The sequence below is a fragment of the Pseudomonas sp. CVAP#3 genome, from assembly GCF_018986375.1.
Taxonomy (GTDB): domain Bacteria; phylum Pseudomonadota; class Gammaproteobacteria; order Pseudomonadales; family Pseudomonadaceae; genus Aquipseudomonas; species Aquipseudomonas helvetica.
Genome location: NZ_JAHMSC010000016.1, coordinates 1 through 111308 on the forward strand (window position 1 = coordinate 1; position 111308 = coordinate 111308).

The 111308-nt window shown below is 60.0% G+C and carries 109 protein-coding genes, 1 other RNA gene and 3 pseudogenes; 52 read left to right on the top strand and 61 right to left on the bottom strand.

Features of this window, described 5'->3' with window-relative positions; all coding sequences use genetic code 11:
• Positions 1-88: 88 nt before the first annotated feature.
• Positions 89-2962 (bottom strand): aminomethyl-transferring glycine dehydrogenase, encoded by a 2874-nt coding sequence (gene gcvP / locus KRR23_RS22330; protein WP_216744296.1) that lies wholly within the window; start codon positions 2960-2962, stop codon positions 89-91.
• 154 nt (positions 2963-3116) lie between these two features.
• On the opposite strand from gcvP, the gene KRR23_RS22335 reads away from it, so the two are divergent.
• Positions 3117-4259 carry a DegT/DnrJ/EryC1/StrS aminotransferase family protein gene (locus tag KRR23_RS22335; RefSeq protein ID WP_216744297.1) on the top strand — a complete coding sequence of 381 codons (1143 nt, stop codon included), beginning with the start codon at positions 3117-3119 and terminating at the stop codon, positions 4257-4259.
• 55 nt (positions 4260-4314) lie between these two features.
• Here KRR23_RS22335 and gcvH read toward each other — a convergent pair whose 3' ends face one another.
• From gcvH to KRR23_RS22380, 9 genes and pseudogenes are all read right to left on the bottom strand, one after another.
• The gene (gene gcvH, locus KRR23_RS22340; protein ID WP_216744298.1) at positions 4315-4698 is read right to left on the bottom strand and encodes a glycine cleavage system protein GcvH; all 384 of its coding nucleotides are present in this window, start codon (positions 4696-4698) and stop codon (positions 4315-4317) included.
• Positions 4699-4749: 51 nt separating this feature from the next.
• Complete coding sequence (gcvT, locus tag KRR23_RS22345; RefSeq protein WP_216744299.1) at positions 4750-5832, bottom strand: glycine cleavage system aminomethyltransferase GcvT; 1083 nt, start codon at positions 5830-5832, stop codon at positions 4750-4752.
• A gap of 155 nt (positions 5833-5987) precedes the next feature.
• Complete coding sequence (locus tag KRR23_RS22350) at positions 5988-7604, bottom strand: iron ABC transporter permease (RefSeq protein ID WP_216744300.1); 1617 nt, start codon at positions 7602-7604, stop codon at positions 5988-5990.
• 197 nt (positions 7605-7801) lie between these two features.
• Positions 7802-8803, bottom strand: a complete 1002-nt coding sequence (locus KRR23_RS22355) for an extracellular solute-binding protein (RefSeq protein ID WP_216744301.1) — start codon at positions 8801-8803, stop codon at positions 7802-7804.
• Positions 8804-8960: 157 nt separating this feature from the next.
• Positions 8961-10178 (bottom strand): 2-octaprenyl-3-methyl-6-methoxy-1,4-benzoquinol hydroxylase, encoded by a 1218-nt coding sequence (locus tag KRR23_RS22360; RefSeq protein WP_216744377.1) that lies wholly within the window; start codon positions 10176-10178, stop codon positions 8961-8963.
• A gap of 9 nt (positions 10179-10187) precedes the next feature.
• Positions 10188-10280: pseudogene (locus KRR23_RS22365) on the bottom strand (tetrameric acyl-CoA thioesterase); the annotation flags it as partial.
• A 4-nt stretch (positions 10281-10284) separates the two neighbouring features.
• A complete protein-coding gene (gene ubiH / locus KRR23_RS22370; RefSeq protein WP_103317814.1) occupies positions 10285-11472 on the bottom strand; it encodes a 2-octaprenyl-6-methoxyphenyl hydroxylase in 1188 nt (395 codons plus the stop codon).
• On the bottom strand, positions 11469-12803 hold the full coding sequence (pepP, locus tag KRR23_RS22375) for a Xaa-Pro aminopeptidase (RefSeq protein ID WP_123581010.1): 1335 nt from the start codon (positions 12801-12803) through the stop codon (positions 11469-11471). The genes ubiH and pepP overlap by 4 nt, the downstream gene beginning before the upstream one ends.
• Positions 12804-12830: 27 nt before the next feature.
• Positions 12831-13388 (bottom strand): YecA family protein, encoded by a 558-nt coding sequence (locus KRR23_RS22380; protein WP_216744302.1) that lies wholly within the window; start codon positions 13386-13388, stop codon positions 12831-12833.
• A gap of 128 nt (positions 13389-13516) precedes the next feature.
• Between KRR23_RS22380 and KRR23_RS22385 the strand changes: the two genes are divergently transcribed.
• The 4 genes from KRR23_RS22385 (at position 13517) to KRR23_RS22400 (ending at position 14942) form a co-directional block, all read left to right on the top strand.
• Positions 13517-13726: a TIGR02449 family protein gene (locus KRR23_RS22385; RefSeq protein WP_007982902.1), complete on the top strand. Its 210-nt coding sequence runs from the start codon at positions 13517-13519 to the stop codon at positions 13724-13726.
• A complete protein-coding gene (locus tag KRR23_RS22390; protein WP_019694181.1) occupies positions 13723-14040 on the top strand; it encodes a cell division protein ZapA in 318 nt (105 codons plus the stop codon). Before KRR23_RS22385 ends, KRR23_RS22390 begins: the two co-directional genes overlap by 4 nt.
• A gap of 30 nt (positions 14041-14070) precedes the next feature.
• Positions 14071-14249, top strand: a non-coding RNA gene (ssrS, locus tag KRR23_RS22395) — 6S RNA.
• Positions 14250-14336: 87 nt separating this feature from the next.
• Positions 14337-14942, top strand: a complete 606-nt coding sequence (locus KRR23_RS22400) for a 5-formyltetrahydrofolate cyclo-ligase (protein WP_054598197.1) — start codon at positions 14337-14339, stop codon at positions 14940-14942.
• A 42-nt stretch (positions 14943-14984) separates the two neighbouring features.
• On the opposite strand, the gene KRR23_RS22405 is transcribed toward KRR23_RS22400, so the two are convergent.
• Positions 14985-15143, bottom strand: a complete 159-nt coding sequence (locus KRR23_RS22405) for a hypothetical protein (RefSeq protein WP_178098566.1) — start codon at positions 15141-15143, stop codon at positions 14985-14987.
• 197 nt (positions 15144-15340) lie between these two features.
• On the opposite strand from KRR23_RS22405, the gene KRR23_RS22410 reads away from it, so the two are divergent.
• Positions 15341-15793: an EVE domain-containing protein gene (locus KRR23_RS22410; protein ID WP_216744303.1), complete on the top strand. Its 453-nt coding sequence runs from the start codon at positions 15341-15343 to the stop codon at positions 15791-15793.
• A gap of 143 nt (positions 15794-15936) precedes the next feature.
• On the opposite strand, the gene KRR23_RS22415 is transcribed toward KRR23_RS22410, so the two are convergent.
• Complete coding sequence (locus KRR23_RS22415; RefSeq protein WP_054594575.1) at positions 15937-16344, bottom strand: flagellar basal body-associated protein FliL; 408 nt, start codon at positions 16342-16344, stop codon at positions 15937-15939.
• Between the two features lie 151 nt (positions 16345-16495).
• Here KRR23_RS22415 and KRR23_RS22420 point away from each other — a divergent pair, with 151 nt between their 5' ends.
• The 3 genes from KRR23_RS22420 to glpT all read left to right on the top strand — a co-directional run bounded on the left by KRR23_RS22420 (position 16496) and on the right by glpT (position 19653).
• A complete protein-coding gene (locus KRR23_RS22420; protein ID WP_216744304.1) occupies positions 16496-17473 on the top strand; it encodes an NADPH:quinone oxidoreductase family protein in 978 nt (325 codons plus the stop codon).
• 51 nt (positions 17474-17524) lie between these two features.
• On the top strand, positions 17525-18139 hold the full coding sequence (locus tag KRR23_RS22425; RefSeq protein ID WP_216744305.1) for a flagellar basal body-associated protein FliL: 615 nt from the start codon (positions 17525-17527) through the stop codon (positions 18137-18139).
• Between the two features lie 164 nt (positions 18140-18303).
• Positions 18304-19653: a glycerol-3-phosphate transporter gene (gene glpT, locus KRR23_RS22430; protein ID WP_216744306.1), complete on the top strand. Its 1350-nt coding sequence runs from the start codon at positions 18304-18306 to the stop codon at positions 19651-19653.
• On the opposite strand, the gene KRR23_RS22435 is transcribed toward glpT, so the two are convergent.
• Complete coding sequence (locus tag KRR23_RS22435) at positions 19650-20288, bottom strand: gamma-glutamylcyclotransferase (protein WP_123581017.1); 639 nt, start codon at positions 20286-20288, stop codon at positions 19650-19652. The genes glpT and KRR23_RS22435 overlap by 4 nt on opposite strands.
• A 340-nt stretch (positions 20289-20628) precedes the next feature.
• On the opposite strand from KRR23_RS22435, the gene KRR23_RS22440 reads away from it, so the two are divergent.
• Positions 20629-21108, top strand: coding sequence for a sn-glycerol-3-phosphate transporter (locus tag KRR23_RS22440; protein WP_103317836.1), 480 nt, complete (start codon positions 20629-20631; stop codon positions 21106-21108).
• Here the strand turns inward: KRR23_RS22440 and KRR23_RS22445 are convergent.
• The 5 genes from KRR23_RS22445 to KRR23_RS22465 form a co-directional block, all read right to left on the bottom strand.
• Positions 21105-22082 (bottom strand): CDP-6-deoxy-delta-3,4-glucoseen reductase, encoded by a 978-nt coding sequence (locus tag KRR23_RS22445; protein ID WP_216744307.1) that lies wholly within the window; start codon positions 22080-22082, stop codon positions 21105-21107. The genes KRR23_RS22440 and KRR23_RS22445 overlap by 4 nt on opposite strands.
• On the bottom strand, positions 22082-23548 hold the full coding sequence (ubiD, locus tag KRR23_RS22450; protein ID WP_216744308.1) for a 4-hydroxy-3-polyprenylbenzoate decarboxylase: 1467 nt from the start codon (positions 23546-23548) through the stop codon (positions 22082-22084). The genes KRR23_RS22445 and ubiD overlap by 1 nt, the downstream gene beginning before the upstream one ends.
• A gap of 141 nt (positions 23549-23689) precedes the next feature.
• Complete coding sequence (rho, locus tag KRR23_RS22455) at positions 23690-24949, bottom strand: transcription termination factor Rho (RefSeq protein WP_019694195.1); 1260 nt, start codon at positions 24947-24949, stop codon at positions 23690-23692.
• Between the two features lie 248 nt (positions 24950-25197).
• A complete protein-coding gene (gene trxA / locus KRR23_RS22460) occupies positions 25198-25527 on the bottom strand; it encodes a thioredoxin TrxA (RefSeq protein WP_003206727.1) in 330 nt (109 codons plus the stop codon).
• Between the two features lie 120 nt (positions 25528-25647).
• Positions 25648-26352 (bottom strand): FadR/GntR family transcriptional regulator, encoded by a 705-nt coding sequence (locus KRR23_RS22465; protein WP_216744309.1) that lies wholly within the window; start codon positions 26350-26352, stop codon positions 25648-25650.
• Positions 26353-26606: 254 nt separating this feature from the next.
• On the opposite strand from KRR23_RS22465, the gene KRR23_RS22470 reads away from it, so the two are divergent.
• The 5 genes from KRR23_RS22470 to ppx all read left to right on the top strand — a co-directional run bounded on the left by KRR23_RS22470 (position 26607) and on the right by ppx (position 31227).
• Positions 26607-27392, top strand: a complete 786-nt coding sequence (locus KRR23_RS22470; protein ID WP_216744310.1) for a transporter substrate-binding domain-containing protein — start codon at positions 26607-26609, stop codon at positions 27390-27392.
• A gap of 34 nt (positions 27393-27426) precedes the next feature.
• Positions 27427-28095 carry an amino acid ABC transporter permease gene (locus KRR23_RS22475; protein WP_216744311.1) on the top strand — a complete coding sequence of 223 codons (669 nt, stop codon included), beginning with the start codon at positions 27427-27429 and terminating at the stop codon, positions 28093-28095.
• Entirely contained in the window at positions 28092-28742 is a 651-nt protein-coding gene (locus KRR23_RS22480; RefSeq protein ID WP_123581023.1) for an amino acid ABC transporter permease, read from the top strand. Before KRR23_RS22475 ends, KRR23_RS22480 begins: the two co-directional genes overlap by 4 nt.
• Positions 28729-29466 carry an amino acid ABC transporter ATP-binding protein gene (locus KRR23_RS22485; protein ID WP_216744312.1) on the top strand — a complete coding sequence of 246 codons (738 nt, stop codon included), beginning with the start codon at positions 28729-28731 and terminating at the stop codon, positions 29464-29466. The genes KRR23_RS22480 and KRR23_RS22485 overlap by 14 nt, the downstream gene beginning before the upstream one ends.
• A gap of 258 nt (positions 29467-29724) precedes the next feature.
• Positions 29725-31227, top strand: coding sequence for an exopolyphosphatase (gene ppx, locus KRR23_RS22490; RefSeq protein ID WP_216744313.1), 1503 nt, complete (start codon positions 29725-29727; stop codon positions 31225-31227).
• 59 nt (positions 31228-31286) lie between these two features.
• Here ppx and ppk1 read toward each other — a convergent pair whose 3' ends face one another.
• Together ppk1 and hemB are read right to left on the bottom strand one after the other, a co-directional pair.
• Positions 31287-33509: a polyphosphate kinase 1 gene (gene ppk1 / locus KRR23_RS22495; protein ID WP_216744314.1), complete on the bottom strand. Its 2223-nt coding sequence runs from the start codon at positions 33507-33509 to the stop codon at positions 31287-31289.
• Positions 33510-33527: 18 nt separating this feature from the next.
• A complete protein-coding gene (gene hemB, locus KRR23_RS22500; protein ID WP_123426232.1) occupies positions 33528-34541 on the bottom strand; it encodes a porphobilinogen synthase in 1014 nt (337 codons plus the stop codon).
• Positions 34542-34748: 207 nt separating this feature from the next.
• Here hemB and KRR23_RS22505 point away from each other — a divergent pair, with 207 nt between their 5' ends.
• A complete protein-coding gene (locus KRR23_RS22505) occupies positions 34749-35381 on the top strand; it encodes a DedA family protein (protein WP_216744315.1) in 633 nt (210 codons plus the stop codon).
• Here the strand turns inward: KRR23_RS22505 and KRR23_RS22510 are convergent.
• The gene (locus KRR23_RS22510) at positions 35362-36597 is read right to left on the bottom strand and encodes a sterol desaturase family protein (RefSeq protein ID WP_216744316.1); all 1236 of its coding nucleotides are present in this window, start codon (positions 36595-36597) and stop codon (positions 35362-35364) included. The genes KRR23_RS22505 and KRR23_RS22510 overlap by 20 nt on opposite strands.
• Before the next feature lie 115 nt (positions 36598-36712).
• On the opposite strand from KRR23_RS22510, the gene elbB reads away from it, so the two are divergent.
• Entirely contained in the window at positions 36713-37381 is a 669-nt protein-coding gene (gene elbB, locus KRR23_RS22515; RefSeq protein ID WP_216744317.1) for an isoprenoid biosynthesis glyoxalase ElbB, read from the top strand.
• A gap of 37 nt (positions 37382-37418) precedes the next feature.
• Here the strand turns inward: elbB and KRR23_RS22520 are convergent, their stop codons facing one another.
• Both KRR23_RS22520 and KRR23_RS22525 read right to left on the bottom strand, forming a co-directional pair.
• The gene (locus tag KRR23_RS22520) at positions 37419-37871 is read right to left on the bottom strand and encodes a YaiI/YqxD family protein (RefSeq protein WP_216744318.1); all 453 of its coding nucleotides are present in this window, start codon (positions 37869-37871) and stop codon (positions 37419-37421) included.
• Positions 37872-38017: 146 nt separating this feature from the next.
• Positions 38018-39916, bottom strand: coding sequence for an FTR1 family protein (locus tag KRR23_RS22525; RefSeq protein ID WP_216744319.1), 1899 nt, complete (start codon positions 39914-39916; stop codon positions 38018-38020).
• Positions 39917-40224: 308 nt separating this feature from the next.
• Here KRR23_RS22525 and KRR23_RS22530 point away from each other — a divergent pair, with 308 nt between their 5' ends.
• The 4 genes from KRR23_RS22530 to KRR23_RS22545 are packed head-to-tail and all read left to right on the top strand — an operon-like array spanning position 40225 to position 43376.
• Positions 40225-41622, top strand: coding sequence for a COG3014 family protein (locus KRR23_RS22530; RefSeq protein WP_216744320.1), 1398 nt, complete (start codon positions 40225-40227; stop codon positions 41620-41622).
• Positions 41623-41635: 13 nt separating this feature from the next.
• Complete coding sequence (locus KRR23_RS22535; RefSeq protein ID WP_145014197.1) at positions 41636-42007, top strand: YcfL family protein; 372 nt, start codon at positions 41636-41638, stop codon at positions 42005-42007.
• A 34-nt stretch (positions 42008-42041) separates the two neighbouring features.
• Positions 42042-42629, top strand: coding sequence for a penicillin-binding protein activator LpoB (gene lpoB / locus KRR23_RS22540; RefSeq protein WP_054594596.1), 588 nt, complete (start codon positions 42042-42044; stop codon positions 42627-42629).
• Positions 42630-42632: 3 nt separating this feature from the next.
• On the top strand, positions 42633-43376 hold the full coding sequence (locus tag KRR23_RS22545; protein ID WP_216744321.1) for a penicillin-binding protein activator LpoB: 744 nt from the start codon (positions 42633-42635) through the stop codon (positions 43374-43376).
• 63 nt (positions 43377-43439) lie between these two features.
• On the opposite strand, the gene KRR23_RS22550 is transcribed toward KRR23_RS22545, so the two are convergent.
• Both KRR23_RS22550 and KRR23_RS22555 read right to left on the bottom strand, forming a co-directional pair.
• Positions 43440-44072, bottom strand: coding sequence for a LysE family transporter (locus tag KRR23_RS22550; protein ID WP_216744322.1), 633 nt, complete (start codon positions 44070-44072; stop codon positions 43440-43442).
• Between the two features lie 188 nt (positions 44073-44260).
• The gene (locus tag KRR23_RS22555; protein WP_216744323.1) at positions 44261-46171 is read right to left on the bottom strand and encodes an ATP-binding cassette domain-containing protein; all 1911 of its coding nucleotides are present in this window, start codon (positions 46169-46171) and stop codon (positions 44261-44263) included.
• A gap of 50 nt (positions 46172-46221) precedes the next feature.
• Between KRR23_RS22555 and KRR23_RS22560 the strand changes: the two genes are divergently transcribed.
• Positions 46222-46686, top strand: coding sequence for a TIGR02444 family protein (locus tag KRR23_RS22560; protein WP_123581038.1), 465 nt, complete (start codon positions 46222-46224; stop codon positions 46684-46686).
• Here the strand turns inward: KRR23_RS22560 and KRR23_RS22565 are convergent.
• Positions 46683-47792, bottom strand: a complete 1110-nt coding sequence (locus tag KRR23_RS22565) for an AlgP family protein (protein ID WP_216744324.1) — start codon at positions 47790-47792, stop codon at positions 46683-46685. The two genes, KRR23_RS22560 and KRR23_RS22565, sit on opposite strands and share 4 nt — an antisense overlap.
• A gap of 192 nt (positions 47793-47984) precedes the next feature.
• Between KRR23_RS22565 and KRR23_RS22570 the strand changes: the two genes are divergently transcribed.
• Positions 47985-48650 (top strand): FKBP-type peptidyl-prolyl cis-trans isomerase, encoded by a 666-nt coding sequence (locus KRR23_RS22570; protein ID WP_054594602.1) that lies wholly within the window; start codon positions 47985-47987, stop codon positions 48648-48650.
• 69 nt (positions 48651-48719) lie between these two features.
• Here the strand turns inward: KRR23_RS22570 and rsd are convergent, their stop codons facing one another.
• From rsd to KRR23_RS29190, 8 genes and pseudogenes are all read right to left on the bottom strand, one after another.
• Positions 48720-49178, bottom strand: a complete 459-nt coding sequence (gene rsd / locus KRR23_RS22575) for a sigma D regulator (RefSeq protein WP_216744325.1) — start codon at positions 49176-49178, stop codon at positions 48720-48722.
• Between the two features lie 175 nt (positions 49179-49353).
• Positions 49354-49905, bottom strand: a complete 552-nt coding sequence (locus tag KRR23_RS22580) for a disulfide bond formation protein B (RefSeq protein WP_216744326.1) — start codon at positions 49903-49905, stop codon at positions 49354-49356.
• A gap of 230 nt (positions 49906-50135) precedes the next feature.
• Complete coding sequence (locus KRR23_RS22585; protein WP_216744327.1) at positions 50136-51374, bottom strand: heme biosynthesis protein HemY; 1239 nt, start codon at positions 51372-51374, stop codon at positions 50136-50138.
• On the bottom strand, positions 51371-52495 hold the full coding sequence (locus KRR23_RS22590) for a uroporphyrinogen-III C-methyltransferase (protein WP_216744328.1): 1125 nt from the start codon (positions 52493-52495) through the stop codon (positions 51371-51373). Before KRR23_RS22590 ends, KRR23_RS22585 begins: the two co-directional genes overlap by 4 nt.
• A gap of 16 nt (positions 52496-52511) precedes the next feature.
• Entirely contained in the window at positions 52512-53276 is a 765-nt protein-coding gene (locus KRR23_RS22595) for a uroporphyrinogen-III synthase (protein ID WP_216744329.1), read from the bottom strand.
• The gene (gene hemC, locus KRR23_RS22600; RefSeq protein ID WP_216744330.1) at positions 53273-54214 is read right to left on the bottom strand and encodes a hydroxymethylbilane synthase; all 942 of its coding nucleotides are present in this window, start codon (positions 54212-54214) and stop codon (positions 53273-53275) included. The genes KRR23_RS22595 and hemC overlap by 4 nt, the downstream gene beginning before the upstream one ends.
• A gap of 138 nt (positions 54215-54352) precedes the next feature.
• Entirely contained in the window at positions 54353-55099 is a 747-nt protein-coding gene (locus KRR23_RS22605) for a LytTR family DNA-binding domain-containing protein (protein WP_054594609.1), read from the bottom strand.
• Positions 55096-55449 (bottom strand): annotated as a pseudogene (locus KRR23_RS29190) (sensor histidine kinase); the annotation flags it as partial. The gene KRR23_RS22605 and the pseudogene KRR23_RS29190, both read right to left, overlap by 4 nt.
• A gap of 147 nt (positions 55450-55596) precedes the next feature.
• Between KRR23_RS29190 and argH the strand changes: the two are divergent.
• Positions 55597-56991, top strand: a complete 1395-nt coding sequence (gene argH, locus KRR23_RS22610) for an argininosuccinate lyase (protein WP_054594610.1) — start codon at positions 55597-55599, stop codon at positions 56989-56991.
• Between the two features lie 126 nt (positions 56992-57117).
• On the opposite strand, the gene KRR23_RS22615 is transcribed toward argH, so the two are convergent.
• Positions 57118-57777: a glutathione S-transferase family protein gene (locus KRR23_RS22615; RefSeq protein ID WP_216744331.1), complete on the bottom strand. Its 660-nt coding sequence runs from the start codon at positions 57775-57777 to the stop codon at positions 57118-57120.
• A gap of 127 nt (positions 57778-57904) precedes the next feature.
• Between KRR23_RS22615 and KRR23_RS22620 the strand changes: the two genes are divergently transcribed.
• From KRR23_RS22620 to KRR23_RS22630, 3 genes are all read left to right on the top strand, one after another.
• Positions 57905-58189: a hypothetical protein gene (locus tag KRR23_RS22620; protein ID WP_054594612.1), complete on the top strand. Its 285-nt coding sequence runs from the start codon at positions 57905-57907 to the stop codon at positions 58187-58189.
• 287 nt (positions 58190-58476) lie between these two features.
• Positions 58477-58722, top strand: a complete 246-nt coding sequence (locus KRR23_RS22625; RefSeq protein WP_030129110.1) for a TIGR02647 family protein — start codon at positions 58477-58479, stop codon at positions 58720-58722.
• Positions 58723-58905: 183 nt separating this feature from the next.
• Complete coding sequence (locus tag KRR23_RS22630; RefSeq protein ID WP_216744332.1) at positions 58906-61755, top strand: class I adenylate cyclase; 2850 nt, start codon at positions 58906-58908, stop codon at positions 61753-61755.
• Between the two features lie 6 nt (positions 61756-61761).
• On the opposite strand, the gene rnk is transcribed toward KRR23_RS22630, so the two are convergent.
• From rnk to cyaY, 3 genes are all read right to left on the bottom strand, one after another.
• Positions 61762-62172: a nucleoside diphosphate kinase regulator gene (gene rnk, locus KRR23_RS22635; protein ID WP_054594614.1), complete on the bottom strand. Its 411-nt coding sequence runs from the start codon at positions 62170-62172 to the stop codon at positions 61762-61764.
• Between the two features lie 293 nt (positions 62173-62465).
• On the bottom strand, positions 62466-62684 hold the full coding sequence (locus KRR23_RS22640) for a DUF1289 domain-containing protein (RefSeq protein ID WP_216744378.1): 219 nt from the start codon (positions 62682-62684) through the stop codon (positions 62466-62468).
• Positions 62685-62688: 4 nt separating this feature from the next.
• Positions 62689-63021 carry an iron donor protein CyaY gene (gene cyaY, locus KRR23_RS22645; RefSeq protein ID WP_019694235.1) on the bottom strand — a complete coding sequence of 111 codons (333 nt, stop codon included), beginning with the start codon at positions 63019-63021 and terminating at the stop codon, positions 62689-62691.
• A 238-nt stretch (positions 63022-63259) separates the two neighbouring features.
• On the opposite strand from cyaY, the gene KRR23_RS22650 reads away from it, so the two are divergent.
• The 6 genes from KRR23_RS22650 to KRR23_RS22675 are packed head-to-tail and all read left to right on the top strand — an operon-like array spanning position 63260 to position 67867.
• Positions 63260-63433 (top strand): lipoprotein, encoded by a 174-nt coding sequence (locus tag KRR23_RS22650; RefSeq protein ID WP_019694236.1) that lies wholly within the window; start codon positions 63260-63262, stop codon positions 63431-63433.
• A gap of 9 nt (positions 63434-63442) precedes the next feature.
• Positions 63443-64690: a diaminopimelate decarboxylase gene (gene lysA, locus KRR23_RS22655; protein WP_216744333.1), complete on the top strand. Its 1248-nt coding sequence runs from the start codon at positions 63443-63445 to the stop codon at positions 64688-64690.
• Between the two features lie 4 nt (positions 64691-64694).
• The gene (dapF, locus tag KRR23_RS22660) at positions 64695-65525 is read left to right on the top strand and encodes a diaminopimelate epimerase (RefSeq protein WP_216744334.1); all 831 of its coding nucleotides are present in this window, start codon (positions 64695-64697) and stop codon (positions 65523-65525) included.
• Positions 65526-65538: 13 nt separating this feature from the next.
• Positions 65539-66264: a DUF484 family protein gene (locus tag KRR23_RS22665; protein ID WP_216744335.1), complete on the top strand. Its 726-nt coding sequence runs from the start codon at positions 65539-65541 to the stop codon at positions 66262-66264.
• A 2-nt stretch (positions 66265-66266) separates the two neighbouring features.
• Positions 66267-67166: a tyrosine recombinase XerC gene (gene xerC, locus KRR23_RS22670; protein WP_216744336.1), complete on the top strand. Its 900-nt coding sequence runs from the start codon at positions 66267-66269 to the stop codon at positions 67164-67166.
• On the top strand, positions 67163-67867 hold the full coding sequence (locus KRR23_RS22675; protein WP_216744337.1) for an HAD family hydrolase: 705 nt from the start codon (positions 67163-67165) through the stop codon (positions 67865-67867). Before xerC ends, KRR23_RS22675 begins: the two co-directional genes overlap by 4 nt.
• A 178-nt stretch (positions 67868-68045) precedes the next feature.
• Here KRR23_RS22675 and sutA read toward each other — a convergent pair whose 3' ends face one another.
• The 4 genes from sutA to glnK all read right to left on the bottom strand — a co-directional run bounded on the left by sutA (position 68046) and on the right by glnK (position 70820).
• The gene (sutA, locus tag KRR23_RS22680; RefSeq protein ID WP_019694242.1) at positions 68046-68372 is read right to left on the bottom strand and encodes a transcriptional regulator SutA; all 327 of its coding nucleotides are present in this window, start codon (positions 68370-68372) and stop codon (positions 68046-68048) included.
• Positions 68373-68474: 102 nt separating this feature from the next.
• Positions 68475-68897 (bottom strand): secondary thiamine-phosphate synthase enzyme YjbQ, encoded by a 423-nt coding sequence (locus tag KRR23_RS22685; RefSeq protein WP_216744338.1) that lies wholly within the window; start codon positions 68895-68897, stop codon positions 68475-68477.
• Between the two features lie 213 nt (positions 68898-69110).
• Positions 69111-70448, bottom strand: a complete 1338-nt coding sequence (locus tag KRR23_RS22690) for an ammonium transporter (protein ID WP_216744339.1) — start codon at positions 70446-70448, stop codon at positions 69111-69113.
• 33 nt (positions 70449-70481) lie between these two features.
• Positions 70482-70820, bottom strand: a complete 339-nt coding sequence (gene glnK, locus KRR23_RS22695; RefSeq protein WP_002555808.1) for a P-II family nitrogen regulator — start codon at positions 70818-70820, stop codon at positions 70482-70484.
• A 414-nt stretch (positions 70821-71234) separates the two neighbouring features.
• On the opposite strand from glnK, the gene KRR23_RS22700 reads away from it, so the two are divergent.
• Positions 71235-71495 (top strand): accessory factor UbiK family protein, encoded by a 261-nt coding sequence (locus KRR23_RS22700; protein WP_054048512.1) that lies wholly within the window; start codon positions 71235-71237, stop codon positions 71493-71495.
• Between the two features lie 387 nt (positions 71496-71882).
• Positions 71883-72404 (top strand): Bro-N domain-containing protein, encoded by a 522-nt coding sequence (locus KRR23_RS22705; RefSeq protein ID WP_216744340.1) that lies wholly within the window; start codon positions 71883-71885, stop codon positions 72402-72404.
• Here the strand turns inward: KRR23_RS22705 and KRR23_RS22710 are convergent.
• Positions 72401-72679 (bottom strand): HigA family addiction module antitoxin, encoded by a 279-nt coding sequence (locus tag KRR23_RS22710; protein ID WP_216744341.1) that lies wholly within the window; start codon positions 72677-72679, stop codon positions 72401-72403. The two genes, KRR23_RS22705 and KRR23_RS22710, sit on opposite strands and share 4 nt — an antisense overlap.
• Positions 72680-72872: 193 nt before the next feature.
• On the opposite strand from KRR23_RS22710, the gene KRR23_RS22715 reads away from it, so the two are divergent.
• From KRR23_RS22715 to KRR23_RS22725, 3 genes are all read left to right on the top strand, one after another.
• Positions 72873-73409 (top strand): N-acetyltransferase, encoded by a 537-nt coding sequence (locus KRR23_RS22715; RefSeq protein WP_216744342.1) that lies wholly within the window; start codon positions 72873-72875, stop codon positions 73407-73409.
• 34 nt (positions 73410-73443) lie between these two features.
• Positions 73444-73614: a hypothetical protein gene (locus tag KRR23_RS22720; protein ID WP_019694248.1), complete on the top strand. Its 171-nt coding sequence runs from the start codon at positions 73444-73446 to the stop codon at positions 73612-73614.
• Positions 73615-73689: 75 nt separating this feature from the next.
• Positions 73690-75285 (top strand): YifB family Mg chelatase-like AAA ATPase, encoded by a 1596-nt coding sequence (locus tag KRR23_RS22725; RefSeq protein ID WP_367880666.1) that lies wholly within the window; start codon positions 73690-73692, stop codon positions 75283-75285.
• A gap of 6 nt (positions 75286-75291) precedes the next feature.
• Here the strand turns inward: KRR23_RS22725 and KRR23_RS22730 are convergent, their stop codons facing one another.
• The 3 genes from KRR23_RS22730 to KRR23_RS22740 form a co-directional block, all read right to left on the bottom strand.
• On the bottom strand, positions 75292-76506 hold the full coding sequence (locus KRR23_RS22730; protein WP_216744344.1) for an aldose 1-epimerase family protein: 1215 nt from the start codon (positions 76504-76506) through the stop codon (positions 75292-75294).
• A gap of 150 nt (positions 76507-76656) precedes the next feature.
• Complete coding sequence (locus KRR23_RS22735; RefSeq protein ID WP_216744345.1) at positions 76657-78633, bottom strand: methyl-accepting chemotaxis protein; 1977 nt, start codon at positions 78631-78633, stop codon at positions 76657-76659.
• 190 nt (positions 78634-78823) lie between these two features.
• Positions 78824-79744: a LysR substrate-binding domain-containing protein gene (locus tag KRR23_RS22740; RefSeq protein ID WP_123426193.1), complete on the bottom strand. Its 921-nt coding sequence runs from the start codon at positions 79742-79744 to the stop codon at positions 78824-78826.
• A gap of 158 nt (positions 79745-79902) precedes the next feature.
• Here KRR23_RS22740 and KRR23_RS22745 point away from each other — a divergent pair, with 158 nt between their 5' ends.
• Positions 79903-81300, top strand: coding sequence for a NorM family multidrug efflux MATE transporter (locus KRR23_RS22745; RefSeq protein WP_216744346.1), 1398 nt, complete (start codon positions 79903-79905; stop codon positions 81298-81300).
• 60 nt (positions 81301-81360) lie between these two features.
• Here the strand turns inward: KRR23_RS22745 and KRR23_RS22750 are convergent, their stop codons facing one another.
• Positions 81361-83031, bottom strand: coding sequence for a bifunctional diguanylate cyclase/phosphodiesterase (locus KRR23_RS22750; RefSeq protein WP_216744347.1), 1671 nt, complete (start codon positions 83029-83031; stop codon positions 81361-81363).
• A gap of 268 nt (positions 83032-83299) precedes the next feature.
• Here KRR23_RS22750 and rep point away from each other — a divergent pair, with 268 nt between their 5' ends.
• The gene (gene rep, locus KRR23_RS22755; protein WP_054594630.1) at positions 83300-85309 is read left to right on the top strand and encodes a DNA helicase Rep; all 2010 of its coding nucleotides are present in this window, start codon (positions 83300-83302) and stop codon (positions 85307-85309) included.
• Positions 85310-85366: 57 nt separating this feature from the next.
• Positions 85367-85939, top strand: a complete 573-nt coding sequence (locus tag KRR23_RS22760) for a xanthine phosphoribosyltransferase (protein WP_054594631.1) — start codon at positions 85367-85369, stop codon at positions 85937-85939.
• 168 nt (positions 85940-86107) lie between these two features.
• Here KRR23_RS22760 and KRR23_RS22765 read toward each other — a convergent pair whose 3' ends face one another.
• From KRR23_RS22765 to dadA, 6 genes are all read right to left on the bottom strand, one after another.
• Positions 86108-88030 carry an acetyl-CoA hydrolase/transferase C-terminal domain-containing protein gene (locus tag KRR23_RS22765; protein WP_216744348.1) on the bottom strand — a complete coding sequence of 641 codons (1923 nt, stop codon included), beginning with the start codon at positions 88028-88030 and terminating at the stop codon, positions 86108-86110.
• Positions 88031-88164: 134 nt separating this feature from the next.
• The gene (locus KRR23_RS22770; protein ID WP_019694257.1) at positions 88165-88581 is read right to left on the bottom strand and encodes a cytochrome c5 family protein; all 417 of its coding nucleotides are present in this window, start codon (positions 88579-88581) and stop codon (positions 88165-88167) included.
• 183 nt (positions 88582-88764) lie between these two features.
• Entirely contained in the window at positions 88765-89313 is a 549-nt protein-coding gene (locus tag KRR23_RS22775; RefSeq protein WP_019694258.1) for a cupin domain-containing protein, read from the bottom strand.
• Between the two features lie 127 nt (positions 89314-89440).
• Entirely contained in the window at positions 89441-90514 is a 1074-nt protein-coding gene (gene alr / locus KRR23_RS22780) for an alanine racemase (RefSeq protein WP_216744349.1), read from the bottom strand.
• A 101-nt stretch (positions 90515-90615) separates the two neighbouring features.
• The gene (locus KRR23_RS22785; protein WP_216744350.1) at positions 90616-90969 is read right to left on the bottom strand and encodes a RidA family protein; all 354 of its coding nucleotides are present in this window, start codon (positions 90967-90969) and stop codon (positions 90616-90618) included.
• Positions 90941-92245: a D-amino acid dehydrogenase gene (gene dadA / locus KRR23_RS22790; protein WP_216744351.1), complete on the bottom strand. Its 1305-nt coding sequence runs from the start codon at positions 92243-92245 to the stop codon at positions 90941-90943. Before dadA ends, KRR23_RS22785 begins: the two co-directional genes overlap by 29 nt.
• A gap of 156 nt (positions 92246-92401) precedes the next feature.
• Here dadA and KRR23_RS22795 point away from each other — a divergent pair, with 156 nt between their 5' ends.
• Entirely contained in the window at positions 92402-92890 is a 489-nt protein-coding gene (locus KRR23_RS22795; protein WP_003206849.1) for an Lrp/AsnC ligand binding domain-containing protein, read from the top strand.
• 61 nt (positions 92891-92951) lie between these two features.
• Here the strand turns inward: KRR23_RS22795 and KRR23_RS22800 are convergent, their stop codons facing one another.
• Entirely contained in the window at positions 92952-93305 is a 354-nt protein-coding gene (locus KRR23_RS22800) for a YkgJ family cysteine cluster protein (RefSeq protein ID WP_054594636.1), read from the bottom strand.
• A gap of 149 nt (positions 93306-93454) precedes the next feature.
• Between KRR23_RS22800 and KRR23_RS22805 the strand changes: the two genes are divergently transcribed.
• Positions 93455-94768, top strand: a complete 1314-nt coding sequence (locus KRR23_RS22805) for an FAD-binding oxidoreductase (protein ID WP_216744352.1) — start codon at positions 93455-93457, stop codon at positions 94766-94768.
• Between the two features lie 135 nt (positions 94769-94903).
• Here KRR23_RS22805 and KRR23_RS22810 read toward each other — a convergent pair whose 3' ends face one another.
• The gene (locus KRR23_RS22810; protein ID WP_216744353.1) at positions 94904-95149 is read right to left on the bottom strand and encodes a DUF1127 domain-containing protein; all 246 of its coding nucleotides are present in this window, start codon (positions 95147-95149) and stop codon (positions 94904-94906) included.
• A 178-nt stretch (positions 95150-95327) separates the two neighbouring features.
• On the opposite strand from KRR23_RS22810, the gene KRR23_RS22815 reads away from it, so the two are divergent.
• Positions 95328-96758, top strand: a complete 1431-nt coding sequence (locus KRR23_RS22815; protein ID WP_216744354.1) for a PLP-dependent aminotransferase family protein — start codon at positions 95328-95330, stop codon at positions 96756-96758.
• Between the two features lie 87 nt (positions 96759-96845).
• Entirely contained in the window at positions 96846-98411 is a 1566-nt protein-coding gene (locus KRR23_RS22820; protein WP_216744355.1) for a phospholipase D family protein, read from the top strand.
• Between the two features lie 32 nt (positions 98412-98443).
• Here KRR23_RS22820 and KRR23_RS22825 read toward each other — a convergent pair whose 3' ends face one another.
• Together KRR23_RS22825 and KRR23_RS22830 are read right to left on the bottom strand one after the other, a co-directional pair.
• Positions 98444-99586 carry an MFS transporter gene (locus KRR23_RS22825; protein WP_216744356.1) on the bottom strand — a complete coding sequence of 381 codons (1143 nt, stop codon included), beginning with the start codon at positions 99584-99586 and terminating at the stop codon, positions 98444-98446.
• A gap of 189 nt (positions 99587-99775) precedes the next feature.
• Positions 99776-101269, bottom strand: a complete 1494-nt coding sequence (locus KRR23_RS22830) for an aldehyde dehydrogenase (protein ID WP_216744357.1) — start codon at positions 101267-101269, stop codon at positions 99776-99778.
• A gap of 224 nt (positions 101270-101493) precedes the next feature.
• Here KRR23_RS22830 and KRR23_RS22835 point away from each other — a divergent pair, with 224 nt between their 5' ends.
• Complete coding sequence (locus KRR23_RS22835; RefSeq protein ID WP_216744358.1) at positions 101494-101856, top strand: cupin domain-containing protein; 363 nt, start codon at positions 101494-101496, stop codon at positions 101854-101856.
• 72 nt (positions 101857-101928) lie between these two features.
• On the opposite strand, the gene rpmG is transcribed toward KRR23_RS22835, so the two are convergent.
• Both rpmG and rpmB read right to left on the bottom strand, forming a co-directional pair.
• Positions 101929-102084 carry a 50S ribosomal protein L33 gene (gene rpmG / locus KRR23_RS22840; RefSeq protein ID WP_007894709.1) on the bottom strand — a complete coding sequence of 52 codons (156 nt, stop codon included), beginning with the start codon at positions 102082-102084 and terminating at the stop codon, positions 101929-101931.
• A gap of 11 nt (positions 102085-102095) precedes the next feature.
• Positions 102096-102329, bottom strand: coding sequence for a 50S ribosomal protein L28 (gene rpmB / locus KRR23_RS22845; protein WP_007894701.1), 234 nt, complete (start codon positions 102327-102329; stop codon positions 102096-102098).
• A 446-nt stretch (positions 102330-102775) separates the two neighbouring features.
• Here rpmB and KRR23_RS22850 point away from each other — a divergent pair, with 446 nt between their 5' ends.
• On the top strand, positions 102776-104362 hold the full coding sequence (locus KRR23_RS22850; RefSeq protein WP_216744359.1) for an ABC transporter substrate-binding protein: 1587 nt from the start codon (positions 102776-102778) through the stop codon (positions 104360-104362).
• 7 nt (positions 104363-104369) lie between these two features.
• Here KRR23_RS22850 and radC read toward each other — a convergent pair whose 3' ends face one another.
• A complete protein-coding gene (radC, locus tag KRR23_RS22855; protein WP_054594645.1) occupies positions 104370-105044 on the bottom strand; it encodes a DNA repair protein RadC in 675 nt (224 codons plus the stop codon).
• 133 nt (positions 105045-105177) lie between these two features.
• Between radC and coaBC the strand changes: the two genes are divergently transcribed.
• The 4 genes and pseudogenes from coaBC to argB all read left to right on the top strand — a co-directional run bounded on the left by coaBC (position 105178) and on the right by argB (position 109488).
• The gene (gene coaBC, locus KRR23_RS22860; protein WP_103314725.1) at positions 105178-106386 is read left to right on the top strand and encodes a bifunctional phosphopantothenoylcysteine decarboxylase/phosphopantothenate--cysteine ligase CoaBC; all 1209 of its coding nucleotides are present in this window, start codon (positions 105178-105180) and stop codon (positions 106384-106386) included.
• A gap of 5 nt (positions 106387-106391) precedes the next feature.
• A complete protein-coding gene (gene dut / locus KRR23_RS22865; protein WP_216744360.1) occupies positions 106392-106847 on the top strand; it encodes a dUTP diphosphatase in 456 nt (151 codons plus the stop codon).
• A 319-nt stretch (positions 106848-107166) separates the two neighbouring features.
• A pseudogene (locus KRR23_RS22870) lies at positions 107167-108543 on the top strand (phosphomannomutase/phosphoglucomutase); the annotation flags it as partial.
• 39 nt (positions 108544-108582) lie between these two features.
• Positions 108583-109488 carry an acetylglutamate kinase gene (argB, locus tag KRR23_RS22875; protein WP_054594649.1) on the top strand — a complete coding sequence of 302 codons (906 nt, stop codon included), beginning with the start codon at positions 108583-108585 and terminating at the stop codon, positions 109486-109488.
• 200 nt (positions 109489-109688) lie between these two features.
• Here the strand turns inward: argB and pyrE are convergent, their stop codons facing one another.
• On the bottom strand, positions 109689-110333 hold the full coding sequence (pyrE, locus tag KRR23_RS22880; RefSeq protein ID WP_216744362.1) for an orotate phosphoribosyltransferase: 645 nt from the start codon (positions 110331-110333) through the stop codon (positions 109689-109691).
• An 82-nt stretch (positions 110334-110415) separates the two neighbouring features.
• On the opposite strand from pyrE, the gene KRR23_RS22885 reads away from it, so the two are divergent.
• Positions 110416-111195, top strand: coding sequence for an exodeoxyribonuclease III (locus KRR23_RS22885; protein ID WP_003176915.1), 780 nt, complete (start codon positions 110416-110418; stop codon positions 111193-111195).
• Positions 111196-111308: the final 113 nt, after the last annotated feature.

The following is a 111308-nucleotide window of genomic DNA, read 5'->3' on the forward strand; positions in this document are numbered from 1 at the left end:
ACTCAGGCCGCTCAGGCATAGACATGTAAACGTCCAGCTTTTTGGGGTCAGATCAGAGCGTGGGAACGATCAATCAAAGCCGTGCATTTCAGCGGTATTCGTCCACCGGCACGCAGGCGCAGAACAGGTTGCGATCCCCGTAGACGTTGTCCACGCGGTTCACCGTCGGCCAGTATTTATGCAGCCTGGTGTGCGTGTCCGGGGTCACCGCTTGCTCGATGCTGTAAGGCCGATCCCAGACGCCGGTAATGTCCGCCAACGTATGCGGCGAGCGTTTCAGCGGATTGTCCTCGGCAGACCAATTGCCATTCTGCACCTCGGCAATTTCCGCGCGAATACTCAGCATCGCGCTGATAAAGCGATCCAGTTCCGCCTTGGACTCGCTTTCAGTAGGCTCGACCATCAACGTACCCGGCACCGGGAAAGACATGGTCGGCGCATGGAAACCGTAATCCATCAGCCGCTTGGCGACGTCTTCTTCACTGATACCGGTTTGCGCCTTGAGCGGTCGCAAGTCGAGGATGCATTCGTGCGCCACCCGCTCGTTGCGCCCGGTGTAGAGCACCGGGAACGCACCGGACAAATGTTTTGCCAGGTAATTGGCCGAAAGAATCGCCACTTCACTGGCATCCGCCATCTGCGGCCCCATCATCGCGATGTACATCCAGCTGATCGGCAAAATGCTCGCACTGCCCCAAGGCGCTGCGCTGACTGCACCATTCTGCGGATCGGGCCCCTCGATCGGCACCACCGGGTGATTGGCAACAAACGGCGCCAAATGCGCCCGCACCCCAATCGGTCCCATCCCCGGCCCGCCTCCGCCATGGGGAATGCAGAAGGTCTTGTGCAGGTTCATGTGCGAGACATCGGCACCGATATCCGCCGGGCGGGCCAGCCCGACCTGTGCGTTGAGGTTGGCGCCGTCCATGTACACCTGACCGCCGTGGCTGTGGATAACTTCACAGATTTCGTTGATGCCCTCTTCATACACCCCATGGGTCGAAGGGTAAGTGGCCATCAGGCAGGAAAGCTTGTCGCCGGCAGCCGTCGCCTTGGCTTTCAGGTCATCGAGATCAACGTTACCGGCATCGTCGCAGTCGACGATCATCACCCGCATCCCGGCCATCTGCGCCGAGGCCGGGTTCGTGCCGTGGGCAGACGCGGGAATCAGACAGATGTCACGTGCGCCTTGCTGACGGCTTTCATGGTATTTGCGGATCGCCAGCAACCCGGCGTATTCACCTTGGGCGCCGGAGTTGGGCTGCATGCAGATCGCATCAAAACCGGTAATCGCGCAGAGCCAGCTTTCCAGTTCGCTGATCATCAGCGAATAACCCACCGCCTGCTCTTTCGGCGCAAAGGGGTGCAGGTTGGCGAACGCCGGCCAGGTGATCGGGATCATTTCGCTACTGGCATTGAGCTTCATGGTGCAGGAGCCCAGCGCAATCATCGACTGGTTGAGTGCCAGGTCCTTGTTTTCCAGTTGCTTGAGGTAACGCAACATTTCAGTTTCGCTGTGATGGGCGTTGAACACCGGATGACGCAAATACGAGGTGGTCCGCAACAAGCCGTCGGGAACCCCGGAGATCAGCTGTTCGCCATCCAGCTCGGCGACATTAAGCCCGTGATCGGCACCCAGGAACACATCAAACAGCTTCGCTACGGTGCGCTCATCGCAGCTCTCGTCGAGACTCAAGCCAACCTGCCCGCGCCCAAGAATCCGCAGGTTGATCTGCGCCGCTTTGGCGCTGTCGATGATCGCGGTCTGGCTGCCGCCGACCTCCAGGGTCAAGGTGTCGAAGAAGTGCTGGTTGAGCCGGGTGATGCCGTTGCGCTCCAGCCCGGCGGCGAGAATGCACGTTAGCCGGTGTACTCGTTGCGCAATCCGTTTAAGCCCCTGAGGGCCATGGTAGACCGCGTAAAAACTGGCGATATTGGCCAGTAATACCTGAGCCGTGCAGATATTCGAATTGGCCTTCTCGCGGCGGATGTGTTGCTCGCGGGTTTGCAGGGCCATGCGCAGCGCGACGTTGCCGCGAGCATCTTTCGAAACGCCGATGATCCGCCCGGGAATCGCTCGTTTGTATTCATCGCGGCTGGCGAAAAACGCTGCGTGAGGGCCGCCGTAGCCCATCGGCACACCAAAGCGCTGGGACGAGCCGAATACCACGTCAGCGCCCATTTCACCTGGCGGCGTCAGCAACAACAGGCTCAGCAGATCAGCTGCAACGCAGGCCAGCGCCTGCTGCGCATGCAAGTGATCGATCAGCGGGCGCAGGTCGCGGATTTCGCCATGGGTATCGGGATACTGCAGCAGCGCGCCGAACACCTGATGCCGTTTCAGATTATCCACAGTGTCGACGATCAGTTCGAAGCCAAAGCCTTCAGCGCGGGTCTTCACCACGGAAATGGTTTGTGGATGACAGTTCTCGTCGACGAAGAACAGATTGCTTTTCGACTTCGCGACACGCTTGGCCAGTGCCATGGCTTCGGCCGCCGCCGTGGCTTCGTCGAGCAGCGAGGCGTTGGCCAGTTCCAGGCCCGTCAGGTCGATGGTCAATTGCTGGAAATTGAGCAGTGCTTCGAGTCGCCCCTGAGCAATTTCCGGCTGATAGGGCGTGTAAGCGGTGTACCAACCGGGATTTTCCAGCACGTTGCGCAAGATCACCGCAGGCGTCAGGGTGCCGTGGTAACCCATGCCGATCAGGCTGGTCCAGACCTCATTCTGTTCGGCATAGCCGCGCAGCTTTGCCAGCGCGGCCTCTTCATCGAGCGCGGGCGGCAAGTCCAGTACGCGATTGAGGCGAATTCCCGGCGGCACCGTCTGCTCGATCAGCTCGACACGGCTGCCAAGCCCGAGGCTGTCGAGCATCGCCTGCTGCTCGGCGGTGTCCGGCCCCAGGTGGCGCCGCAGAAAGGCATTCGGGTCTCGTAACTGGCTCAAGGATGGCAACTGGGACATGACGGGCTCTCTCTTGAATGGCGCTCAACGTCGATGCAACTCGATCAAAGCAGCATAGCTCCCCCTGTGCACTCGGCATGGCGTCTTTGCTCAATCAGGCTCATCATGTGCGGCGCATATATCTACCGTCAGCCAATCGGGTGCACTGATCGTCATGAGCCAACTGCCTTTTCTGCCGTTTTCCAAACCTACTATCGATGAAGCCACGATTGCCGCTGTCGGCGATGTCTTGCGCTCCGGCTGGATCACCAGCGGGCCCAAGGTTCAGGCGTTCGAAGCCCAGCTCTCGGAGTTTTTTGGCGGCCGTCCGGTGCGCACGTTCAACTCCGGGACCTGCACCATGGAGATCGCCCTGCGCATCGCCGGGATCGGTGCCGGTGACGAAGTCATCACCACGCCAATTTCCTGGGTCGCCACGGCCAACGTGATTCTCGAAGTCGGCGCCACCCCGGTGTTTGCCGACATCGACCCGATCACCCGCAACATCGACCTGGACCAGCTCGAAGCGGCCATTACCCCGCGTACCAAGGCCATTATCCCGGTGTTCCTCGCCGGTTTGCCGGTGGACATGAGCCGCCTGTACGCGATCGCCAAGAAACACGGCCTGCGCATTATCGAAGACGCCGCCCAGGCATTGGGTTCGAGCTGGAATGGGCAGCGCATCGGCGCCACGGGCGACTTCGTGTCGTTCAGCTTCCAGGCGAACAAGAACGTCACCTCCTCGGAAGGTGGCTGCCTGGTATTGAACAACGCTGAAGAAGTGCGGCTGGCCGAGAAATATCGCTTGCAAGGCGTGACCCGTACCGGCTTCGACGGCCTGGACGTCGACGTGCTGGGCGGCAAGTTCAATATGACCGACGTGGCAGCAGCCATTGGCCTGGGCCAATTCGCCCACATTGAAGCCATCACCGCTCACCGCCGCGAACTGGCCAAGCATTACTTCGCCTGCTTCGGCAGCGATTTCGAGGCCAAATACGGTGCGCAGCTGCCACCGGCAGACTTCACCAACAGCAACTGGCACTTGTTCCAGCTGGTACTGCCAGAGCGCAAGGACGGCAAACCGGCCCGTGCAACCTTCATGGAGCAAATGCAGGAACTGGGCGTCGGCATCGGCTACCACTACCCGCCTATCCACCTGCTGAGCCTTTACCGCGAACGCGGTTTCAAGGAAGGCATGTTCCCGGTGTCCGAACGCGTCGGTCGCCTGATCGTCTCGCTGCCGATGTTCACGGCCATGAGCAAAAGCGATGTCGAGCGTTCAGTGGCGGCAGTGAAGGCTGTATTGCAAAACGCGTAAATCGCACCCACAAAAAAGCCTCGATCACTCGAGGCTTTTTCATTTCCGGCAGCAATTACTCGCCGATGGCGTTCTTGTAGCCAGCAGGGTCGAGCAACTTGTCCAGCTCAGAGGTATCTGTTGGCTCGAGTTTGAAGAACCAGCTGTCGTATGGCGCGCTGTTGACCAGCTCCGGGCTGTTGGCCAACTCTTCGTTAACGGCGATGACTGTACCGGAGACCGGCGAGTAGATATCCGAAGCCGCCTTGACCGACTCGACTACGCCCGCAGCTTCACCGGCAGCGAAGACTTTGCCGATTTCCGGCAGCTCGACGAACACCACATCACCCAAGGCTTCCTGAGCATGGTCTGAAATACCGACTTTTACGCCGCCATCCTCATCCAGACGCGCCCACTCGTGACTTTCGGCAAAACGCAGGTCGGTAGGGATATCGCTCATGTTCTGTATCCTCAAGAAGAAATATCAGCGGTGCTGGCCCGCCAGAGAAAGTTAGATCAGGGTTTTGCCGTGACGCACGAAAGTCGGTTTGACTACCCGAACCGGGTACCACTTGCCACGAATTTCCACTTCAGCCCGGTCGGCGGTCGCCATCGGCACCCGCGCCAGGGCAATCGATTTGCTAAGCGTAGGAGAGAAACTACCACTGGTGATCTCTCCTTCGCCAACATCAGCGATGCGAACCACCTGATGGGCACGTAAAACCCCGCGCTCTTCGAGCACCAGACCAACCAGTTTTTGCTTCACCCCTGCTGCCCGTTCAGCCTCAAGCGCGGCCCGGCCGATGAACTGACGAGTGGCCGGTTCCCAGTCAATGCTCCAGGCCATATTGGACGCCAGCGGTGAGACATCCTGATGAATGTCCTGGCCGTAGAGATTCATCCCAGCCTCAAGACGCAGCGTGTCGCGGGCGCCGAGGCCAATCGGCGATATGCCCGCACCGACCAGATCGTTGAAGAATCCCGGCGCCTGATCGGCCGGCAAGGCAATCTCCAGACCGTCTTCGCCGGTGTAACCGGTACGGGCGATGAACCAGTCGCCGTCACACTGACCTTCAAACGGTTTGAGTTGCTGGATCAGCGTGCCACGGGACTGGGTCACCAACTCGGCGATCTTTTGCCGCGCCTGCGGACCTTGAATCGCCAGCATCGCCAGCTCGCTGCGCTCGTGCAGTTGCACCTGATAATTGCCGAGCTGGGCCTGCATCCAGGCCATGTCCTGATCACGGGTGGCGGCGTTCACCACCAGGCGGTAAGCATCCTCCAGGCGATAAACGATCATGTCGTCGACCACCCCGCCCCGCTCATTGAGCATGGTGCTGTACAAGGCACGGCCGACGCTGTGCAGACGTTCGACATCATTGGCCAGCAAATGCTGGAGCCAGGCCTTGGCCTGAGGGCCCCTGACATCGATCACGGTCATATGGGAAACATCGAAAACCCCACAGTCGCGGCGCACCTGATGGTGTTCCTCGACCTGTGAGCCGTAATGCAATGGCATATCCCAACCGCCAAAATCGACCATCTTCGCGCCAAGTGCGAGATGAAGGTCATACAGAGGCGTACGCTGTCCCATGGGTTTCTCCTTCCGGGCGTGGCGAAGGTACGGACAGGCGCTGCATGGTTGAAAGCCTTGAAGTAGAAGGCTTTCAGCCTATTTCAGCGACCCGGTCTGAAGGACGATCCGCACCGAATGCCGCGCATTGTAGCCGCAAGGTGTAGGACTGGCACCTAGCCGTTGTGATGTGCCGAACGTCGAATCAAGCCGATGACTGGTAACAGGCCTACCAGAATCAGTGTCAATGCCGGCAACGACGCCCGGGCCCACTCGCCTTCGCTGGTCATTTCAAAGATCCGCACCGCCAGCGTGTCCCAGCCAAACGGGCGCATCAGCAAGGTAGCGGGCATTTCCTTGAGCACATCGACGAACACCAGCAGTGCCGCGCTCAACGTGCCGGGCAGCAGCAACGGCAGATACACTTTGAAAAACAGTCGTGGCCCACTGACACCCAAACAGCGTGCAGCTTCTGGCAACGACGGACGGATCCGCGCCAGGCTATTTTCCAACGGCCCGTAGGCCACCGCGATAAAGCGCACCAGATACGCCAGCAACAGCGCCGACAGGCTGCCCAGCAGCAACGGTTTGCCTGCACCGCCAAGCCAGTCCGACAGCGGCACCACCAGTTCGCGGTCCAGGTAACTGAACGCCAGCATGATCGATACCGCCAGCACCGATCCGGGCAAGGCATAGCCGATATTGGCCAGGCTGACCCCGGAGCGAATCGTCCGGGTCGGTGCCAGGCGCCGGGCAAATGCCAGCAGCAGCGCGACGCTGACGGTGATCAGCGCCGCCATGGAGCCCAGGTATAACGTGTGGACGATCAGCCCGGCGTAACGCTCATCCAGGTCGAAGCGCCCGCGCTGCCAGAACCACGCCACCAGTTGCAGCAATGGAATGACAAACGCGCAGGCAAATACCAGCCCGCACCAACTGCTGGCGGCCACAGCCTTGAACCCGCGCAGGTGATAAAGCGCCTTGCCCCTTGGCCGCTCGTTGCTCGCCCGGCTGGCGCCACGCGCACGCCGCTCGCCGTACAGCAACAACATCACCACCAGCAGCAACAGGCTGGCCAGTTGTGCGGCGCTCGACAGACTGAAAAAGCCGTACCAGGTTTTGTAGATCGCCGTAGTGAAGGTGTCGAAGTTGAACACCGACACTGCGCCGAAATCCGCCAGCGTCTCCATCAATGCCAAGGCCACACCGGCACCAATTGCCGGCCGGGCCATCGGCAAGGCCACGCGCCAGAATGCTTGCCACGGTGATTGGCCGAGCACGCGCGCAGCCTCCATCAGGCCTTTGCCCTGGGCCAGAAACGCCGTGCGCGCCAGCAAGTAGACGTAGGGATAGAACACCAGCACCAATACCAGAATCACCCCGCCCGTTGAACGGACGCGCGGCAGCCGCAAACCACTGCCGAACCACTCGCGGAGCAGGGTTTGCACTGGACCGGCGAAATCCAGCAGCCCGACGAAAACGAACGCCAACACATAAGCCGGGATCGCAAACGGCAGCATCAGCGCCCAATCCAGCCAACGTCGCCCGGGGAATTCGCAGAGGCTGGTCAACCACGCCAGGCTCACGCCCAACAGCGTGACGCCAATCCCGACGCCGAGGATCAGCGTCAGGGTGTTGCCCAGCAGACGTGGCATCTGGGTTTGCCACAGGTGCGACCAGATCTGCAGGTCGACGGTTTGCCATGACAGCAGCAACACACTCAGCGGCAGCACCACCAGGGCGGCAACGACGAAAACCAGCGGATACCAACGGCGTTGGGCGGGATGGGCCAAGGAAAGTCTCTAAAAAGTTCGGAGCCGACGCAGTAATGCAGCCAGCCCCATTTTGTGGCGAGGGGGCTTGCCCCCGTTGGGTTGCGAAGCAGCCCTTGGTCAGCTACTTCATTTCTTCAGTCAAAGCGTGTCAGCCAATATTACGACCGCTTCGCGCTCGAACGGGGGCAAGCCCCCTCGCCACAACAACAGTGGAGTCAGTTCCAGCCGGCGCGGTCCATCAGGCGGATGGCTTCTGCCTGACGCAGGCCAGCCACTTCAACCGGCAGCGTGTCCGGGATGAACTTGCCCCAGGCCTCGACTTCCGCGGACGGTTTCACCGCCGGGTTGGCCGGGAATTCCTGGTTAGCGTCGGCGAAGATCTTTTGCGCTTCAGGTGTGGTCATCCATTCCACCAGAGCCTTGGCGGCTTCCGGGTGCGGGGCGTGTTTGGTCAGGCCAATGCCCGACAGGTTCACGTGTACGCCACGGTCGGCCTGGTTCGGCCAGAACAATTTGACCGGCAGGTCCGGCTTCTGCTGGTGCAGGCGGCCGTAGTAGTACGTGTTGACGATACCGACGTCGCATTGCCCGGCGCTGATCGCTTGCAGTACGGCGATGTCGTCAGAGAACACGTCAGTGGACAGGTTGCGCACCCAACCCTTGAGGATCTCTTCGGTTTTTTCGGCACCGTGGGTTTCAATCAGGGTTGCAGTCAACGACTGGTTATAGACCTTCTTCGCGGTACGCAGGCACAGCCGGCCTTCCCACTGCTTGTCAGCCAGCGCTTCGTAAGTGCTCAGGTCCGAGGGTTTTACCCGGTCGGTGGAATAGGCGATGGTCCGCGCCCGCAGGCTCAGGCCGGTCCAGGCGTGAGACGCGGCGCGGTATTGCAGCGGGATATTGGTGTCGATCACCTTGGAGGTGAACGGCTGCAGGATGCCCATTTGCTCGGCCTGCCAGAGGTTGCCGGCATCGACGGTCAGCAGCAGGTCGGCGGTGGCGTTCTGGCCTTCAGCCTTGATGCGCTGCATCAGCGGCGCTTCCTTGTCGGTGATGAACTTCACCTTTACGCCGGTTTTTTGGGTGTAGGCATCGAAGACCGGTTTGATCAGCTCGTCGATACGCGAGGAGTAGACCACCACCTCGTCGGCGGCCTGAGCGGTGGTGCCGATCAGGGTCAGGGCGAGGGCTGTCAGTAGACGCTTCGGTGCCAACATGGGAGCGGTCTCTCGAAATCAAAAATGAGCCGAAATGATAAGGACTCACATTTAGCTTCTCAACCGATCACGACCTGGAGGAGTTACCAGATGTTGCACCGTCGGAGATTGTTGGTGAATGTGCTCGCGATGAGGGCATCAGCGCTGATGCAAAATGTCAGGCCTTGGCCAATGCCGGCAGATCCCCGATCAATCCAAGCGCTTCGCGCACAAACAACGCCTTGGCTTCGGGCATCTGGTCGACCATTTTCAACCCGGTATTACGTAACCAGCGCAGTGGCAACGGATCGGCCTGGAACAAACGCTCAAAGCCTTCCATCGCTGCCATCAACGCCAGGTTGTGCGGCATGCGCCGACGCTCGTAGCGGCTGAGGACTTTCACGTCCGCCAGGCGCTCACCACGGCTGGCCGCCTGCAGCAGCACTTCAGCCAACACTGCGGCATCGAGGAAACCGAGGTTGACGCCCTGCCCGGCCAACGGGTGAATGGTGTGAGCGGCATCGCCGATCAGCGCCAGCCCCTCAGCCACATAACGCTTGGCATGGCGCTGGCGCAACGGCACGCAAAGTCGCGGGTCGGCGCTCAGCACCTTGCCCAAACGCCCTTCGAAAGCGCGCTCCAGCTCTTGGCAGAAACCTTCGTCGTCCAGCGCCATCAGGCGTTCGGCTTCGCTCGGGGTGGTCGACCAGACGATCGAGCACCAGTCCTGCTGGCCATCCCGCTCCAAGGGCAGGAAGGCCAGCGGGCCGTAATCGGTAAAACGCTGCCAGGCGGTCATCTGATGCGGCAGCGAGCTGCGAACACTGGTGACGATGGCGTGATGCAGATAATCCCACTCACGAGTCGCGACACCGGTGAGACGACGCACCGCCGAGTTGGCGCCGTCCGCCGCGATCACCAGCGGTGCTCGCAAGGTGCGGCCATCGGCCAGGGTCAACAGCCAGTCATCGCCGGAACGGCGCATCTGCTCCAGACGCGCATTGGCCAGCAGGCCCAGGTCGCAATCATGCAGGCGATCGAGCAGCGCATCCTGCACCACCCGGTTTTCGACGATATGCCCGAGTGCCTCGGCGTGGACGCTGGTGGCCGAGAAGTGAATCTGCCCGGTGCCGCTGCCGTCCCAGACATGCATATCGGTATAAGGGCTGCTACGCCGGTTGACAACGCCGTCCCACACCCCCAGACGCTCCAGAATCCGCTGACTGGCGGCCGACAAGGCGCTCACTCGAGGCTCGAATGCCGACTGCGCGTCGAAGGGTTTGACGCTCATGGGGCTGCCGTCGAGCAGCAGGACTTCCAGCCCGCTGTTCTGTAACGCCAGCGCCAACGCGCTCCCAACCATTCCGGCCCCGACAATCAGCAGATCTGCGCGCATTTCCATGCTTTAAGCCTGTCTCGCTTGCGGCTTAAGCCGCACGTAAAGGGTTTTATCGACCACGCTGCCCGCGCCGTCCTGAATATCGAAACACCGGGGTAAGCACTCAACCATCGGAGCGTGTTCCCAACCCCATGGCTTGCCGGGCGAACCAGCGTTTGGCCGGCGGCAATAGATCGAGGCCCAACAGGCCGATGTTGCGCCCCAGCGAAACCAGTGGCTGGGTGCTGCCGAACAATCGGGTGACCTGATCGGAGAAGCCCACGGTGAGGTTCTGGTCCAGCCGCTGGCGTTCACGGTAAGCCTGCAAGGTGGCGAAGTCGCCCGGTGCACTCGGGCTGGCGAGCAGCGCTTCGGCCAAGGCCTGGGCGTCGCGCAGCGACAGGTTGAAGCCCTGACCGGCAATCGGGTGCAGGCTGTGGGCGGCGTTGCCCAGCACGGCCAGATGCGGACGTACCTGCTCTTCGGCTTCGATCAACGACAACGGATATAGATTCCGCGCCCCCACCTGCTTGAGCGTGCCGAGGCGATAGCCGAACACGCCCTGCAACTCGCTGAGAAAGCTGCGCTCATCGAGTGCCGCCAGACGCTGCGCGTCCATGCCCAAGCGAGTCCAGACCAGCGCGCAGCGGTTTTCCGGCAGCGGCAGCAAGGCCATCGGGCCGTCATCGGTGAAGCGCTCGAACGCCATGCCGTTGTGGGCTTCGCTCGGGGTGATGTTGGCGATCAATGCACTTTGGTTGTACGGACGCTTTTTGACGCCGATCCCCAACTGCTCGCGCAAGCCCGAACGGCCGCCATCGGCCAGCACCGCGAGCTCGCACTCCAGTAGGGTTTCATCGTTGAGGGTCAGGCGGTAGCCGTCTTCCAGCGGCTCCATGCGCGTGACTTCGGCCGGGCAGCGCCAACTGATCACGTCCTTGTCCAGCCCCTGCCAGAGGCATTGACCCAGCCAGGCGTTTTCCACCACGTAGCCCAGGGCCGGAACGCCTTCTTCCATGGCCGACAGTCGCGCGGTGGAGAAACGCCCACGGTCGGAAACATGGATCTGTTTGATCGGCTCGGCGCGGCGGGAGATTTCCTGCCACAGGCCCAACCGCTGATAAATCTGCCGAGCACCGAAAGACAGCGCCGAAGAGCGCGCGTCGTAGCTTGGCTGGTAGCTGTCGCCGGGGGCGAACGGTTCGATCAGCACGATTTTCCAGCCACGGGCGCGGGCACCGGCCTGTAACGCCAACGCCAGACTGGCGCCCACCAGACCGCCACCGATGATTGCCAGATTGACTCGACTCATGCCGCCTGGGTCCGTGCAGCGGCCATCAAGGCCTCGATCTCGGCGACCGTTCTCGGCACACCGTTGGTCAGAATTTCACAGCCCTGCTTGGTTACCACCACGTCATCCTCGATGCGCACGCCAATGCCGCGCCATTTCTTCGCCACGTTCAGATTGCCCGGGGCAATGTAGATACCCGGCTCGACGGTCAGCGTCATGCCGACTTCCAGCACCCGCCATTCACCGCCGACCTTGTACTCGCCGACGTCATGCACATCCATGCCCAGCCAATGACCGGCACGGTGCATGTAAAACGCCTTGTAGGCTTCGCTGGCGATCAACTCATCGACATCGCCCTGCAACAAACCGAGCTTCACCAGACCGGCAGTAATCACTTGAACCGTCGCCTCGTGCGCCTGGTTCCAGTGCTTGTTGGGAGCGATCTGGGCAAACGCGGCAGCTTGCGATTCCAGCACCAATTCGTAGATCGCCTTCTGTTCCGGCGAATACTTGCCATTGACCGGCCAGGTGCGGGTGATGTCACTGGCGTAGCAGTCGATTTCGCAACCGGCGTCGATCAGCACCAGATCGCCGTCCTTGAGCTGCGCGTCATTCTGCTGGTAATGCAGGATGCAGCTGTTGCGCCCGGCGGCGACGATCGAACCATAAGCCGGCATTTTCGCCCCACCTTTACGGAACTCGTAATCGAGCTCGGCTTCCAGGCTGAACTCATGCAAGCCGACACGGCAGGCCTGCATCGCGCGAATGTGAGCCTGCGCGGAGATCCGTGCGGCTTCGCGCATCACCTTCACTTCTGCCGCCGATTTATACAGGCGCATGTCGTGCAGCAGGTGATCCAGCGCAACGAATTCGTTCGGCGGCTGGGCGCCCAGGTTCGCCTTGGAACGAATCACGTTGATCCAGTCCATCAGGTGGCGGTCGAATTCCGGGTTGCTGCCCATGGCCGAATACACCCGGTCCCGGCCTTCGATCAGGCCCGGCAGGATGTCGTCGATGTCGGTGATCGGAAAAGCGTCGTCGGCGCCGAAATCCCGGATCGCACCTTCCTGCCCGGCACGCAGGCCGTCCCACAGTTCGCGTTCGGCGTTGCGTTCACGGCAGAACAGGATGTACTCGCCATGCTCACGACCGGGTATCAGCACGATCACGGCCTGAGGCTCGGGGAAACCGCTGAGGTACTGGAAGTTGCTCTCCTGTCGGTAAACGTGTTCGACGTCGCGATTGCGGATCGCCACGGCGGCGGCCGGCAGGATTGCGATGCTGTTGGGTTCCATCTGCGCCATCAACGCCTTGCGGCGGCGGGTGTATTCCGATTTAGGGATATGAATCATGGGCAGATGGAAGTCCCTTGCAAACGATCAGTGCAGAGAAGGTTTGGCGGCCTGTGCGGCAGCTTTGTTGTTCTCGGTGAACAGCAGCAATGGCGCGACCCGCAGGTACTCCATGACTTCCATATAGTCACTTTCGCCGTCGTCGGATTCTTCCAGCGCATCTTGCACCTGAGCGATAGCCGCGAGATCCTGCAGGACTTCGGTGGCTTCAGCGCTCAACATGCTGCTATCACGGCAGTTCAGGCCGAAACCGCTGAGGAAGCCCTGACACCACTGGCCCAGTGCGACGGCACGTTCGGTCAGCGGCGCGTCATCGGTCGGCAGCAGTAGAACGACGGTCATGTCGTCGCTGGTCAGCTCGCCCTTGACCATCTCTTGCAGGCCGATCAGGGCATTGCGGACGTTGTCTTGTGGCTCGCTTTCGAGCAGCTCGGCGGCGTCGACCAGCCAGCCATCGGCTTCAAAGCCCGCGCCAGCGCAGCTGCGTCCGAGCAGCAGGCCGTGCAGTTCGGCAGGCGATACAGGATGGCCGCTGGTGCTCAGCAGGGTGGCGAAGGCTTGATACGGAGAATTCTGAATGGGCATGGGCAGCTAGGCGCCAGACGGCGCTATGTCTAGAATGAAGGCCTTGTATCCTACATCGACAGACTCGCCAAGACTATTAAAGGCTGTCCGCCAGTTACCGCCCATCAGACAAATCCCGTGGAACACGTATGGAAGACACCGACTTGCAAGCGCTGATGGCCAGACTCGAACTGCTAATTACCCGAGTCGAGCAACTTAAGAGCCAGAACGGACTCTTATTAGCTCAGGAAAAGACCTGGCGCGAGGAACGCGCGCACCTCATTGAAAAAAACGAAATCGCCCGGCGTAAGGTCGAATCGATGATTTCGCGCCTCAAGGCCCTGGAGCAAGACTCATGAGTTCAAGCAATAGCGTTACCGTGCAGATCCTCGATAAAGAGTACTCGATCATTTGCCCCCAGGAAGAGCGCAGCAATCTGGTGAGCGCCGCCCGTTATCTGGACGGAAAAATGCGCGAAATCCGCAGCAGCGGCAAAGTCATCGGCGCCGATCGCATCGCCGTGATGGCCGCGCTGAACATCACCCACGATCTGCTGCACACACGGGAACGTCCTGATGTGCAGGCCAGTGGCTCGACCCGCGAGCAGGTGCGTGACCTGCTTGATCGGGTGGATCTGGTGCTCGCCACCGATCCGGATGTCAGCAAGGGCTGATTCCCGAAGGTGGTTGCGGTATACTCGCGCCACTCCCTGGGGTGCTTGCCAGTTGACGATGTCCCTGAGCCGATTCGCACTACCCTGGAAGTTGCACGTTGGGCTGGTGTGCATGTCCGCTAGACGGAAAGCCTTAAAGCCTACTGCATCTTCCACCTTGAACTTTCGGGTTCAAGGGCTAAGTCGACAGCGGTTCATCCGGGGAGCCTGATTCAAGCCGATGCCGGTTTTTGCCGGCATCGGCTTTTTACGATGTCACCGCCCTGGTGCCCTCGACACTCGAACAGCCCATGACGATGACCGAACCTGCGCCGCTATCCCGCCCGCAACTTCGACGCATGCTGCGCCAGGCCCGTCGCGCACTGAGCAACAGTGAGCAGCGCCAGGCCGCTCGCGGGCTGTATCGGCAATTGGCGCAACATCCGTTGTTCCGCCGCGCAAAACACATATCCCTGTACCTGCCTACCGACGGTGAAATCGATCCGCGCCTGTTGCTGCGCGCCGCTCAACGCCGGGGCAAGGCGACTTACCTGCCCGTACTCAGCGCCTGGCCGCGAACCAAGATGGTCTTTCAGCGCATTCACCCCGGTGAAAAGCTGCGGCCTAACCGCTTTCGCATTCTCGAACCACGGGTCAACCAGGCTAAGCAACGCAAGGTCTGGGCACTGGATCTGGTGTTGTTGCCGCTGGTCGGTTTTGACGAACACGGCGGACGCCTGGGGATGGGGGGCGGCTTCTACGATCGCAGCCTGGCCTATCTGGCGCGCCGCAAGACCTGGCGCAAGCCGACGCTGCTGGGGCTGGCCCATGAATGCCAGAAAGTCGAAAAACTGGATCAAGCGAGCTGGGATGTACCGATGCAGGGAACGGTGACTGACAGGAAGTGGTATTTCGCGGACTAGATCTGGACGCCACTGCCATCAGCGGCGTCGCTTGCAGCGGTTTTAGCGCTTGTGCGGCTTTAGAGGTTGTTTCTGTTGTTGCGCGACTTCGATCGGTGCATCAGTCTTGTTCGCCCACAGGCTTTGCGCATAACCCGTGGTTACGACGCCCAGGCCGAACACAATAACTAAAATCCACAGTAAATCCGGTTTGCGTTTCATCGATTGCCCCCCTCAAGGCATGTCGCACACGATGACAGCAACGGTATCGCCAATGGCCCGTGCAGCAGCGTCTCGCTTAAAAGTCCGGCATTTTGCGGTAACGTGAAGCGACACGCAAACGCTGGCGTCAACCGACCGTCGGTTTGTCATAAAATCGCCGGACAACGTTCCCGACCACCGCTTTCGGAGCAAAAAAGATGGCCTATTGGCTTATGAAATCCGAGCCCGACGAGCTCTCGATCAAAGGCCTGGAGAAGCTCGGCGAAGCCCGCTGGGACGGCGTTCGCAACTATCAGGCACGCAACTTCCTGCGGGCCATGGCGGTCGGCGACGAGTTTTTCTTTTACCACTCCAGCTGCCCTGAACCGGGTATCGCCGGGATCGGACGAATCATCGAAGCGGCGTACCCGGACCCGACGGCGCTGGAACCCGAGAGTGTTTACTTCGACCCGAAGGCCACGCCTGAGAAAAATGCCTGGAGCGCGATCAACGTTGGTCACGTCGAGACATTTCCCAAAGTGCTGAAGCTCGACTATCTGAAACAGCAGACGGCACTGTCAGAGATGCCGCTGGTACAGAAAGGTTCGCGATTGTCGGTGATGCCGGTGACCGCCGAGCAATGGACGGCGGTGATCGCTTTACGGACGTAAACGATATAGCGATTGCAAGGACGCCTTCGCGAGCAAGCCCGCTCCCACATTAGATCTGCGCCGGATGCAAAATCTGCAGCCACTGGAGATCAGCTGTGGGAGCGGGCTTGCTCGCGAAGAGGCCCGCCCGGACAACGGAAGGCTTATTGAATGATCAGGTTATTGAACAACAGATCGTCAACCATCGGCTTGCCGGTTTCGTCATTCATCACTTGCTGGGTCTGCTTCAAGGCTTCCTGACGCAGCTTCTCTTTCGCTTCGACGTTGTTCATGGCCTCAGTGGTCTGCTGAGAAAACAACGCCACCAGCTGATTGCGAATCAACGGTTCGTTGGCCTTCACGGCCTTGACCGCGTCCTCGCCGGTTACCCGCAACGCCACATCAGCCTTGTAGACCTTGAGCTTCTGGGTGCCATCCAGCCCGTAGTTACCCACGAACGGTGGGCTCAGGCTGATATAGCTGACTTTCGGCGCTTCGCCTTCTTTGGCTTCTTCGGCCATCGCTGCCACAGGCAGAGACAGGGCCAGCATCAACATGATCCACGCTTTCACAATTCGCTCCTCATCCGGTTTGCGGCCTAGCATAACCACCCGCAGCCCAAGCACAAAGCTTATGGCTGCCTATCAGGGCCGGGCATGCTCGTTGACCCGTTGACTCACACACCTACACTTATCGGCCATCACTCCCAAAGGAATAGCCCTGATGAAAGCCGTGCTGTGCAAAGCCTTCGGCCCTGCCGAATCGCTGGTGCTGGAAGAAGTCGCCAGTCCTGTCGCCAAGAAGAACGAAATCCTGCTGGACGTGCATGCGGCCGGGGTGAACTTCCCGGACACGCTGATCATCGAGGGCAAATACCAGTTCAAGCCACCCTTCCCGTTTTCTCCGGGCGGTGAAGCCGCTGGAGTGGTGAGCGCGGTGGGCGAAAAAGTCAGCCACCTCAAGGTCGGTGACCGGGTCATGGCACTGACCGGATGGGGCAGTTTTGCCGAGCAAGTCGCGGTGCCGGGCTACAACGCGCTGCCTATCCCGCCGTCGATGGACTTCAACACCGCCGCTGCCTTCAGCATGACCTACGGCACTTCGATGCACGCGCTGAAACAGCGCGGCAACCTGCAACCGGGGGAAACCCTGCTGGTGCTCGGCGCTTCGGGTGGTGTCGGCCTGGCCGCCGTGGAAATCGGTAAAGCCATGGGTGCCCGGGTCATCGCTGCGGCCAGCAGCGCCGAGAAGCTCGCGGTAGCCAAGGCTGCCGGCGCCGACGAGTTGATCAATTACAGCGAAGCCAACCTCAAGGACGAAATCAAACGCCTGACCGACGGCAACGGCGCCGACGTGATCTACGACCCGGTGGGGGGCGACCTGTTCGACCAGGCGATCCGCGCCATTGCCTGGAACGGTCGCCTGCTGGTGGTCGGTTTCGCCAGCGGACGCATCCCGGAACTGCCGGTGAACCTCGCCCTGCTCAAGGGCGCAGCGGTACTCGGCGTGTTCTGGGGCTCCTTCGCCCAGCGCCAGCCACAAGACAACGCCGCGAACTTCCAGCAACTGTTTGGCTGGTTTGCCGAGGGCAAGCTCAAGCCCCTGGTGTCGCAGGTTTACCCACTGGCTCAGGCCGCCAATGCCATCAATGATCTGGGCCAGCGCAAGGCCGTTGGAAAGGTGGTGGTGCGGGTACGGTGAACACAACTCCCTGCTACGCTTCGAGTCTGTTTACCCATCACAGGACGGAGGATGAGCATGATGCTGCGCAAGCTGTTATTGAGTCTGGCGGTCTTGCCTGCACTGTTGATTTCAATGCAGACATTGGCGAATCAGAATAACAAGGAGGTTCCGGGTTTGAAGAATGTCACCGTACTGATCGTCCGACACGCGGAAAAACCCGACCAGGGCATGGGCCTCAGCCCTCGTGGCGAGCAGCGCGCCGAGGCGTATGCGCACTATTTCGACCCGCTGCAGTTGGGCAGCAAGAACCTGGTACCGCAACGCCTGATCGCCACCAGCGACAGCAAGTCCAGCGCGCGACCACGGCTGACCCTGACACCGCTGTCGCAGCGTCTGCACCTTCCGATCGAGCAACCCTATGCCGATGAAGAAGTCGACAAACTGGTCAAATCGCTGGACAAGAATAACCAGGCCCCGGTCGTATTGATCGCCTGGCATCACGGGCATATCGACAATCTGATCGAAGCGTTCGGTGGTGATGGCCAAGCGTTGACCGGGCAGAAATCCTGGCCAGAAGACGTCTATGACTGGTTGATCGTCTTGCGCTTCGACGACCAGGGGAATTTGGTCGAATCCCACAGCAAGAAGATCCAGGAACATCTGTTACCCGGAGATGGCAGCTGATTTCCGAATCCCCCCGCCCCTCCACCTGAAGAGCGCATGTTCATAAAAGAACATGCGTTCTCGTTCACTTCTCCGGATTTCCTTGACGACAAGCGGTGCTTTTTTCGGTAACGAAACTGTAACATTCGCATCCGCAGTCAAAACAAGAAATCTGGAGCTCTTGAATGTTTGCTTTTTTTCGTCCTGCCGCCCATCAGGCTCCATTGCCTGAAGAACACATAGACAGCACCTACCGGCGCTTGCGCTGGCAAATCTTCGCCGGAATTTTCTTTGGCTACGCCGGTTATTACCTGCTGCGCAAAAACTTCTCCCTGGCCATGCCGTACCTGATCGATGAAGGCTACACCCGTGGCCAGCTGGGCCTGGCGATGTCGGCGATCGCGATCGCCTACGGTCTGTCGAAGTTTTTGATGGGCCTGGTGTCCGACCGTTCCAACCCGCGTTACTTCCTGCCCTTCGGCTTGCTGGTATCGGCCGGGGTCATGTTCATTTTCGGTTTCGCACCGTGGGCAACGTCCAGCGTGACCATGATGTTCATCCTGCTGTTCATCAACGGCTGGGCCCAAGGCATGGGCTGGCCGCCGAGTGGCCGGACCATGGTGCACTGGTGGTCGCAGAAGGAACGCGGCGGCGTGGTGTCGGTCTGGAACGTCGCGCATAACGTCGGCGGTGGCCTGATCGGCCCGTTGTTCCTGCTTGGCATGGGCCTGTTCAACGACTGGCACGCGGCGTTCTACGTCCCCGCCGCCGTTGCGTTGCTGGTGGCCGTGTTCGCCTTCATGGTGATGCGCGATACCCCGCAATCGGTAGGCCTGCCGCCCATCGAGAAGTACAAGAACGATTACCCGGAAGGCTACGACGCCAGCCACGAAGACGAATTCAGTGCCAAGGAAATCTTCGTCAAATACGTGCTGCGCAACAAAATGCTCTGGTACATCGCCATGGCCAACGTCTTTGTCTACCTGCTGCGCTACGGCGTGCTGGACTGGGCGCCGACCTACCTGAAGGAAGCCAAGCACTTCGACGTGGATAAAACCTCGTGGGCGTACTTCTTCTATGAGTGGGCCGGCATCCCGGGCACGCTGCTGTGCGGCTGGATGTCGGACAAGATCTTCCGTGGCAACCGTGGCCTGACCGGCATGGTGTTCATGGCATTGGTGACCGTGGCGACCCTGGTTTACTGGCTGAACCCGGCCGGCAACCCGACCATCGACATGATCGCGCTGTTCTCTATCGGCTTCCTGATCTATGGCCCGGTGATGCTGATCGGTCTGCAAGCGCTGGAACTGGCGCCGAAGAAAGCCGCCGGTACGGCCGCGGGTTTCACCGGCCTGTTCGGGTATCTGGGCGGCTCGGTCGCGGCCAGTGCAGCGATGGGCTACACCGTGGACCATTTCGGCTGGGATGGCGGTTTCGTGCTGCTGGTTGGCGCGTGCCTGTTGGCGATGGCTTGTCTGGCACCGACCTTGTGGCACAAGCAAGTCGCCAGTCAGGGTCGTGAAGCGCTCGCTTAAGCCTTGCAGCGCTTGAGCCGCGCCTCCAGGTTCCGGTCTGGCATGGCGTGGCTGCGCAGGGCGTGGACAGTCTGCTCGACATAATCGCGAGTAGTGCCGTAACGCCCGCAAGCGCTTTCGAACACCTGGCTCAGCACATGGTCCGGCAAGTTGCCGGCATAGCTGGGCAGGTGCCGCTCCAAAACAAACCCCAATGCCTGAACCTTGCTGCCGTCTTCCAGCCGGCAATTGAGCCAGTGCGGGCGATAAGACGGCACCGGCATTTCGCGCTGCCACAAGGCAAACAGCGAGGCTTCCAACTGATCTTCCGGCAACCGATAGGCAAAGCCGCTGCAAGAACCACCGCGATCCAGACCAAATACCAACCCCGGCATTTCCGGCGTACCGCGGTGCTCGTGAGACCACAGGTACAAGCCGCGATGGTAACCATGCACGCGCCCGCGCACCCGCTCGACCGCCGTGCATTCGGGGCGCCAGATCAATGAACCGTAAGCGAATAACCAGACGGGCCCGCCCTTGTGCCGGGCCATGGTGGCCTGCATCGAGCTGAGCAATTGTTCGTGAGTCAGCTGCGCGCCCAGATCGAGCCGCGGAGGGTAAGCCAGATTCAAACAAGCAGATTCAATGGCGGTCATGGCAAAGGGTGTTCAGTCCCACAGTATTACAAGATGTAAGCAAGATTAACGTCATAGAACATATAGCAGTAAACGTAAAACGAAAAGTGCTAAAGGACGTATGACCCTTCTATATCAAGGACTGCGCCAATTCAGGAGTCTGATATATAGCCTAATACTCTTTGGGAAATATCTTAAATACCCGAATGAAATATGCATAAGCCTTGCGGCCGTTCAGAATCAACCGTCATTTAACAGATCTTTCTGACGTACTCGTCTGATACCCTGCCGCCCCTTCTTTGAATACAGGCGTATAGCAGCCTCCACAGGCGCAAGCCGAATTACCAATAGAGGTCGCAAGATGAAAAACCTGAAAATGTACGGGCTGCTGTTACTGGCGCTGGCCACTCCGGCGCTGGCAGTCGAAAGCCCGACTCAAGCAGACAAGGGCTTCTGGTACCTGCAAGGTAGCCTCTACACCAAACACTATTCGCCAGACCCCGATCACAATAACAATCAGGACCTGATCGGCCTTGAACGCAATGAAGCATCCGGCTGGCTGTTTGGTGCGGTGACTTTTCGTAACTCGTTCAGTCAGCGCTCGTATTACGCCTATGCGGGGAAGCGTTACGAGAGCGCCGACTATCCGGTGTATATAAAGCTGACCGGTGGATTACTCCAGGGTTACAGCGGCGAGTACAAGGACAAGATTCCGCTCAACCACTTCGGTGTCGCGCCCGTGATCATTCCATCACTGGGCGCTCATTACGGCCCGGTCGCCGCCGAGCTGGTTCTGCTCGGCTTTAACGCAGCCATGATCACCACCGGCGTGCGCTTTTAGCTTGCTTGCGGACGGGGCGCGTAGGCGAAGACGTCAGCGCGCATCTGGTGCGCGTCCATCCCGGCGTTGACCAAGGCGTCCAGCGTACCGTAAACCATCGCCGGCGAACCGCTGGCGTACACATGCAGGGACTTCAGGTCGGGGAAATCCTCGCAAACCGCCTCATGCAGCATGCCGCAACGCCCTTCCCAACCGCACAGATCGCTGACGACCTTGTGCAGGAACAGGTTGGGCAGCTTCAGCCATTCATCCCAATGTTCGATCTGATAGAAGTCTTCCGGCCGCCGCACGCCCCAGTACAGGTGTACCGGATGCTTGAAGCCCTTGGCCCGGCAATGCTCGATCAGGCTGTGGATCTGCCCCATGCCGGTACCCGCCGCCATCAACACCAGCGGGCAGTCAGGCAACTCGGCCAGATGCGTATCGCCGAAGGGCATTTCAATGCGCACCATGCGATTGCGCTGCAACTGCTCGATCAGGCTGAGCGCACTGGCTTCGCGCGCCAGCACATGCAGTTCCAGATCTCGTCCTGAATGCGGCGCAGAGGCCAGCGAGAAGGCGGATTTCTCGCCATTCTCGCGCTCGATCAGCAGGTACTGCCCGGCGTGATAGCGCGGCGGCTTGCCCGCCGGTGCCCGCAGTCGAACCCGCCAGGTATCACCGCCGACGTCTACGCATTCAGTGACCTGACACGACAGGCTGCGCACCGGTAGTTCTCCCAGCGCAAGGACGCCATCCCACAATACGATGCAGTCTTCCAGCGGCTCTGCTATGCAAGTGTAGAACTCACCGTGATCGCGCACATCGCCGGTCTGCTTGACCCGACCTTCGACCAGTAACGCCGCGCAAACGTGGCAGTTTCCATTACGGCAGCTTTGCGGGCACTCATAGCCCAAACGCCGCGCCCCATCGAGAATCCGCTCGCCGGGCAATATCTCAAGCACTGCTCCGGACGGCTGCAAGGTTACACGCATCAATCTATTCCTAATTGATTCCAGATGGCATCGATCCGGCGTGTCACCGCCTCATCCTTGACGATTACCCGGCCCCACTCGCGAGTGGTTTCGCCGGGCCATTTATGCGTGGCATCGAGTCCCATCTTCGAACCCAGGCCGGAAATCGGCGAGGCGAAGTCGAGGTAGTCGATCGGCGTGTTATCGATCATCACCGTGTCGCGCTTGGGGTCCATGCGCGTGGTGATGGCCCAGATCACGTCGTTCCAGTCGCGGGCGTTGATATCGTCGTCAGTGACGATAACGAACTTGGTGTACATGAACTGTCGTAAAAACGACCAGACACCGAGCATTACCCGCTTGGCATGGCCGGGGTACTGCTTTTTCATGGTCACGACAGCCATGCGGTACGAGCAGCCTTCGGGCGGCAAGTAGAAGTCGGTGATCTCCGGGAACTGCTTTTGCAGGATCGGCACGAACACTTCGTTCAGCGCCACACCGAGGATCGCCGGCTCATCCGGTGGACGGCCGGTGTAGGTGCTGTGGTAGATCGGCTTGATGCGGTGCGTGATGCGTTCGACGGTGAACACCGGGAAGCTGTCGACTTCGTTGTAATAGCCGGTGTGGTCGCCGTAAGGACCTTCGTCAGCCATTTCGCCCGGATGGATCACGCCTTCGAGGATGATCTCGGCGGTGGCCGGCACTTGCAGGTCGTTACCACGGCACTTCACAAGCTCGGTGCGGTTACCACGCAAGAGGCCGGCGAAGGCGTACTCGGACAGGCTGTCCGGCACCGGCGTTACCGCGCCGAGAATGGTTGCAGGGTCGGCACCCAATGCCACGGACACCGGGAATGGCTGGCCCGGATGTTTTTCGCACCACTCGCGGTAGTCCAGCGCGCCGCCACGGTGACTCAACCAGCGCATGATGACTTTGTTGCGGCCAATCACCTGCTGGCGATAGATGCCGAGGTTCTGGCGATCCTTGTTCGGGCCTTTGGTGACCGTCAGGCCCCAGGTGATCAGCGGGCCGACGTCGCCAGGCCAGCAGGTCTGCACTGGCAGCATTGCCAGGTCGACGTCATCGCCTTCGATGACCACTTCCTGGCAGATCGCGTCTTTGACGACTTTTGGCGCCATGGCGATGATTTTGCGGAAAATCGGCAGCTTGGACCAGGCGTCTTTCAGCCCCTTTGGCGGCTCGGGCTCTTTGAGGAAGGCCAGCAGCTTGCCAATCTCGCGCAGTTCGCTGACGGCTTCGGCGCCCATGCCCAGGGCCACGCGCTCAGGCGTACCGAACAGGTTGCCGAGCACGGGGATGTCATAACCGGTCGGGTTTTCGAACAGCAACGCCGGGCCCTTGGCCCGCAAGGTGCGATCGCAGACCTCGGTCATTTCCAGCACTGGTGAAACCGGAACCTGGATGCGCTTGAGCTCGCCGCGCTGCTCCAGGCCGCTGATAAAGTCGCGCAAGTCGCGATACTGCATGCATTAGCCTCGTTTTGGCCATGGCGTTCGGGGGCATGAGTTTAGCCTCGAACCCACCCGTTCAGAAGAGTGGCCTGGCAAATCATCAAAAATCAAATAGCAAAAAGCCGGGTTTCCCCGGCTTTTTTGGTCTTCCGCGATTTACTTGCGTTTCATCGACAGGAAGAACTCATCGTTGGTCTTGGTCTGTTTCAGCTTGTCGACCAGGAACTCGATGGCAGCGACTTCATCCATAGGATGCAGCAGCTTGCGCAGGATCCACATGCGCTGCAGCTCGTCGTCGGCGGTCAGCAACTCTTCGCGGCGGGTGCCGGAGCGGTTGATGTTGATCGCCGGGAAGACGCGCTTTTCAGCGATCTTGCGATCCAGAGGCAGTTCCATGTTGCCGGTGCCTTTGAACTCTTCGTAGATCACTTCATCCATCTTCGAGCCGGTTTCAACCAGCGCGGTAGCGATGATAGTCAGCGAGCCGCCTTCTTCGATGTTCCGAGCAGCACCGAAGAAACGCTTTGGTTTCTCCAGGGCGTGGGCATCGACACCACCGGTGAGGACCTTGCCGGAGCTCGGGATCACGGTGTTGTAGGCACGCGCCAGACGGGTGATGGAGTCGAGCAAGATGACCACGTCTTTCTTGTGTTCAACCAGGCGCTTGGCCTTCTCGATCACCATTTCGGCAACCTGCACGTGGCGGGTTGGCGGCTCGTCGAACGTCGAGGCAACCACTTCGCCGCGCACGGTGCGCTGCATTTCGGTTACTTCTTCCGGACGTTCGTCGATCAGCAGCACGATCAGATGAACTTCAGGGTTGTTACGAGCGATGTTGGCAGCGATGTTCTGCAGCATGATCGTCTTGCCCGCTTTTGGCGGAGCAACGATCAGACCGCGCTGGCCTTTACCGATCGGGGCGCACAGGTCGATGACACGACCGGTGAGGTCTTCGGTGGAACCGTTACCGGCTTCCATCTTCATGCGCACGGTCGGGAACAGCGGGGTCAGGTTCTCGAAGAGAATCTTGTTTTTCGCGTTCTCGGGACGATCGTAGTTGATCGTGTCGACCTTGAGCAGTGCGAAATAACGCTCGCCTTCCTTTGGAGGACGGATCTTGCCAACGATGGTGTCACCGGTGCGCAAGTTGAAGCGACGGATCTGGCTCGGCGAGACGTAGATATCGTCTGGGCCGGCAAGATAGGAGGCGTCTGCAGAGCGGAGAAAGCCGAAGCCGTCCTGGAGAATCTCCAGCACGCCATCACCGGAGATTTCCTCGCCGCTTTTCGCGTGCTTTTTCAGCAAGGAGAAAATCACATCCTGCTTGCGCGAACGGGCCATATTTTCTATGCCCATCTGTTCGGCCAATTCGAGCAGTTCGGTAATCGGCTTTTGCTTGAGTTCAGTCAGATTCATATAGGAATGACGTAATCATTTATGGAGGGGGGGAAATTAAGCTTTTGGCTTAATGAGGCCGCGCCGCAGAGAAGGCGACAGGATCGCGTACTTATTCGAAAAGGAGAGCGTCGGCGACGGCTTGCAGGGGGCGCTGGAGAAACCAGTGCGGGGCCGAATGTAACACCTGAGTTTCGGAGCGTCTAGCCCTGAATAACGAAAAAGCCCCGCTATTTGCGGGGCTTTTTGGATGACTCTTGCAACAACGCTTAAATGTTGGCGTCGAGGAAGGCAGCCAGTTGCGACTTCGACAGCGCGCCGACCTTGGTCGCTTCGACGTTGCCGTTCTTGAACAACATCAGGGTCGGGATACCACGTACGCCGTGCTTGGCCGGGGTTTCCTGGTTTTCGTCGATGTTCAGCTTGGCAACGGTCAGTTTGCCTTTGTAGGTTTCAGCGATTTCGTCCAGAACCGGAGCGATCATCTTGCATGGGCCACACCACTCAGCCCAGTAGTCGACCAGTACAGCACCTTCGGCCTTGAGTACGTCAGCTTCGAAGCTAGCGTCGCTAACGTGTTTGATAAGATCGCTGCTCATGGAAGTCTCCAGGTTGTAAGCAAAAAAACGTGGCCCATCATAGCCGCCCTTCCCTCGTTCAGGAAGCCGCAGATGATTGAGTCTCGCTATGGTGGTGCATGAGTTTGGGTATAGCTCAAGTCACGCCGTGGCGGGGGTCACGAAGGAGATTCCAGTGCGCAGGGCCGCGTTGCGCACGTGCTCCTGCATAGCCTTCTGCGCGGCCCCCGAAGACCGACGGGCCAGCGCCCGGAGGATCTTGCGGTGTTCCTGCCAGGTTTCCATGGCCCGTTCGGCCCGGATAAACGGTAGTTTCTGGCTCTCCAGAAAGAGTTCGGCACTCGCCGTCAGAATGCTCAACATCGCCTGATTGCCACTGGCCAGCAGCATTCGCCGATGAAACTCGAAGTCCAGCCGCGCCGCCGCATCGAAGTCCCCGGCACGCAACTCGTCGCGCATCGCTGTGACGTTATCTTCAAGGGCATCGAGCTCATCGGCGCTCAATGTCACCGCCGCCAACCCCGCCGCAAAACCTTCCAGGGCATAGCGCAACTGAAAGATATCCACAGGCGAGGCTTGAGCCGCGAACGGCCAACTCACTCCCGACACTGCCGGGGATGGCTCGACTGCCTGCACGAATACTCCTTTGCCTGGCTGCACGCTGATCACCCCCAAGGCACTCAAGGATGACAACGCTTCACGCAGCGACGCCCGGCTCACGCCCAATTGCAGTGCCAGGTCACGCTGCGAAGGCAGCACGTCCCCCGGCCCGAACCCCTGTTCGGTAATCAGTTTACGGATGGCGTGCAGCGCCACTTCAGGTACGGCGCGGGAGATCGAATTCATGGTTTTTCAGACGAGCCAAGCCAGTGAGCGGCTAGTTGTAAAGCTAATCGCCGAGTCAGGCAAGTCGTGCCCCACGGGGGGTCGAGCGCTTTGGCCGATGCCCGATCAAGGTGCGAAAAAATCGGCAACTGTTCAGACCAGTAAGACCGATCAACGTCAGTAAATCCGCGGCTTTGCACGCATTTCGCCGGAGGTTGGCATGGGCTGTGCTCTGTCGACTCGCAGAAATCACTTGCCGAATCCGGAGATTTGCCATGACCCAGCGTTGCAGCGCCCTGCTCACTGCCCTGTTCGCCAGCCTGATGTTCTGTCAGCTCCCCGCCCATGCCGACGGCCTCGAGGATGTGGTCAAGCGCGGCACGCTCAAGGTTGCCGTGCCTCAGGACTTTCCGCCGTTTGGCTCGGTGGGCCCCGACATGAAACCCCGTGGCCTCGACATCGACACCGCCAAACTGCTGGCCGACCAGCTCAAGGTCAAACTCGAACTGACGCCGGTCAACAGCACCAACCGCATTCCATTCCTGACCACCGGCAAGGTCGACCTGGTGATCTCCAGCCTTGGCAAAAACCTTGAGCGCGAGAAGGTCATCGACTTCTCCCGCGCCTATGCACCCTTCTATCTCGCGGTGTTCGGCCCGCCAGACGCCGCCATCAACAGCCTGGATGACCTCAAGGGCAAAACCGTCAGCGTCACCCGTGGCGCCATCGAAGACATCGAGTTGACTGCCGTAGCGCCGCAAGGCGTGACCATCAAGCGCTTCGAAGACAACAACTCGACCGTCGCCGCCTACCTCGCAGGGCAAGTCGACCTGATCGCCAGCGGCAACGTGGTGATGGTGACCATCAGTGAACGCAACCCGAAACGCATTCCGGCGCTGAAAGTGAAGCTCAAGGATTCGCCGGTCTACGTCGGCGTGAACAAGAACGAGCCGGCGCTGCTGGACAAGGTCAATCAGATCCTTGCCACCGCCAGGACCGACGGCAGCCTCGAGAAAAATGCGCAAACCTGGCTCAAGCAGCCGCTGCCGGCCGATCTCTGATCGTCGCGACGGCGCTTAATCGAGGAAACTGTCCATGGCCTATCAGTTCGACTTTTTACCGGTGGTGCACAACACCGACCTGTTGCTGCGCGGTGCGCTGTTCACCCTTGAGCTGACGGCCATCGGCGCACTGCTCGGGGTGAGCCTGGGGATTGTCGGCGCAGTGGTGCGGGCGTGGAACATCCGTCCGTTTGCCGGGATTTTCGGGGTTTACGTCGAGTTGATCCGCAATACACCGTTTCTGGTGCAACTGTTCTTCATTTTCTTCGGCTTGCCGTCGCTGGGCCTGCAAATCTCCGAATGGCAGGCGGCGGTGCTGGCGATGGTGATCAACCTCGGCGCCTATTCGACGGAAATCATTCGCGCAGGCATTCAAGCGATTCCGCGTGGCCAGCTGGAAGCTGCGGCGGCGTTGGCGATGAGCCGCTTCGAAGCGTTCCGCCATGTGGTGCTGCTGCCGGCGCTGGGCAAGGTCTGGCCGGCCCTGAGCAGCCAGATCATCATCGTTATGCTCGGTTCGGCGGTGTGCTCGCAGATCGCCACGGAAGAACTGAGTTTTGCCGCCAACTTCATTCAGTCGCGCAACTTCCGCGCCTTCGAAACCTACGCCCTGACCACGCTGGTCTACCTGTGCATGGCTTTGTTGATCCGCCAGCTACTGAACTGGATTGGGCGACGCTACATTGCGAGGAACGGCCAATGAGCGATTTCACCTTCTGGGACATCGTCCGCAACCTGCTCACCGGCCTGCAATGGACCCTGGCACTGTCGCTGGTGGCGTTTATCGGTGGCGGGCTGATCGGCTTGCTGATCATGACCCTGCGTATCTCGAAAAACGCCCTGCCACGAGGTTTCGCCCGCACCTACATCGAGCTGTTCCAGGGCACACCGCTGTTGATGCAGCTGTTTCTGGTGTTTTTCGGCGTAGCGCTGCTGGGGATCGAGATTTCGCCGTGGCTGGCGGCGGCGATTGCCTTGACGCTGTTTACCAGCGCTTACCTGGCGGAGATCTGGCGCGGCTGCGTCGATTCGATCGCCAACGGTCAGTGGGAAGCGTCGGCAAGCCTGGCGCTCAATCCCTTTGAACAGCTGCGCCACGTGATCCTGCCGCAAGCCCTGCGCATTGCCGTGGCACCGACCGTGGGCTTCTCGGTGCAGGTGGTCAAGGGCACGGCGGTGACCTCGATCATCGGCTTCACCGAACTCACCAAAACCGGCGGCATGCTCGCCAATGCAACCTTCGAACCCTTCATGGTCTACGGCCTCGTGGCGCTCGGTTACTTCCTGCTCTGCTACCCGTTGTCCCTCAGTGCCCGCTACCTGGAAAGGAGACTGCATGCCTCTGCTTAGAATTTCCGCCCTGCATAAATATTACGGCGATCACCATGTGCTCAAAGGCATCGACCTGAGCGTCAACGAAGGCCAGGTGGTGGCGATCATCGGGCGTAGCGGCTCGGGGAAATCGACCCTGCTGCGCACCTTGAACGGCCTGGAGTCGATCAACGACGGGGTGATCGAAGTCGACGGCGAATACCTCGACGCCGCCCGCGCCGACCTGCGCAGCCTGCGGCAGAAGGTCGGCATGGTGTTTCAGCAATTCAACCTGTTCCCGCACCTGACGGTGGGCGAAAACGTCATGCTCGCGCCGCAAGTGGTGCAGAAAGTCTCCAAGACCAAAGCCGCCGGGCTGGCGCGACAGATGCTGGAGCGGGTCGGGCTCGCGGAGAAATTCGATGCGTTCCCGGATCGACTGTCCGGCGGCCAGCAACAGCGTGTTGCGATTGCCCGGGCCCTGGCAATGTCGCCGAAAGTGCTGCTGTGCGACGAAATCACCTCGGCACTTGATCCCGAGCTGGTCAACGAGGTGCTGAGCGTGGTCCGGCAACTGGCCAGGGACGGAATGACGCTGATCATGGTCACCCACGAAATGCGCTTCGCCCGTGAAGTCGGCGACAAACTGGTGTTCATGCACCAGGGCAAGGTGCACGAGGTGGGCGATCCGAAAGTGTTGTTTGCCAACCCGCAGACGGCAGAGCTGGCGAATTTCATCGGTACCGTTGAGGCGGCGGGCTGAAGCCTTGTGGCGAGGGAGCTTGCTCCCGCTCGACTGCGCAGCAGTCGTAAGGCCTGCAGATGCGGTCTGCCTGGTAGAAATCGGGCCCACCATTGAGGACCGCTTCGCGCTCCAGCGGGAGCAAGCTCCCTCGCCACAGGGGATAGACGCTCGAGCCACCGAGTTTCGTGCGTCATATCAATGCTTTAATTCGTGTGCGTTGGCGGCAGCGGTTGATCGTGGCAGGATGTCGAGGTTATCGACCGAGACCCCCTCACCATGCCTCAATCCCAAGCCAAGAATCTGTCCCTGATCGCCGCTATAGACCTGGGCTCGAACAGCTTTCATATGGTCGTGGCCAAGGCCCTGCACAATGAAATCCGTATTCTCGAGCGGCTTGGCGAGAAGGTTCAGTTGGCCGCGGGGATCGACGAAGAGCGCCAACTTACCGAAGAATCCATGCAGCGCGGGCTCGATTGCCTGAAGCGCTTTGCCCAACTGATCAACGGCATGCCACCGGGCGCCGTGCGGATCGTCGGCACCAACGCCCTGCGTGAGGCGCGCAACCGTGGCGAATTCATCCGTCGCGCCGAAGAAATCCTCGGTCACCCGGTAGAAGTCATCTCCGGTCGTGAAGAAGCCCGCCTGATCTACCTTGGCGTCTCCCACACCCTCGCCGACACACCGGGCAAGCGTCTGGTAGCCGATATCGGCGGTGGCAGTACCGAATTCATCATCGGCCAGCGCTTCGAACCGCTGCTGCGCGAAAGCCTGCAAATGGGCTGCGTCAGCTACACCCAGCGCTATTTCCGCGACGGTAAGATCACTCCGGCCCGTTACGCCCAGGCCTACACTGCGGCGCGGCTGGAGATCATGAGCATTGAACATGCCTTGCATCGCCTGACCTGGGACGAAGCGATCGGCTCCTCGGGCACCATCCGTGCCATTGGTCTGGCGCTGAAAGCGGGTGGCCACGGGACTGGCGAGGTCAATGCCGAAGGCCTGTCCTGGCTCAAGCGCAAGCTGATCAAACTCGGTGACGTTGAAAAAATCGATTTCGAAGGCATCAAACCGGATCGCCGGGCGATTTTCCCGGCTGGCCTGGCGATTCTCGAAGCAATCTTCGACGCCCTCGAACTGCAACGCATGGACCACTGTGAAGGCGCCCTGCGCGAAGGCGTGCTCTATGACCTGCTGGGCCGTCATCACCACGAAGACGTCCGCGAACGCACTCTCAGCTCGCTCATGGAGCGTTACCACGTCGACGTGGAACAGGCCGACCGCGTCGAACGCAAAGCGCTTCATGCGTTCGACCAGGTGGCCGATGACTGGGACCTGAATGACGGCGTCTGGCGCGAACTGCTCGGCTGGGCCGCCAAGGTCCACGAAATCGGGCTGGATATCGCCCATTATCAATTCCACAAACACGGCGCCTACCTGATCGAACACTCCGATCTGGCCGGTTTTTCCCGTGAAGACCAACTGATGCTGGCGCTGCTGGTACGCGGCCACCGCCGCAACATTCCCAAGGACAGGTTTGCCGAGTTCGGCGATGACGGCATCAAGCTGATTCGCCTCTGCGTGCTGCTGCGCTTCGCGATTCTGTTCCATCACATCCGTGGCACCCAAAAGATGCCGCAGGTCACCTTGCAGGCCAACGGCGATACCCTGGATGTGCTGTTCCCGGAGAACTGGCTGGACGAAAACCAGCTGACCCAGGCTGACTTCGCGCTGGAAGCGGAATGGCTGACCCGCGTCAACTTCGTGCTTAACGTTCACTGAAAACAAAAGGGCGATCCTTGCAGATCGCCCTTTTGCATCATGCCGGTCCCTCTCCTGCGTTAACTCACACTCAGAATCGGGCTACCCAAACGCTCCAGCAAGGTTGCCTGGGCGCTACGCGGGTTCTGGTTGCCGGTCGGCGTGTTGCGGATGTAACGGCCGTCCGGCTGCAGGCTCCAGCTGTGGGTGTTATCGGTGAGGTAAAGCTCCAGTTCTTTCTTGACCCGGGTAATCAGCTTCTTGCCTTCCACCGGGAAGCACGTCTCGACGCGTTTATCGAGGTTGCGCTCCATCCAGTCAGCACTCGACAGGAACATCTGCTCTTCACCGCCGTTAAGGAAGTAGAAGACCCGCGTGTGCTCCAGGAAGCGACCGATGATCGAGCGCACGTGGATGTTGTGCGAAACCCCGGCGATACCCGGCCGCAGGCAGCACATGCCGCGTATCACCAGATCAATCCGCACCCCCGACTGGCTGGCCTTGTACAGCGCGCGGATGACCTTAGGGTCGGTCAGCGAGTTGAACTTGGCGATGATGTGCGCCGGCTTGCCATCAAGGGCGAACTGGGTCTCCCGGGCAATCATGTCGAGCATGCCCTTCTTCAGCGTGAACGGCGCGTGCAGCAGTTTCTTCATGCGCAGGGTTTTACCCATGCCGATCAACTGGCTGAACAGTTTGCCGACGTCTTCGCACAAGGCGTCGTCGGACGTCAGCAGGCTGTAGTCGGTGTACAGGCGGGCGTTGGCGGCGTGGTAGTTGCCGGTACCCAAGTGGGCGTAGCGGACAATCTCGCCAGCCTCGCGGCGCAGGATCAGCATCATCTTGGCGTGGGTCTTGAAACCCACCACGCCGTAGATCACCACCGCGCCAGCGGCTTGCAGACGGCTGGCCAGTTGCAGGTTGGACTCTTCGTCGAACCGCGCGCGCAATTCGATCACCGCGGTGACCTCTTTGCCGTTACGCGCCGCGTCGACCAGGGCATCGACGATTTCCGAGTTGGCACCGCTGCGGTAGAGGGTCTGACGGACCGCCAAAACGTGCGGGTCCTTGGCAGCCTGGCGCAGCAAATCGACCACCGGGGTGAAGGACTCGAACGGGTGCAGCAGCAGGATGTCCTGCTTGCTGATCACGCTGAAAATGTTCTCGCTGTTTTGCAGCAGTTTCGGAATCTGCGGGGTGAACGGCGTGTATTGCAGCTCTGGGTGACTGTCCAGGCCGGTGATGCTGAACAGCCGCGTCAGGTTGACCGGACCGTTGACCCGATACAGCTCGGTCTCTTGCAGATTGAACTGTTTGAGCAGGTAGTCGGCCAGGTGTTTCGGGCAGGTGTCCGCGACTTCCAGACGCACCGCATCACCGTAGCGACGGGAGAACAGCTCGCCGCGCAGTGCGCGTGCCAGGTCTTCGACGTCTTCGGTGTCGACCGCCAGGTCTGCGTTTCGGGTCAGGCGGAACTGGTAGCAGCCCTTGACCTTCATGCCCTGGAACAGGTCGTCGGCGTGAGCGTGGATCATCGACGACAGGAACACATAGTTGTCGCCGGTGCCACCGACTTCTTCCGGCACCTTGATCACACGCGGCAGCAAACGCGGTGCCGGGATGATAGCCAGACCGGAATCGCGACCGAACGCATCGATACCTTCGAGTTCGACGATGAAGTTCAGGCTCTTGTTCACCAGCAACGGGAACGGGTGCGTCGGGTCGAGACCGATCGGGGTGATGATCGGCGCGATCTCGTCGCGGAAATAGCGGCGCACCCAGGTCTTGAGCTTGGTGGTCCAGTAGCGACGACGGATGAAACGGACCTGATGTTTTTCCAGTTCCGGCAACAGAATATCGTTGAGGATCGCGTATTGGCGATCGACGTGGCCGTGCACCAGATCGCTGATCCGTGCCAGCGCCTGATGCGGTTGCAGACCATCGGCACCGGCTTGTTCACGGGCAAAGGTGATCTGCTTTTTAAGCCCCGCAACGCGAATCTCGAAGAACTCGTCCAGGTTGCTGGAGAAAATCAGCAAAAACTTCAGCCGTTCCAGCAACGGATAGGACTCATCCAGCGCCTGTTCCAGCACGCGGATGTTGAACTGCAGTTGCGACAGCTCGCGATGGATGTACAGGCTGCTGTCATCCAGACCAGGAATCGCGACCGCAGGCAGAGCAGGCGCCGCTTCGGCTACCACCGCGGGTGGAGCAGGCTCCAGCGTAAGCGAGGTTTCGACGACTGGCTCAACCACAGGTTGAGCTTCGTTTACGGCAACTTCAGAGAGTCCTTCGGTATTCATCGAGTGTTCCTGGGAGGGCTATTGTTGCTCTCGTAACAATTGAGCGGCACGTACGGCAAAGTAAGTCAGGATGCCATCAGCGCCAGCACGTTTAAAGGCGGTCAGGGATTCAAGAATAACCCCTTCGCTCAACCAGCCATTCTGGATCGCTGCCATGTGCATCGCGTATTCACCGCTGACCTGATAGACAAAGGTCGGCACTTTAAATTCTTCTTTGACGCGGTAAAGGATATCCAGGTACGGCATGCCTGGCTTGACCATGACCATATCCGCGCCTTCTGACAAGTCGCTGGCCACCTCGTGCAACGCTTCATTGCCGTTGGCCGGGTCCATTTGATAGGACGCCTTGTTCGCCTTGCCCAGGTTCAACGCCGAACCGACCGCATCGCGGAACGGGCCATAGTAGGCACTCGCGTACTTGGCCGAGTAAGCCATGATCCGCACGTTGACGTGATCGGCCAGTTCCAGCGCTTCACGAATCGCCTGGATGCGGCCGTCCATCATGTCCGACGGAGCAACCACCTGCGCACCGGCAGCCGCATGGGACAGCGCCTGCTTGACCAGCGCATCGACAGTGATGTCGTTCTGCACATAGCCTTCTTCATCCAGAATACCGTCCTGACCGTGGGTGGTGAACGGGTCCAGCGCGACGTCGGTAATCACCCCCAGCTCCGGGAAGCGTGCACGCAGGGCGCGGGTGGCGCGCTGGGCGATGCCCTCCGGGTTCCAGGCTTCAGCAGCGTCGAGGGATTTGAGTTCGGGCGGGGTCACCGGGAACAGCGCCACGGCTGGAATGCCCAGCTCGACCCACTGGGCCGCTTCTTCGAGCAACAGGTCGATGGTCAGACGTTCGACGCCCGGCATCGAGGCAACCGCTTCGCGACGGTTTTCACCGTCCAGCACAAAGACCGGAAGAATCAGGTCATTGGTGGTCAGAACGTTTTCACGGACCAGACGGCGAGAAAATTCATCACGACGGTTGCGACGCAGGCGGGTTGCAGGAAACAAACGGTTGGCGGGGGTAAAGCTCACGGCAGACTCCTGAGCCCGCGCTGGCGGGCGAGCGTGACAGTTATAAGCGCCCATTATGACTAACGTATGACAGTTATGTGCACCCCTGTGACCTGTAGTCGCAACCATTGTCCTTGTAGGAAATGTTCACGTCGAGACACATTTCGACACTTTCCTGAATGTGTCTGAAGGGTTAGGCTGCGCGTTCATTTCGCCAGCACCCAGACAATGCTCCAACAATTTCTGCATGACTTCGGCTACTTTGCCCTTTTCCTCGGCACGTTCTTCGAAGGCGAAACCATTCTGGTACTCGCAGGCTTCCTCGCGTTCCGCGGATACATGGATATCAACCTGGTGGTGGTCGTGGCGTTCTTCGGCAGTTACGCCGGCGATCAGCTGTGGTACTTCCTGGGGCGCAAGCACGGCCGCAAACTGCTGGCGCGCAAACCACGCTGGCAACTGATGGGCGATCGGGCGCTGGAGCATATCCGCAAGCACCCGGATATCTGGGTGCTGAGCTTTCGCTTCGTCTACGGCCTGCGCACGGTAATGCCCGTGGCCATCGGCCTGTCGGGTTACCCGCCGGGACGCTACCTGATACTCAATGGTATTGGTGCGGCGATATGGGCTAGTGCCCTGGCGGCTGCCGCTTACCACTTTGGCGCGGTGCTCGAAGGCATGCTCGGCAGCGTCAAGAAGTACGAACTGTGGGTACTCGGCGCCCTGCTGGTGCTGGGCTTCTGCCTGTGGCTGCGCCGACGCTTCAAGAATGCTCGCCTTGCCAAGCAGATCTACGAAGACGATCAGGTCCTGCAAGCTGAAAAAGCCAAGAACAGCGAACCTACGACGCCAGTCGAGTGATGCGGTTTTTGCAGCAGTAGAGACCGATGCCGCTGAGAAGGCTGTAACTGAGCAGGCCGATCCAGCCCACCGCGCTGGCCGGCCATAGCCCGACCAGCGGCGCCAGCCACACCAGCGGCAAGTTCAGCGCCAGCCGCAGCAACTCCAGTTTCAACGCCTGCGGGCGATTCTCCAGGGCTACGCCCAGCACAAACAAACCCAGCGCCACCGCCCCCCAGCCCAACACCAGGGCCGCGGCTGGCAAGCTTCGTTCCAGATTCATCAGGTAGCTGCCCAGCGCGATATACAGGCAAAACTGCAGCGCGATATACACCTGCTGTCGTCCGTCCAGCGGCACCTCGAATTTTCGGAACTGACTCAGGTCCGGCTTGTTTATCGGGTACTTCGCCGCCACGTCCGCCGGCCGCCAACCGGTGCGCATGAACCAGATTCGCAGCTTGTCCCACCAGCGTTCGGCGCGTCGTGCATCGGCCCATAACTGCGCATAGAACTGCACGTTCGCCCACAACGGGTTCCAGCTCGCCAACGGTGTGGTCACGCCGAAAATCACCGGTTCGTTGTCGTCCTCTTCCTGGAACGAGCCAAACAGCCGATCCCAGATAATGAACACCCCACCATAGTTGCGATCCATGTAGAGCGCGTTCTGCGCATGGTGAGCCCGATGGTTGGAGGGCGTGACGAAGAACCATTCGAACCAGCCAAGCTTGGGAATGTGTTTGGTGTGAACCCAAAATTGGTACAGCAGATTCAGCGCCGCGACGCTGACGAATACCATTAGCGGCACACCGAGCACCGCCATCGGCAAGTAGAAAATCCAGCTCAGCAGGAACCCGGTGCTGGTCTGGCGCAACGCCGTGGAGAGGTTGTAGTCCTCGCTTTGGTGATGCACCGAATGCGCCGCCCAAAGGATGTTGCGCTCATGCCCCATGCGGTGCAGCCAGTAGTAGCAGAAGTCATAGAGGACAAAGGCAAACACCCAGACCCAAATGCTCTCGACCGACAGCTCGAACAACGCCAGATGCTTCAGCGCAAACGCGTACGTCACCAGCCCCATACCTTTGGTCAGCAGGCCGGTGGTGGTCGACAACACGCCGGTGCTGAGGCTGTTGATCGCATCCGCCAGGCGATAATTACGCACCCCGCGCCAACGATCCGCCAGCAGCTCGACGGCAATCAACACGAAGAAAAACGGCACCGCATACAGAATGAAGTCCATGACGCGACCTGATCGCAATGGTGATGACTGATCCTAGGTGTAGCCGTGAAATAACCCTATGGCAACGAGTGACAAATTAGTGGACATTTAATGCCATGAAACTGGAGAAGAACCCATGAGCAAAAAAGTTGCAGTGATACTTTCCGGCTGTGGCGTGTATGACGGCGCCGAGATCCATGAAAGCGTGATGACCCTGCTGCGCCTCGACCAACGCGGCGCGCAGGTGCAATGTTTCGCCCCTGATATCGCGCAATTGCATGTGGTCAACCACCTGACGGGCAAAGAAATGCCCGAGTCGCGCAACGTGCTGGTGGAGTCGGCGCGCATCGCTCGCGGGCAAGTGAAAGACCTGCGCGAGGCCAACGCCGAAGACTTCGATGCGTTGATCGTGCCCGGTGGTTTTGGTGCGGCGAAGAACCTGTCCAACTTCGCCATCGAAGGCGCCGGTTGCAGCATTCAGCCAGATGTCCTGGCGCTGGCCGAAGCCTTTGCCGAAGCCGGAAAACCGGTTGGCCTGATCTGCATCTCACCGGCGTTGGCGGCGAAAATCTACGGCCCGGGCGTGACCTGCACCATCGGCAACGACGCCGACACCGCCGCCGCCATGACCCGAATGGGCGCGACCCATGTCGATTGCGCCGTCGGCGAGATCATCGAAGACAAGGCACGCAAACTGGTCAGCACTCCGGCCTATATGCTGGCGCAATCAATCAGCGAAGCGGCTTCAGGGATCAACAAGCTGGTTGATCGGGTTTTAGAGCTGACTCACGAAAACGACGCATGACACCTGATCGTTCCCATGCTCTGCGTGGGAACGATCATCATGGCCGGGATAGCCGGGTGATGATCCGGTCCAGCGCATTGGCGAACGCCTGCTTCTCGCGATCGCCAAACGGCGCTGGCCCGCCACCCATTTGACCCTGCTCGCGCAGGTCGGTGAACAGGTTACGCACTGCCAGCCGATCGCCCATGTTCTGCGCATCGAACTCCTTGCCCCGCGGATCCAGCGCGGCAACGCCTTTCTTCACCAAGCGGTCGGCCAGCGGCACATCGCTGCAAATCACCAACTCACCCGGCACTGCGTGCTCCACCAGGTAATCGTCGGCCGCGTCCGGGCCGCTCGGCACCACGATCAGCTTCACCAGAGCCAGGCCCGGCTTGATCTGCGGCTGCCCAGCCACCATCACCACCTCGAATTGGCGCTTGAGCGCAAACTTCACCACCAGATCCTTGGCTGCCCGAGGGCAGGCGTCGGCATCGATCCAGACACGCATTGTGTGTTTTCTCCTTTGAAAAGCACCGCGGGCAAGCTTTGCTCCTACGGATTCGTGTCGTTCACGTGTTTGTGGCACGACGGAAACCCTGTAGGAGCGGGGAGGCGCCTAGCTCTTGCCCGCGATAATGAGCGCAGCGAATACGGTTAAGACACTTGCACCCGCCGCTTCTCCGCCATGCGACTACGGCTATACAGCACGACAATCGCCAGAATCGCTACCGCCTGCGCACCCAGCGAATAGGCGTCAGCGTGAATCCCCAGCCAGTCGAAGTCAAAGAATGGCACCGGACGAGTGCCGAAGATCCCGGCCTCCTGCAAAGCCTTGACGCCATGCCCGGCGAACACCACCGACAACGCGCAGAGCAAACCGGCGTTGATCCCGAAGAACAGCGCCAGCGGCAGTTTCGCCGAGCCGCGCAGGATCACCCAGGCCAGACCGATCAGCAGCACCAACGCCGTGGCGCCACCCGCCAGTACCGCGTTATGCCCGGCCGGGCCGGCTTGCAGCCACAGGGTTTCGTAAAACAGCACCACTTCGAACAGCTCGCGGTAGACCGAAAAAAATGCCAGCGCGGCAAACCCGAAACGCCCACCGCCGCTGACCAGGCTGCTCTTGATGTAATCCTGCCAGGCCGCCGCGTGGCGACGGTCGTGCATCCACACCCCGAGCCAGAGCACCATGACACTGGCGAACAGCGCGGTACAGCCTTCAAGCAGCTCGCGCTGGGCACCGCTGACATCGATCACGTACGCCGCCAGCGCCCAGGTCGCCAGACCCGCTACCAGCGCCAACCCCCAACCGATGTTGACGCTGCGAATCACCGACTGCTGGCCGGTGTTGCGCAAGAACGCCAGCACCGCAGCCAGCACCAGAATCGCTTCCAGCCCTTCACGCAGCAAAATCAGCAGGCCCGAGATATAGCTCAGCGACCAGCTCAGGCCATCGCTGCCCAGCAGGTCCGCGGACTCCTTCAACTTGGTCTTGGCAAACGCCAGCCGTTGCTCGACTTGCTCGATCGGCAGCCCGTCCTGCAACGATTGACGGTAAGCCATCAGGGATTTTTCAGTGTCCTTGCGCACTACGGTGTTGACGTTGTCCAGCGAGCTTTCGACCAGCTCGAAGCCCTCCAGGTACGCCGCTACCGAGAGGTCATAAGCCTGCTCACGCTCGCCGGCACGGTACGCGGCCAGGCTCTTGTCGAGGGTCGCGGCGGTGTAATCGAGCAACTGCGCCGGGCCGCGCTTGACCTGCGGCGGTTGGGCGCGCTGGGCGCGGAACGTGGCGGCTGCCTGAGGGCCTTCGGCCGCCAGCACTTCCACCGGGGTCTGTCGGGCCAGGTCGGCGAGGTTGAAGTTCTTTTCACTTTTGGCCGCAGCCGGATCAGCGCTGAACGCGGCGATATAGGTCGCCAGATCCCAGCGCTGACGCTCGTCGAGTTGATCGGCGAAGGCCGGCATGTCCGTGCCTTCGATGCCCTGCCCCAACGTGCTGTAGATCGCGTACAGGCTCAGGCGGTCGAGCCGCGTGGCATCACGCAGATTGGCCGGTGGCGGCGTCAGGCCAACACCTGCAGGGCCATCACCGGCACCGGCGTCGCCATGGCACACCGAGCAGTGCTGCGCGTACAACGGCGCACCGCGCGTGGGATCCGGGGTAATGATCGGTGCCTGGCTGACTTCATACGCCACCGCCAGTTTCGCGCCCAATTGCCGCGCCTGTCGGGCCACCTCCGCACCGTCCTGACGCTGGGTCACCGCGTTGCGCAGATTGCTCACGCCCTGCTCAAGTTCCGCCCGCTCGGGTTTGGCCGGCAGCGCAACGATCAGCCCCTGCAAAACGCCAAGAAACTCCAGCTGTTCGCGGTACTCGCCGTCATCGATGACCTGGCCCGCCTCCACGGTCGCCGGATAATCGGCACCGATGTAATCGAGCAAATGCAGTGCCTGTGGCGCACCTTCCACCGTGTCGGCCAGCAGGTTGAAACTGCACAGGGCAAACAAGGGGAACACCAGCCAGGCCAGGAAACGGGACGGGGCAGTCATGAATGAATCTCAATTGATAATACGAAGTAACACATTGTTCACTCTCAATGCTTTCCGCTCAAGCTTTGTCGTCCACAGTTTGAGGATTTGGACACCTCCCGGATGATGGCATCTCTATAAAAAATGAAATTAAAAAGCCATTACATGGCCAGTATCCGCGCTTATAATGCCGCGCCCTCGTTATTGCGATCGGGCATTTAAGCTCCTCTTTTTATGAGGATTTGGCATGGAAAGCCATTTTCCCTGTCGATTGGTTCACCCAGCCCGACCAGCACGCTCGGCTGCTTAAACTCAGGGAAGAAGTACTCATGGCATCCCGCGCCCTCACCTCGATCGCGCTCAGCGCAGTCACTTTGCTTGCCGGTTGTTCGGCCTTTCGCAGCTACGACACAGAACTGCAGCAAACCAACCAGCAGTTGGCCAGCGGTCACGTCGACGCCGCACTGACCCTGCTGGAAAAGAACAACACAGGTGAAAACAAGGACCTGCTCTATTACTTCGAGAAAGGTGAACTGCTGCGCGCCAAGGGCGACCTGACCGGCAGCCAGACCGCCTGGAGAAGCGCGGACCAGGTCGTCGGTACCTGGGAAGAGTCGGTCAAGCTGGACACCGACAAGTACCTGACCCAGTTCGGCAGCTTTCTGGTCAATGACAAGGTCCGCCGCTACGAAGGCTATGACTACGAAAAAGTCATGCTGACCACGCAAATGGCCTTGAACCTGCTGGCGGTGAACGATTTCGACGGTGCCCGTACCGAAATCAAGAAAACCCACGAACGTGAAGCGGTGATCGCCGAACTGCGCGACAAGGAATACCTCAAGCGCGAGGACGAGGCCGAGAAGCAAGGCGTCAAGACTCAGTACAAGGACCTGCAGGGTTACCCGGTGGCGAGTCTCGACGCGCCTGAAGTGGTTGGCCTGAAGAACAGCTATCAGAGCGCATTCAGTCATTACCTGGCCGGTTTCGTCTACGAAGCCCTGGGTGAAAAAGACCTGGCCGCGCCGGGCTATCGCAAAGCCGCCGAACTGCGGCCCAACACGCCGTTGCTCGAACAAGCACTGCTGAACCTGGACAAGCCAGCTGGCAAAAGCGAAGAAAGCGACATCCTGATTGTCGTGCAAAGCGGCCTCGCGCCGGCCCGCGACTCGATTCGCATCCCGCTGCCACTGCCGATCAGCAACAACGTGGTGATCACGCCGTTGTCATTCCCGGTGATCAAGCCTGACACCTCGACCGTGACGTACGCGCAGATCGGCGTCGACGGCCAGCAACAGAACCTGACCCAGCTCAACAGCACTACGGCCATGTCCCGCCGCGCACTGCGTGACGATATGCCCGGGATCATCCTGCGCACCACCGTCCGCGCGATAACTCGCGCTGTGGCGCAAAAGAAGATCAACGAGACCAATCCACTGGCCGGTCTGGCCGTAGGTATTTCGTCGGCGGTGATGGAAGGCGCGGATACCCGTACTTGGCGCACCCTGCCCGACAACACCCAGGTGGTGCGCCTGCGCCTGACCAAAGGCGAGCATCAACTGAGCCTGCCAAACGCTCTGGGCGGTTCGCGAATCACGGTCAAGGTCGATCAGCGCTTCCAGGTGATCAGCCTGCGTACGGTGGGCAATCAGGTGTTCGCCAGTGGCGCCGCCGCCCACGTGATCCCAAGCGCCACCCCGCAAGTCGTGGCCAGCGTCAACCAACCTTAAGCGGAGCTTCTCCATGCGTTTCAAACTGATTGCTGTCGCCGCCCTGGCTCTGCTGGCCGGTTGCGCCACCCCACCGCCACCTGCGCCTGGCAGTGCCGCGAGCACAGTCGTGGTGATGAACAAGTTCAACAACATCGCCATTGGCGCGATGCGGGTCGCCCGTGAAAACGGTTTCCTGACTGTCAAGGTCGCGCTGAACAACACCAGCCACACCAACATGACGATGTACTACCGCTTCGTCTGGCTGGGTGATGACGGCTTCCCGGTGGCCGATGAAGAAAGCTGGAAAACCCTGAACCTGTATGCCGCGCAGGCCACGTTCCTGCCAGCCATCGCGCCTGTGCCCAAGGCCACCGACTTCCGCCTTGAAGTCAAAACCCCTTAAGCCTTCCCCTATTTCGTGACAGAGAGACATTCCCATGTTTGCACGCTTTTCGTTCCTCGCCGTGGTCGCCCTTCTGGCCAGCGGCTGCGCCAACAACTCGCCGGTCCTGGGCGGGAAAAACATCGGTTACGGCGACAGCAAGGCTGTGGAGCTGGTGACCAACGAGTTCGGTTCCACTGACCTGCAGATGATCGCCGAGTCCATGACCCGTTCCCTGGCCCAGTCCGGCATCTTGCAGGGCCGCCCGGTCGTGCAGGTCTACGACGTGAAGAACAAGACCAGCGAATACATCGATACCCGCGAAATCACCACCAGCATCAAGACTCAACTGATGAAGTCCGGTACCGCCCGCTTTGCCAGCGACAACACCGCGATGCAGAGCCAGGTTGACCAGCTCAAGCTGCAAAACCAGAGCGGCCTGTACAAGAAAGGCACCGTGGCCAAGACCGGCAACATGATCGCCGCCAAATACCGTCTTGAAGGTTCGATCAGCTCGATCGTCAAGCGCAGCAGCGATTACAAGGACGTTTTCTACAAGTTCAGCCTGCAACTGATCGACGTTGAAAGCGGCCTGGCCGAGTGGATGGACGAGAAAGAGATCCGCAAAACCACGGAGCGTTAAGCAATGCGCGCATGGATTGGCATCATGGCCCTGGCCTGCGCGTTTGGCGCGCAGGCGGCCCCGAAAATCGCGGTCACCGACCTCGCCTACCAGGAGCGGGTGGAACAGTACATCCACATTGTCTCCGCACAGAGCAACATGCAGGCGGGCATGTACCACGCCAGCGGCTCGTCGAGCTACAACGAGGTCGAGGCCAGCAGCAGCTATATCGAGCAAGGCGAGCTTCGCAAGTTCACCGGCGACATCAAGGGCGAGATCCTCAAGTCCGGGATGTTCCAGCTGGTGCAAGGCACGCCGCACACGGCCAAATCCAAGGAAGACGTCTTTGATGTGATCAAGCGGATCAAGGCCGGTAACTACAAGGGCGCCGACTATGTGCTGTTCGGCACCCTGTCGGATATCGACTTCACCCGCGACATCACCTCGCTGGCCAACACCGACAGCTACTCGGCGATTCTCGGCCTGAACCTGGTGGCGGACTTCAGCCTGATCAACACCCGGACGTTTGAAATCACCTCGGCGTTCACCGCCATGGGTGAAGGCCAGGACACCAAGCTGGTCAACGGCAACGACGTCAAAGTGTCGCTGAACCGCCCACGGGTGGTACGTGATGTGTCCAAGTCGCTGGGTGAGGACGTGGCCCGTCAGTTAGGCGAGCAACTCGGTCGCGGCGTTCAGCAACAGCCGGGGCAAGCGCCACTGCGCAATAACCTGCCGCAGGATACAGCGCCGGTTATTCTGCGCTAAGTAACATTCGCGGGAACGAAAAAGGCGACCTCTTGAGGTCGCCTTTTTTGTGCGTTACGGGTGTTACACCACGGCTCTGCGAATGGTCGCCAGCAGCCCGGCCGCACCAATGAACATTCCGGCAAACGTACGGTTCATCCGTCGTTGTTGCTTGGGTGTGCGCAGCAGTCGCAGTACCTTGGAAGCGAGGCCGGTATAGCCGGCCATCACGATCAGGTCGACGCAGATCATGGTTACGCCAAGGATCAGGTACTGCGCCACCAACGGCGCGTGCGGGTCGATGAACTGCGGCAGCACCGCCAGCATGAACACCAGCGCCTTGGGGTTGCTGACATTCACCAGGAACCCGCGAAAGACCAGCGCCAGCGGTTTGCCGATCTGCCGAATGGCCGCGTCATCGCTCATGTTGCTGGGCAGTGCGCGCCATTGCTTAACCGCCAGATACACCAGGTACGCCACGCCAAACCATTTGATCGCGTAGAAGGCCGTGGCCGACGTGGCGAGGATTGCGCCCACACCGGCGGCGACAATCGCAATCTGCATCGCCAGCCCCAGTTGCAGGCCAAGGGCGTTCCAGTAGCCGCGCCAGAAACCGTATTGCAAACCACAGGACATCGACGCAATAGCACCGGCGCCCGGGGAAAGACTGATCACCCAACAGGCGGCAAAAAACGCCAGCCATGTCTCAAGCACCATCGCACACCTCGACTCAGACTCGTTATAAACGTCTAAGCTAATGCGCTGGCCTGTGAATGACTACCGATTTTTTGCAGAAAAACGGCACTGCCGACCAGCGTTGGCGGCAGCCCGGCCTACTTTCCGAAGCCGCTCGACAACTCTTCGCTGCCGCGCCAGCGTCATAACCGAACGCTGGCTGGCCTCCATCAGGACAGCGCTTCCAGCTCCGCCTGCATGCTTTCGAGCAGTTCCAGCGCTTCCATCCAGGTTTCTTCAAGCTCGGCTTCGCGAACCTTCAGCTTGGCCTGTTCGGCCAGCAGATCACGCAACTCGTCCTTGCGGGCGGCTTCGTAGACGGCGCTGTCGCCGAGGCTGGTTTCGATCTTCGCCAGCTTCTCGTGCAACTTGCCCAACTCGGCTTCGAGTTTGTCGGCCTCGCGTTTGTGCGGTGCCAGTTGCTGACGCAACGCAGCAGCAGCCTGACGCTGGGCTTTCTTGTCGGTCTTGTCCGGATTGACCGGTGAGTTGTTCACCGGCGCATTGCGCTGGCGATAATCGACCAGCCAACGGGCGTAGTCTTCCAGATCGCCGTCGAACTCTTCGACCTTGCCATCGGCCACCAGGTAGAAGTTATCCGTGGTGCTTTTGAGCAGATGACGATCGTGGGAGACCACCAGCACTGCGCCACTGAATTCCTGCAGGGCCATGGTCAGCGCCAGGCGCATCTCCAGGTCCAGGTGGTTGGTCGGTTCGTCGAGCAGCAACAGGTTCGGCCGGCCCCAGGCAATCAACGCCAGTGCCAAACGGGCCTTTTCACCACCGGAGAAATTCAGCACCGGCTCGTCGATCCGTGCGCCGCGGAAGTCGAAACCGCCGAGGAAGTCGCGCAGGGTCTGCTCGCGTTCGGTCGGCGCCAGGCGCTGCAAGTGCAGCAACGGGCTGGCCTTGGAATCCAGCGAATCCAGCTGATGCTGGGCAAAGTAGCCGACCACAGTGTTTTCGCCACGGGTCAACCGGCCGGACAACGGCTCGAGTTCACCGGCGAGGTTTTTGATCAGGGTCGATTTACCGGCACCGTTGGGGCCGAGCAAACCAATCCGTGCGCCAGGAATCAGTTGCAGCTTGACCTTCTCCAGCACGGCTCGCTCGCCATAACCCAGACGGGCGTCGGAGAGGTCGATCAACGGGCTGGAAATTTTTACCGACTCGCGGAAGACGAAGTCGAACGGCGAATCGACGTGGGCGGCGGACAACTCTTCCATCCGCTCCAGCGCCTTGATCCGGCTCTGGGCCTGACGGGCCTTGGTGGCCTGGGCCTTGAAGCGGGCGATGTAGCTTTCCATGTGCGCACGTTGCGCCTGTTGCTTCTCGTAGGCCTGTTGTTGCTGGGCCAGACGTTCGGCACGGGCACGTTCGAACGCCGAGTAGCCACCGCGATAGAGGGTAATCTTGCGCTGATCGACGTGAGCCACGTGATCAACCACGGCGTCGAGGAAGTCGCGGTCGTGGGAAATCAGCAGCAAGGTGCCGGGGTAGCTCTTGAGCCACTCTTCCAGCCAGATAATGGCGTCGAGGTCCAAGTGGTTAGTTGGTTCGTCGAGCAGCAACAGGTCCGACGGGCACATCAGCGCCTGCGCCAGGTTCAGGCGCATCCGCCAGCCACCGGAGAAATCTCCGACCTGACGATCCATCTGTTCGTTGGTGAACCCCAGGCCCGCAAGCAACTTGCGCGCCCGGGCATCGGCGGTGTACCCGTCGGCGCTGTCGAGTTCAGCGTGCAGACGCGCCTGTGCGGCACCGTCATGGGCCGCTTCGGCGGCGGCGAGGTCGCGTTGCACCTCACGCAGGCGCAGGTCGCCATCGAGCACGTAGTCGACCGCCAGACGTTCGAGCGTCTCGATCTCCTGGCGCATGTGGGCGATGCGCCAGTCGGCCGGCAGGAAGCAGTCACCCGAGTCCGGGTGCAGTTCGCCCCGGATCAAGGCGAACAGGCTGGATTTGCCGGCGCCATTGGCACCGATCAGGCCGGCTTTGTGACCGGCGTGCAGGGTCAGCTCGGCGTCTTCTAGCAGACGTTGCGGGCCACGTTGTAAAGTCAGGTTCTGAAGTCGAATCATAATGGCGGCGGAGTCTACCAGCTTCGCTCGCAACTGGCGCGAGTAGCACTATGTCCTCTGACCTGTGGAGCTTTTCCCTGACCCTCTACACCCGAGCGGGTGTTGAGGACGCCTGCCTGAAGCTGCAAGCAGCGGGCGCCGACGTTTGCCTGTTGTTATGCGCCGCCTGGCTCGGACAGCGCGGCGTGAGATGCAATGCACAACGCCTGCAACACCTCCAGCACCTGGCCGGGCCATGGCATGCGGAAGTCGTGCAACCGCTTCGACAACTGCGCACGCAATGGAAAGCCGCTGCCCTCGACGACGAGGAACTGAATACGTTACGCACGCAAGTCAAAGCTCTGGAGCTGGAAGCGGAGCGGCAACTGTTGTTGCGTCTGGAAAATGCGGCGCAAGCATGGCCGCAGGGTCAAGCCAAAGACCTGGCCGTATGGCTGGAAGGGTTGGCGGCGAGCGCCGCCAACCTGAACCGCGACGCGCTGAATCAGCTGCGCGTCGCGGTGACCGGCACTTAGGAAGCGCTGGTCGGGGTGTTGGCAGTGCTTGCAGCCGCTGCCGGTGCAGGCGAAGCGGCTGGCGTGCTCGCGGATGGAGCAGGTGCAGCAGCCGGTGCAGACGTCGCGGGCTTGGCAGCCGCTGGTGCGGTTGCCGGTTTTGCAGCGACTGGTTTAGCGGCAGCAGGTTTGGCCACGACTGGCTTTTTCACCGCCGGCTTGGCTGCTGGTTTGGCAGCAGACGTTGCAGGTTTCGCAGCAGCCGGTTTGGCAGCGCTGGACGTTGCAGGTTTCACAGCGACGGCTGGTTTAGCTGCAGGCTTGGCCGGCGCTTTGGCAGCTGCGGTTTTGGCCGCTGGCTTGGCGGCAGGTTTTGCAGCAACCGGTTTAGCAACTGGCTTGGCAGCAGGTTTCACCGCAGCGGTTTTTGCTGCTGGTTTGGCAGCAGGTTTCGCCGCAGCAGTTTTTGCAGCTGGTTTCGCCGCGGCAGTTTTCGCTACGGCAGGTTTGGCGGCGGCAGTTTTAGCAGCCGGTTTTGCTGCTGGTTTAGCGGCAGCTGGTTTGGCAGCGGTCGGTTTGGCAGCCGGTTTGGCAGCACTGGCAGCGACTGGTTTTTTCGCTGCAGGTTTGGCGGCGGCTTTCGCTGGAGCCTTGGCCGGTGCCTTGGCAGCTACCGGTTTGGCAGCCGGTTTTTTCGTGGTGCCAGCAGCGGCGGCTGGCTTGGCCGAACGCAGGGTCAGCGTTTTGCCGACAGCCTCTTTCACGCGACCAATACCCTGGGCCAGTTTCAGGCTTTCCTGGGCATCACGCTTGAGTTGCAGAATGTAGCTGCGAGTCTCGGACTGACGCTCCTTGAGCGCGTCCAGCAGGTCTTCAAGTTCTTGAACCGCATCTTTGGCCTTGGCTTGTGCCTTGGCTTTGCCGGCCGCCGCAGCGTCCTGCAATTTGGTGCGAGATTTGTGCAGTTTTTCCTGTGCTTTTCCGCGCTGCTTTTCCAGTTTGGCGAGCAGTTTTTCAGCATCAGCCAAGGCTTGGGAACAAGCGTTTTCCAAATGCTCGAGCAAGCTGCCCGAGAGCTGATGGAGTAAGTGCAACGGAGTATTTACAGGCTTCTTATTGGCCGACATGGTTTACCTCCTGGCTGACGTGAGTGCGGCTCATACTAGACCTCTGCTGCTACCGCCGCTAGGGCATGTTGACAGTATCGAGTGCCGGGCGTTGCAGCGATTTGAAAATGTTCTGCGCACACTTAAAAGCAGTTCACCGGTCACAGCATTCTCACTGGCATAATCCTCCCCATCTCAGGCTGGAGAGTGCCCATGTCGCGTTACCTTTTTTTACCCTTGTGCGTGTTTTTTTCAATGGCTCAAGCCGCAGAAAAAGCCACGGAAACCGACGCCCATGATCTCGCCTACAGCCTCGGTGCCAGTCTGGGTGAACGTCTGCGCCTGGAGGCTCCCGATCTGCAAATCCAGGCACTGGTGGAGGGATTGCAACAAGCCTATCAAGGCAAGCCACTGGCGCTGAAAGATCAGCAAATCGAGCAGATTCTCGCCGAGCACGAAGCGCAAATGGCCGAGCAACCCGCCGTGCCGCAAAGCGAAGTTGCCCTGGACAAGGAACAACGCTTCCTGACGGCCGAGAAAGCAAAACCCGGAGTTCGCGAACTGGCGGATGGCATCCTGCTGACCGAACTGGTCGCGGGCAGCGGCGCCAAGGCCGGGCCCAATGGCAAGGTGCAGGTTCGCTACATTGGCAAGCTGCCCGACGGCACGGTGTTCGATCAGAACAACCAGGCGCAATGGTTCAGCCTCGACAGCGTGATCAGTGGCTGGCGCAGTGCGTTGCAACAGATGCCGGTGGGTGCGAAATGGCGCCTGGTGATTCCATCCGCGCAAGCCTACGGTGCCGATGGCGCGGGCGACCTGATTGCACCGTTCACGCCGCTGGTGTTTGAAATCGAACTGCTTGGCGCGACGGGCTGAGCAATCGCCCAAACGAAAAACGGTGCGCAGTGCGCACCGTTTCAGGGATCGTTTATATCGAGGAGAAACTCAGGCTTGCTCTGGAGTTTCTTCCTTGTGGGCCGTGTGCAGCACTTCGATCAGGCAATCTTCCAGTTCGAAGCGCTCGTGCAACAGACCGCCAAGTTCCTGGAATTTCTCGGCAACGCACTTGCCTTCATCGCAGAGATCGTTGAACGCCAGCAGCTTCTCGGTGATCACGTCGATGCGCGGGTAAATGGTTTCAGCCAATTCAAGCCCGCGTGTATCACCGAATGCCTTGGCTTCACCCGTCAGTTGTTCGTAGATTTCGAAGTGGCCGGCAGAAACGTAATCGACCAGGACACCACAGAACTCCTGCAACGGCTTGCGGTTTTCGCCCAGAGTCTCGGGCTTGGCGCCGAGAGCATCATAGGCTCGAACCAGTTCGTGACGCTCCTGCAACCAACGATCGATCAGCAGATGCACTCCACCCCAGCGTTCCTGAGCATTCTGACAACTTTCGAGCATGGTGATCTCTCTTCCCTTATGGGTAATGCCGCCCGCACTCGCCGCAAGACTTGAAAATCAAGTTTTGGCCAGGCTGAGCACCATCGAGCAACAATTCCAATGATACGTGCGGGCCAGATTATGCCCGCACGCCAACAGCTTCAAGGTACGCAGGAGATAAAGTTCATACAAGTGTTTAATCACCCGCCCTGCCCCGATGCGACGACTCGCCGCTGGGCGGTCGCTGATACGCATACCAGACAAGCCGCACGATCTGGTAAGCCCCGAGAATCGTCACTCCGACAAAAAACAACAGACTCCATTCGGGAATACTCAGGTCGAACAGCGTCCAGGAAATTTCCACGCAGTCAGCCGTTCCGCTGAAAACCCTCTCCACAACACACAGCCAGGACATGTCGGTGAACAGGCCTTCCAGACCGGGAGAGCACCCCGACACGTGTTGAACCGAATCGCTTTGCAATACCACCTGGCGCCACGCTGTCACCATTCCCGCCAGACTGCAGAACAGACCGAGCAGCCAATAAAGTAAACAGCCCAGGCGCCTGGGCCCATGCAGCGCGGCGATCAGACAGACCATCGTGAACAGGGCGAGAAAAAGCCGCTGCAACAGGCACAGCCCGCACGGCTTGAGCCCGATAGAGAACTCCAGATAGTACGAAGCGCCCAAGGCCAGGGCGCCCGCTATGAAAGCCATGAAAAACAAGGATCGTGTGCAGGCCAAAGACATGGCTTATCCGTAACAGAAGAGACAGGCAGTTACGGTAGAGGAAAGCCCTCTGGCCTTTCAAGGCAAGGCAGTGCGGAGACTTCGCCAAAGATGTAGGGAATTCCCGACAGAAGAGACAGGATCAAATGTAGTCCCTTGTAAGACGCTGCCTATACCCGGCATGACGAGGAAGAGTTTTACGGTATTCAAACGCCGGGGCGCCCGTTCGGGCGACCCGGTCGTCCAGCACCTTACGCGCGGGCGGGCACCGGCAAAGGCGAGGCCAGCAGGCGCTTGTCCAGCAGCCCCAGGCCTTCCTGGAAGAGCTGATTGCTGCGCTCGGTGTCACCCAACTGAGCCAGCAGACGTGCGAGCTCGGCACAGGCCTCGGGGTTGCGCTGAACCCGCAGGCTGCTTTCCAGATAGTCCCGCGCCTTACCCCACAGGCTGCTTTGCAAACACAACCGCCCCAGGGTCAGCAGCAAGCTTGGGTCGCCGGGGTGGTCCTTCAACCAACCCTCGGCCACGTGCAGTTGCCGCGCCGGGTCGCTGCCACGCAGCAAGCCATATAGCCGCGCCAGATGGCTGTCATATTTACGCTTGAGCGCCCCGCGCAAAACCTCTTCTGCCTCGACCTCAGCCCCCAGTTGTCGCAACTGTTCGGCATAGGCAAGCACCAGTTGCGGTTCTTGGCGCTGAGCGGAAGTCAGCTGTTGCCAGGCGCGATTGAGTGCCTGCAATCCAACCGCACCGTCTTCCTCCCGGCGAGCTGCCAGGGTGAGGTTTTCACCCCAGGCACGACGCTCCAGCTCTGCCAGCTCGCTGGCCGGCAGAACCTTGTCCTTGCGCAATTCCGGTAACAGGCGAATGACCGCCGACCAGTCGCCACGCTGTTGATGCAAACGTTGCAACTGACGCAAGACCTGAACGCTGTGAGGATGACGCTCGTGCATGGCCTGAAGCGTTGTCAGCGCACCGTCGGTATCGCCACGATCGGTCTGCAACTGCGCGTGACTCAAGGCAATCGCCAACTCGGCCTGAGGCTGACGCTCCAGCGCACGCTCCAGCAAGCTGTCGCTTTCGTCATAACGACCTTGCTCGTTCGCCGCTCGCGCAGCCCCCAGGTAGTAGAGCAGCGGCTGGCGTTCGGCTTCAGCAGCGCGAGACAAGTGACGCTGAGCGCTGGCCCAACGACCTTCAGCCAGGTCCAGCTGACCATGCTCGATCGCCACTTGCACACGACGACTGCGGTTGCGGTTCGACCAAGGATTGACTACACCGCTGGAAGTGGCCACCAACTCGATCAGCATCTTGATGCCCCATAGCACCAGCCAGATCACCGCCACCAGTGCCAACGTCGCCCACAGGCTCGATTCGTAGCGGAAGGTCTTGTAGGCGATCAGCACGTAACCCGAGTGCTGGGCGATGGCCAGTCCCAACGCCCCGGCGGCGGCGATGAGCAAAAACACAATCACATAGAGTCGCTTCATGGGGTGCTCCCCGACGTAGCGCTCGCGGCAGGTTTCACCGAGTCCTCGGCACTGACGTTACGCCGCTCCAGATACGCCTGCACCGTGCTCAGGGTGGTTGCCAGGTCAGGCGTGATGACCGTTACCGGTTGCTTGCTCAACTCGGCAACCTGTTCGAGCATCACTTTGCTTTGCGGATTGTCCTGATTGAAGCTGCCCTTGAGCACATCCCGCGCCTCGGTCAGCGCCTGGGTATACACCGGCGCCTGGCCGTTGAGCGCAGCCCATTGCGCTTGCTCAAGCGCCAGGCTCAACGCCAGACGGACCTGAGTCAGGCTTTGCCCGGCAAGCAATGGACGAATGTTTTTATCGGCATTGAAATCGATGCGAATGTAGCGCGAAATCTGGTCCCACCATTGGGCCCAGCGACTGGCGCCATCGCCATCGGAGGTCAGGGCCGAGAGCGAATCGCGCTCATGAAACTCCGGGGCGAGTTCGCTGAGTTCAGCCACCTGATCACGCAAGGCACCCAGTTGCAGGAACAACCCGGTGCGATCCGGTTGCTCGGTACTGCGCAGCGCAGCAAGACTTTTCGCAATCTGCTCGCGGGCGGCGAAAGAGCCCGGATCATTCTGCTCGCGAAGGATTTCATCGGCACCTTGCACCAGTGCCTGAGCGCTGCTGATGTCCTGCAAGGCAGACAGACGCAAACTGGCCAGACGCAGCAGGTGCTCGGCCTCGGCCAAGCGCCAATCCTTGCGGCTGGCGCCCAGAACCGTTTCCAGACGCTGATTCAAGCGCTGCTGGTCGCCCTGCAACTGGATCACCAGGCGTCGTCGGTCTTCCAGTTCATTGGCTGGCGGTAATTGCTCAAGCCGGGCTGACAGGCGCTGTTCATTGAGCTTGAGGCTTTGTGCTTGATCGTTCAGGGCCTGCAATTGCCCCAATTGTTGCTGGTTGTTGGCTTGCAGGCTACGCACCTGCCAGATCCCCCAACCGCCAGTGGCAACCCCCGCGGCACCCAGCAACATTGCCAGGATCACCAGCCCTGAGCCTCGACGCGGCTCAGGGCTCTTTACAGTTTCAACCGACGCATCGAGCGCTGGCTGGACGTTATCTTTTGGCAAGGCTGTTTCGCTCACGTATCCATCCTTTGCATTAGAGAACGGGCCGGGTTTCCCGCAACGCCGTTAGCAAAGCCGCGGCACTGGCGCCACGACAATCCACAACTGTTTGGGCGCCGGCAGCCAGCGCCATCTCGGCCACCCGAGGGCTTGGAACAAACAAAGGCAACCGCGCCAACTCAGGCCAGGCACTGCCCGCCAATTGGCGCAGGTGCTCAAATCCCTGCCCACTGCTGACCACTACGCCGTTCAAGCGTTCCGCTCGAATCCGCTCAGGCAATGCCCCCTCGGCATAGCGCGGCAAGCCGCGACGGTACAACTCCAGATAATCGACACTAGCACCTTGCTCGCGCAAACGCTCTGCGAGCAGTTCACGTCCACCCTCGCCGCGCATGATCAACACACGAGCATCGGGCCGGGCGATAGCCTCGCGCAACGGAGTCAGTTCAAGCAATGCTTCGCTGTCATCGCCCTCCACCGGGAAGCTGACGTCCAGCCCATGATCCTGGAGAATCTGCGCGGTCGCCGCGCCTACGCTGAACCATTTCAAGCGCAGTGATTGCGAGCAGTACCGATCAAGCAGATCCACACCGATTCGGGCGGCCGGCTTACTGACCACGATGACCGCACAATAGCGATCCATACCCTGAATCACCTCGCGCATTGTCTCAGAGACAGGAATCGGCTCTATCTCCAAAAGCGGCAAGCTGCTGCTGAAAATCCCCTTTTCGGCAAGAATATCGGTCAGCATCGCCGAATCATCCGAGGGACGCGTCAACAGCAGGCGCCACCCCGTCACTCGTGACCTGCCTCGCCATAGACCGACTTCAAAATGTCGTTGGCACCCTGGCCAAGAAGGTCTTCGGCAACTTGCACACCCAAGGCTGCGGCATCGCTGCGTGGCGCACGACCCTCGGCACGAAGCAGCAGCCCCCCCTTCGGATCACCCACCAGGCCGCGCAGCCATATCTGCTCGCCTTCGAGCACCGCGTAGCACGCGATCGGCACCTGACAGCCGCCGTTCAAATGCTTGTTCAGCGCACGTTCGGCAGTGACCCGCGTGGCGGTGTCCTGGTGATGCAGAGGGGCAAGCAGGGCATGAATGTCATTGTCGGCGCTGCGGCATTCGATACCGACGGCACCCTGACCACCTGCCGGAAGACTGTCATCGACACTGATCGATGAGCTGATGCGATCCTCGAAGCCCAGGCGAATCAAACCGGCTGCCGCGAGGATGATCGCGTCGTACTCACCGGCGTCGAGCTTGGCCAGCCGAGTGTTGACGTTGCCCCGCAGAAAGCGGATTTGCAGGTCCGGCCGGCGGGTCAGCAGTTGTGCCTGGCGACGCAGGCTGGAGGTGCCGACCACGCTGCCCTGAGGCAACTCGTCGAGGCTTGCATAGGTGTTGGAAACAAAGGCGTCACGCGGGTCTTCGCGTTCGCAGATGCAAAACAGGCCGAGGCCTTCGGGGAAGTCCATCGGCACGTCTTTCATCGAGTGCACAGCAATGTCGGCTTCGTTTTCGAGCAGCGCGGTTTCCAGTTCTTTGACGAACAGGCCCTTGCCGCCGATTTTCGACAGCGGCGAATCGAGCAGCTTGTCGCCGCGGCTGACCATAGGCACCAGCGTCACGACCAGACCCGGGTGGGCTTGTTCCAGACGAGCTTTGACGTATTCGGCCTGCCACAAGGCCAAGGCACTTTTGCGGGTAGCGATGCGGATTTCGCGAGGGGACATGGATCAATCCGTACTGAATAGATACAGCGGATAATAACAGCTCAGCCAAATCCGCTTTGACTTGTATCAGAAACAGCGCAGCCTCCCTGGCCTCACCTGTCCGGTAAAGGAGAGTGAAATCCGTGCGCGAACAGCGGACTAAAGCTGTTGCATCATCTTGCGCACACCCGCGACATGACGTCGGCTGACAATCAGCGCATCACCGTTGAGGCCTTTGAGAAAGAGCTGGAAATGCCCAAGTGGCGTGCGCTGCAGCCGTTCGATACGTTCGCGGGCTACCAGTGCATTGCGGTGAATACGTACGAACCGGTCGCCAAATTCGTCTTCAAGGGCTTTCAACGGCTCGTCCAGCAGAACCTCGCCACTTTCGTGGCGCAAGGTCACGTATTTGTGGTCGGCAATGAAATAGACCACTTGAGCCAACGGGATCAGTTCGATGCCTTTGCGGGTTCGCGCACTGATATGGCTGCGTGGGCCACTGCCGGTTTCTGCCGCCGGCCGAGTCAGCGCCGCGAGCTGGACGCGGTTCGGGCGCTCGGCCTTTTTCAGGGCGTCGAGCAACTGCTCCGAACGCACCGGTTTCGCCAGGTAGCCCACCGCGCTGGCCTGCAGGGCGTCCAGGGCAAATTCATCCTGGGCCGTACAAAACACCACCGCCGGTGGCGTCTCGCGCTCACACAACCTTGCGGCGACTTGCAAGCCGTCGAGGCCAGGCATGCGGATGTCGAGCAGCACGATATCGGGCTTCAGGCTGTCGATCAGGGTCAATGCCTCATCGCCATTGGTGGCGCTGGGCTCCAGGACACTGTAACCCTCGAGTTCGCCGACCATACGGCTCAGGCGCTCGCGGGCTTGGGGTTCGTCATCAACGATCAGGACATTCATATTGCGCTGGATTCCTGCGTGAGTCTCGCACAAGGATAGCGTAGACAGGTGAAGTGACATCCGTCACCGCGATCCACGCTAAGACTAGCGCGAGCGCCAAAAAGTGCCGTACGTCGGGTTGCAATATTTATCGGTGCCTGCGCAGTTCCATTCGAAGCCAGCCGCGACGTGGCGTCACCGTAGGGATTGCTGCTACACAATATGAACACCCCTCTTCTCTTATAGCCGGCTTCGACACTGACGTCGCACGCTTCGAGGAGACTCAGCACATGATCGACAATTGCGCTGACCCTCACGTCCAACTGTAGACGCTTGCCGCGACGACAGTGCTCATTTGACAAATATCGTTGCGTAAACGCGGCAGCGACTCGATTGAGTATGGCCGGTCAAATAAGAAAAAAACGTAGCGACCAGTGTCACCGACAGGATTGGCAACCCTGTTATTATCCACCGCAGGTTTTAACGCCATTTTCCTTCAGCCGATCACGAGCGAATTCATGAGCACTGACAAGACCAATCAGTCCTGGGGCGGCCGCTTCAGTGAACCCGTCGACGCCTTCGTCGCCCGCTTCACCGCCTCCGTCACTTTCGACCAGCGCCTCTATCGTCACGACATCATGGGCTCTGTAGCCCACGCCACCATGCTGGCCAAGGTCGGCGTGCTGACCGATGCCGAGCGTGACAGCATCATCGACGGCCTGAAGACCATCCAGAGCGAAATCGAGGCCGGCACCTTCGACTGGCGCATCGACCTTGAAGACGTGCACATGAACATCGAGGCGCGCCTGACCGACCGCATCGGCGTCACCGGCAAGAAGCTGCACACCGGCCGCAGCCGCAACGACCAGGTGGCGACCGATATCCGTCTGTGGCTGCGTGACGAGATCGACCTGATCCTGGGTGAAATCACCCGCCTGCAAAAAGGCCTGCTGGAACAGGCAGAGCGCGAATCCGGCACCATCATGCCCGGCTTCACCCACCTGCAAACCGCGCAGCCCGTGACCTTCGGTCATCACATGCTGGCCTGGTTCGAAATGCTCAGCCGCGACTACGAGCGCCTGGTCGATTGCCGCAAGCGCACCAACCGCATGCCACTCGGCAGCGCCGCACTGGCTGGCACCACCTACCCGATCGACCGCGAGCTGACAGCTCAACTGCTGGGCTTCGATGCAGTTGGCGGCAACTCGCTGGACAACGTCTCGGATCGCGACTTCGCCATCGAGTTCTGCTCGGCTGCAAGCATCGCGATGATGCACCTGTCGCGCTTCTCCGAAGAGCTGGTGCTGTGGACCAGCGCGCAATTCCAGTTCATCGATCTGCCTGATCGTTTCTGCACCGGCAGTTCGATCATGCCGCAAAAGAAAAACCCCGACGTCCCGGAACTGGTGCGCGGTAAAAGCGGCCGGGTGTTCGGCGCGCTGATGGGCCTGCTGACGTTGATGAAGGGCCAGCCATTGGCCTACAACAAGGACAACCAGGAAGATAAAGAGCCGCTGTTCGACGCCGCCGACACCTTGCGCGACTCGCTGCGGGCCTTTGCCGACATGATCCCGGCGATCAAGCCAAAGCACGCCATCATGCGTGAAGCTGCACTGCGCGGTTTCTCCACGGCTACCGACCTGGCGGATTATCTGGTGCGCCGCGGCCTGCCATTCCGTGACTGCCACGAAATCGTCGGTCATGCGGTGAAGTACGGCGTGGAAACCGGCAAGGATCTGGCAGAGATGAGCCTGGAAGAACTGCGCAAGTTCAGCGACCAGATCGAACAGGACGTATTTGCCGTCCTGACCCTGGAAGGCTCGGTGAATGCCCGTAACCACATCGGCGGCACCGCGCCGGCGCAGGTGAAGGCCGCCGTGGTTCGCGGTCAGGCGCTGTTGGCCAGCCGCTAAATCGCTAAAAGCATCGCGGGCAAGCCTTGCTCCTACAGGATTTATGTCGTATCGCAAACACGTGAACGACACGAATCCGCAGGAGCAAGGCTTGCCCGCGATTGCGTCCTGAAGAACGCTACAAACTTACTTCTTGGCGCTGATCATCGCCAAAAACCCTGGCATCGCCGCTTCCTTGTCTGCCGCAATGCGTTTGGCATGCGGTGTCTGCTCCAATTGCTCAAGCAATGCCCTGGCGGCTGGCAACTCGGCCAGCAAATCCAGATCGAAGAGCTTTTTGCCAACCGCGCAGGCTACGCTGACGCCGTACAGGAAGTACAAGTCCGCCACGCTCAGGGTTGCGCCCGCGACGTACGGCGCGAACTTGCCGTGACGCCCCAGTGACGCAATCCCCAGCAGCAGCTCGGCCTTGGCTTTTTCCTTGATCGCTTCCGGCACCGTCATACCGAAAAAGGCCTCAGGGAAACAGGCGCGAGCCGGTAGTTCGATGTACAACTCGATTTCCTTGGCCAGCGCCAGAACCTGGGCCCGCTCGAACGGTGTTTTAGGCAGAAGCGCAGGACCCGATTGCGTGTCTTCGAGGTACTGAAGAATCACGCTGGTCTCGTTGACGAACCCTTGTTCGACACCCAACACCGGAACCTTGCCGCGCGGGCTGATAGCCAGCGCCTCAGGGCTTTGACCGGCGTAAAACGCTACTTCCTCAAAGGGCAGGCCCTTTTCCAGCAACGCATGCTTGACCATGTTGTAGTAGTTGCTGACGGAAAATCCATAAAGCTTGAGCATCACATAGCCTCCAGGCCGTGCAGGGGGGGTTGGCAGCCACTGTTATAGAGCGTCGAGAGCTCTCTCGCCAGCAGCATCACACGGCTGAATGCAGGTAAACTGGCGACCTTTCCTTTTGGAGCCTGCCATGAGCGAGCCTAGCGATATCGACAACGACGAAGAAGAATTCGCCGAAACCACCCTGATCGAAGCCATCGAAAACCAGATCGAAAGCGACAACCCGCCAGCAGCCAAGGCGACGTTCAACAAACTGACCCTGGTCGGTTACGAGCGTGAAGAAATCCTGCAATTGATGGCTCACGTTCTGGCCATTGAAATTGACGCACTCCTCGAAGAAGACCGCGCGTTCAATACCGAGTGGTATGAAGCCGCGCTGCGCGCACTGCCAGAGTTGCCGCCAGAAAAGAACTAAACCCCTATCGCGCGGGCACGGCTCTCATTGTGGCGAGGGAGCTTGCTCCCGCTCGATTGCGCAGCAATCGCAAAACCGCTGGATACGGTGCAACTGGCAAAATGTGGTTGCAGGGTTTAGGGCCGCTTCGCTGCCCAACGGGAGCAAGCTCCCTCGCCACGGGTACGGCGCCTGCAAGCTCGTTCGACTGCCTGCAACGAAAAGCTCTAAGGCAACACTGGACAGCTCGCCCGAGTGCGTTCACCTTAGGGGCGCTGTCGTCTATTCCTAGAAAGTCTGGAGTCCTTATGTCGCTTACCCCTGAGCTGGTTGCCGAACTGGAAATCCTTGCACTCTTCAACCTGGACAGTTCCCAGGAAGGTTTGAAAATTCATCAGACCGCTGCCCCGAAAGCCATTGCCGCCGCACAACGCCTGTTCGATAAGGAGCTGATCACCCAGCCCGATGGCGGTTACCTGACCAGCCTGGGCCGTGACGCCGCGCAGAATGTGCAGACCGTTCTGACCATCCTGTCTGTCCAAGAAACCGCATAATCGCTGCCGTATCGCCCACGGGAACCCCTGCTACGGGATTTCCGCGGGCAGACTGTCGCTCGTCGATAGAAATTTGACGCCAGAAACCAAAATTCAGCTTAAAAGTCCTGAGCATCAGGCTGTAAACTGCCCATCGCCCTGAGACCTTCCCACGTTCGAGCACTGCGAGCGGTTTGAGCTGACATGACCCGCACCCATGAAATCCGCCCTGATCTGGACGAAGGAATCGATCGCAAGGTTCTCAGCCAGTTGCGCGCGCGCTTTCTGAAGCTCAATGACGGCCGGCTGGCCCGTGCCATGGAAGGGTTGTCGCCCCGCCAGCAAGGGGTTTTGACCCTGCTGCCGCTGTTCTTCCACGTCAATCACCCGCTGTTGCCAGGTTACGTCTCGGGCAGCACGCCGGCCGGGCTGTCGAATTTCGAACCTGACGCCACGGCGCTCGCCGAAGCGCAACGCCTGACCCGCTCGTTTTCCTACAGGCCCCGCCACGGTAATCCGCCGCGGCCGATTCATGGTTTGTTCCTGATGGGCAGCCTCGGCACCCTCGCTCAGGCCGATCAAAGCGACATGGACGTGTGGGTTTGCCACGCCCCGGACCTGAGCGAAAGCGAACTCGCCGAACTGCGTAAAAAATGCCAACTGCTCGAAATCTGGGCCGCCAGCCAGGGCGCCGAGGCGCATTTCTTTCTGATCGACCCACAACGTTTCGTCCGCGGCGAACGCGACACCCAATTGAGTTCCGACGACTGTGGCACCACCCAGCATTACTTGCTGCTCGATGAGTTCTATCGCACCGCCATCTGGCTCGCGGGGCGCACGCCGATCTGGTGGCTGGTGCCGGTGTACGAAGAGGCCAGCTACGACCAGTACACCCATACATTGCTGTCCAAACGCTTTATCCGCGCCGATGAAACCCTCGATCTCGGCCACCTGGCGCAGATTCCGCCTGGCGAATTCATCGGGGCCGGGCTCTGGCAGTTGTTCAAAGGTATAGAGTCACCCTACAAGTCGGTGCTCAAGCTGCTGCTGACCGAGGTCTACGCCAGCGAACACCCGAACGTCAAATGCCTGAGCCTGCGCTTCAAACAAGCCGTGTTCGCCAACCGCCTCGATCTGGATGAGCTCGACCCGTACATCGTGGTCTACCGGCGTATTGAGGAATACCTCACGGCCCGAGGCGAGCCGGAACGGCTGGAGCTGGTTCGGCGCGCCTTGTACCTCAAGGTCAACCGCAAGCTGACCGGCAACAGCGGCCAGCGCAACAAAAGCTGGCAGCGGTTGCTGCTGGAGCGGCTGGCTCAAGAATGGGGCTGGGATCATCGGCAACTGGCAATGCTCGACAGCCGCAGCCAATGGAAAGTCCGTCAGGTCAGCGCCGAACGCCGGGCCTTGGTGAATGAACTCAACTACAGCTACCGCTTCCTGACCCAGTTCGCCCGCACCGAGCAGAGCGTCAGCCTGATCAACAAGCGCGACCTCAATGTACTGGGTCGCAGGCTGTATGCCGCCTTCGAGCGCAAGGCCGACAAGATCGAGTTCATCAACCCCGGGATCGCACCGGATCTTGCCGAAGACACACTGACCCTCGTCCAGTCAGCAAACAAGAAAGAGCCTGGGCAGAGCCACTGGGGTTTGTATAACGGTAATCTGGCTGCGCAGGAGTGGGAACATTTCGCGCCGATCAAGCGCTGTCGCGAACTGCTGGAACTCCTGACCTGGTGCCACCGTAACGGCGTGATCGACAGCAGCACTCGCCTGGCCTTGCACCCCGGCAGCAGCGACCTGAGCGAGTTTGAGCTGTTCAACCTGCTGGGCAGCCTGCAACAGACCATCGCCCTGCCCCTGACCAGCGTCAGCGAAGAACAGCTGCTGCGCGCCAGCGTGCCAAGCGAGGTGCTGATCCTGGTGAACGTTGGCGTCGACCCGCTCAAGCACCACCGCGACCTGAACATCCTGATGACCACCGAGCGCACAGACTCGCTGAGCTACGCCGGGGTGCGCGAGAATCTGGTGCTGACCCTCGATCAGGTCACGCTCAACAGCTGGAACGAAGTGCTGGTCAGCCGCTACGACGGCGCCCACGCCCTGCTCGATTGCCTGCGCGACTACCTCAACAATCTGCCAAGCGGCCCACAGCAACCTCGACTGCGAGTGCGCTGCTTCTGCCATAACCGTGCGCAGTTCATCGCCCAACGTGTCGAAGAAGTCCTCGATACCGCGCAGAACCTGCTACTCAGCAAACTCAATCATCGCTACCTGATCCAGGTCCAGCAGCATTACCACGTACTGGAACTGGTGCCCGGCCAGGTCAATCATGTCGCGCTGGCCAGCCCGTCGGCACTGCTCGATTACCTGAACCAGGACCTGACCCGTTACAGCCCGCTGCAACTGGACCCGATGGCGCTGGCGGATCACGACCTGGCGCTGATCCTGCCGATGGGCCAGCCCGACTGCATTCAGGTGTTTTACCGCATCAACGATGCTCACGCCGAGTTGTACGTGCTGGATGAATTCAATGCCCTGTGGCAACAGCGCCAGCCGTATCACGACGAACAAAGCCTGCTGGTGCCACTGCAACGTTTCCTGCAGTCGATCCTGTTCCGCCGTGACGCGCTGTTGCCGATGGACGCCGCCCAACCGGTGACGGTGCTGGAAACCCTGTACTACCAATTGCTGCCCTCGGGCACCAACCGTGCACGCCGGGTCGAGCCACGGCCGGCGCCGCAGACACCGGTGAACAAGCCTTTCTACGACGTCCAGGCGATCGTCGGCAAAGCCATGCCGGGGCAAGGACAAGTCACCCTGTATTGCAATCAGCGAGAGTTTTCCGAGCTGGAGCACGGCGACCAGCTATTTGCCGTGGTCGCGCAGGAGATCGTCGGGCAGCGTCGCGAGGCGCAACACTATCGCTGCTACATCACCGACCTGGACCTGTCCGGCCTGCTCGGTGATGGCCAGGGTTCGAGCAATCTTTACCTGCGCTACAAGGCAGACCTGGAGCGCGCATTGAACAAGGCGCTCGAACAGGCCTGAGGCGTGTCAGAACGCGCAGTCGCCGCCATTCTTGGGCTGCGACTCAACCTCAAGCAGGGTCAGCTTCAAGGTCTTGCCACCCGGTGCCGGCCAGTCGATGTGCTGGCCAACCTTCAAACCGAGCAATGCGCTGCCTACCGGCGCCAGAATGGAAATCCGGCCTTCATCGGCATTGGCGTCCTGTGGATAAACCAGGGTCAGGTGATAGTCCTTGCCGCTGCTTTCTTCACGGCAATGTACACGCGAGTTCATGGTCACGACATCGGCAGGCACTTCATCGTGACCGACCAGCGTATCGGCGCGATCCAGTTCGGTTTGCAGCGCGATAACACCTGGCAGCGAGTCATCCAGGCTGTCGATCAAACGTTCCAGACGTTGCACGTCCAGGCGGGTAAGGATGATGGAAGGTGCGGTCATGATTAAGGCAGACTCCTTTTTTCTGCACGACAAAAGCAAAACCCCGCCAGAAATAGGCGGGGTTTTCACGGACCTCGATGAGTTGAGGCGTATCCGGACACTATCACAGCTCAAAAAATATACAAGCCAGCCAGAGACAGGGTACTTCAGACTTGCCGGGGCCCTTGTGGCGAGGGAGCTTGCTCCCGCTGGGGTGCGAAGCGGCCCCAAAAAGCTTTACGACTGCTTCGCAGCCGAACGGGGGCAAGCCCCCTCGCCACAATTTGTTGTCAGGCCTGAGCTTTGTGTTGTTGTCAGACCTGAGCTTTGCGCTGAGCTGCCTGGGCGCAAATCACCCTGCGGCGATCATCGTCCGCCGAGCGCCATTCGCGAATATCTTCGACGTGGCGGAAACAGCCCAGGCAGACTTTCTGCTCGTCCAGCCGACAGACGCTGGTGCACGGCGAAGGCACCGCTGCGCTGACATTGCTGTACAGCGGCTTTGGCGGACGGGTAGGCGCGGCCTCGGTCACCAGATCACAGCCCTTCGAAATCAAGCTTGGCGCCGGCCTGCTCGCCGACAATGCGCTCAAGCATCTCGCCGAGCTGCTCTTCGCTCTTGTCACACATCCAGCGTTCGCTTTCTTCGTCATAGTCGAAGTGGAAGCCGCCGGACACGGCCGCCAGCCACAGCTGACGCAGCGGCTCCTGGCGACTGAAGATCAACTGGCTGCCGCTTTCGAACTTGACGGTGAGCACACCGGCCGAGCTTTCCAGATCAACATCCAGGCCACTCTCATCGAAAATATCCTCCAGCGTTTGCTGGGTGGCATCGACCAGATCGTGGAAACGGGCTTCAGTCAAACTCATTGCGGGAACCTCAAAAAATGTCTACTCACGCTCAAGCGCCGCAAGATACGGCCGAGCCCCAGCGATTGCAAAGGATACTGACCAAGCATCAGACAAGAGTAGAAAATATCGACACGCCTTGCGCCGCTTGATCGCTTGCCGGGGCAAAGGCCCGCCGGACGGGTGGTCCCTCGCATAGGCAAGCTGCCGGGTGGCCGGTATACTCCGGCGCAATTAACGCATTTTCAAGGATTTCGCCATGAAGCGCCTGATCTCTTCCCTTGCTGCGCTCGTCGCGGTTGCCTGCCTTGTCACTGCCTGTGGTCAAAAAGGTCCGCTGTATCTGCCCGATGACAGCAAATCCCCTGAAGAACAGGCGAAGTCGTCGCAGTCCAAAGCGCACCAGCACAGCACCAGTACCAGCACCTACTAAGGGAACATCATGGACGCTTTTAACTACCGTGACGGTGAACTGTTCGCGGAAGGTGTTGCCCTGTCCGCCATCGCCGAACGCTTTGGCACACCGACCTACGTCTACTCCCGTGCGCACATCGAAGCCCAGTACCTGGCGTTCGCCGATGCGCTGGCCGGCACACCGCATCTGGTCTGCTTTGCGGTCAAGGCCAACTCCAACCTGGGCGTGCTGAATGTCCTGGCGCGTTTGGGCGCTGGTTTCGACATCGTCTCCCGTGGTGAGCTGGAACGTGTTCTGGCCGCCGGTGGCCAGCCCGACAAAATCGTTTTCTCCGGCGTCGGCAAGACCCGTGACGACATGCGTCGCGCCCTGGAAGTCGGCGTGCACTGCTTCAACGTCGAGTCCACCGACGAACTCGAACGCCTGCAAGTCGTCGCGGCCGAGCTTGGCGTTCGCGCGCCGATCTCACTGCGGGTCAACCCGGACGTCGATGCCGGCACCCACCCGTACATTTCTACCGGTCTCAAGGAAAACAAGTTCGGCATCGCCATTGCCGACGCCGAAGACGTGTACGTCCGCGCCGCTCAACTGCCTAACCTGGAAGTGGTCGGTGTCGATTGCCACATCGGTTCGCAACTGACCACCCTGCCGCCCTTCATCGATGCCCTCGACCGCCTGCTGGCGCTGATCGACCGCCTGGGCGATTGCGGAATCTACCTGCGCCACATCGACCTCGGCGGTGGCTTGGGCGTGCGTTATCGCGATGAAGAGCCGCCATTGGCTGCCGACTACATCAAAGCCGTACGCGAACGCATTGATGGTCGCGACCTGACACTGGTGTTCGAGCCGGGCCGCTTCATCGTCGCCAACGCCGGCGTGCTGCTGACCGAGGTCGAGTACCTCAAGCACACCGAGCACAAAGACTTCGCCATCGTCGACGCGGCCATGAACGACCTGATCCGCCCGGCGCTGTATCAGGCCTGGATGGACGTCACGGCCGTGCGCCCGCGTACAACTCCGGCACGCGCCTACGACATCGTCGGGCCGATCTGCGAAACCGGCGACTTCCTCGCCAAGGATCGCCATCTGGCACTCGAAGAAGGCGACTTGCTGGCCGTGCATTCGGCCGGTGCGTACGGGTTCGTCATGAGTTCCAACTACAACACTCGCGGTCGCGCCGCTGAAGTGCTGGTGGACGGTGATCAGGCAGTTGAAGTGCGTCGCCGCGAGACGGTAGCCGAGTTGTTTGCTGGCGAAAGCCTGCTGCCGGAGTAAGCCCATGCTGCTGCGTTTTACCAAGATGCATGGCCTGGGCAACGACTTCATGGTCCTCGACCTGGTCAGCCAGCACGCGCACATTCTGCCCAAGCACGCCAAGCAATGGGGTGACCGGCACACCGGTGTCGGTTTCGATCAGTTGCTGATCGTCGAAGCGCCGAGCAACCCGGACGTGGATTTCCGTTACCGGATCTTCAACGCCGACGGTTCCGAAGTCGAGCAATGCGGCAACGGTGCGCGCTGCTTCGCACGCTTCGTTCTGGACAAGCGCCTGACCGCCAAGCGGCAGATTCGCGTCGAGACCAAAAGCGGCATTATTGAACTGGATATCCGCAACGATGGCCAGATCAGCGTCAACATGGGTGCACCGCGCCTGGTGCCGGCAGACATTCCGTTTCAGGCGCCCGCTCAGGCCTTGAGTTATCAGGTCGAGGTCGACGGCCAGACCGTCGAACTGGCTGCGGTCTCCATGGGCAATCCCCACGCCGTCGTGCGGGTCAGTGACATCAACAACGCGCCGGTGCATGAGCTGGGACCGAAGATCGAAAACCACCCGCGCTTCCCGGCGCGGGTCAATGTCGGTTTTCTCCAGGTCATCGACCGGAGCCGAGCGCAGTTGCGCGTCTGGGAACGCGGCACCGGGGAAACCCAGGCCTGCGGGACCGGTGCCTGCGCTGCCGCAGTGGCCGCGATCAGCCAGGGGTGGATGGATTCGCCGCTATTGATCGACCTGCCTGGCGGGCGCTTGTCCATTGAATGGGCAGGTCCTGGCCAACCGGTGATGATGACCGGCCCGGCAGTACGCGTATACGAAGGACAAGTGCGTCTTTGAGTGAGCGAAATACATGACTGATCAGCCTCAGGTTCCAGCCCCACAGCCCGACGAATCCCCTTCCGAAAGCCTGGAGGCGGCGGCGATTGCCGCGTACCTGGAGGCTCATCCGGATTTCTTCGTCGAGCACGAAGAACTGCTGCCGGCGCTGCGCATTCCGCACCAGCGCGGCGACACCATCTCGTTGGTCGAACGCCAGATGAAAATTCTGCGCGAACGCAACATCGAGATGCGCCATCGCCTCTCGCAACTGATGGACGTCGCCCGCGACAACGACCGGCTGTTCGACAAAACCCGCCGACTGACGCTCGCCCTGATGGACGCCAGCAGCCTGGACGACGTGGTCATCAGCGTCGAAGACAGCCTGCGCCAGGATTTCCAGGTGCCCTTTGTCAGCCTGATCCTGTTCAGCGACGAGCCCTTGCCGGTCGGCCGCTGGGTGACCAGTGCCGACGCGCAAAAGGCCATCGGCGGCTTGTTGTCGGAAGGCAAAACCGTCAGCGGCAGCCTGCGCGAACACGAGCTGGACTTCCTGTTTGGCGAAGAACAGCGCAAGCAGATCGGTTCTACGGCGGTGGTCACCATCAGCCATCAAGGCCTGCACGGTGTCCTGGCGATCGCCAGTCGCGATCCGCAGCATTACAAAAGCTCGGTGGGCACGTTATTCCTCAGCTACATCGCTGAAGTCATGGGCCGCGTACTGCCTCGGGTCAACACTTCGCTACGCTCGGTACGCTGACCATGGAACGACAACTGGACGCCTACTGCGAGCACCTGCGCAGTGAGCGTCAGGTGTCGTCTCACACGCTGGAAGCCTATCGGCGCGACCTGAACAAGGTCCTGGAGCACTGCAAAAAACAGAACATCGGCAGCTGGACCGCGCTGGACATCCAGCGCCTGCGCAGCCTGATCGCTCGCCTGCACTCGCAAGGACAATCCTCGCGCAGCCTGGCGCGGCTGCTGTCGGCGGTACGCGGGCTCTATCACTACCTGAACCGCGAAGGCCTCTGCGACCACGACCCGGCCAACGGCCTGGCGCCTCCCAAGGGCGAGCGCCGCCTACCGAAAACCCTCGACACCGACCGGGCGCTGCAACTGCTCGATGGCGCCGTGGAAGACGACTTCATGGCGCGCCGCGACCAGGCGATTCTTGAGCTGTTTTACTCGTCCGGTTTACGCCTGTCGGAGCTGACCGGACTCAACCTTGAACAGTTGGACCTGGCAGACGGTCTGGTGCAAGTACTCGGCAAGGGCAGCAAGACCCGAGTGCTGCCCGTCGGCAAGAAGGCCCGCGAAGCCCTGGAACTGTGGTTGCCGCTGCGCGCCATGGCGAACCCGGTGGACGATGCGGTATTCGTCAGCCAGAAAGGCCGGCGCCTCGGCTCACGAGCGGTTCAGGCGCGGGTCAAAGCCGTCGGCGAGCGCGAACTGGGGCAAAACCTGCACCCGCACATGTTGCGACACTCCTTCGCCAGCCACTTGCTGGAGTCCTCGCAAGACTTGCGTGCGGTACAGGAATTGCTCGGCCACGCGGACATCAAAACCACGCAGATCTACACCCACCTGGACTTCCAGCACCTGGCCTCGGTCTACGACAGCGCCCATCCACGGGCCAAACGCATCAAAGGCGATGAGCAATGACAATCCAACTGATCACCTTCGACCTCGACGACACCCTGTGGGACACCGCCCCGGTGATCGACAGCGCTGAAGCAGTGCTGCGCCAGTGGTTGGCCGAGCACACGCCGAACCTAGGTGCCTTGCCGGTCGATCATTTGTGGGCGATTCGTGAGCGGGTATTGAGCCACGAACCAAGCCTCAAGCACCGCATCAGCGCCCTGCGCCGCCGGGTGCTGTTTCACGCACTGGAAGAAGCCGGTTACGCCCATGAGCAGGCCTGCGAGCTGGCCGATCAGGGCTTTGAAGTGTTTTTGCATGCACGGCATCAGTTGGAAATCTTCCCCGAGGTGCAACCGACACTGGAGATTCTGGCCAATCACTACACCTTGGGCGTGGTCACCAACGGCAATGCGGATGTGCGCCGCCTAGGGCTGGCGGATTACTTCAAGTTCATCTTGTGCGCAGAGGATATCGGCATCGCCAAACCCGATGCCCGGCTGTTCCACGAAGCCTTGAAACGCGGCGATGTAACAGCTGAGGCCGCCGTGCATATCGGCGATCATCCCGGCGATGACATTGCCGGCGCTCAGCAGGCAGGGTTGCGGGCGATCTGGTTCAACCCGGCCGGTAAAGCCTGGGAAGCCGACAAGGCGCCGGATGCCGAGATTCGCAGCTTGACCGAGTTGCCAGCGTTGTTGGCGCGGTGGAACTCGATTTCGTAGCGTCCTCAAGATTGTCATCGCGGGCAAGCCTTGCTCCTACGGGATTATCGTCACCTGCTCGAACGACGCAAGCCTGTAGGAGCAAGGCTTGCCCGCGATGCTTTTCGGCCTCTATTGCTTCACCCATGAAAAAGCCCGCAGCGACGGCGGGCTTTTTCAGCAAGCACGTAGCAGGCGCTTAGATAGGCCGGCTGCCGTACTTGTTATCAGGCTTCTTTGGCGGATCCGCCACTACGTTGGCCTCGACTTCCTGAACCTTGCCGCCTTTGGCAAGGAACTCTTCCATCGCGCGCGCCAGAGCATCACGCTCTTTGTTCTTGGCCTCGACACTCGGCAACTCGTCTACCGACACCGCAGCCTTGGCCTTGCCTTTGGCGGTCGGGACCGGCGTGTCATCACCGCCATCGTCGTCAGCAACGTCTTCCGCCGCTGCTTCCAGGCCTTCTTCGGTCTCGTCTTCGTCGCCTACTTCGAGGTCGTCGTTTTCCAGATCATCGTCGCTCATGTTCTACCTCATGACTTGCGAAAAGCAGATTAGTTATAGCCCAGCTTTGTCGTCTGTCGACGACCGCCGGAAAAAAATCAACATCCACTGGTAACCAGCGGTTTATGCCTCTTCACCGTGCACGGTGGCGAGGACTTTGCGAGCACCGCCATGATCGCGGTGCTCACCCAGATAAACACCTTGCCAGCTACCTAACGCCAATCGGCCCGCCCTTATCGGCAAACTCAACTGACAGCCTAGCAAACTGGCCTTGAAGTGCGCCGGGAGGTCGTCCAGGCCTTCGTCGTTATGCTCATAGCCGGCTGTTCCTTGTGGGATCAGCCGATTGAAAAACCGTTCGAAGTCGCGACGTACCGCCGGATCGGCGTTCTCGTTGATGGTCAACGACGCCGAGGTGTGCAGCCACAAATGCAACAGACCGACCCGACATGCCTGGAGTTCAGGCAGGCCGGCGAGTAACTCGTCCGTTACCAGATGAAAGCCCCGGGGCCGTTCCCGCAGGGTTATCAGAGTCTGTTGCCACATACAGTTCTCCGCACGTTCGGGGCGCATTCTAGCGCGCTCTGGGAAAAAACAAAGGCCCTAATATTCCTTCAATCATGTAAGCCATTGGCCGCGGAAAAACACTCGTCACAAACACCACTAAACGTGTGCGAAAAAACCTTTCAGCCGTACTTTCAGAGACAAAATCCAGACAAAAAAATGCCCGGCAAGCCGGGCAAATTTTTATGCGCTTGCTTACATGTTGTAGCCGCGCTCGTTGTGAAGCGCCAGATCGATGCCCACCGACTCTTCTTCCTCGGTAATGCGCAGCCCCATGACGGCGTCGAGCACCTTGAGGATGATGAACGTGGCGATTGCGGTGTAGATCACCGTAAAGCCCACGCCTTTGCACTGAATCCAGACTTGTGCCGCGATGTCGGTCACGGTGCCGAAGCCACCCAGTGACGGAGCTGCGAATACACCCGTGAGGATCGCACCGAGAATACCGCCGATGCCATGCACGCCGAAGGCGTCGAGGGAATCGTCGTAACCCAGTTTGCGTTTCAGGGTCGTGGCGCAGAAGAAGCACACCACGCCCGCTGCCAGACCGATGATCATCGAGCCCATCGGGCCAACGGTACCCGCAGCCGGAGTGATCGCAACCAGACCGGCAACCACGCCCGAAGCGATACCCAGTGCGCTAGGTTTGCCGTGGGTCAGCCACTCGGCGAACATCCAGCCCAGGGCCGCTGCGGCGGTAGCAATCTGAGTTACCAGCATGGCCATACCGGCAGTGCCGTTGGCCGCTGCGGCGGAACCTGCGTTGAAACCGAACCAGCCCACCCACAACATCGCGGCGCCCATCAGGGTGTAACCGAGGTTGTGCGGAGCCATCGGAGTGGTCGGGAAGCCTTTGCGCTTGCCCAGTACCAGGCACGCCACCAGACCTGCAACACCGGCGTTGATGTGGACCACGGTGCCGCCCGCGAAGTCGAGCACGCCCCAGTCGCCCAACAGCGAGCCCGGACCGCTCCAGACCATGTGCGCGATCGGCGCGTAAACCACGGTGAACCAGAGGCCCATGAACACCAGCATCGCGGAGAACTTCATCCGCTCGGCGAAAGCACCGACGATCAGCGCCGGGGTGATGATGGCGAAGGTCATCTGATAGGTGACAAACACCGCCTCGGGAAACAGCGCCGTAGGGCCGGTAATACTGGCGGGCGTGATGCCGGCAAGGAAAGCCTTGGCGAAGCTGCCGACAAAGGAATTGAGGTTGACGACGTTGGCTTCCATACCCGTGGTGTCAAACGCCATGCTGTAGCCATAGAGGAACCACAGGATGGTGACCAGGCCGGTAATGGCGAAGCACTGCATCATCAATGAGAGAACGTTTTTGGAACGAACCATGCCGCCGTAGAACAGCGCGAGGCCTGGAATGGTCATGAACAGCACGAGGGCAGTAGAGGTCAACATCCAGGCGGTATCGCCGGAATTGAGGACTGGAGGAGCCACCGGATCTGCCGCCATGGCCAGGCCGGGCATTACGATGGACAACAGGGCTCCTAGCCCTGCGAATTTACGCAGAGTCATTTTGTTTTCTCCTGGGGCGTTGGGTTTGGCGGCTTAGATTGCGTCGGTATCGGTTTCGCCGGTACGGATGCGAATAGCCTGTTCCAGATTGACCACGAAAATCTTGCCGTCACCAATCTTGCCGGTGTTGGCCGCCTTGGTTATCGCCTCGATAACCCGGTCCAGATCCTTGTCGTCAATGGCGACATCGATCTTCACCTTGGGCAGGAAATCGACTACGTATTCCGCCCCGCGATACAGCTCGGTGTGACCCTTCTGCCGACCGAAGCCTTTGACCTCAGTGACGGTAATGCCCTGCACGCCGATCTCGGACAACGACTCGCGTACGTCGTCCAGTTTGAACGGCTTGATGATGGCAGTGACTAGCTTCATGAAAACTCTCTCCCGAATTGGTGGACTTGCCCCAGGAAAACAAACCCGACTCAAGTCTAAGCGCAGTGCCTGGCTTTGTAACGCATCGTCGGCCCTACTCGCCCGACCGACGCCAGTTAACCGTTCCTGACGAAACTCCCCGCTCCGCCTGCCGCACTGCATTCGTCACAGCGACTGCATCAGTGCATAGGTCACTTGGGACTAAGCAGAAAGCTTGCCATCTCGTGAAAAACCACTGATTTCAATCCCTTGGCCGCTGCCACAGACACCAATGCCCCATCACCGCCGGCGATACGCACAACAACAGTGCGCGAACGCCCGGCAACATGCGCGAAAAGCGTGCATTCGTGCCCGCGCCAATGACTATAGACACTGCGTGATACACTGCCGGCCATTGTTTCCAGGACATTTCCCATGCTCGCACCCAAAGACTTCCTCGATGCCCTGAGCGGCACCGCCTCCCGCCTGTTCAGCGGCGAAACCCCGCTGCCAAAAAGCGAAATCGAAAGCCAGTTCAAAGCCCTGCTGCAAAGCGGCTTCAGCAAGCTTGATCTAGTGAGCCGGGAAGAATTCGACAGTCAGATGGTCGTCCTGGCACGCACCCGGGCACGCCTTGAAAGCCTTGAGGCAAAAGTCGCCGAGCTGGAAGCAAAACTGAATCCACCGACTGAATGACCCCACAAATCCCCTGTGGGAGCGTGGCTTGCCCGCGATAAGGTCGGAACGACCTTCCAGCAATTCAGGATTCAGCTGTACTTCCAGGCTGAGTCCTACAAAAACACCACTGCTTTCCGATTGCGCCGCACAGCCCCGGTTCCTAAGCTCAACTCAGCTGAATGTTCAGCACTGGGTTTGGCGACCCGGAAAGCTTGCGATGCACCGCGACCACATCTGATATCGGGCATTTCTTTCCCGACTCAAATTATGGCGGCTGTGTGTGGGAGATCTTCGGGTCTGCCGGTATTCGCTTGCACCGGTTCGCCAACCCGCGCACAGCTGCCACCCTTATTGTTTGGCGACGATCAGTGGCAGTTTCCCTCAAGCGAACTTGGGTACTGCACCATGGATGAAAATTATCTGATCCCTCACGTCTTCACCCGCCACAAACTCCACCTCCACGCCCTGCTACTGGAAAACCAGCCTTGGTTCAGTGCCCGCGACCTCGGTCGATTGCTTCGGCTGTTCCTCGACGAACGCGCGCTACGCAAACTCGATCCTGATCAATACCAAACCGTGACACTGCACATCCACGGCAGCATTGAACATACGCTGCTGATCAGCGAATCAGGCGTTTACGCGCTGCTGGTTTATCACTACTGCCCCGAATACCGGGGCCTGCGCGAATGGCTGACCCACGACGTGGTTCCAGCCCTTAGAGACGCCCAACAACCCGCCACCACCGAACGCCCGATACTGAGCCTGCTGAACTGGCCGGAAATGTCGCTGAGCTTGCTGCACTGGAACAACCAGCCATGGATCCGGCTGCAAGATGTTCCGTACTTGTTGCCTGAGGGGGAAAAGCCAAGAAGAGCAATCAATGCACCTTGGTGGAAACGCGCTTCACGGGTGCTTCAGTCGCTTTAATGACCAGAGTCGCAACTACGCTCGGCTTCAGCCTGACTCAGATCGTAAGTCGATTGCAGGTTCGACCAGAACCCGGGCGTGGTTTTCAGGTGGATGGAAAGCTTCTTTGCAAGGTCAGGGCTGATACCCGTGTTCTGCATCACGAGGCCTGTTATTACACCCACAGGCTCATTCAACCAGCTAGCCAGACCCACTGCCGAAATGCCCAGTGGCTCAAGAAACTCCTCGTTGAGGATTTCTCCGGGGTGCACGGGGCGCATTCCAATACTATTCATTTCAGCTCCTGAGCTTTCGATCAGCACTGATCATAAGCAGCACCCTCGATCACGCAAGAGCATCCGAGCTCTTTCACCGAAGTCCTTCATCTATCTAGGCCAGGCCCTACAAAAACCAGATCCCGTGCCTGATTTATTAGCTCCACTCCAGTCCATTACGCTTCTTCGCTTCGATCCCGACAGAACACTAGTAATGAGACGAAAAGGAAAAGGCACCGAGCTCCGTAACCAGACGTTCAAGTCCGATGCTCGAAAGCTTGCATATAAGACCTTGTCGAATGACAAGGACGCTCAGGCCGCAGGAATCAACGCGTCAGCGTTGAAGTTTGACCCAATCACCCCGGAGTCGATCGATGCATATCATCTGTGGGGAGAAACAGTCCTGTACCCATGGGATAACATCCCAGACTGGAAGCGCAAAGATGCCAAAGGCCTGGATCTCGCTATTTGGTATGAAGGAGAGCTATGCGGATTGTGCTATGCGACTCCAAGAAAAAGCACCATCTGCATAAAGATTGTCCTTTTGCAGGGGCGAACAAGTGATACACACCCTCTTCGCGGATGGGTCGCCCCGATGGCACTACTTGTGACAGAGTTTTACGCGCGGATGCTGGGGTGCTGTGAGATCGAAGTACAAGAGCCTGCCCCCGGCGTCATTCCTTATTATAAAAAACTCGGATTCGATTTTGACAAAACCAACCGTCTTGTCTTTTCACTGGACGGTCAATAAGATCAATCAAAGCATCGAGACACATGAGGTGTCTATGAAACACAAAAAACAAAAGGCCAAGCCATTAATGGTTGCCGAATATCATGCCGAGGCACTCCGCTTAGCTGGCAACGTTTCTGCCAGTCAGCGCCACTTTCTGAAAGTAGCGGCAGCTCATGGCAAAGAGCTGGAGCCTACTGGCCTGCTTGCAGGTATACGAGCCTGAATCCTCCGTCCAAAGAACCGCCTGAACGGCGGGTTTTTTCGCTCTCGAAATCTATACACCGACACCCGCAACATCCTGCGATGCTTTCGCTCCTCAGCCGCCGCGCTAAACCACTACGCCACAACTACCCTTCAAAAAAACCGCAGGAAGCGGTTCTCGCAAGCTCAAGGAATGATCATGTCTCTGGCCATCGTCCACAGCCGCGCCCAGGTCGGTGTGGAAGCGCCCGCCGTCACCGTAGAAGTCCATTTGGCCAACGGCTTGCCGTCGCTGACGATGGTGGGTTTGCCGGAAGCAGCGGTGAAAGAAAGCAAGGACCGGGTGCGCAGTGCGATCATCAATTCCGGGCTGCAATTCCCGGCGCGGCGCATCACCTTGAATCTCGCCCCAGCCGATTTACCGAAGGACGGCGGGCGATTCGATCTGGCGATCGCCCTTGGGATTCTGGCTGCCAGCGTGCAGGTGCCGACTCTGACGCTGGATGATGTGGAGTGTCTGGGAGAGCTGGCGCTGTCAGGCGCGGTGCGGGCGGTTCGTGGTGTGTTGCCGGCGGCACTGGCGGCGCGCAAGGCCGGACGATCGCTGATGGTGCCGCGGGCAAATGCCGAGGAAGCGTGCCTGGCGTCAGGACTGAAAGTGATTGCAGTGGATCATCTGCTGGAGGCGGTCGCGCACTTCAATGGCCACACGCCCGTAGAACCGTATGTTTCCAATGGTTTGCTCTACGCCAGCAAACCCTACCCCGATTTAAATGAAGTGCAGGGCCAGATTGCGGCCAAGCGTGCATTGCTGATTGCTGCTGCGGGGGCTCATAACCTGCTGTTCAGCGGGCCGCCGGGGACGGGGAAAACTCTACTGGCGAGTCGTTTGCCTGGGCTGCTGCCGCCACTGGCCGAGAGCGAAGCGCTGGAAGTCGCGGCGATTCAATCGGTCACCAGTTGTGTGCCGTTGAGCCATTGGCCTCAACGACCGTTCCGCCAGCCGCACCATTCGGCGTCCGGCCCGGCACTGGTGGGCGGTGGCTCGAAACCACAGCCCGGTGAAATCACCCTCGCCCACCATGGCGTCCTGTTCCTCGATGAGCTGCCGGAGTTTGATCGCAAGGTGCTGGAGGTGCTGAGAGAACCGCTGGAGTCGGGCTGCATCGTGATTTCCCGAGCCCGTGACCGCGTACGTTTTCCCGCGCGCTTTCAACTGGTGGCCGCCATGAATCCGTGCCCCTGTGGATATCTTGGCGAGCCGAGCGGACGCTGCTGTTGTTCTCCGGACCAGATCCAGCGTTATCGGAATAAGCTGTCGGGACCGCTGCTGGATCGAATTGATCTGCACCTGACAGTTGCCCGCGAAGTCACGGCGTTGAATCCCGCGTTAAAACCCGGCGATGACACCGTAACCGCCGCCGCCCGGGTCGCGGACGCAAGGGAGCGGCAGCACAAACGCCAGGGCTGCGCCAATGCCTTCCTAGATTTGCCGGGCCTGCGCCGACACTGCACGTTATCCACAGCCGACGAAACCTGGTTGGAAACCGCGTGCGAACGATTGACCTTGTCGCTACGAGCGGCACACCGACTGCTCAAGGTGGCGCGCACCCTGGCGGACCTTGAACAAGTCGATGGCATCACACGCGAGCATCTGGCCGAGGCGTTGCAGTATCGACCGACCACGCACTAGTCGAGGTTATTCCTTGGTGAGATCCACTAACGGTGTTTGCCTTACCTCAGTCTCCCGCCCACCCTGAATCTCACTCACCTGCGCCAACGCTTTATCCACAGCCGCTTTATCCGCCAGCAAGCTGTAACTGATCTGAAACTGCTTCTGCTCCTTGGCTGCAATCGTCGGCACCAGGTTCAGAGGCCGCTGATACCGGCGGTTGTAGGAAAAACTCGTCCCCGGCTCCAGCCCCGTGACATAGCCCTGGCCTTGGGTATCGGTGTTTTTCCACAGGGAGAACACCGGCAATTGCTTGGTATTGAAGCCAACCGACACCCCGAGACTGCCCGCCTTGTTATGCAGCACGGTCAGCGTGTCGCCCTTGGCATCGGCATACGGCACGACGTTGTAGACGGTTTCGTCGTAGTCCTTGGTCGGCGCGCGGTAGGTTTGCCAGTCGGGCAAATCCCCCTTGGCCTTGTCGTTGAACGGTGACACCTGTTTCACCGGCGCAGCGAAGCGAGCGCCTTGCTCCAGGAATGGGGTGCTGAAGTTGCTGTGGTAGAGCGCCTGGTATTCCTTCGGATAGTCGCCGTTGTTGGTCAGGGTGTCGTTGAGGGCGAAGCGCACACTGCCGGGTTCGGTGACCAGTTCAGTCATCACCGAGAAGTCGACTTTCTTGAACGCTTGCTCTTTCAACTCTCCGCGCAGGCTGATGGCGTAAGGCGGTTTTTCATCGATGTGCAGCGTGACTTTGCTGGCTGGAATGTTGGCGGCGCGACCATGAAGGGTCAGCAGTTCGCCTTTGTCCATACCGGGGTGACCGACCCATTCGTAGCCGCAGCGGGCGACCAATTCGTTGAAGCCTTCGAGCCAGCCCAGCCCGCCGCGCCCGTTGAGTTCGATAAAGGACGGATTGACCACGTCCTTGACCGGTGAATCCCAGCCCATACGCACATTACCTACCGACGCCTGCAGGACGTTCATCCCGCGGGTCGGCACCACCGAGAGTTTCATCGTGCCGTTATCAATGTCGACGATGCTGACGCCCTCCTGCCGACCGCCGTGCAGGGTGCGCAGGGTCACGGAAAACGGTTTGTCGGTTTTCACACCGAGCTGCTGGCTGGTGATTTGCTGGTTCTGGGCAGCCTTATCGGTGTCGAGCAGCACGTAATCCCAGGCCATGACGTGGGACGCAGCGGTCATTGCGCCGAGGGTGACGAGTAGTTTGAGCGGGGTCATGGGGAAAGCCTTTCTTGGAGTTGTGCGAATTTTATAGCGCTGATGAAACGTTTCAGCAAGCTTAAAAACGGCATAACTCCAGCAAAACTCAGTCGACGGGTTCAATCGCCAACAACAGGCTTGCCAGCGATGGCGACTCCAGAGGTGACCTCAGCGAAAACGATCAACCTCATGCCGCAACTCCGCCGCCAGGTTTTCCAGTTCCTTGGCAGTGATTGCCAGGTTCGACACCACTTCACGCTGCTCGCTGTTGGCCATGGCGATGCTTTGCAGGTTACTGCTGAGCAAGGTCGCGGTGCTGCTCTGCTCTTGGGTGGCGGTGGTGATCGCAGCGAATTGCTGGCCGGCCGAGCGGCTTTGTTCGTCGATCAGCGCCAGCGCCGACGCGACATTGGCGTTGCGCGACAGGCCTTCGTGCATCAGCAGCTTGCCTTGCTCCATGGTGCTGATGGCGTTACCGGTTTCCTGCTGGATGCTTTGGATCATCCCGGAAATCTCGTCAGTCGCTTCGCGAGTGCGCGAGGCCAGGTTGCGCACTTCGTCTGCCACCACCGCAAAACCACGGCCCTGTTCGCCCGCACGCGCGGCTTCGATGGCAGCGTTCAGCGCCAACAAGTTCGTTTGATCGGCAATCGCGGTAATCACCCCGACAATGCCGCCGATTTCCTGGGAGCGCTGACCCAGGGTGTTGATCACCGTCGCCGTGCTATTGAGAGCACTAGCAATCTGCTCAAGGGACGAAGAGGCTTCTTCCATCGAGGTACGACCGATCCGCGTCTGTTGTGCGTTTTCCTGGGCCAGACGCTCGGTGTTGCCCATGTTGTCCGCAATGTTCAGCGAGGTGGCACTGAACTCCTCCACGGCACCGGCCATGCTGGTGATTTCTCCGGACTGCTGCTCCATCCCTTCATACGCACCACCGGACAACCCGGACAATGCTTGGGCGCGACTGTTGACCTCTTCCGAGGCCTTGCGGATGTGCTCGACCATGGTCGATAGAGCCTGGCTCATCTGATTGAAGCTGCGCGCCAGTTGACCGATTTCATCCTGGCTCGACACGTTCAAACGCACGCTCAGATCACCCGCGCCCAAGGCTTCGGCCTGCCGCACCAGATCACCCAACGGTGCCAGTTTGCTGCGCAACAGCCAGACTGCCGCGCCCACCGCCAGCAGCATCGCCAGCAGGCTGCCAATGGCCAGGCGGATACCGATGCTCCAGGTCACTGCGCGGATTTCGCTTTTCGGCATGCTCGCCACTACTGACCATGGCCCGCCCTCGAATGGCACGGCAACGCTGTAGAAGTCTTCGGACTTGTCGCTCCAGAATGCGCCCTGCCCCGGCGCCCTGGCCAAACCGGCGATGGTCGAAGTCGCCTGATCCAGCGCCTGCACGCCGGCCGGCGGCACCAGCCATTTGTTTTGCTCATCGAGCAGCGCCAGCGAACCGCTCTGGCCGATGCGGAAGCGTTTGAGGTTATCGAACTGCGCGCTCTGCGCGTCGGTGTAATCGAAACCGACAAACAACACCGCAATCACCTTACCGCTGCTGTCGCGTACCGGGGTGTACTGCGTCATGTAGGAACGATCGAACAGCAACGCCCGGCCGACATAGCTCTGCCCCGCCATCAGCCGCTGATAGGCCGGGTGCGCATGGTCGAGCAGCGTGCCGATGGCGCGGGTGCCGTCCTGCTTGCTCAACGAGGTGCTGACCCGAATGAAGTCCTCGCCACTGCGCACGAACAACGTCGCCACGCCGGCCGTCATTTGCTTGAACTCATCGACCTTGTCGAAGTTGTTGTTCAACACTTCGTTGCCCAGATGCAGGCCCGGAGTCTGCACGCCCGCCACCGTCACCGGCTGCTCCGGGTGCACGCTCAAACCGCTGCTGAAACGCTTTTCAAACAACCCGCTCAGGCGCTGGGTGCTTTCGCGCAGGGTGCCGTGGAAAGTGCTCAACTGGTCGGCCAGCAACCGCGCCTCACTGGCCAGATGCTCTTCACGCGTGTCGAGGTTGGCAGAATCCAGCGAGCGCAGGGCGAACACCGTGCTGCCACTGATGACGACCGCCAGGATGACGGCAAGGGCAAGCCCCAATTGTGAGGCGATCCGGGCACGAGGTTGAGACATGACAGCTCCTGGCCGAGGAGCCGGATCATCCTGATCGCGTCGCGTGGCTCGGCAAAATATCCAGTAATAGGGGAAGCGCGAAACCTTTCAGAACGAAGGTCCCACTTTCAGGGATTCGGCGGCGTGGATGAATACTTGAGCGATTCACAAGGATATCGCTCAAGGCTGCCATGGCGGCGGCTACATCGATTCAGCCGAGGCGCTCGACATCCGGCAATTCCATGGCCTGCACCTCGCCCTGGAGGAAGTCGCTGAGACGGCGCAAACGTTCACCGCCAGGGCGGGTTTTCGGCCAGACCAGGTAATAATTCAGACCGCTGGCGACGGCGGTCGGCCACGGTAAACTCAAACGTCCCTGAGCCACATCTTCGGCAACCATCAGCAAGTCGCCCATCGACACCCCATAACCCCGGGCGGCAGCGATCATCCCCAACTCCAGCGTGTCGAACACCTGCCCGCCCTTGAGCGACACCTGCTCTGACAGCCCCATGCGTTCCAGCCAACTGCGCCAGTCACGACGATCGGGAGTCGGGTGAAGCAGTTCAGTGCTGGCCAGCCGCTCGACATCCCATGGTTGATCATTCAACAGATTCGGTGAGCCGACCGGGATCAGCAGTTCAGGGAACAGGTAACTGGCCTCCCAGTCCGGTGGAAAATGCCCGTTGCTCAACAACACCGCACAATCGAACGGTTCGTGATTGAAGTCCACCGAGTCGACGTCCATCCAGGCGCTGGTCAGTTGCACCTCGTTGCCCGGTTGCAAATGCCGAAAGCGACTGAGTCGCGCCAGCAGCCAGCGCATGGTCAGGGTCGAAGGGGCTTTCATGCGCAAGACGTCATCTTCGGCGCGCAAGGTATTGCAGGCCCGTTCCAGTGCGCCAAAACCTTCACGCACGCCCGGCAGCAGTAAACGCGCGGCCTCGGTCAGCTGTAAATTGCGCCCGCTGCGCTGAAACAGCCGACAGGCAAAATGCTCCTCCAGCGTACGCACATGTCGGCTGACGGCGCTTTGAGTGATCGACAGTTCTTCTGCTGCACGGGTAAACGAACTGTGCCGCGCCGCGGCTTCGAAAGCGCGAAGGGCATATAACGGAGGAAGACGACGAGACATCAGGAAAGCTCCTATAGCGCGACCCCGAAACCTTATCAGAAACTCTCAGGCATGAGTTTTAGTCATGCGAGCAATCGTTTTTATCCCTTTGTGCAAACGCTTGCGAGCGCCGAGAATCAACCCTTCCCGATTTTTCTGACTAAACGAGCGTGATGATCATGCAGCATCCAGCACGTACCGAACTCTGGGCCATCCTGCGGCTGGCGGGGCCGTTGATTGCCTCGCAGTTGGCGCACATGCTGATGATCCTCACCGATACCTTGATGATGGCCCGGCTCAGCCCGGAGGCCTTGGCCGGTGGCGGCCTGGGCGCGGCGAGCTATTCGTTCGTGTCGATTTTCTGTATCGGCGTGATCGCGGCGGTCGGCACGCTGGTGGCGATCCGGCAGGGTGCCGGCGACATTGAAGGCGCCACGCGGCTGACCCAGGCCGGGCTTTGGCTGGCGTGGTTGATGGCGCTGGTGGCGGGTCTGCTGCTGTGGAACCTCAAACCGGTGCTGTTGCTGTTCGGCCAGACCGAAAGCAACGTGCACGCGGCCGGCCAGTTCCTGTTGATTCTGCCGTTCGCCCTGCCCGGCTACCTGAGCTTCATGGCCCTGCGCGGTTTTACCAGCGCCATTGGCCGGACAACACCGGTGATGGTCATCAGCCTCGTCGGGACCGTGGCCAACTTCCTGCTCAACTATGCGCTGATCACCGGCATGTTCGGCCTGCCGAAAATGGGTTTGATGGGGATCGGCCTGGTCACCGCCATCGTCGCCAACTGCATGGCGCTGGGTCTGGCCTGGCATATTCGCCAGCACCCGGCTTACGACGCGTACCCACTGCGCAAGGGCCTGTCACGGCCCAATCGCCAGTACCTGCGCGAGCTATGGCGTCTCGGCCTGCCGATTGGCGGCACCTACGCGGTAGAGGTCGGTCTGTTTGCGTTTGCCGCGTTGTGCATGGGCACCATGGGCAGCACGCAATTGGCGGCGCATCAGATCGCCCTGCAAATCGTCTCGGTGGCGTTCATGATTCCGGCAGGGCTTTCGTATGCGATCACCATGCGCATCGGCCAGCATTACGGCGCCGGGCAATTGCTCGATGCGCGCTTGGCCGGGCGCGTCGGGATTGCCGTTGGTGGCGCGGCAATGCTCGGGTTTGCCATGGTCTTCTGGCTGTTGCCGAACCAACTGGTGGGGCTGTTCCTGGACCATAACGACCCGGCGTTTCGCGAAGTGATCAATCTTGCGGTGAGTCTGTTGATGGTGGCGGCGTGGTTCGAGTTTTTCGACGGCACGCAAACCATCGCCATGGGCTGTATTCGCGGTCTGAAGGACGCCAAGACTACATTTCTAGTCGGACTTGCCTGCTATTGGCTGATCGGCGCTCCGGCTGCGTGGTTGATGGCTTTCCACCTTCATTGGGGGCCGACGGGGGTCTGGTGGGGGCTGGCGCTGGGGCTGGCGTGCTCGGCCGTAAGCCTGACGCTGGCGTTCGAATGGAAGATGAAGCGGATGATCCGGCGTGAACCGTCGTCACAGCCGGGTTTTCAGGTGGCTCAGCCGGAATAAGATCAAGAGATCGCAGCCTGCGGCAGCTCCTACGTAGGAGCTGCCGCAGGCTGCGATCTTTTAAATGGCCGCAACAATCGCCTGTTGGCTGGAACCAAACGTCAGATACTCAACCAGCTCCACCAGCGGCAACGGTTTGCTGATCAGGTAACCCTGCACCTGATCACAACCAAAATCACGCAGCAGCTCAAGTTGTTCAGGCGTTTCAACGCCCTCGGCGACCACTTCCAGGTTGAGGTTGTGGGCGAGGTTGATCATCGCGTGGACCAGCTTGCGATTTTCCTCACGCGTCTCCATGCCACCGACAAAGCTTTTGTCGATTTTCAGCAAGGCAATCGGCAGGCTGTTGAGGTGCACGAATGACGAAAAACCGGTGCCGAAATCGTCCAGGGAGAAACGCACGCCCAGACGCCCCAAAGCGTCCATGGTCTGTTTGACCAGATCGCTGCGGCGCATCACTGCAGTTTCCGTCAGCTCGAATTCCAGCCACTGCGCTTCAACACCGCGCTCGGCAATCAACCGGCTCAACGTCGACAGCAACTGACTGTCCTGGAACTGCCGGAACGACAGGTTGACCGCCATGTGCAACGGCGGCAGACCGCGTTCGCGTAACGCCTGCATGTCGCGCAAGGCACGGGAAATCACCCAGTACCCCAACGGCACGATCAAACCGCTCTGCTCGGCCAGCGGCACGAACTCGCTCGGCGGTAGCAGCCCGCGCTCGCCATGACGCCAGCGCACCAGAGCCTCGAGGCCGACAATTTGCCCGTCGTCGAGGTTCAGTCGCGGCTGGTAATGCAGTTCCAGCTCATCGCGCCGCAAGGCCCGGCGCAGTTCGCTTTCAAGATCGGCGAGGCTGCGCGCGTTGCGGTTGATGCGTTCATTGAAGATATGAAAGGTGCAGCCTTGGGTGCTTTTGGCCTGCTGCATGGCGATATGCGCGTGCCACATCAGCGGGTCGGCGCCAGCCTGCGCGCGCGCGTGGGCGATGCCCAGGCTGCAGCCGATCAACAGGCTTTCGCCGTCGACCCAGTAGGGTTCGGCCATGACTTCGGTGATGCGTTCGGCCATCCACTCTGCGCGCTGCGGCGCGCGGCGGGTATCGATGAGCAAGGCGAATTCGTCGCTGCCCAGACGTGCCAGTTGATCACCGGCTTCAAGCTGACTTTTTAGCCGCGAGACCACTTGCAGGATCAACCGGTCACCGGCCTGGTGGCCGAGGGCGTCGTTGGCGTGTCGAAAGTTGTCGAGGTCGAGGTGCCCCAGCGCGAGGCCACGACCGTCGTTCTCCGCCAGACGCGCCGCCAGCAGGGTCTGAAAACCCTGGCGGTTGGCAATCCCGGTCAGCGGGTCCTGCTCGGCGAGGCGCTGCAAGGTGTTTTCGAGCACGCCGCGCTCACGCACATGGCGCAGGCAGCGGCGCAATGTATCCACATCCAGCGCATCGCGAACCAGCCAGTCGCTGACACCGTCCGGTGGGGTGGACGGTTCATGTTCGAGCAACAGCACCGTCGGCAGGCTGCAACGGCCCGGCTCCGGTTGAAGCGCCGGAATGGTCAACAGGACCGCACTGCGGTTGTCAGCAAATAGACTGCTCACCGACTCCCAGGTCGGTGCACTGATCAACACAGCCGAGCTCCCCATAGGAGCCAGACACTCGCGTAACAACGCTGCCCACGCTGGCTCTTCGGCCAGTAGCAGCAAACGCAAGGGTTCGACAGGCGTAGACAAGCTAGCTCCCTAGACTCTGCAAAAGATGTTGGCGGCGGGCATTATGACGCGCAGATAAACAATAACAAATGATATTGATTATCAAACACTCTGTTGTACCGCGATGAATCGAACATCAGTAGTCGCCAATTCAGCACGCATCCTGCGGGAAAGTAACAAAACCGGCAAATTTAGATAGCGTGGTACGTCACAAGTCGGAGAGAGGCAGCAGAATCTGTGCATCCTGTTAAAATGCCCGCCCTTTTCGCAAACGACTCCCTTTTCCGTCATGTCCCGACTCAATCCCCGGCAGCAAGAAGCCGTGAGCTACGTCGGCGGCCCACTTTTGGTGCTCGCCGGTGCTGGCTCCGGCAAGACCAGTGTTATCACCCGCAAAATCGCCCACCTGATCCAGAGCTGCGGCATTCGTGCCCAGTACATCGTCGCCATGACCTTTACCAACAAGGCCGCGCGCGAGATGAAGGAGCGGGTCGGCACGTTGCTCAAGGGTGGTGAAGGACGCGGTCTGACGGTGTGCACATTCCACAACCTTGGGCTGAACATCATCCGCAAGGAGCATGTGCGACTGGGCTACAAACCCGGTTTCTCGATTTTCGACGAGACCGACGTCAAAGCCCTGATGACCGACATCATGCAAAAGGAATACTCGGGCGACGACGGCGTCGACGAGATCAAGAACATGATCGGCGCCTGGAAGAACGACCTGATCCTGCCGCCCGAAGCCCTGGAGAACGCCCGCAACCCCAAGGAGCAGACCGCTGCCATCGTCTACACCCACTATCAGCGCACGCTCAAGGCGTTCAACGCAGTAGATTTCGACGACCTGATCCTGTTGCCGGTAAAGCTGTTCCAGGAACACGCCGACATTCTCGAAAAGTGGCAGAACAAGGTCCGCTACCTGCTGGTGGACGAATACCAGGACACCAACGCCAGCCAGTACCTGCTGGTGAAGTTGCTGATCGGTACCCGAAACCAGTTCACCGTGGTGGGCGACGATGACCAGTCGATCTACGCCTGGCGTGGTGCCCGTCCAGAAAACCTGATGCTGCTCAAGGACGACTATCCGTCCTTGAAAGTGGTGATGCTGGAGCAAAACTACCGCTCCACCAGCCGCATCCTGCGCTGCGCCAACGTGCTGATCTCGAACAACCCCCACGAGTTTGAAAAACAGCTGTGGAGCGAGATGGGCCATGGCGACGAGATCCGGGTGATCCGCTGCCGCAACGAAGACGCCGAAGCCGAGCGCGTGGCCGTGGAAATCCTCAGCCTGCACCTGCGCACCGACCGCCCGTACAGCGATTTCGCAATCCTCTACCGCGGTAACTACCAGGCCAAGCTGATCGAGCTGAAGCTGCAACACCACCAGGTCCCTTATCGACTTTCCGGTGGCAACAGCTTCTTCGGACGTCAGGAAGTCAAAGACCTGATGGCCTACTTCCGCCTGATCGTGAACCCGGATGACGACAACGCCTTCCTGCGGGTGATCAACGTCCCACGCCGGGAAATCGGTTCGACCACGCTGGAGAAGCTCGGCAACTACGCGACCGAACGCAAGATCTCGATGTATGCCGCGACCGATGAAATCGGCCTGGGCGAACATCTGGACAGCCGCTTCACCGATCGTCTGGCACGCTTCAAGCGCTTCATGGACCGCGTGCGCGAGCAGTGTGCCGGCGAAGACCCGATCTCCGCCCTGCGTAGCATGGTCATGGACATCGACTACGAGAACTGGCTGCGCACCAACAGCTCCAGCGACAAGGCCGCCGACTACCGCATGGGTAACGTCTGGTTCCTGATCGAGGCGCTGAAGAACACCCTGGAAAAAGATGAAGACGGCGAAATGACCGTCGAAGACGCGATCGGCAAGCTGGTCTTGCGCGACATGCTCGAACGTCAGCAGGAAGAGGAAGACGGCGCCGAAGGCGTGCAGATGATGACCTTGCACGCCTCCAAGGGTCTGGAATTCCCCTACGTGTTCATCATGGGTATGGAAGAGGAAATCCTCCCGCACCGCTCCAGCATCGAAGCCGACACCATCGAAGAAGAACGCCGTTTGGCCTACGTCGGGATTACCCGCGCACGCCAGACCCTGGCGTTTACCTTTGCCGCCAAGCGCAAACAGTACGGCGAAATCATCGACTGCTCGCCGAGCCGTTTCCTCGATGAACTGCCGCCGGACGATCTGGCGTGGGAAGGCAACGACGACACCCCGACCGAAGTCAAAGCCGTACGTGGCAATAGCGCATTGGCGGATATACGCGCGATGTTAAAACGCTAGAATCGGCTACTTTTTAATCTACTTTCGGCGCCCGCAGCGCCAACAGAGGAAGCTGTTGTGGAAGCACTGCACAAGAAAATTCGCGAAGAAGGCATCGTGCTTTCCGACCAGGTCCTGAAAGTCGACGCCTTTCTGAACCACCAGATCGACCCGCAATTGATGAAGCTGATCGGCGACGAATTCGCCACGCTGTTCAAGGATTCGGGGATCACCAAGATCGTCACCATCGAAGCATCGGGCATCGCTCCAGCGATCATGACCGGTCTGAACCTCGGCGTGCCGGTGATCTTCGCCCGCAAGCACCAGTCCCTGACCCTGACTGAAAACCTGCTGTCGGCGAGCGTTTACTCGTTCACCAAGCAAACCGAAAGCACCGTGGCTATCTCCCCACGCCATCTGACCAGCAGTGACCGCGTGCTGATCATCGACGACTTCCTGGCCAACGGTAAGGCGTCGCAGGCGCTGATCTCGATCATCAAACAGGCCGGCGCCACCGTGGCAGGCCTGGGTATCGTGATCGAGAAGTCGTTCCAGGGCGGCCGCGCCGAGCTGGACGCGCAAGGCTACCGCGTCGAATCCCTGGCCCGGGTCAAATCCCTGGCCGACGGCGTCGTGACCTTTATCGAGTAAAAGTCAGCGCTAAACGCTCTTGTGGCGAGGGGGCTTGCCCCCGCTGGGGTGCAAAGCGCCCCCAAACCCAGCCACCGCGCATGTTCAGATAGAACGCAACTGCTGATTTTACGACTGCTTTGCAGCCGAGCGGGGGCAAGCCCCCTCGCCACAGTTGCGTCCAACCAGTTAATGCGCGGTAGCTTTCAGGCCTGCCAGCAACAGCCGCTGATACAAGTCCTCTTTCAAGCCTTCCGGCTTCGTCAGCTGCATCCGCTCCAGATGAACCGGGTACTCCGAGGGCTCCGGTGCATCCAGCGCAGCCTTGCCCAGCTCCAGAATCTCAGTGAGTTTGAACTTGCTCTTGAGCCAGTTCAGCGCCCGCAACAAATCCCGTTCCTCGCTGCTGAAATCACTGCCCAACGGATACTCCGGAAACAACCGCGGGTGCCGTGCAGCAATCGCCTGCAAGCGCTGTGGGCTGTTGTCGGTGAAACGCGGATCGAGGCGAAAATCCTTCGGCAGCTTGCCGGCCTTCTGCGCCTGTTCGATCAAGTCTGGCTGGAAGCGTGAATCGCTGATGTTGAGCAACGCTTCGATCACCTTCGCATCGGTCTTGCCGCGTAAATCGGCAATGCCGTACTCGGTGATCACAATGTCGCGCAAGTGCCGTGGAATCGTGCAGTGGCCGTACGCCCAGACCATGTTCGAGCTCACTTCACCGCCCGACTCACGCCAGCTGCGCAGGATCAGAATCGAGCGTGCACCTTCCAGCGCATGGCCCTGGACGACGAAGTTGTATTGCCCACCGACACCGCTGAGCACCCGCCCGTCTTCCAACTGATCAGCGACCCCTGCACCCATCAAGGTCATCGTGAACGCGCTGTTGATGAAACGCGCATCCAAGCGCTGCAAGCGCTTGAGCCCTTCCTGGCCGTACAGCTCGTTGATGTAACTGATGGCAGTCATGTTGAATTCAGCGAGCTTGCTGTGGGGTAAATCCCGCAACCGCTGATAGAAACTACGCGGCCCAAGGAAAAAACCACCATGTATCGAGATGCCGCCCACTTGAGCCGACTCATCCAGGGTCCCGGCATTGGCGTGCTGTTGCAGGGCAACGCTCGGATAAACCTTACGCCGCACGATTCCGGCGTCGGACAACGCCAGCAGACCGTTGACGAACATCTCGCTGCAACCATAAAGCCCCTTGGCGAAAGGTTCCACGCCGCCTTCACGGCTAATCAGTGGCGCCCAGTAATGCGCATCAAGGTCCGTCAACAGCGCACGGTAGCCGTCGTTATCTGCCTGCCGAGCCAGCAACGCGGCAGTCAGTGCGTCGCCCATGGCACCAATTCCGATTTGCAGGGTGCCGCCGTCCCGCACCAGGGTGCTGGCATGCAGGCCGATGAAGTGATCCTGAACGCCCACCGGCATGTTTGGTGTGGAAAACAGCGTGCTGCCCTCCTCCTCGTCGATCAGCAAATCGAACGCCTCACGGTCGACTTCCGAGTCCCCCGGCATGTACGGCAGATCCCGATGGACCTGGCCGAGCAGCAGGATGGTTTCCCCGGCAGCGCGGCGCTTGGCGATCATTGGCAACAGGTCGAGGGTGATGTCCGGGTTGCAGCTCAGGCTCAGTCGATCCGGCTGTTGCGAGTCATGGGCCACCAGTTGCGCTACCAGGTTCAACCCGGCCGCATTGATATCCCGAGCGGCGTGGCTGTAGTTGCTGCTGACGTAGTCCTGCTGCGCCGATGCGCTGTGCAGCAAGCTGCCCGGCTGCATGAAGAACTGCTCGATGTGAATGTTCGCCGGGAGGCTGTCACGGTGCAGGTCGGCAAGAAAATCCAGCTCGGGATAGTCGCCAAACACTCGCTCGATGAAGGGTTCCAGAAAGCGCCGCTGCAAACCGTCGCCCAATGCCGGACGTCCAAGACTCAACGCGGTGTACACCGTCAACTGCCGCTCGGGCAGTTGGGCAATGCGCTGATAGAGCGCGTTGACGAAACGGTTGGGTTTGCCCAGCCCCAGCGGCAGGCCGAGGTGAATATGCGCAGGCAAACGTGCGAGCACATCATCGACTGCCTGTTCGATTGATACCGACTGCACCATCAGACCCTCCTGACCTGTCCTTGAATTGAGGTGGGTCCGAGCTTGCCGCGTCCTGATCGTCATGACCAGTCTCAAGGTCAAATCCCAGGTACAAAAAAGCCGCTCGCAAGCGGCTTTTTCGCTGAAGACGGGGCTTATTTCAGGCCGGACATCTTCTGGATGGCGCCTTCAAGGTCTTTCACTTCGCAGTCGCTGCAGGTGCCTTTTGGCGGCATCGCATTGAGACCTGTCAGCGCTACTTTCGCCAGGCCAGCAGCAGTGCCGCCTTCTTTGTCGGCGCGTTTTTTCCAGTCTGCAGCATCACCGATTTTCGGTGCGCCCAGCAGACCCGTGCCGTGGCAAGCATTGCAATGTTTGGCAATGATTTCATCGGGAGTTTTCGCTGCACCGCCGCCTACCGAAGCGGCGACTTCCATCCCCTTGCACTCCTGACCTTGTACACAGACCTGGCCGACGGGCTCAAGGCGTTTGGCGATATCGTCAGTGGTCGACGCTTGTGCGCTGACTGCCCAAAGGGCCAATACGGTTGCTGGTGCGGCCAGCATTTTCATAATTAGATTCACGCGTACACCCTCAATGGTGGCTAGTCACGCCCACGGCCACGGTTTCGCAGGCGGGCGCAAGTATAGCGGTTAGCCCGCCACACTGAAACAACCCTAAAGTCCAAGGGGTATTAAGTCGTGGCGAAATACAGCATGGGGCGACTCGCAAAACCTTGCCGGACGCCTGTTTTCTTAGAAATTCGCCGGTGTGGCTGCGCTAATTAGTCGCGCTGGCGCATCGAACGGATTTCGGAAACGGTGCGGTTTGGTGCTTTCGAAATAGTAGCTGTCACCGGCCTCGAGCACGAATGTCTCGAGCCCGACCACCAACTCCAGCCGACCTTCGAGCAGAATCCCGGTTTCCTCGCCCTCATGGGTGAGCATCTCTTCACCGGTATCGGCGCCTGGCGGGTAGATCTCGTTGAGGAACGCGATAGCACGGCTCGGATGAGCCTTGCCGACCAGTTTCATGGTCACGGCACCATCGGAGATATCGATCAGCTCATTGGCTTTGTAGACGATCTGCGTCGGTTTTTCCTGAAGAATTTCTTCGGAAAAGAACTCGACCATGGACATGGGGATGCCGCCAAGTACCTTCCTCAGCGAACTGATCGAAGGGCTGACGCTGTTTTTCTCGATCATTGAAATGGTGCTATTGGTAACGCCTGCCCGCTTGGCGAGCTCTCGCTGGGATAGACCTTTCAGTTTACGGATCGATTGCAGTCGTTCACCGACGTCCAATGCATTAGCCTCCCAGGATTCAGATTGTGTAGATAGTGAGCGTTATCATGGCGACAGCGTTCAGTATTTACAACACTTGGGGCTGAATCCTGTTTGGCAAAGCGACTTCTGGTCTCGACTGCCAGCCTCAACTCCCGGAGTAGAGCAGCGGTACGCGACGCAGGTTGCAGAAAATCTGATAAGGAATGGTCCCGGCAGCCATGGCTACGTCGCTGGCCAGGATGTTTTTACCCCACAATTCGACCGTCGAACCGAGGCCGGCCTGCGGCACATCAGTCAAATCGATGCAGAGCATGTCCATCGACACTCGCCCCAGCAGCTGGCTACGCTGCCCGGCCACCAATACCGGCGTACCGGTAGGCGCCTGACGTGGATATCCGTCGGCATAGCCCATGGCGACCACACCGATGCGCATCGGCTTTTGGGTGATGAACTTGGCACCGTAGCCCACCGGCTCACCGGCCGGCAGCTCGCGCACGCTGATGACTTTCGATTCCAGGGTCATCACCGGTTGCAAGCGTGCTGCCACGGGATTGGGCTCTTCAAAAGGTGTCGCGCCGTAGAGCATGATGCCTGGGCGCACCCAGTCGCTCGGCACCTGCGGCCAGCCCAGCACCGCTGGCGAGTTACACAAGCTGACCTGTGCCGACAAGCCCTGACGCGCCGCTTCAAACACCGCAACCTGCTCTGCCGCGCTGCTGCTATGCAGCTCATCGGCACGCGCAAAGTGACTCATCAGTACGATCTTCGAGACTTTGCCGCTGGCCAGCAAACGTTGATACGCCGCCTGATAATCCGCCGGATGCAGGCCGACCCGGTGCATGCCCGAATCCAGCTTGAGCCAGACCGTGATCGGCTTGCTCAACGCGGCTTTCTCGATTGCTTCGAGCTGCCACAGCGAATGCACCACGCACCAGAAGTCATGCTCAACGATCAGCGACAGCTCATCGGCTTCGAAAAAGCCTTCGAGCAGCAGGACCGGCGCACGGATACCGGCGGCGCGCAGTTCCAGGGCTTCTTCGATGCAAGCCACGGCGAAACCGTCCGCCTCGGCCTCCAGGGCCTGGGCACAGCGCACCGCACCATGGCCGTAGGCATCGGCCTTGATCACCGCGAGGGCGCGAGCCCCCGAGACTTCTCGGGCCAGTTGGTAGTTATGACGCAGGGCTTGAAGATCGATCAGGGCACGGGCAGGACGCATGGCGGCAGACTTCTAGGCGGTCATGGGGAAGAAAAAACCGGCGCGACTGACGGCGTGAACCGCCAGCAACACCGGGAGAGGGATCGTTGCTTAAACAGACCCTAAGGCAGAGCAGCCACTACCGACAGCTCAACCAGGATTTCCGGTTCGCACAGCTTGGCTTCAACTGTCGCACGGGCGGGCGCGACATTCTTTGGCAACCAAGTGTCCCAGACACTGTTCATGCCCTCGAAATGGGCATCGATGTCTTTCAGGTAAATCGTCACCGACAGCAGTTTGGTCTTGTCGGTCCCGGCCAGATCCAGCAAACGCTCGATGTTGGCGAGGGTTTCACGGGTCTGCTGTTCAATCCCGGCACTCATGTCGTCTCCGACTTGCCCTGCCAGATACACGGTACCGTTGTGGACAACGATCTGGCTCATGCGCTCATTGGTGAGCTGGCGCTGGATTGACATGCTTTTCAGACTCCTTTGGGGTGTTGCCATAACGGGAAATATCGAGGCCTTCAGCACTGATCTGCGGCGTTTTCTTCGCCATCAGGTCAGCCAGCAAGCGGCCGGAGCCACACGCCATGGTCCAGCCGAGTGTGCCGTGACCGGTGTTCAGGAACAGGTTCTTGAACGGGGTGGCGCCAACAATCGGCGTGCCGTCCGGTGTGGTTGGACGCAGGCCGGTCCAGAAACTCGCCTCGGCGAGGTCGCCGCCCTGAGGATAAAGATCGTTGACGATCATCTCCAGCGTTTCGCGTCGACGCGGGTTCAGCGACAGGTCAAAACCAGCTATCTCAGCCATGCCGCCGACACGAATGCGGGTATCGAAACGGGTGATCGCAACCTTGTAGGTCTCGTCGAGAATAGTCGATGTCGGGGCCATCGCCGGATTAGTGATCGGCACGGTCAGTGAGTAACCCTTGAGCGGGTACACCGGGGCCTTGATGCCCAACGGCTTGAGCAACTTCGGCGAGTAGCTGCCGAGCGCCAATACGTAGCGGTCGGCGGTTTCCAGCTTGCCGTCGATCCATACGCCGTTGATCCGGTCACCGGCGTAGTCGAGGCGCTGAATGTCCTGGTCAAAGCGGAACTCCACGCCCAGTTTCACGGCCATTTCGGCCAGGCGCGTGGTGAAGATCTGGCAGTCGCCGGTCTGGTCGTTCGGCAGGCGCAAGGCACCGGCGAGGATATCGGTCACGCTGGCCAGCGCCGGTTCGACGCGGGCAATGCCGGCGCGGTCGAGCAGTTCAAATGGCACGCCGGACTCTTTCAGGACCGCAATGTCTTTTGCCGCGCCATCCAGCTGCGCCTGAGTGCGGAACAGTTGAGTGGTCCCCAGGGTGCGGCCTTCGTAGGTAATGCCGGTTTCAGCACGCAGTTCATCGAGGCAGTCACGGCTGTACTCGGACAGACGGACCATGCGCTCCTTGTTCACCGCATAACGGTTGGCGGTGCAGTTGCGCAGCATCTGCGCCATCCACAGGTATTGGTCGATATCGGCGGTGGCCTTGATCGCCAGCGGTGCGTGGCGTTGCAGCAGCCATTTGATGGCTTTGAGCGGCACACCCGGCGCAGCCCACGGCGAGGCATAGCCCGGCGAGACCTGGCCGGCGTTGGCGAAACTGGTTTCCATGGCGGCAGCCGGCTGACGGTCTACAACCGTTACTTCAAACCCGGCCCGAGCCAGATAGTAGGCACTGGCGGTACCGATGACGCCGCTACCCAAGACCAGAACGCGCATTTTCGTATCCCTCATCGCGGCTTACCGCTGACGTTTGTTGTTCAAATCACAGATGTGCGCAGTGTAAAAAACATTGACCAGTGCTTTTCACTATATAAGCACCTATATTTGGCGACAATTCTCGGCGAAATAGCTTTTTACGGAGGCGCATCCCCTATGCGGACCAATACTCAGACCAAACGCGAACTGGACAAGATCGACCGTAATATCCTGCGCATCCTTCAGGCGGACGGGCGGATTTCGTTTACCGAGCTTGGGGAGAAAGTCGGGTTGTCGACCACGCCCTGCACCGAGCGGGTGCGACGCCTGGAGCGCGAAGGGATCATCATGGGCTACAACGCCCGGCTTAACCCGCAGCACCTCAAGGGGAGCCTGCTGGTGTTCGTCGAGATCAGCCTCGACTACAAGTCTGGCGATACCTTTGAAGAGTTCCGACGCGCCGTGCTGAAACTGCCACACGTACTGGAATGCCACCTGGTGTCAGGGGATTTCGACTACCTGGTGAAAGCGCGGATTTCCGAGATGGCCTCGTACCGCAAACTGCTGGGCGACATCCTGCTCAAATTGCCCCACGTGCGTGAGTCCAAGAGCTATATCGTGATGGAAGAAGTGAAAGAGAGCCTGAACCTGCCAATTCCGGATTGAAGATCAAAAGATCGCAGCCTTCGGCAGCTCTTACGGGTGTACGCGCGCAGGCTGCAATCTTTTAAACCAACACCTGCCGGGTGCTGGCCATGTATTCATGGATCTGCTTCTCGACCCGAGGGTGAATCAACTCCACCGGGCGGCGGCCGTTGGGGCACGGCAGGGTTGCCGTGGTGCCGAACAGCCGACAGATCAACGGCCGCTCGTCATACACCGTGCAGCCATCGGGGCCCAGGTGCACACAGTTCAGTTCATCCATTGCAGCGTCCTGCTCGGCCCTGGTCTTACGCGGCAGACGCGACATTTCTTCTGGCGATGTAGTCACCGGGCCACAGCAGTCATGGCAGCCGGGCACGCACTCAAACGAGGGGATTTGCTGGCGAAGAGCGCGGATTTTCTGACTGTTGCAGCTCATCGAAGCGAGTACCGGGAAAGTGAACGGGGTGGGATTTTGCCCTAAAAGCCTCGCGCCAGACAGCATTAGCCGACCAGTGTTGCCCAGCCCGAAAGGCCCGGCTTATGCTCCGTAAAATTTACTAAACACACGAAACCCGGATGACACACATGAACGCCCGTGTTCAGCAGCCTGCCCCGAACAACCGGCACACAGCGTCTTACTACGCCGCCAGCAGCCTTCCGCAGCCCGATTATCCGGCGCTTGAAGGTGAACTGCTGGCGGACGTGTGCGTGGTGGGCGGCGGGTTTTCCGGGCTGAACACCGCTATCGAGTTGGCCGAACGCGGCCTCAGCGTGGTGCTGCTCGAAGCGCGCAAAATCGGCTGGGGCGCCAGCGGGCGCAACGGCGGACAACTGATTCGCGGGATCGGTCATGGCCTCGATCAGTTTGCCGAGGTGATCGGCACGGACGGCGTCCGTCAGATGAAACTCATGGGCCTGGAAGCGGTGGAGCTCGTCCGGCAACGGGTCGAGCATTTTCAGATCGCCTGCGACCTGACCTGGGGTTACTGCGACCTGGCCAACAAACCTCGCGACCTTGAAGGTTTCGCCGAAGACGCGGCCGAGCTGCGCAGCCTCGGCTATCGCCATGAGACCCGATTGCTGCAAGCCAATGAAATGCACAGTGTGGTCGGTTCCAACCGCTACGTCGGTGGTTTGATCGACATGGGTTCCGGGCATCTGCACCCGTTGAACCTGGCCTTGGGCGAAGCAGCGGCAGCGCAGCAACTGGGCGTGAAGCTGTTCGAACAGTCGGCCGTGACCCGCATCGACTATGGCAGCGAGGTCAAGGTCCACACCGCGCAAGGCTCAGTCCGCGCCAAGACCCTGGTGCTGGGCTGCAACGCCTACCTCAACAACCTGAACCCTGAACTCAGCGGCAAAGTGTTGCCCGCCGGCAGCTACATCATCGCCACCGAACCCTTGAGCGAAGAGCTGGCCCACGCATTACTGCCGCAGAACATGGCGGTCTGCGATCAGCGAGTGGCGCTGGACTACTACCGGCTCTCGGCGGATCGGCGCTTGCTGTTCGGCGGTGCCTGTCACTATTCCGGCCGTGATCCGTCGGACATCGCCGCGTATATGCGACCGAAGATGCTCGACGTTTTCCCGCAACTGGCCGGGGTGAAGATCGACTATCAATGGGGCGGGATGATCGGCATTGGCGCCAACCGCCTGCCGCAGATCGGCCGGCTCAAGGGCCAGCCGAATGTGTATTACGCCCAGGCCTATTCCGGTCATGGGCTGAACGCCACCCACCTGGCGGGCAAGTTGCTGGCCGAAGCCATCAGCGGTCAGCAAGGTGGGGGGTTCGATCTGTTCGCCAAGGTGCCGCACGCCACCTTCCCGGGCGGGAAGTACCTGCGTTCACCGTTGTTGGCGCTCGGGATGTTGTGGCATCGGATGAAAGAGTGGGTCTGAAAGATTCTTTGCGCCCCTACGGATGCCATCGCGGGCAAGCCTAGCGCCTACAGGTCCAGCGTTGATCGCACGACGAATACCATCCCTGTAGGAGCAAGGCTTGCCCGCGATTGGGCCGGGAGAGCGCCAAATAGCTCAAAGCCGCCAAAAGGGTTTGAGCCCCTCCTCCCGCGCCTCTGCACGACTCAGCCCCACATCGCGCAGCTGCTCGGGCGAAAGCTCAAGCAAGGCCTTGCGCGTGTGCAGACGATGCCAGAACAGTCCCCAGCGACCGAGACCGGACGGGGCATTGTGCATCGTTGCCGCGCGCATGCCCTTTTCCTGCCCTGCCTCCAGTTCCTGACTGTGTAACGTCAGCCGCACATCGCTCAAGCCGTTCATTTTGATTGCTCCTGTTTACTTGGGTCGCCAGAGATTCCATGATGCGCGGGGTGGCAAAACCGTTACAGATTCAAAGGAGCTGTATTACATCCATACAGATTTGCCGTTTTAGCGACTGAATCCTGTATTTTTGCCCCATCTGTACTGGTCCCCTGAATCTATTCACCGAGGCTGCACCATGACTCTTTACGTCAACCTCGCCGAATTGCTCGGCACGCGTATCGAACAGGGCTTCTACCGTCCGGGCGATCGACTGCCGTCGGTGCGGGCATTGAGCGTCGAGCACGGGGTCAGCCTGAGTACGGTGCAGCAGGCCTATCGCGTACTGGAGGACAGTGGGCTGGCAATGCCGAAGCCGAAATCCGGCTACTTCGTGCCGGCCGGGCGCGAGTTGCCGGAGTTGCCGGTCGTTGGCCGTCCAGCTCAGCGCCCGGTGGACATTTCCCAGTGGGATCAGGTGCTGGAGCTGATTCGCGCCGTCCCGCGCAAAGACATCGTGCAGCTCGGTCGCGGCATGCCGGACGTCACCACGCCGACCATGAAGCCTCTGCTGCGCGGACTGGCGCGGATCAGTCGACGGCAGGACATGCCCGGCCTGTATTACGACAACATCTACGGAATCCTTGAACTGCGCGAACAGATTGCCCGCTTGATGCTCGACTCCGGCTGTCAACTGAGCGCCAACGACCTGGTGATCACCACCGGCTGCCACGAAGCGCTGTCCACCAGCATTCGCGCGATCTGCGAGCCGGGCGACATCGTGGCCGTCGACTCGCCGAGCTTTCACGGCGCCATGCAGACCCTCAAAGGGCTGGGCATGAAAGCCCTGGAGATTCCCACCGACCCGATTACCGGGATCAGTCTCGAGGCGCTGGAACTGGCGCTGGAACAGTGGCCAATCAAAGCCATACAGTTGACCCCCAACTGCAACAACCCGTTGGGCTACATCATGCCGGAGGCACGCAAACGGGCACTGCTGACCCTGGCACAGCGCTTCGACGTGGCGATCATCGAAGACGATGTGTATGGCGAACTGGCCTACACCTACCCGCGCCCCCGCACGATCAAATCCTTCGACGAAGACGGCCGCGTCCTGCTCTGCAGCTCGTTTTCCAAGACCCTGGCGCCGGGACTGCGCATCGGTTGGGTCGCGCCGGGCAGGTATCTGGAGCGGGTGTTGCACATGAAATACATCAGCACCGGCTCCACCGCCCCGCAGCCACAAATTGCGATTGCCGAATTCCTCAAGGGCGGCCACTTCGAACCGCATTTGCGACGGATGCGCACGCAATACCAGCGCAATCGCGACTTGATGCTCGACTGGGTCAGCCGCTACTTTCCCGCCGGCACCCGTGCCAGCCGTCCGCAAGGCAGCTTCATGCTGTGGATCGAACTGCCGGAAGGTTTCGACACCTTGAAACTGAATCGTGCGCTGAACGATCAAGGCGTACAGATTGCAGTCGGCAGCATTTTTTCCGCCTCGGGCAAATACCGCAATTGCCTGCGCATGAACTACTCGGCCAAACCGACACCGCAGGTTGAAGAGGCGGTGCGCAAGGTCGGCGCGGCAGCGATCAAGCTACTGGCCGAGCATCAAGAGGACAAATGACGCCATCAACTGACGCTTGAGCATTCACGGAGCACTGCCAAATGCCGTGCCATACTCCGGATCCTGCCCATTCGCGGAAACTCCGATTTGCGCCCCAGACAAGCCCTGTTTTTTCTGCCGCTCGTCTCGCTACTGAGCGGCTGCACCTCTCTCACCGTACATCACGAGCCGAGCCAGGCGCTGCCGGCGGCGGACTCTGCGTTCGGGCGTTCGATCAAGGTACAGGCTGCGGCGTATCAGGGCCGTTCCGGCTTCCGCCTGCTGCCCAACAGCAGTGAAGCCTTCATGGCGCGTGCCGAGCTGATTCGCAATGCGCAAAGCAGCCTCGACTTGCAGTACTACATCGTCCACGACGGTGTCAGCACACGGTTGCTGGCGGCGGAGCTGCTCAAGGCCGCCGACCGCGGTGTGCGCATACGCATTCTGCTCGATGACACCACCAGCGATGGCCTGGACCAGATCATCGCCACCCTTGCTGCGCATCCGCAGATTCATATTCGCCTGTTCAACCCGCTGCACCTGGGCCGCAGCACCGGGCTGACCCGCACCATGGGGCGGCTGTTCAATCTGTCTTTGCAGCATCGGCGCATGCACAACAAGCTGTGGCTGGCGGACAACAGTGCAGCCATTGTCGGTGGCCGTAATCTGGGCGATGAATACTTCGACGCCCAACCCGATCTGAACTTCACCGACATCGACATGCTCGGCATCGGCCCGGTGGCCGAGCAGCTCGGACACAGTTTCGACCAGTACTGGAACAGCGCCCTGAGCAAACCGATCGATGAGTTTATCTCGAGCAAACCCACGGCAAAGGATCTGGCCAACACCCGACTGCGACTGCAGGAGTCGCTGGAAGGCACCCGCCAACAGAACCATGCGCTGTACCAGCAACTGAAGATTTACCAGACCCATCCACGCCTGGATGTCTGGCGGCGCGAATTGATCTGGGCCTGGAACCAGGCATTGTGGGACGCACCCAGCAAGGTGCTGGCCAAGGACGAGCCGGATCCGCAACTGCTGCTGACCACCCAACTGGCGCCCGAGTTACAAGGTGTCAGTAACGAGCTGATCATGATCTCGGCCTATTTCGTCCCAGGCCAAACGGGGCTGGTCTACCTGACGGGACGCGCGGATGCCGGGGTTTCCGTCAGCTTGCTGACCAACTCCCTGGACGCCACCGACGTGCCGGCCGTGCACGGTGGCTACGCGCCCTACCGCAAGGCGTTGCTGGAACATGGCGTGAAGTTGTTCGAGTTGCGCCGCCAACCCGGCGAGCACGGCGGCAGTGGTCCGAACCTGTTCCACAGCGCCGCCTCCCGTGGCTCCGTTTCCAGCCTGCACAGCAAGGCGATGATCTTTGACCGACAAAAGGCGTTCATCGGCTCATTCAATTTCGATCCGCGCTCGGTGCTCTGGAACACTGAAGTCGGGGTGCTGGTGGACAGCCCGGAACTCACCGAACAGGTTCGCGAACTGGCCCTGCAAGGTATGTCACCGGCCCTGAGTTACGAGGCCCGGCTAGAGAACGGTCGGATGGTGTGGGTCACTGAAGACAACGGCCAGCCACACACCCTGAGCCGTGAGCCGGGGAGCTGGTGGCGACATTTCAATGCCTGGCTCAGCAAATCGGTGGGGCTGGAGCGGATGCTCTAAGAACTGCATGACCCTGCGCCGGCTGCTACACATTACGCTGGCAGCGCCGTGCCAAACGCCCCTTGGCGCATCAACAGGATCACCAGCCCAAACGCCCCCGCCGCCATCAACAACGGCAAGGCGTGCCCACTGATCCATTGACTGCCGGCACCGGCCGCCAATGGGCCGATCAGACAACCGATACCCCACAATTGCGCAATGTGAGCGTTGGCTCGCACCAATGCATCATCGCGGTAGCGCTCGCCGATCAGAATCAGCGACAAGGTAAACAAGCCGCCGGCACTGGCGCCAAACAGCACCCACAACGGCCAGATCAGCAAGGTCTCGATCAACAGCGGAATCGCCAGGCTCGAGAGCATCAGGATTACCGCACAACCGGCAAACAGCGTACGTCGCGACAGCCGATCCGCCAGCGCGCCAATCGGCAGTTGCAACAAGGCATCGCCGACCACCACGGTGCTTACCATCGCCAGGGCGATTTCAGCGCTGAAGCCCTGGCGCAGGCAATACACCGGCAGCAAGGTCAGGATCATCGCTTCGAAGGCAGCAAACAGCGATACCGCCCAGGCAATCGCCGGCAGGCCACGACAAAAGTTCAGCAAGTCGCTGAACGTCACGCTGCAGGCTTCGCTGCTCGGCGCGCCGCTACGTCCCAACAGCAACAGCGGCGACGTCACCAGCAAACCGACACCGACCCAGAAACCGAAATCGTTGTCGGTGCCCAACGCGCCCAGCAGCAACGGACCGGACAGTTGGCTCAGGGCATAACTGCTGCCATACAGCGCCACCAGCCGCCCGCGCCATTGCTCGACCACCAACTGGTTGATCCAGCTCTCGCCGAGGATGAACACGAGGGTCAGGATCACCCCGATCATCAAACGCAGCACCAGCCAGACCGGATAACTGGGCAACAGCGCCAGCAAACCGATGGAAAACGCCCCGGCCCACAGGCACAGGCGCATCAGATTGGCCGTGCCGAAACGCGCCGCCAGATGGCTAGAGACCTTGGCCCCCAGCAGCACGCCAATCGCCGGCATTGCCGCCATGACACCGATTGCAAATGAGCCGTAACCCCAGCTTTCCAGACGCAACGACACCAACGGCATGCTGACGCCCAAGGCCAGGCCGACGCTCAGGACAGAGGCCAACACGGCGAAATAAGTCGCCCAACGCATGTTCCACGCTCCTGTGGATAATTATTTTTACAAACGGCACAAAACAAATGTGGGAGCGGGCTTGCTCGCGAAGAGGCCAGCACATTCAACATCAATGTTGACTGTTACACCGCCTTCGCGAGCAAGCCCGCTCCCACATTAGACCTGCGTTGTATCGAGCCCCGAATGTGATCGGGGCCCTCTACAGGATTACAACTTGATCCAGGTCGCCTTCAGCTCGGTGTACTTGTCGAACGCATGCAGCGACTTGTCGCGACCGTTGCCCGACTGTTTGAAACCACCAAACGGTGCGGTCATGTCGCCACCATCGTACTGATTGACCCACACGCTGCCGGCACGCAGGGCCTTGGCGGTCAGGTGGCCCTTGGAGATATCCGAGGTCCAGACTGCCGCGGCCAGGCCATACGGCGTGTCGTTGGCGATCCGGATCGCTTCCTCGACGCTGTCGAAGGTGATGACCGACAGCACCGGGCCAAAGATCTCTTCCTGGGCGATCTTCATGGCATTGCTCACGCCATCGAAAATCGTCGGCTCAACGTAGGTGCCACCGGTTTCCTGAAGGATCCGCTTGCCGCCCGCCACCAGTTTGGCGCCGTCGGTGTGACCGGATTCGATGTAGGACAGCACGGTGTTCATCTGCTGCGTGTCGACCAGCGCGCCGACGTTGGTCGCCGGATCCAGCGGGTTGCCCGGTTTCCAGGCCTTCAGGGCCTCGATCACCAGCGGCAGGAATTTATCCTTGATCGAACGCTCGACCAGCAGACGCGAACCGGCGGTGCAGACTTCGCCCTGGTTGAACGCGATGGCACTGGCAGCGGACTCAGCCGCCGCTTGCAGGTCCGGTGCATCGGCAAACACGATGTTCGGGCTCTTGCCACCCGCCTCCAGCCAGACGCGCTTCATGTTCGATTCGCCGGAATAAATCATCAGTTGCTTGGCGATCTTGGTCGAACCGGTGAACACCAGCGTGTCGACATCCATGTGCAAGGCCAACGCCTTGCCGACGGTGTGACCGTAGCCTGGCAGCACGTTCAGCACGCCTTTCGGGATACCGGCTTCAACGGCCAGTGCCGCAATGCGGATAGCGGTCAGCGGGGACTTTTCGGACGGCTTGAGGATCACCGAGTTACCGGTGGACAGCGCCGGGCCGAGTTTCCAGCAGGCCATCATCAACGGGAAGTTCCACGGCACGATGGCGCCCACCACACCCACTGGCTCACGGGTCACCAGACCCAGTTGGTCGTGCGGGGTAGCAGCCACTTCGTCGTAGATCTTGTCGATGGCCTCACCGCTCCAGCTCAGCGCTTGCGCCGCGCCCGGAACGTCGATGTACAGGGAATCGCTGATCGGCTTGCCCATGTCCAGGGTTTCAAGCAGCGCCAGCTCTTCGGCGTGCTGCTTGAGCAGGCCGGCGAAACGAATCATGGTGGCTTTGCGCTTGGCTGGTGCCAGACGCGACCAGATGCCCGAGTTGAACGTGCTGCGAGCGTTTTCTACGGCGCGCTGGGCGTCGGCGGCATCACAGCTGGCGATCTTGCCCAGCAGGCGGCCATCGACGGGGCTGATGCAGTCGAAGGTCTCGCCGGAGACCGCTGCGGTGTATTCGCCATTGATGTAGGCACGGCCTTCGATCTTCAGGTCGCGGGCGCGTTGTTCCCAGTCGGCACGAGTCAAGGTAGTCATACGAGAGTCCTCCTCTTATTGAATACGAGCGCCACGCGATCTACGCAGGCACCTACAGGAATTCTGCCCGGCCAGTTTTCAATTCGGCCCAAGGCAACTGCCACCCTAAACCAGCGCCCCCTCATGTTTCAATATATTTGACATAAGGCTGGCAAACGGCCTTGCGATGTTCATTTTAATAAACATAGACTTTGATTTTCAGGCAATCACGGGGGATTACAAGAATGAGCATCCAGGACATTGTCGACTTCAGCCAGGCCACCACACCCGCCGAGCGCTACCGCCCGGACGCCACAAAAGTGCTCAAGGGCGACCCCGAGCAAGCCGTCTACAACCACTACAGCAGCCCGTGCGGTCAGTTGAACGCGGGCGTGTGGGAAGGAGAAGTCGGGCAATGGACGGTGAACTTCACCGAACACGAATACTGCGAAATCGTGCAGGGGGTTTCGGTGCTGCGTGACCACGACGGCAATGCCAAGACCCTGCGGGCGGGTGATCGTTTTGTCATTCCGGCCGGTTTCCGCGGCACCTGGGAAGTACTGGAGCCGTGCCGCAAGATCTATGTGGCGTTTGAACAGAAGGCCTGAGGCTTTTCTGACCACAACAAAAAAGGCCCGTATCTTGCGATACGGGCCTTTTTCTCAAGAGGGAAAAATCAATTACTTGATTTTGCCTTCTTTGTAGATCACGTGCTTGCGAACAACCGGATCAAATTTCTTGATCTCGATTTTGTCCGGAGTAGTGCGCTTGTTCTTGTCGGTAGTGTAGAAGTGACCAGTACCAGCGCTCGAAATCAAACGAATCAATTCACGCATGATTAGCTCCCTTAGATCTTGCCAGCTTTGCGGATTTCGGCCAGCACGACAGTAATGCCACGCTTGTCGATGATACGCATGCCTTTGGCAGATACGCGCAGACGCACGAAACGTTTCTCTTCTTCAACCCAGAAGCGGTGATGCTGCAGGTTCGGCAGGAAACGACGACGGGTTTTGTTGTTTGCGTGGGAAATGTTATTCCCAGTCACCGGACCCTTACCGGTAACTTGACAGACTCTCGACATGCCTCAGCCCTCTAAAACCACATGCCCAACCCGGCATGGGTTGGCCGCTTAATCTCTCAGTCATTTGGCGCCAGGCGCCGCGTTTCTTTAAGGGTCTTACCGGCTACACCTACAGTGAAGGAACCGGGCCCCTAGAAAAGAGCGCTGCTTTATACCAGAAAGACTAGAGAGCAACAACAATCGGTGTGCATTGAATTAACAAAACCCCTATTTTTCGGGCTCCGAGCGCCTTGGACAAAGGCTGTCGTCGATGGTGACCGCTCGTCGCAGAAAGTCGGCCAACAGGCCAATCCAGGGTTTTCCTTGGGCAGTACTCACCGAAAACAATCACACATAGTCCCCTTAAAATGAAAAAGGGGATAGTCATTTGTAAAAGAGCCCACTAGGGTAAGCCTTTTCCAGACTGCACTCGCAGATGGGCCTTCGATCTGCACAGGAATTCACACATGCGCCTCGCTGCCCTACCGTTGTTGCTCGCCCCACTCTTGCTGAGCCCATTGGCCCAGGCTGCCGCTTTAAGCGTCTGCACCGAGGCCAGCCCGGAAGGGTTCGATGTCGTTCAATACAACTCGCTGACCACCACCAACGCTTCGGCCGACGTGCTGATGAACCGCTTGGTGGACTTCGACACCACCAGTGGCAAAGTCGTCCCCAGCCTGGCTGACAGCTGGGAAGTGTCGGCTGATGGCCTGACCTATATCTTCAAGCTGCATCCACAGGTGAAGTTCCACCACACCGAGTACTTCACCCCGACCCGCGATCTGAACGCCGAAGACGTGAAGTTCAGCTTCGAGCGCATGCTCGACCCGGCCCACCCTTGGCACAAAGTCGCCCAAAGTGGCTTCCCTCACGCTCAATCGATGCAATTGCCTGCGCTGATCAAGAAAATCGACGCGCTGGACCCGCTGACTGTGCGCTTTACCCTGGACCACCCCGACTCGACCTTCCTTGTCACCCTGAGCATGGGGTTTGCCTCGATCTACCCGGCTGAGTATGCCGACCAGCTGCTCAAGGCCGGTACACCCGAAAAACTCAACAGCCAACCAATTGGCAGCGGCCCGTTCATCTTCGGGCGCTTCCAGAAAGATGCGTCGATTCGCTACAAGGCCAACCGCGACTACTTTGCCGGCAAACCGGCCGTGGACAGCCTGGTGTTCGCCATCACCCCGGACGCCAACGTGCGCTTGCAAAAACTGCGGCGCAACGAGTGCCAGATCGCCCTGTCGCCCAAACCGCTGGACGTGCAGGCCGCCGCCCAGGACCCGACCCTGAAGATCGAGAGCACGCCGGCGTTCATGACCGCGTTCGTGGCCATCAACAGTCAGCATCCGCCGCTGGATAAACCCGAAGTCCGCCAGGCGATAAACCTCGCCTTCGACAAGGCCAGCTACCTCAAGGCCGTTTTCGAAGACACCGCGCAGGCTGCCAACGGTCCGTACCCGCCCAACACCTGGAGCTACGCCAAGGACTTGCCGGGCTATCCGAAAGACATCGCCAAGGCGCGTGCGCTGCTGGCCAAGGTCGGGCTCAAGGAGGGGTTTAAAACCACGATCTGGACCCGTCCTTCCGGCAGCCTGCTCAACCCGAACCCAAGCCTTGGCGCCCAGTTGCTGCAGGCGGACCTGGCTGAAGTCGGGATACAGGCGGAAATCCGGGTGATTGAATGGGGCGAGCTGATTCGCCGCGCCAAGGCCGGCGAACACGACCTGCTGTTCATGGGCTGGTCCGGTGACAACGGTGACCCGGATAACTTCCTCACGCCACAGTTCTCCTGCGCGGCGGTCCAGTCCGGGACCAACTTCGCCCGCTACTGCGACCCGGGCCTGGATAAAGTTATCAGCGCCGGCAAGACCACCACCGAGCAAGGCGTGCGCAGCAAGCTTTACGAACAGGCCCAGGCGCAGATCCAGCAACAGGCGCTGTGGCTGCCACTGGCACACCCGACCGCCTACGCATTGACGCGCAAGGACGTTCAGGGCTACCAGGTCAGCCCGTTCGGCCGCCAGGACTATTCCAAAGTCAGCCTGAAATAGTCCCCGGCTACATCCACCCGTACTCGGCCATCGACAGCGGATCGCCATCGCCGACGATGAAATGGTCGAGTACCCGCACATCGATCAGGTCCAGCGCCTCTTGCAGGCGCCTGGTCAGCGCTCGATCCGCCTGACTCGGCTCGGCGCTGCCTGATGGATGGTTGTGGCACAGGATCAACGCCGCGGCGTTGTGCGCCAGTGCACGCTTGACCACCTGACGCGGGTAGACGCTGGCACTGTCGATCGAGCCGCGAAACAGTATCTCGAACGCCAGCACCCGATGCCGGGAGTCCAGGAACAGGCAGCCAAACACCTCATGCGGCTCATGGCGCAACATTGCCTTCAGGTAATTGCGCACCTCGATCGGGCTCTTGAGCACCGAGTCGCGACGCAAGCGTTCCGCCAAGTGCCGCCGCGCCATCTCCAGCACTGCCTGCAATTGGGCAAACTTTGCCGGCCCCAGCCCAAGCTGACTGCCGAACGTCTGCTGATCGGCTTCCAGTAACGTGCGCAGGCTGCCGAATTGATGCAACAGGTGTCGCGCCAGATCGACCGCGCTTTTACCGGTCACCCCGGTGCGTAGAAAGATGGCCAGTAACTCGGCGTCCGAAAGGCTCGCCGAACCCTGCTCCAAAAGCTTCTCCCGCGGACGCTCTGCCGCCGGCCAATCGCGAATGCTCATAGCACCTCCATGTGTGTGGGCGCCGCTGTTCCGTTGCGGTCGCTGTGATATCGTAGTCCATCTTTTTTGCGGGCGATTTCACCCTGGGGAGGGGTTTCGCCACGTAGTCATCAATGAATTGAAAGGCAGGCCTATGCAGCGGCTGTATCGGAAACGCATCGTTCTCGGCGTCGGCGGCGGCATTGCCGCCTACAAGAGCGCCGAGCTGGTTCGCCGACTCATCGACCAGGGCGCCGAAGTGCGCGTAGTCATGACCCGCGGCGGCAGCGAGTTCATCACCCCGCTGACCATGCAGGCACTCTCCGGGCACCCGGTCCACCTGGACCTGCTGGACCCGGCGGCCGAAGCTGCGATGGGCCACATCGAGCTGGCCAAATGGGCTGATCTGGTGCTGATCGCGCCGGCCACCGCCGATCTGATCGCGCGCCTGGCCCAAGGCATCGCCAATGACCTGCTGACCACCCTGGTGCTGGCCACCGACGCCACCGTCGCGCTGGCCCCGGCGATGAACCAGGCCATGTGGCGCGACCCGGCCACCCAGGCCAACACCCAATTGCTCGAAAGCCGTGGCTTCAAGGTCTTCGGCCCGGCGTCCGGCAGCCAGGCCTGCGGCGACGTCGGCATGGGCCGCATGCTCGAAGCCGACGATCTGGCGCAGTGCGCCGCCGATTGTTTCCAGCGTCAGGCGCTGACCGGCAAACACGTGCTGATCACCGCCGGCCCGACCCAGGAAAACATCGACCCGGTGCGCTACATCACCAACCACAGCTCCGGGAAAATGGGCTTTGCCCTGGCCGAAGCCGCGGTTGAAGCCGGCGCCCGAGTGACCCTGATCACCGGCCCTGTGCACCTGCCAACCCCGGATCGCGTCACCCGGATCGACGTGGTCAGCGCTCGCGACATGCTCGCCGCCTGTGAAGCCGCGATCCCTTGCGACCTGTTCATCGCTTCTGCTGCGGTAGCGGACTATCGCCCGGAAGTCGTCGCCCCACAAAAACTCAAGAAAGACCCTACGAACGGCGACGGCTTGTTGCTACAAATGGTCCGCAACCCAGACATTCTGGCGACCATAGCCACACGCCCCGACCGTCCGTTCAGTGTTGGTTTCGCCGCCGAAACCGAACACCTGCTCGACTACGCTGCACGCAAGCTGAAAGACAAGAACCTCGACCTGATCGTCGCCAACGACGTGGCCAACCCGAGCATTGGCTTCAACAGCGAGGAAAACGCTTGCAGCGTGATCGACCGGGAGTTGCACGCAACACTCTTCGCCCAGACCAGCAAGGGCAAAATCGCCCGCCAGCTGATCACTTTTATCGCCGAACGTCTGAACCAGGTTTAACTCGCATGCACGCTTTACAAGCCAAGATCCTCGACCCACGCATTGGCCGCGAATTCCCGCTGCCGCAGTACGCCACGCCAGGCTCCGCCGGCCTCGACCTGCGGGCGATGCTGGAACAGGACACCGTCATCAAGCCGGGTGAAACCCTGCTGATCCCGACCGGCCTGTCGGTGTACATCGGCGACCCGGGCCTCGCCGCACTGATCCTGCCGCGCTCGGGCCTGGGCCATAAGCACGGCATCGTGCTGGGCAATCTGGTCGGGCTGATCGACTCCGATTACCAGGGCCCGCTAATGGTTTCCTGCTGGAACCGCGGCCAGACCGACTTCAACATCGTGGTGGGTGAACGCCTTGCCCAACTGGTGCTGGTGCCGGTGGTTCAGGCGCACTTCGAGATGGTGGAAGAGTTCGTCGAAACCCAGCGCGGCACCGGTGGCTTCGGTCATTCCGGCAGCCACTGATACGATGGAGATCCTCTGTGGCGAGGGAGCTTGCTCCCGCTGGGCTGCGTAGCGGCCCCGAGACTTTATGGGCGCTACGCACCCAAGCGGGAGCAAGCTCCCTCGCCACAATGTTTATGCAGTCTCACCTGCAAGGTTCACCGCGAAAATCAAGGCATGAGCCGGTTTTCATGAGTGTCATGGCCCTTTCGCACCACGAACTCTCTGCGGAAAACGCCGTCATAACTTCCAGTTTGAGCCTGCCGACGAATGATTCGCATGCAAGCCCAGCCACTTTCGAGATGGAGCATTTCCACAGATGAGCACCCCAACCCGCGTCGCCCCCAAGTTCCCCGACAGCATTTTCCGCGCCTACGATATTCGTGGCACCGTTCCGGAATTTCTGAACGCTGAAACGGCTTACTGGCTCGGTCGCGCCATCGGTGCCCAAAGCCTGGCCCAGGATGAGCCGAATGTTTCTGTCGGCCGTGATGGTCGCCTTTCCGGCCCGGAACTGGTGGAACAACTGATTCAGGGCCTGTACGACAGCGGCTGCCACGTCAGCGACGTCGGCCTGGTGCCAACCCCGGCGCTCTATTACGCGGCCAACGTACTGGCCGGCAAGTCTGGCGTAATGCTCACCGGCAGCCACAACCCCTCGAACTACAACGGCTTCAAAATCGTCATCGCTGGCGACACCCTGGCCAACGAACAGATCCAGGCCCTGCATGACCGCCTGAAAACCAACAACCTGAGCAGCGGCAAGGGCAGCATCACCAAAGTCGAGATCCTCGACCGCTACACCGCCGAAATCGTCCAGGACATCAAACTCGCCCGACGCCTGAAAGTCGTGGTCGACTGCGGCAACGGTGCCGCCGGCGTTATCGCGCCTCAGTTGATCGAAGCGCTGAACTGCGAAGTCATCCCGCTGTTCTGCGACGTCGATGGCAACTTCCCGAACCACCACCCAGACCCGGGCAAACCCGAGAACCTGGTGGACCTGATCGCCAAGGTCAAGGAAACCAAGGCCGACCTGGGCCTGGCCTTCGACGGTGACGGCGACCGCGTCGGCGTGGTGACCAATACCGGCGACATCGTTTTCCCGGACCGCCTGCTGATGCTGTTCGCCAAGGATGTGGTTGCACGCAACCCGAACGCCGAGATTATCTTCGACGTCAAATGCACCCGTCGCCTGACCCCGCTGATCAAGGAATATGGCGGTCGCCCGCTCATGTGGAAAACCGGTCATTCGTTGATCAAGAAGAAGATGAAACAAACCGGCGCCCTGCTCGCAGGCGAAATGAGCGGGCACATCTTCTTCAAGGAGCGCTGGTTCGGTTTCGACGACGGCATTTACAGCGCCGCGCGGCTGCTGGAGATCCTCAGCAAGGAAAAATCCACTGCGCAAGAGTTGTTCGAGACCTTCCCGAACGATATTTCTACGCCAGAAATCAATATCCATGTGACCGAAGAGAGCAAATTCAGCATCATTGATGCACTGCACGATGCCCGTTGGGGTGAAGGCGCCGAATTGACCACCATCGACGGTGTGCGAGTCGACTATGCCAAAGGCTGGGGCCTGGTTCGCGCGTCCAACACCACACCGGTGCTGGTCCTGCGTTTCGAGGCCGATAACGAGGCCGAACTGCAGCGCATCAAGGACGTGTTCCACACCCAACTGAAACGTGTTGCACCTGACCTCCAACTACCATTTTGATTTTTTGAAGCGCCTTTTATTGAAGTGCCGGAGCCCCGAATGACCATCGAACGCGAAGCCGCCGCCAACACCGCCAAGGTCCTGTCCGAAGCGCTGCCTTACATTCGCCGCTATGTCGGCAAGACCCTGGTGATCAAATACGGCGGCAACGCGATGGAAAGCGAGGAGCTGAAAACCGGCTTTGCCCGCGACATCGTGCTGATGAAGGCCGTGGGCATCAACCCGGTGGTGGTTCACGGCGGCGGCCCGCAAATCGGCGACCTGCTCAAGCGCCTGTCGATCGAAAGCCACTTCATCGACGGCATGCGCGTCACTGACGCCCAAACCATGGACGTGGTGGAAATGGTCCTCGGTGGCCAGGTGAACAAAGACATCGTCAACCTGATCAACCGCCACGGCGGCAGCGCCATCGGTCTGACCGGCAAAGACGCCGAGCTGATTCGTGCGAAGAAGCTCACCGTCACCCGTCAGACACCGGAGATGACCCAACCGGAAATCATCGACATCGGCCAGGTCGGTGAAGTGGTCGGGATCAACACCGACCTGCTGAACCTGCTGGTCAAAGGCGATTTCATCCCGGTGATCGCGCCCATCGGTGTCGGCGCCAATGGCGAGTCGTACAACATCAACGCCGACCTGGTAGCCGGCAAGGTCGCTGAAGCACTGAAAGCTGAAAAGCTGATGCTGCTGACCAACATTGCCGGCCTGATGGACAAATCCGGCACGGTCCTGACCGGCCTGAGCACCCAGCAGGTCGACGAACTGATCGCCGACGGCACCATCTACGGTGGCATGCTGCCGAAGATCCGTTGCGCGCTGGAAGCCGTACAGGGCGGCGTCGGCAGCTCGCTGATCATCGATGGCCGGGTACCGAATGCGATTCTGCTGGAAATCTTCACCGACACCGGTGTGGGCACCTTGATCAGTAATCGCAAGCGTCCGTAAGCAACACACATAAAAAGACCCCGCTCAGTCTGGCTGAGCGGGGTCTTTTTTTGCCTGCGATCTCAATAGGACAGCATTTTGTGGCGAGGGAGCTTGCTCCCGCTTGAGTGCGCAGCGCTCACAAAATCCTTGGGTCTGCTACGCAGCCCAGCAGGAGCAAGCTCCCTCGCCACACAAGCCCGCCCCCATAAGGGTTGTGGTTAGACGCCGAACTGCGCGCGGTAGGCTTCAACCGCCGGCAAATGCTGCTTGAGCTGTGGATCGTCGGCAAGGAATTCCAGCACCTGATTCAGCGAAACAATGCTGATCACCGGGATACCGAAGTCACGCTCCACTTCCTGGATTGCCGACAATTCACCGTTGCCGCGCTCCTGACGGTTCAGCGCGATCAGCACGCCGGCCGCCTTGGCGCCTTCCTGAGCAGCGATGATCTGCATCACTTCACGGATTGCGGTACCGGCGGTGATCACGTCGTCGATGATCAGCACGTCGCCGGTCAATGGCGCGCCGACCAGGCTGCCGCCTTCGCCGTGGGCCTTGGCTTCCTTGCGATTGAAGCACCATGGCAGATCGCGGTCATGGTGCTCGGCCAATGCCACGGCGGTGGTCGCCGCCAAAGGAATGCCTTTGTACGCAGGGCCAAACAGCACGTCGAATGCGATGCCGCTCTCAACGATGGCTGCCGCGTAGAAACGACCCAGCTGCGCCAGCGCAGAGCCCGAGTTGAAAAGGCCAGCATTGAAGAAGTAAGGACTGGTACGCCCGGACTTCAGGGTGAACTCGCCGAAGCGCAAAACGCCGCGATCGATGGCAAAACGAATGAAGTCGCGCTGATACGCTTGCATGAAAAAAACCCCAAATACCACGGATTTAGCTAATTAGGTAGACGCCGTGTATCATACACGCACGCGATTTTTGGGGCCATTTATGCGGATCATCAGTGTGAACGTCAATGGTATTCAGGCTGCAGTCGAGCGTGGTTTGCTCAGTTGGCTGCAGGCACAGAATGCCGACGTCATCTGCCTGCAGGACACCCGCGCCTCCGCCTTTGAACTGGACGATCCAGCCTTCCAACTGGATGGCTACTTCCTTTATGCCTGCGATGCCGAAGTTCCCGCCCAAGGTGGCGTGGCTTTGTACTCGCGGTTGCAACCGAAGGCTGTCATCAGCGGTCTCGGCTTTGAGACGGCCGACCGCTACGGGCGCTACCTGCAAGCCGATTTCGACAAGGTCAGCATCGCGACCTTGCTGCTCCCTTCGGGGCAGAACGGCGATGAAGACTTGAACCAGAAGTTCAAGCTAATGGACGATTTCGCCCGTTATCTGGATAAACAGCGACGCAAACGTCGCGAGTACATTTATTGTGGCTCGCTGTACGTGGCGCAACAGAAGCTGGATATCAAGAACTGGCGCGACAGCCAGCAATCCCCGGGCTTCCTGGCGCCAGAGCGTGCCTGGATGGACGAGATCGTCGGCAACATGGGGTATGTCGACGCCCTGCGCGAAGTCAGCCGTGAAGGCGATCAGTACAGCTGGTGGCCAGACAACGAACAGGCCGAGATGCTCAACCTGGGCTGGCGTTTCGACTACCAGCTGCTGACCCCGGGCCTGCGCCGCTTTGTACGCAGCGCTCGCTTGCCACGTCAGCCGCGGTTCTCGCAACACGCGCCGTTGATCGTGGACTACGACTGGACGCTGACGATCTAAGCGTTTTTTCGCAGCTACAAAAAAGCCGACAGAGATGTCGGCTTTTTTGTGTCCACTGATTTTCTAGTGTGGGAGCGGGCTTGCTCGCTCCCGCATTAGGTTTTGTGGCGTGG

Excerpts from the sequence above, each read along its gene's own strand:
- gcvP (WP_216744296.1), bottom strand. The coding sequence starts at position 2,962 with ATGTCCCAGTTGCCATCCTTGAGCCAGTTACGAGACCCGAATGCCTTT.
- KRR23_RS22335 (WP_216744297.1), top strand. The coding sequence starts at position 3,117 with ATGAGCCAACTGCCTTTTCTGCCGTTTTCCAAACCTACTATCGATGAA.
- gcvH (WP_216744298.1), bottom strand. The coding sequence starts at position 4,698 with ATGAGCGATATCCCTACCGACCTGCGTTTTGCCGAAAGTCACGAGTGG.
- gcvT (WP_216744299.1), bottom strand. The coding sequence starts at position 5,832 with ATGGGACAGCGTACGCCTCTGTATGACCTTCATCTCGCACTTGGCGCG.
- KRR23_RS22355 (WP_216744301.1), bottom strand. The coding sequence starts at position 8,803 with ATGTTGGCACCGAAGCGTCTACTGACAGCCCTCGCCCTGACCCTGATC.
- KRR23_RS22360 (WP_216744377.1), bottom strand. The coding sequence starts at position 10,178 with ATGCGCGCAGATCTGCTGATTGTCGGGGCCGGAATGGTTGGGAGCGCG.
- ubiH (WP_103317814.1), bottom strand. The coding sequence starts at position 11,472 with ATGAGTCGAGTCAATCTGGCAATCATCGGTGGCGGTCTGGTGGGCGCC.
- pepP (WP_123581010.1), bottom strand. The coding sequence starts at position 12,803 with ATGATTCATATCCCTAAATCGGAATACACCCGCCGCCGCAAGGCGTTG.
- KRR23_RS22380 (WP_216744302.1), bottom strand. The coding sequence starts at position 13,388 with ATGCCCATTCAGAATTCTCCGTATCAAGCCTTCGCCACCCTGCTGAGC.
- KRR23_RS22385 (WP_007982902.1), top strand. The coding sequence starts at position 13,517 with ATGGAAGACACCGACTTGCAAGCGCTGATGGCCAGACTCGAACTGCTA.
- KRR23_RS22390 (WP_019694181.1), top strand. The coding sequence starts at position 13,723 with ATGAGTTCAAGCAATAGCGTTACCGTGCAGATCCTCGATAAAGAGTAC.
- KRR23_RS22400 (WP_054598197.1), top strand. The coding sequence starts at position 14,337 with ATGACCGAACCTGCGCCGCTATCCCGCCCGCAACTTCGACGCATGCTG.
- KRR23_RS22405 (WP_178098566.1), bottom strand. The coding sequence starts at position 15,143 with ATGAAACGCAAACCGGATTTACTGTGGATTTTAGTTATTGTGTTCGGC.
- KRR23_RS22410 (WP_216744303.1), top strand. The coding sequence starts at position 15,341 with ATGGCCTATTGGCTTATGAAATCCGAGCCCGACGAGCTCTCGATCAAA.
- KRR23_RS22420 (WP_216744304.1), top strand. The coding sequence starts at position 16,496 with ATGAAAGCCGTGCTGTGCAAAGCCTTCGGCCCTGCCGAATCGCTGGTG.
- KRR23_RS22425 (WP_216744305.1), top strand. The coding sequence starts at position 17,525 with ATGAGCATGATGCTGCGCAAGCTGTTATTGAGTCTGGCGGTCTTGCCT.
- glpT (WP_216744306.1), top strand. The coding sequence starts at position 18,304 with ATGTTTGCTTTTTTTCGTCCTGCCGCCCATCAGGCTCCATTGCCTGAA.
- KRR23_RS22435 (WP_123581017.1), bottom strand. The coding sequence starts at position 20,288 with ATGACCGCCATTGAATCTGCTTGTTTGAATCTGGCTTACCCTCCGCGG.
- KRR23_RS22440 (WP_103317836.1), top strand. The coding sequence starts at position 20,629 with ATGAAAAACCTGAAAATGTACGGGCTGCTGTTACTGGCGCTGGCCACT.
- KRR23_RS22445 (WP_216744307.1), bottom strand. The coding sequence starts at position 22,082 with ATGCGTGTAACCTTGCAGCCGTCCGGAGCAGTGCTTGAGATATTGCCC.
- ubiD (WP_216744308.1), bottom strand. The coding sequence starts at position 23,548 with ATGCAGTATCGCGACTTGCGCGACTTTATCAGCGGCCTGGAGCAGCGC.
- rho (WP_019694195.1), bottom strand. The coding sequence starts at position 24,949 with ATGAATCTGACTGAACTCAAGCAAAAGCCGATTACCGAACTGCTCGAA.
- trxA (WP_003206727.1), bottom strand. The coding sequence starts at position 25,527 with ATGAGCAGCGATCTTATCAAACACGTTAGCGACGCTAGCTTCGAAGCT.
- KRR23_RS22465 (WP_216744309.1), bottom strand. The coding sequence starts at position 26,352 with ATGAATTCGATCTCCCGCGCCGTACCTGAAGTGGCGCTGCACGCCATC.
- KRR23_RS22470 (WP_216744310.1), top strand. The coding sequence starts at position 26,607 with ATGACCCAGCGTTGCAGCGCCCTGCTCACTGCCCTGTTCGCCAGCCTG.
- KRR23_RS22475 (WP_216744311.1), top strand. The coding sequence starts at position 27,427 with ATGGCCTATCAGTTCGACTTTTTACCGGTGGTGCACAACACCGACCTG.
- KRR23_RS22480 (WP_123581023.1), top strand. The coding sequence starts at position 28,092 with ATGAGCGATTTCACCTTCTGGGACATCGTCCGCAACCTGCTCACCGGC.
- KRR23_RS22485 (WP_216744312.1), top strand. The coding sequence starts at position 28,729 with ATGCCTCTGCTTAGAATTTCCGCCCTGCATAAATATTACGGCGATCAC.
- ppx (WP_216744313.1), top strand. The coding sequence starts at position 29,725 with ATGCCTCAATCCCAAGCCAAGAATCTGTCCCTGATCGCCGCTATAGAC.
- ppk1 (WP_216744314.1), bottom strand. The coding sequence starts at position 33,509 with ATGAATACCGAAGGACTCTCTGAAGTTGCCGTAAACGAAGCTCAACCT.
- KRR23_RS22505 (WP_216744315.1), top strand. The coding sequence starts at position 34,749 with ATGCTCCAACAATTTCTGCATGACTTCGGCTACTTTGCCCTTTTCCTC.
- KRR23_RS22510 (WP_216744316.1), bottom strand. The coding sequence starts at position 36,597 with ATGGACTTCATTCTGTATGCGGTGCCGTTTTTCTTCGTGTTGATTGCC.
- elbB (WP_216744317.1), top strand. The coding sequence starts at position 36,713 with ATGAGCAAAAAAGTTGCAGTGATACTTTCCGGCTGTGGCGTGTATGAC.
- KRR23_RS22520 (WP_216744318.1), bottom strand. The coding sequence starts at position 37,871 with ATGCGTGTCTGGATCGATGCCGACGCCTGCCCTCGGGCAGCCAAGGAT.
- KRR23_RS22525 (WP_216744319.1), bottom strand. The coding sequence starts at position 39,916 with ATGACTGCCCCGTCCCGTTTCCTGGCCTGGCTGGTGTTCCCCTTGTTT.
- KRR23_RS22530 (WP_216744320.1), top strand. The coding sequence starts at position 40,225 with ATGGCATCCCGCGCCCTCACCTCGATCGCGCTCAGCGCAGTCACTTTG.
- KRR23_RS22535 (WP_145014197.1), top strand. The coding sequence starts at position 41,636 with ATGCGTTTCAAACTGATTGCTGTCGCCGCCCTGGCTCTGCTGGCCGGT.
- lpoB (WP_054594596.1), top strand. The coding sequence starts at position 42,042 with ATGTTTGCACGCTTTTCGTTCCTCGCCGTGGTCGCCCTTCTGGCCAGC.
- KRR23_RS22545 (WP_216744321.1), top strand. The coding sequence starts at position 42,633 with ATGCGCGCATGGATTGGCATCATGGCCCTGGCCTGCGCGTTTGGCGCG.
- KRR23_RS22550 (WP_216744322.1), bottom strand. The coding sequence starts at position 44,072 with ATGGTGCTTGAGACATGGCTGGCGTTTTTTGCCGCCTGTTGGGTGATC.
- KRR23_RS22555 (WP_216744323.1), bottom strand. The coding sequence starts at position 46,171 with ATGATTCGACTTCAGAACCTGACTTTACAACGTGGCCCGCAACGTCTG.
- KRR23_RS22560 (WP_123581038.1), top strand. The coding sequence starts at position 46,222 with ATGTCCTCTGACCTGTGGAGCTTTTCCCTGACCCTCTACACCCGAGCG.
- KRR23_RS22565 (WP_216744324.1), bottom strand. The coding sequence starts at position 47,792 with ATGTCGGCCAATAAGAAGCCTGTAAATACTCCGTTGCACTTACTCCAT.
- KRR23_RS22570 (WP_054594602.1), top strand. The coding sequence starts at position 47,985 with ATGTCGCGTTACCTTTTTTTACCCTTGTGCGTGTTTTTTTCAATGGCT.
- rsd (WP_216744325.1), bottom strand. The coding sequence starts at position 49,178 with ATGCTCGAAAGTTGTCAGAATGCTCAGGAACGCTGGGGTGGAGTGCAT.
- KRR23_RS22580 (WP_216744326.1), bottom strand. The coding sequence starts at position 49,905 with ATGTCTTTGGCCTGCACACGATCCTTGTTTTTCATGGCTTTCATAGCG.
- KRR23_RS22585 (WP_216744327.1), bottom strand. The coding sequence starts at position 51,374 with ATGAAGCGACTCTATGTGATTGTGTTTTTGCTCATCGCCGCCGCCGGG.
- hemC (WP_216744330.1), bottom strand. The coding sequence starts at position 54,214 with ATGTCCCCTCGCGAAATCCGCATCGCTACCCGCAAAAGTGCCTTGGCC.
- KRR23_RS22605 (WP_054594609.1), bottom strand. The coding sequence starts at position 55,099 with ATGAATGTCCTGATCGTTGATGACGAACCCCAAGCCCGCGAGCGCCTG.
- argH (WP_054594610.1), top strand. The coding sequence starts at position 55,597 with ATGAGCACTGACAAGACCAATCAGTCCTGGGGCGGCCGCTTCAGTGAA.
- KRR23_RS22615 (WP_216744331.1), bottom strand. The coding sequence starts at position 57,777 with ATGCTCAAGCTTTATGGATTTTCCGTCAGCAACTACTACAACATGGTC.
- KRR23_RS22620 (WP_054594612.1), top strand. The coding sequence starts at position 57,905 with ATGAGCGAGCCTAGCGATATCGACAACGACGAAGAAGAATTCGCCGAA.
- KRR23_RS22625 (WP_030129110.1), top strand. The coding sequence starts at position 58,477 with ATGTCGCTTACCCCTGAGCTGGTTGCCGAACTGGAAATCCTTGCACTC.
- KRR23_RS22630 (WP_216744332.1), top strand. The coding sequence starts at position 58,906 with ATGACCCGCACCCATGAAATCCGCCCTGATCTGGACGAAGGAATCGAT.
- rnk (WP_054594614.1), bottom strand. The coding sequence starts at position 62,172 with ATGACCGCACCTTCCATCATCCTTACCCGCCTGGACGTGCAACGTCTG.
- cyaY (WP_019694235.1), bottom strand. The coding sequence starts at position 63,021 with ATGAGTTTGACTGAAGCCCGTTTCCACGATCTGGTCGATGCCACCCAG.
- KRR23_RS22650 (WP_019694236.1), top strand. The coding sequence starts at position 63,260 with ATGAAGCGCCTGATCTCTTCCCTTGCTGCGCTCGTCGCGGTTGCCTGC.
- lysA (WP_216744333.1), top strand. The coding sequence starts at position 63,443 with ATGGACGCTTTTAACTACCGTGACGGTGAACTGTTCGCGGAAGGTGTT.
- dapF (WP_216744334.1), top strand. The coding sequence starts at position 64,695 with ATGCTGCTGCGTTTTACCAAGATGCATGGCCTGGGCAACGACTTCATG.
- KRR23_RS22665 (WP_216744335.1), top strand. The coding sequence starts at position 65,539 with ATGACTGATCAGCCTCAGGTTCCAGCCCCACAGCCCGACGAATCCCCT.
- xerC (WP_216744336.1), top strand. The coding sequence starts at position 66,267 with ATGGAACGACAACTGGACGCCTACTGCGAGCACCTGCGCAGTGAGCGT.
- KRR23_RS22675 (WP_216744337.1), top strand. The coding sequence starts at position 67,163 with ATGACAATCCAACTGATCACCTTCGACCTCGACGACACCCTGTGGGAC.
- sutA (WP_019694242.1), bottom strand. The coding sequence starts at position 68,372 with ATGAGCGACGATGATCTGGAAAACGACGACCTCGAAGTAGGCGACGAA.
- KRR23_RS22685 (WP_216744338.1), bottom strand. The coding sequence starts at position 68,897 with ATGTGGCAACAGACTCTGATAACCCTGCGGGAACGGCCCCGGGGCTTT.
- KRR23_RS22690 (WP_216744339.1), bottom strand. The coding sequence starts at position 70,448 with ATGACTCTGCGTAAATTCGCAGGGCTAGGAGCCCTGTTGTCCATCGTA.
- glnK (WP_002555808.1), bottom strand. The coding sequence starts at position 70,820 with ATGAAGCTAGTCACTGCCATCATCAAGCCGTTCAAACTGGACGACGTA.
- KRR23_RS22700 (WP_054048512.1), top strand. The coding sequence starts at position 71,235 with ATGCTCGCACCCAAAGACTTCCTCGATGCCCTGAGCGGCACCGCCTCC.
- KRR23_RS22705 (WP_216744340.1), top strand. The coding sequence starts at position 71,883 with ATGGATGAAAATTATCTGATCCCTCACGTCTTCACCCGCCACAAACTC.
- KRR23_RS22710 (WP_216744341.1), bottom strand. The coding sequence starts at position 72,679 with ATGAATAGTATTGGAATGCGCCCCGTGCACCCCGGAGAAATCCTCAAC.
- KRR23_RS22715 (WP_216744342.1), top strand. The coding sequence starts at position 72,873 with ATGAGACGAAAAGGAAAAGGCACCGAGCTCCGTAACCAGACGTTCAAG.
- KRR23_RS22720 (WP_019694248.1), top strand. The coding sequence starts at position 73,444 with ATGAAACACAAAAAACAAAAGGCCAAGCCATTAATGGTTGCCGAATAT.
- KRR23_RS22730 (WP_216744344.1), bottom strand. The coding sequence starts at position 76,506 with ATGACCCCGCTCAAACTACTCGTCACCCTCGGCGCAATGACCGCTGCG.
- KRR23_RS22735 (WP_216744345.1), bottom strand. The coding sequence starts at position 78,633 with ATGTCTCAACCTCGTGCCCGGATCGCCTCACAATTGGGGCTTGCCCTT.
- KRR23_RS22740 (WP_123426193.1), bottom strand. The coding sequence starts at position 79,744 with ATGTCTCGTCGTCTTCCTCCGTTATATGCCCTTCGCGCTTTCGAAGCC.
- KRR23_RS22745 (WP_216744346.1), top strand. The coding sequence starts at position 79,903 with ATGCAGCATCCAGCACGTACCGAACTCTGGGCCATCCTGCGGCTGGCG.
- rep (WP_054594630.1), top strand. The coding sequence starts at position 83,300 with ATGTCCCGACTCAATCCCCGGCAGCAAGAAGCCGTGAGCTACGTCGGC.
- KRR23_RS22765 (WP_216744348.1), bottom strand. The coding sequence starts at position 88,030 with ATGGTGCAGTCGGTATCAATCGAACAGGCAGTCGATGATGTGCTCGCA.
- KRR23_RS22770 (WP_019694257.1), bottom strand. The coding sequence starts at position 88,581 with ATGAAAATGCTGGCCGCACCAGCAACCGTATTGGCCCTTTGGGCAGTC.
- alr (WP_216744349.1), bottom strand. The coding sequence starts at position 90,514 with ATGCGTCCTGCCCGTGCCCTGATCGATCTTCAAGCCCTGCGTCATAAC.
- KRR23_RS22785 (WP_216744350.1), bottom strand. The coding sequence starts at position 90,969 with ATGTCAATCCAGCGCCAGCTCACCAATGAGCGCATGAGCCAGATCGTT.
- dadA (WP_216744351.1), bottom strand. The coding sequence starts at position 92,245 with ATGCGCGTTCTGGTCTTGGGTAGCGGCGTCATCGGTACCGCCAGTGCC.
- KRR23_RS22795 (WP_003206849.1), top strand. The coding sequence starts at position 92,402 with ATGCGGACCAATACTCAGACCAAACGCGAACTGGACAAGATCGACCGT.
- KRR23_RS22800 (WP_054594636.1), bottom strand. The coding sequence starts at position 93,305 with ATGAGCTGCAACAGTCAGAAAATCCGCGCTCTTCGCCAGCAAATCCCC.
- KRR23_RS22805 (WP_216744352.1), top strand. The coding sequence starts at position 93,455 with ATGAACGCCCGTGTTCAGCAGCCTGCCCCGAACAACCGGCACACAGCG.
- KRR23_RS22810 (WP_216744353.1), bottom strand. The coding sequence starts at position 95,149 with ATGAACGGCTTGAGCGATGTGCGGCTGACGTTACACAGTCAGGAACTG.
- KRR23_RS22815 (WP_216744354.1), top strand. The coding sequence starts at position 95,328 with ATGACTCTTTACGTCAACCTCGCCGAATTGCTCGGCACGCGTATCGAA.
- KRR23_RS22825 (WP_216744356.1), bottom strand. The coding sequence starts at position 99,586 with ATGCGTTGGGCGACTTATTTCGCCGTGTTGGCCTCTGTCCTGAGCGTC.
- KRR23_RS22830 (WP_216744357.1), bottom strand. The coding sequence starts at position 101,269 with ATGACTACCTTGACTCGTGCCGACTGGGAACAACGCGCCCGCGACCTG.
- KRR23_RS22835 (WP_216744358.1), top strand. The coding sequence starts at position 101,494 with ATGAGCATCCAGGACATTGTCGACTTCAGCCAGGCCACCACACCCGCC.
- rpmG (WP_007894709.1), bottom strand. The coding sequence starts at position 102,084 with ATGCGTGAATTGATTCGTTTGATTTCGAGCGCTGGTACTGGTCACTTC.
- rpmB (WP_007894701.1), bottom strand. The coding sequence starts at position 102,329 with ATGTCGAGAGTCTGTCAAGTTACCGGTAAGGGTCCGGTGACTGGGAAT.
- KRR23_RS22850 (WP_216744359.1), top strand. The coding sequence starts at position 102,776 with ATGCGCCTCGCTGCCCTACCGTTGTTGCTCGCCCCACTCTTGCTGAGC.
- radC (WP_054594645.1), bottom strand. The coding sequence starts at position 105,044 with ATGAGCATTCGCGATTGGCCGGCGGCAGAGCGTCCGCGGGAGAAGCTT.
- coaBC (WP_103314725.1), top strand. The coding sequence starts at position 105,178 with ATGCAGCGGCTGTATCGGAAACGCATCGTTCTCGGCGTCGGCGGCGGC.
- dut (WP_216744360.1), top strand. The coding sequence starts at position 106,392 with ATGCACGCTTTACAAGCCAAGATCCTCGACCCACGCATTGGCCGCGAA.
- argB (WP_054594649.1), top strand. The coding sequence starts at position 108,583 with ATGACCATCGAACGCGAAGCCGCCGCCAACACCGCCAAGGTCCTGTCC.
- pyrE (WP_216744362.1), bottom strand. The coding sequence starts at position 110,333 with ATGCAAGCGTATCAGCGCGACTTCATTCGTTTTGCCATCGATCGCGGC.
- KRR23_RS22885 (WP_003176915.1), top strand. The coding sequence starts at position 110,416 with ATGCGGATCATCAGTGTGAACGTCAATGGTATTCAGGCTGCAGTCGAG.